Here is a 115,343-nt window from a genome sequence, read left to right as displayed (position 1 = left end):
TCCATAAATAATGTAGTTATAAGTTACCTAACTATACTTAAGAGGTCGCTCTAAGGGAATCATAGTAACGTAAAGAATAGAAAACACAGTTTTCAGGCGCCAATCATAAACTCTTCTTTGCAACACGCAATATGCTTTGTGCTCTGAATAGAAAAAATATTTTTATTAAGACAGCATAAAAATGCTTGCTAATTAGAAATTCATAGATTGTCTTATTTAGTAGTATTATTTTTAATGGCAGAAAAAACCAGTTAAAAAACTGGTTTTTCATATAAATCAATCAATTATTTGAGATTGGTGTTTCATGAAGATAGTGCCACTGCCAACACTCATCATGAGAATTGCGTCTCAATAATGCCACAGATTCGCGTATAAGAATTTTCTTATTTTCACTGTGTGTTTCTTGATATCTGACAAGCGCCAAACAATCGGACTGGTAAATTATTTTATAATTGTCTGTTTTTATTTTCAGGCCACTTCTTTTTCCTGCATTTTGTCTGAACATTGCGATAACATCATCATAACTCACTACTTTTCCACTGATCCCTACCATTGAAAACTCTTGAGATAAAAGATTTTCTATTTTTGTAATAGCATCGACTGATAGGGGATATTGCGTAAAAACCATTTCAATCTCGTCATGCAAAGATTTAATGCTTTCTATAATTGAGTCAATATTAATATTCATCTTGTATTTCCTGCGTAATAACTTTTTTCTTTAATGTAAATAATAAAATAAGAGGTAATATGCCTATTAATGCGCATATTAAAAAAGTCATGCTATAAGCTGTTTGTGGTAAATAAAAAAGAGAAAGAATATTAAATAACATAGCAACCATAGTTGCCCCGACACTAAAAACAACCTGTCTATTAATATTCCAAATAACACTTGCTTGAACTAATTTTTGTGCACCAAAATCATACAACGCCGTGGTTTGTGCGGTGTTAGCGCCAATCCCGCCCCCCATACCAATAATTAGATAAGCAATAATAAGTAATAGTATATCGCTACTACTATTTATAAATATTAATAAAGAAATACCAATGCTATGTAATAGCAATGCAATAATAAATAAGCGTTTCATTCCTAATTTATTATAAAGCGCACCACTTATTGTCATTGAAATAAAAGCACCCAGTGCATACAACAACATAAAAACACCCGTACCTTGACCTGTAAATTTTAAATATTGTTGTAAATAAAAAATAGCGAGAATATTTACTCCAGTAAAAACACCGGGAATACAGTAATAAATAAAAATAGAGAGTGATAGATTTCTATTTTTTAATAATGCTAAATTAATAACCGGTGATGAATGGTGTCGATAATGGTAATAATAAAGTACAGCAAAAATTATTGAGAATACGGCAATCACTAAAGCAAATAATGTTGAGTGGTATTCACCATAAGCAGATAACGCGAACAATCCAGATACAATGATCAGACTAATAAGAATGATACCTTTAATATCAGGCATAGCATTTTCTTTAGGTAAAGGCTCTTTTACCCAGATAAAAGCTAGAAATGCGGTTAACAATGAGAATGGAATATTGCTATAAAAAACCCAACGCCACGAAACAACATCAACAATAAATCCGCCTAATGTTGGCGATATTGCAGGTGCAATTAAAGCTATTGCCATAATTAGCGTAGAGATTTTACTTCTCTCATATCCTTGAAAATATTGAAAGGTTAATGCTTGCCCTATTGGGATTAACAATCCACCACTCACGCCTTGAATAAAACGCCAAAAAATAAGTTCACTAAAAGAGTGGGAGTATCCCACTAATGCAACGGATAGACTAAACATCAACATTGACGTTACCATCAATGCTTTAATTCCAAAACGTTGGGATAACCAGTGGCTCAATGGAATAATTAACGTTAATCCCAAAATATAACTATTTGAAACCCATGTAACAGAAACGATAGAGATCTGCATATCATCGGCAATTGCAGGTAATGCAATGGCTGACATAAAAATATTAATACAATCTATAAAGAAGCCCAGCAGAAATATAGATGCAATTCGATAGCGGTAAGTCATAAAAATCCTCCGCGCATAGAGTACGGAAGATTGACGAATTTCGTCTATCTGACAAAATAGAATTTATTGTTTAATCAGAGTAAACAATCATGCAAAACCAAATTGATCGAATTCGCTCTTTTATTGCGGTTGTTGACACCGGATCATTTACTCAAGCAGCAAAATATTTACGCCTAAGTAAATCGATGGTAAGTATTCATATCAAAGCATTAGAAACAGAATTGGATTCGTCATTACTCAATCGTAATACGCGACGATTCTCACTCACTGAAACAGGTGAAATGCTTTATCAAGATTTCCGCCTCGTGTTAAGTCAGTTAGAACAAACATTGGATAAGGCACGATTAGGACATCAAGAATTACAGGGATCGTTGCGGCTAAGTTCGACTGCGGAATTTGGTGAACACTATATTTTGCCGTTACTTAATCAATTTATGCAATTACATCCAAAGCTAAAAGTGCAGTATGCGTTTAATTCTTCCATTGAGGACTTAATAAATCATAAACTTGATCTCGTGATCCGCCTTGGCACATTAAAAGACAGCAATTACCGATCTACAAAACTGGCTGATTATGAGATAAATTTGGTTATCTCTCCTGATTTATTGCAGAAGTTCTCAATAAAAACTATCGACGACTTGAGCGCTATTCCTTATTTAGCAAATAGTAATTTACGTCAAAGTAAGCTTTCATCATCTTCCGAATTTAATACCCTACTCTCTCAGTTAGCTCAAGATGCTTATTTTGAGACCAATACCATTGTGGCATTAAAAAAAATGGTACTCGCACACTCTGGGATGACTATTTTGCCACATTGGTACATTCAACAAGAGTTATTAGAAAAAAAATTAGTTGTACTATTTCCTGATGTTTCCCTGTTAACACAATCCGTTAATATTATTTTCCCTTATAGCGAATATATTCCAAGAAAAACACGTCTCTTTATTGATTACTTAAAAGAAAATATCCAGCTATAACGCTAGATGCGAGAGGGAATTTAGAAGAAATAGTTAGGAGATAAAATACCTTATTTCTTTCTCATACACTGAGCAGAAATAAGGTATTTTCTTAGAAGAAAAAGTAACTTAGCCCAACAACTAAAATAATAATTGCAGGGATTGGATGTAATAAACATTTTGCGACAACATGTCTAGGGCGAAATGCTAAACCAAAAGTTGCACCAGCACACACAGACCAAATAAGAAGGATCCCTTGCCAAATTGCTAGTGAACTGGTGTTCGCTGCAAATCGGCTAGGATCCCACATGACACAAAATGCCATTACCAACGCCATGATTAAAACAAGAGCCCTAATAGGGCCCTTGTCTAGTAGTTGGTAGCTTTTATCCAACATTATTCTTCACTTTCTGAAGTTTTTTTCGCTTCAGCGTGCTCGAAAGCCAGTCCTGCGATCACCGCAATACTACAAGCGAAGAGCGTTCCGAGAAGCCATGCAAAATACCACATTCTCTATGCTCCTTAGTACAGAGTATGATTATTGCCTTCGATAAATTTCTTATCGAGGCGACCATGCATTTTCCAGTAACACCAGATGGTGTAAAGGAGAACGATAGGTACGAAGATAATCGCAACAACTGTCATTACCTGAAGAGTAAACAGGCTAGAAGTTGCATCCCACATTGTTAAGCTCACATCTGGGAAAGTGCTTGAAGGCATCACAAATGGGAACATAGTCACACCACAAGTCAGGATAACACAAGCAATTGTCAGTGAAGTGAACAGGAATGCCCAACCACCTTTATTTGCTTTAGTTGCAACAATCGCCAGTAAAGGACATAACAGACCTAATGCAGGCAGAGCCCATAATACTGGATAGTTGTTGTAGTTATTCATCCAAGCACCAGCTTCGTGAGAAACTGTTTTCAGCAGTGGAGATGAAGGACCTGCGGTATCAATAGCACTTGTAATAACGAAACCATCAATACCATAAATTAACCACACGCCTGCTAATGCAAAAGCAACGAAAGTGATTAAAGAGGTAATGTAAGTTGCTTTACGAGTACGCTCATGTAACTCACCAGTAGTACGCATTTGAAGATAGCTTGCACCATGTGCAACGATCATCATTAAACTAATAACACCTGCGAGTAAGCCGTATGGGTTTAATAGACTTAACAGATTAATCAGCGCATTAGTCGTACCGTTATAAGATACACGTTGCATACTATCGACTTCTAATGGAACACCTTGTAACAGGTTACCAAAAGCAACACCGATAACTAATGGTGGAACGAAGCTACCAATAAAGATACCCCAATCCCACATGCCACGCCATTTTGGTGATTCTAATTTAGAACGGTAGTCAAAACCTACTGGGCGGAAGAATAATGCCGCCAGTACGAAGATCATACCGAAATAGAAACCTGAGAATGCCGCGGCATAAACCATTGGCCATGCAGCGAATAATGCACCACCTGCTGTGATTAACCATACTTGGTTACCATCCCAGTGAGGTGCAACAGAGTTAATTAAAATACGGCGTTCAGTGTCATCTTTCGCGATAACGCGTAGTAACACACCAACACCCATATCAAAACCATCGGTGACCGCAAATCCGATCAGTAAGATACCAACCAGTAGCCACCAAACAAACCGCAATACTTCATAATCAAACATAGTGGACTCCTGTGTTACTTACTTTGAGAAGAAGCTGTCTTCTGTTCAAAGTGATAGCGACCCGTCTTCAGGCTACTCGGCCCAAGGCGACCAAATTTGAACATCAGGAACATTTCAGCAACTAGGAACAGTGTGTACAGACCACAGATAAGACCCATAGATACTAGGATATCAGCCTGTGTCAGTGAAGAAGTTGCTACAGCCGTAGGCAGGATTTCACCAATCGCCCATGGTTGACGTCCATATTCTGCAACAAACCAACCTGCTTCAACTGCAATCCACGGTAATGGAATACTAAACAGAGCAGCACGTAGTAACCATTTATAGTTACCAATACGGTTAGACAGAACTGTCCAGAAGGAAATCGCAACAACCAGTAACATCAGGAAGCCTGCGGCAACCATGATACGGAATGACCAGAATAGTGGTGCGACATTAGGAATAGTGTCTTTTGCAGCAGATTTGATTTGTTCTTCTGTTGCATCGACAACATTTTCAGTATAACGCTTCAGTAGTAAGCCGTAGCCTAAATCTTGTTTAGCGTCATTAAATGCAGCACGAATAGCAGGATCAGTATTACCTGCGCGTAATTCGCTTAATAATTCGTAAGCTTTCATACCGTTACGAATACGAACTTCATGCTGACCCATCAGATCATTAAGACCTAATACAGGCGTATCGAAAGAACGTGTTGCAATAATACCCATGACATAAGGGATTTGTAATGCAAACGAGTTTTCCATTTTTTCTTGGTTAGGGAATGCAATCAGATTAAATGCAGCTGGAGCTGCTTCTGTATGCCATTCACCTTCAATTGCAGCCAGTTTGGTTTTCTGTACGTCACCCATTTCGTAACCAGATTCATCACCCAGTACGATAACAGATAATACAGCAGCGATACCAAAAGTAGCAGCAACTGCGAAAGAACGTTTTGCAAAACCGATATCACGACCTTTGAGCAGGTAGTAAGAGCTGATACCCAGAACAAAGAATGCACCAGTACAGTAACCAGCAGCAACGGTGTGAACAAATTTAACTTGAGCGACAGGGTTTAAAACCAGATCAGCAAAACTCAACATTTCCATTCGCATGGTTTCAAAGTTAAAGTCTGCAGCGACAGGGTTTTGCATCCAACCATTCGCAACAAGGATCCACAGAGCAGAGAAGTTAGAACCGAAAGCAACTAACCAAGTTACCATCAAGTGCTGCTTCTTACCTAAGCGATCCCAGCCAAAGAAGAACAATCCAACGAAAGTTGATTCTAAGAAGAACGCCATCAGACCTTCGATTGCTAAAGGCGCACCGAAGATATCACCGACGTAATGAGAGAAATATGACCAGTTAGTACCAAATTGGAACTCCATGGTCAACCCAGTTGCGACACCCAGAGCAAAGTTAATACCAAATAACTTACCCCAGAACTTTGTCATATCTTTGTAAACTTGTTTACCCGACAGAACATATATCGTTTCCATGATTGCCAGCATAAACGCCATACCCAGCGTTAATGGGACAAACAGGAAGTGATACATTGCTGTTAAGGCAAACTGTAACCGTGACAGTTCGACAATATCAAACATCTTGACTCCTTGCTCCTAGCAGGAAGACACCGACTTGCGGCAACCCGACTTTATTAAATTATAAAGCCTCATAACTACCAGCAATAAATGCCTCTAAAAACAACAACGAATATTAAAGACCAAAAACACAATACCTTACAAATAGTACGCTTATATTTACATATAATAAATATATTTTGCGTGACCCAGATTTGAATTCTGAGCTTAGGTCAACAATACGACTTTTAGGTTTGTAACAGCATATTTGATCGTGTGCCAATTTAAGCATATTCAGAAATTTTTGCCACAATTAATAACTTGACCCACATCAAAAAACACTTTAATGTTAACTAGTTGCGAATAAATTACCCAATAGTTATCATTGTGTTAATGCAATGTTGTTTTTATTTTTAAGTGTAATTTACCTCCTTATATTTTCCATAATAAAATTAACTTTTTATTTTCATAAAAGACTTAAAAATAAACACTTTTAATTGTGTTTTATTAATTTTAATATCAATTCCATTTTTTTGCAGGTAAATAATAAATATTTTAAAAAAATAATCTATTAATTAATAAGTTGAAATTTACAAAAATGTAAATATAAAAAAAATCACTCTATTATTTTATCTAATAAATATATATAAAAAGTCCAATCTTGATTATCAATTTTTAATATTATTTATTTTTTAGTTTCTCTTTTATTCTAGATAAATGAAATGCAATAAATCTGTACTTAACAAATAGAACGTAAAACTGCTATTAATGTGAAAAAATAAAATATTATTATAATCAATAAGATAATAAACAAAAGCAAGTCATTCATTTAAAGATAGCAAGAAAAAATAAAAAAATCTTTCATTGTGTTTTCGTATTCAAACAAAGTGATTTTCAAGGTACTAACCAACTTCTTATTATCGATTCTTATAGTAATAAGGAGATCATAATTCCCCTTTAATCGTCATTTTGATGTTCTAACATAATAAAAAGATATTTTTTGCCATTAAAGACCCTATCTCCCCTATTCCTCATACATTCATTAACATGTTTAAAAGTCTATTTTCTTAGTAAAAATCAGTGTTACAGCGTGATCCTAGTACAGGTTTAAAGCTAATTATTACGATATTTATAGAAGTACCTATATTGCGAACAGCATAAAATAAGTGTTCATTTTTTCTGTTAATGCTCTTTTTTACTAAAAACATGCATTTAAAATATTATTTTTAACAATTTAGGGTATCTATTCATAGCTTATATCATTACTTTTAGGCGTCACAAGAACGTTAATAAATAGAGAAATAATATTTCGCATACAGATCAATTTTCAAAAAAAACAATATAAAACAGTTTATTATAATAAATTCAGGTAGGATATTGATGTGTTAATTACAATATTAACTATTGATATAGCTTTTTAAATGAAACTAAAAATAAAAAATGCCAGCTCCTTTTTTAGAAACTGACATTCGAGATAGTATCAATCTGAAATTATTAACAGAATTGTTACTTATTTGATCAGTGATTTAATCGCTTCACCGATATCGGCTAAGCTACGAACTGTTTTAACACCTGCAGCTTCAAGGGCAGCGAATTTCTCATCTGCAGTACCTTTACCACCAGCAATAATTGCACCCGCATGTCCCATACGTTTGCCTTTAGGCGCTGTTACACCAGCAATATAACCGACTACAGGCTTAGTGACATGATCTTTGATATAAGCAGCCGCTTCTTCTTCCGCTGTACCACCGATTTCACCAATCATCACAATCGCTTCTGTTTGTGGATCTTCTTGGAATAGCTTCAGAATATCAATAAAGTTAGAACCCGGAATTGGGTCTCCACCAATACCAACACAGGTTGATTGACCTAAACCAACATCCGTTGTTTGCTTAACAGCTTCATAAGTTAATGTACCTGAACGAGATACAATACCTACTTTACCTGGTAAGTGAATATGACCTGGCATAATGCCAATCTTACATTCACCCGGAGTGATAACACCCGGACAGTTAGGGCCAATCATACGTACGCCAGCTTCATCTAACTTAACTTTAACAGTCAGCATATCCAGTGTAGGAATACCTTCTGTAATAGTAATAATTAGTTTAATGCCTGCATCAATCGCTTCTAAGATTGAATCTTTACAAAATGGTGCAGGTACATAGATAACTGTCGCCGTTGCACCTGTTGCTTCAACGGCTTCACGTACTGTATTGAATACAGGTAAACCTAAGTGCGTAGTACCGCCTTTACCCGGCGTAACACCACCGACCATTTGCGTACCATAAGCAATAGCTTGCTCAGAGTGGAATGTTCCTTGGCTACCAGTGAAGCCTTGGCAAATTACTTTGGTATTCTTATCAATTAAAATAGACATTATTTTGCCTCCGCTGCTGCAACAACTTGTTTCGCGGCATCCGTTAAGCTTTTAGCAGCGATAATATTTAATCCACTATCTGCTAATTTTTTTGTGCCTAACTCTGCATTGTTTCCTTCAAGACGAACAACCACAGGAACATTAACGCCAACTTCTTCAACTGCGCCAATAATACCGTCTGCGATTAAGTCACAACGAACAATACCGCCGAAAATGTTGACTAATACAGCGCTGACATTTTCATCTGATAAAATAATCTTAAATGCTTCAGTTACGCGCTCTTTTGTTGCACCACCACCTACATCGAGGAAGTTTGCAGGCTCGCCACCGTGAAGTTTAACGATATCCATTGTACCCATCGCTAAACCCGCACCATTAACCATACAGCCAATGTTGCCATCTAATGCAACGTAGTTCAGTTCCCATTGTGCCGCTTGTGCTTCACGAGGATCTTCTTGTGAAGGATCGTGCATTTCACGCATTTCTGGCTGACGATATAACGCGTTGCTATCTACGCCTAATTTGCCATCAAGACAAATCAGATCGTCTTCTTTAGTAATAACCAGTGGGTTAATTTCGATTAAAGCGAGATCACGCTCTAAGAAAATAGAGGCTAATCCCATAAAGATTTTAGCAAATTGGCTAACTTGCTTGCCTTTTAAACCCAGTTTAAATGCTAATTCTCTTCCCTGATAAGGCATTGGGCCAGTCAGTGGATCAATAATTGCGCGATGAATAAGTTCTGGCGTTTCTTCAGCAACTTTCTCAATTTCAACGCCACCTTCTGTTGATGCCATAAAGACAACACGACGGGTACCACGGTCAACAACCGCACCAAGATAAAGCTCTTTAGCGATATCGGTTGCTGCTTCAACCAAAATCTGTGTAACAGGCTGACCGTTAGCGTCTGTTTGATAAGTGACTAAACGTTTGCCTAACCATTGTTCAGCAAATGCGCGGATCTCTTCTTTAGATTTAACGACTTTTACGCCGCCCGCTTTACCACGTCCACCCGCGTGAACCTGACATTTCACGACCCAAGGGCCTTGACCGATTTTTGATGCAGCTTCTTCTGCCTCGCGCGGCGTGGAGCAGGCGAAACCAGCAGGTGCTGGTAATCCATACCGTGTGAAAAGCTGTTTTGCCTGATACTCGTGTAAATTCATGATGTTCTATCCATAATCTTGTTGAAAGTCGGGCTTTCTTATTTTTTTGACTATAAGCCAGAGAAATCTGGCTTCACGAACACACTGTACTTCTTTGATGCTTGTGTCTGTTGCTAAGTAGGCAGGAGGAGCATCTCCTGCCTAAAAGCGATATTTATTACCTATACATCCAGTAATAAACGAGCTGGATCTTCTAGCATCTCTTTAACGGTTACTAAGAAACCGACAGACTCACGACCATCAATTAAACGGTGGTCATAAGACAGAGCCAGATACATCATTGGTAGAATAACAACCTGACCGTCTACTGCCATTGGGCGATCTTTAATTGCATGCATCCCTAAAATGGCACTTTGTGGTGGGTTGATAATCGGAGTTGACATTAATGAACCGAAAACACCGCCATTTGTGATAGTGAAGTTACCGCCTGTTAAATCTTCAACAGTTAACTTACCGTCACGACCTTTTACAGCTAATGCTTTGATGTTTTTCTCAATATCCGCCATGCTCATAGCATCTGCATCACGTAATACTGGCGTTACCAGACCACGAGGTGTTGATACTGCAATACTAATATCGAAGTAGTTATGATAAACCACATCAGTGCCATCAATAGAAGCATTCACTTCTGGATAGCGTTTCAGCGCTTCAACAACTGCTTTAATATAGAAAGACATAAAGCCTAAACGTACACCGTGGCGTTTTTCGAATGCTTCACCATACTGAGCACGTAAATCTTTGATTGGCTGCATGTTGATTTCATTAAACGTTGTCAACATTGCAGTGGTGTTTTTCGCTTCTAGTAAACGCTCTGCTACACGTTTACGTAAACGTGTCATTGGTACACGTTTTTCGCTACGGTGAGATAACAGTGCCTGAGGAGCTTCTGCTACTGGTTGTGTAGTTGATTTATTCGCAACATGACCTTCGATATCTTGACGAGTTAAACGTCCGCCTACACCACTGCCTTTCACATCCGCAGGGTTAATATCGTGTTCAGCCACTAAACGACGCGCAGTTGGACTTAATGCATCGTTATTGCCTTTTTCAGCAATATCAGCACTTTGACGCTGTGCTGGAGTGCTATCTTGAGCAGGTTTCACATCAGCAGGAATGCCTGTGCTATCACCTAAACGAATGCGACCTAGTAATTGGCGTGAACCAACAGTAGCGCCTTCTTCTTCAAGAATACTTTCTAAAACACCTGCTTCACTTGCAGGTACTTCTAAAACAACTTTATCTGTTTCGATTTCAACCAGCACTTCATCGCGTTGAATGCTATCACCAGGTTTTTTATGCCAAGTTGCGACCGATGCGTCAGCAACTGATTCAGGGAGATCCGGTACTAGAATATCTACACTACTCATTTTCTATCCTTATTTATTCAACTTTCAGTGCGTCTTCAACCAGAGCTTTTTGTTGCTCCTGATGAACAGAGGTATAACCAACTGCTGGAGAGGCTGATGCAGGACGTCCTGCATAACGTAATGTTGCGCCTGCTGGAATAGCATCACGGAAGTTATGCTGACTACAGTACCAAGCACCTTGATTCAGGGGCTCTTCTTGACACCAAATAAACTCTTTTACATGAGCATAAGGTGCGAGAATTTGCGCAATATCTTCGTGTGGGAATGGATACAGTTGTTCAATACGAATAATGGCAACGTTGTTTTGCTCATTAGCACGACGCTGTTCTAATAAATCGTAGTAAACCTTACCGGAACACATAACAACACGTTTCACATCAGCAGGTTTTAAATCATCTATTTCACCAATGACAGGTAAGAATTTACCATTTGCTAATTCATCCAATTCAGAAACCGCTAATGGATGACGTAACAGTGATTTTGGTGACATTACGATAAGTGGGCGACGCATACCACGTAACGCTTGACGGCGTAACATATGGTAAACCTGAGCCGGAGTTGATGGCACACAAACCTGCATATTTTGTTCTGCACACAGTTGCAGATAACGTTCTAAACGTGCAGAGGAGTGCTCTGGGCCTTGGCCTTCATAACCGTGCGGTAACAGCATGACTAAACCACACATACGACCCCATTTTTGCTCACCAGAGCTAATAAATTGGTCGATAACGACTTGGGCAACGTTTGCGAAGTCACCAAATTGTGCTTCCCAAATTGTTAAACCGCGAGGTTCTGTTGTGGCATAACCATATTCAAACGCAAGTACAGCTTCTTCTGTTAATACAGAGTCCCAGACATTAAATTGTCCTTGAGCATTATGAACATTGGCTAATGGTACATAAACAGAACCATTTGTTTGGTTATGAATGACCGCATGACGATGGAAGAATGTACCACGTCCCGCATCTTCGCCAGAAAGACGAATGGTGATACCTTGGTCAACTAAAGTGGCATACGCTAATGTTTCTGCTGCACCCCAATCGAGTAGTTTTTCACCTTCTGCCATAACAGCGCGGTCGGCATAAATTTTCTCAACACGAGATTGCATCACAATTTCTGATGGAACAGTGCTTACTTTGCGTGCAAGATCTTGTAAGCGTGCTTTTTCTACTTTGTGAGGATACTCTTCATTCCATTCATGGTTTAGATACGGTTCCCATGTGTAAGAATGCAGACCCATTGGGCGGTATTCTTCAACAACACAGTCACCACGATCCAACGCATCACGATAAAGATTAACCAATTCAGTCACATCATTGGCATCAAGAAGTGATTGGGCAACCAGTTTATCCGCATAAATTTTACGTGGTGTTGGATGCTTTTTGATTTTTTGATACATCAGAGGCTGAGTCGCATTTGGCTCATCCGCTTCGTTGTGACCATGGCGACGGTAACAAACGAGATCAATCATAACATCGCGTTTAAAGGTATTGCGGAAATCCAATGCTAAGCGAGTCACAAAAGCTACTGCTTCAGGATCATCTGCATTAACGTGGAAAATTGGCGCCTGAACCATTTTCACAATATCAGTACAATATTGTGTTGAACGGGCATCTTTTGGATTTGAAGTCGTAAAACCAACTTGGTTATTGATAACAATACGAACCGTACCGCCTACTTCATAACCGCGTGCTTGAGACATGTTCAGGGTTTCTTGAACAACACCTTGACCAGTCACGGCCGCATCACCATGAATAGTAATAGGAAGAACCATATTGCTACGAGCTTCATCTAAGCGATCACGACGAGCACGAACAGAACCAATTACAACTGGGCTAACAATCTCTAGGTGAGATGGGTTAAAAGCTAATGCTAGGTGGACTTGAGCCCCTTCAGTCGCAAAGTCAGATGAGAAACCTTGGTGATATTTAACGTCACCCGTTCCCAAATGTTCTTTATGAATACCCGCAAATTCATCAAACAAATCAGCTGGTTTTTTACCTAGGATATTTACCAGAACGTTTAAACGTCCGCGGTGCGCCATACCAAGAACCACTTCACGAGTGTCTTGTTTACCTGCATGGCGAATTAAATCTTTTAACATCGGAACTAATGCATCACCACCTTCTAAAGAGAAGCGTTTTGCACCCGGGAATTTCGCGCCTAAATAGCGCTCTAAACCTTCAGCTGCCGTTAGCTCTGTCAGGAAGCGTAACTTTTCTTCTTTAGTGAATTGGTCTGCAACATTTACTGATTCTAAACGTTGTTGTAGCCAGCGTTTTTCTTCAGTATTAGTGATATGCATATATTCAGCACCAATTGAACCGCAGTAAATGCGCTTCAGTGCTTCATATAAATCACCTAATTTCATCGTTTCTTTGCCGATAGCAAAAGAACCGACGTTGAAGGTTTCTTCAAAGTCTTCTTTAGTTAGATTATGGAAAGCAGGATCTAAATCTGGAACAGATTCTTGTTTCCATAAACCAAGCGGGTCGAGATTAGCGTTTTGATGACCACGAAAACGGAAGGCATTGATGAGCTGCAAAACTTTAACTTGTTTTGAGTCCATTGCCGGATCGCTTACCGAGGTATGATATCGAGTGGATTCTTTTGCGAGGCGTCTGAAGTAGTCGCGGGTTTGAGAATGCGACTGTTCTATGCCTTGACTTGCGGGCAGTTGTTGAAAAATCTCTCTCCAACTTTCGTCAACAGAGTTTGGGTCAGTTAGGTAATCTTCATAGATATCTTCTATGTAAGACTGATTCTCTCCTGCTAGAAAAGTTGATTCTAGCCAGTCCTTCATTGCGCCGTTCTGCATTATGATCCCTTAAGCTATACAGCTTTAGTTCGCCGTGGATAACTAATACCGTGATTAAACGGTGTCGATTGCAAGGTTCTCTTATGACCCGCTATCTCGCAGGTTCTTTAAATATGGAGCTTTAGCTCTCAAGGAACCTTTAAGCACTGTCTTACAGTGTTTAAAGGTGCCTTACTATTTTTACCGCAAACGTCTAACTTAGTTTTTCCATTAACCGCCCTAACTATTTTAGGGCGGTTATTATTTTATGCACTACGTTTTAACAACATTGACTTAATATGACCAATCGCTTTTGTTGGATTGAGTCCTTTAGGACATACGCTGACACAGTTCATGATGCCATGACAACGGAACACACTGAACGCATCGTTAAGATCATCAAGACGAGATTCAGTTTCTGTATCGCGACTATCAATCAAGAAACGATAAGCCGCTAGCAATCCAGCAGGCCCGATAAACTTATCTGGATTCCACCAGAATGACGGGCAAGAGGTTGAACAACAAGCACAAAGGATACAATCGTAAAGTCCATCAAGCTTTTCACGCTGTTCTGGTGACTGTAAGTTCTCACGAGCAGGAGGATTTTTGCCATTATTAATTAAATACGGACGAATTTTCTCATACTGTGTATAGAACTGGGTCATATCCACTATTAAATCACGAATTACTGGTAAACCGGGTAACGGTCTGATCACAATTTTCTTACTTCCTTTCTGTAAAGATGAAATAGGTGTGATACAAGCCAAACCATTTTTACCATTCATGTTCACACCATCAGAGCCGCAAACACCTTCACGACAAGAACGACGGAACGATAAGGTAGGATCTTTTTCCTTTAGCTGAATTAATGCATCCAACAGCATCATGTCACGCCCTTCAGGAACTTCGAGGGTGTAATCTTGCATATGCGGCGCATTATCAACGTCGGGATTGTAACGATAAATCGAAAATTCAAGTTTCATATTTAAGTCTCCGCAACTTCAATAACACCGCTAATTAATATGTACGCACTTTAGGTGGGAAGGCTTCACGCAGTTTTGGCTGCATATTGACTTCACGTCGTGTCATTGTTTCGGTTTGCGGTTGATATAATGTATGGCATAACCAGTTCGCATCATCACGCTCTGGGAAATCGAAACGGCTATGAGCTCCACGACTTTCTGTACGGAAGTTTGCAGACACCGCAGTGGCGTAAGCAGTTTCCATCAGGTTGTCTAATTCTAAGCACTCAATACGCTGTGTATTAAACTCACTTGAATTATCATCCAGTCGTGCATTTTGTAAGCGCTCACGAATAACTTTCAGTTCTTCTAAGCCTTTAGCCATTGCATCACCTTCACGGAATACCGAGAAGTTATGTTGCATACAAGATTGCAGTGCTTTACGGATCTCAACTGGGTCTTCACCAGAGCGGTTGTTTTCCCAACGATTTAAGCGCGTTAATGCCGCTTCAACATCAGAATCGCTCGCATCACGCATAGTACCTTGTTCCATTAGTGACTCTTTTAAGTGAACCCCTGCTGAACGACCAAATACCACGAGGTCTAACAGTGAGTTACCCCCTAAGCGGTTTGCACCATGAACAGATACACAAGCAATTTCACCGACTGCGAACAATCCAGGAATAACAACGTCCTCGCCCTTTTCGTTCACACGAATAGCTTGACCCGTTACTTTTGTTGGAATACCCCCCATCATATAGTGACAAGTAGGTATAACAGGGATTGGCTCTTTAACTGGGTCAACGTGTGCGAAAGTACGAGAAAGATCAAGAATACCCGGTAAACGAGACTCAAGAACTTCTTTACCCAAATGGTCGAGTTTCAATTTCGCATGAGGCCCCCAAGGGCCATCACAACCACGACCTTCACGAATTTCAATCATGATTGAACGTGCAACCACATCACGACCAGCAAGGTCTTTGGCGTTTGGTGCATAACGTTCCATAAAGCGTTCACCGTCTTTATTCAACAGATATCCGCCTTCACCACGACAACCTTCAGTCACTAACACACCAGCACCCGCAATACCGGTTGGGTGGAATTGCCACATTTCCATATCTTGCAGAGGAACACCTGCGCGAACTGCCATGCCAACACCATCACCTGTGTTGATATGCGCATTTGTAGTTGACTGGTAAATACGACCCGCACCGCCAGTAGCTAAAATCGTGGCGTTTGCTTTGAAATAAACGACTTCGCCCGTTTCGATGCAAATTGCAGTACAACCGACAATATCGCCATCTTGGTTTTTCACTAGATCTAGTGAATACCACTCTGAAAAGATGGTTGTGTGATTTTTTAAATTTTGCTGATAAAGGGTATGCAACAATGCGTGCCCAGTACGGTCAGCGGCAGCGGCTGTACGAGCAGCTTGTTCACCACCAAAGTTTTTTGACTGACCACCAAATGGACGTTGATAAATACGGCCATCATCTAGGCGAGAAAATGGGAGTCCCATATGTTCCAACTCTAAAATTGCTTCAGGGCCGGTTTTACACATATATTCGATAGCGTCTTGGTCACCAATATAGTCGGAACCTTTTACCGTATCGTACATGTGCCATTCCCAGTTATCCTCATGGGTATTACCGAGTGCAACAGTGATACCACCTTGAGCGGAAACAGTATGAGAACGAGTAGGAAAAACTTTAGAAATCAGTGCACAAGACAGACCCATTTGAGAAATCTGTAAAGCGGCACGCATACCTGCGCCACCCGCACCAATAACAACAGCATCAAACTCTCTTACTGGCAGATTCATTACACACCCCACACCACAATTGTTCCATAAATAAGATAAACCAACAGCGCAACAACAATAATCAGTTGTAAAGTCAGGCGTAATGCCAGCGGTTTAATATAGTCCGTTAACACTTGCCACATTCCTATCCACGCGTGAATAAGAATAGAAAGCAGAGTCAAGATGGTGAACACTTTGGTTAAGGATGAGCTAAAGAATCCGCGCCATACCTCATAGGTTATTTCTGTTGTAGCAATAAATCCCACAAGATAAAGAACATATAAAACGATAATAATGGCTGAGGCACGAAGGAATAACCAATCCTGTATGCCAGTACGGCCTAAAGTAGAAGAATTACTTACCATACTAATACCCCCGCCAATATTGATAAAATCACTGTAATAACCATTGATGCTGCCGCTGAATTACGGCCTACAATCAAGGTTTCATCAATAAAGCCGAAGTCCATTAACATATGACGAATACCACCACAAATGTGATATGCCAATGCCGTTAGGATGCCCCACAAAATAAATTTCGCGAAGAAGCCAGTCATAATTTCAGCTGCTTGCTGAAATCCTTCAGGAGAGGAGAGAGAGGTGCCAAGTAACCACAGCAAGATGCCAACTGCGACTAACATGATAACCCCAGAGACACGATGCAAGATCGATGCGATAGCAGGGAGTGGAAACTGTATCGTCTGTAAATCCAGATTGACAGGTCTTTGTTTTTTCACAATTTATGCCCACACAGCTTTTATAATTTTTCCTTCCTCCGGACCTGGATGGAAATCAAACAGCGAATGGGGTACAAAGGCACATTTTAAGTAAAATGTTAAATCCGTCTATTTTACAGAAAGTGTGGATTCGTTACGCTGGTTCTCCATACAACAACGGTTCCGGAGACCTGCGCGCAGTATAAGTGCTTCACAAACTTATTACAATTACCACACAACTTGTGTGCCCGACATTTGCCTCGAACAGTGAGAAGGATCACTATTTAATACATCCGATGCAAAACTGATTATCATTTTTGACACACACACAACATTTTTCTTACATTTACTGCATTATTTTAATGTTTATGTTTTTTTTGTGCGCAAACACGCTTCCAGAAACCTCAAACTTATGTAAAAGTGATAGCAGTACTAATTCTAAGTGCATTGCATAAAAAAGCACCTAAAAAAACATAACATCAAAAGCTCCTTAACATAAGTGACACACTATAGACCTAGACATTACGGGCATTAAATAAAACTCGGCTGGGTACCTTACATCAACTATAGTTTCACTATCGAAGTGCATCTTTATGAAGATACCCTCGACTTTGTTAGGAGACATATAAGCGCTAAGGAGATTATAAATGGCTGATAACAAAGCTAAGCTAACGATTGCTGAAACATCTGTAGACTTGGACGTTCTATCCCCTACACTCGGTTCCAAAGTTATTGATATTCGTACTCTCGGCTCCAAAGGTTATTACACCTATGATCCCGGCTTTACCTCAACCGCCTCTTGTGAATCAAAAATCACCTTTATTGATGGTGAGAACGGTATCTTACTTCACCGTGGTTTCCCTATCGGGCAATTAGCGACGGAATCAACATACTTGGAAGTCTGTTATATCCTTCTGTATGGTGAAGCACCAACACAGGAGCAATATGATACATTTAAAACCACAGTAACGCGTCACACCATGATCCATGAGCAAATTACCCGACTGTTCAATGGTTTCCGTCGTGACTCACACCCAATGGCTGTATTATGTGGTGTTACAGGTGCTTTAGCTGCGTTCTATCACGATGCATTAGATGTCAGTAATCCAGTTCACCGCGATATCACGGCTTATCGCCTACTATCAAAAATGCCAACAGTGGCAGCAATGTGTTACAAATACTCGATTGGTCAACCTTTCGTTTATCCAAGAAATGACCTCTCCTACGCAGGTAACTTCTTGCATATGATGTTTGCAACACCATGCGAAGAGTATGTCGTTAACCCAGTACTTGAACGCGCAATGGATAGAATTTTCATCCTTCATGCCGATCATGAGCAAAATGCGTCAACCTCAACTGTACGTACTGCGGGCTCTTCCGGTGCAAACCCATTTGCCTGTATCGCAGCGGGTATCGCGTCACTTTGGGGACCAGCTCACGGGGGTGCTAACGAAGCTTGTCTACGTATGCTGGAAGAGATCAAAACGGTTGAACACATTCCTGAATTTATTAAACGTGCAAAAGATAAAAATGATTCCTTCCGTTTAATGGGCTTTGGTCACCGTGTTTACAAAAACTACGACCCTCGTGCAACGGTAATGCGTGAAACCTGTCATGAAGTGTTAAAAGAATTAAACCTCAATGACAGTTTGCTTGAAGTGGCAATGGAATTAGAACGTATTGCTCTAAACGACCCGTACTTTATTGAGAAAAAACTGTACCCTAACGTTGACTTCTACTCTGGTATTATTCTGAAAGCGTTAGGTATTCCATCCAATATGTTTACTGTTATCTTTGCGATTGCACGTACAATTGGCTGGATTGCTCACTGGAATGAAATGCACGAAGATGGTCTGAAAATTGCGCGTCCTCGTCAGCTTTATACTGGCTATGATGAGCGTGATTTCAAAAGTGAAATTAAAAAGAAATAATTGAATTTTATTAATTATTTATCTTACTAAGCCCCGTTTAAATCGGGGCTTTATGTTTTAAAGTTATCAATAAAATTCAATCAGCTTTTCAAATATTCTTGTGGTGTTTGCCCTGTCATTTTTTTGAAAAAGGTAATAAAGGCACTGTCACTGGCAAATCCTAATATCTGGCTAATATCAATATAGCGATGATGAGTAGCTAATAATTCAATGGCTTTCATTAACCGCCATTGTTGGCGCCATTGTTGATAGCTCAGCCCCGTCTCTTTGTAAAACAACCGTGTGATCGTTTTTTCACTCGCCCCTACATACTTTGCCATTTCTTGTAATGCTGGCGGTAAATCATCAAAGGATAAACGACTTAGGCGTCTATCTTTAGGCATAAATAAATGATTGGGTTGCCGCGGTGCTTGAGTGATTTCATCAAAAAAAACGGCCAATAAATTTGCGTAGCGCCCTTCTTCCCATTGAGTATCAAAATCAGCAATAGAAATTCGTTCTAATATTTCTCGTAAAAGAGGTGAAATCGTTAAGATCTCGCTCTCGCTTGGAAAAATATTATGGAATTCATCACTAATATAAACAGAACGATATCCAACAGAGGCATACATTTCGACTCGATGTTCAAGTCTTGGAGGGATCCACGCAATCCTCATGGGAGGTAATACAGAAACACGAGAAGCTAAAGTAATCCGCATACACCCTGACTGCGTAAATAATAACTGCCCTCTATCATGAGAATGAAACCCTGAGTCGTGTTTTCCCATTTCTGCCGCAATACCAACGACTGATGCAAGATGCTCTTCTGGCACAAAGTGGTCGTATTGATTAAGCCAAGCCATCACTTGTCCTATTTGAAAAATAATATGTCTTTATATTTATAACAAGACATTCATTATCTCTGTATTCTGCTCATCAAGATTTAAGGATGTAGGATAAAAAGATGAACAAAAAACTCTCTTTATGGTTAGCAATTGCGTTAATGATGTTTCCACAAATTGCAGAAACCATTTATAGCCCAGCACTTACTGATATTGCAAACGGCTTTCATGTCAGTGCAAACAAAGCTGGGCAAACACTTTCGCTCTATTTCTTTGCGTTTGCATTGGGCGTCATTATATGGGGTCGATTATGTGATGTCATTGGTCGTCGTCCGACAATGTTAGCTGGATTGCTTATTTATGCTGTTGCTTGTCTTGGCGTTTTTATGACACAAGATTTTTCAGTATTACTTGGATTGCGAATGCTTTCCGCTTTTGGTGCTGCGGTAGGCTCAGTAGGCACACAAACCATTATGCGTGACGTATATAGTGGCGATGAGCTGGCTAAAGTTTTCTCAGTGATGGGAGCAGTCATCGCCCTAAGCCCAGCAATAGGTATGTTAAGTGGTTCATTGTTAGTCAGCTATGCTGGTTACCAAGGTGTGTTTAGTGGTCTTGCCCTCCTTGCTGTTATTTTACTGTTATGGAGTACTTTTGCTTTACCTGAAAGTCGCCCTGAAACAATAAAAACAGCACCATTAGGAGAAACTGCAATAAAAATGCTCAAGGATAAGCAGATTGCTAAAACAGTATTATTAATTGCCTTTTTTAATATTAGCCTTTTTGCCTATTATCAGTTAGCACCTTTTATGTTTGATAAACAAGGTTATAGTGCAAATACCTTTGGTTATAGCGGCATTGTATTAGCAATAGGTGTCGGTGTTGGCTCTTATATTAATAAAGCTCTATTAAACCATCATTGGCAATGTGGAAAACTAGTTTTACTTGCGAGTTTTATTGCATTAGTTAGTGCCGTGAGTGTTTATTTATTACGTAACCACATTAGCTTTATTATTCCAATGATGACGAGTGTTGTTGCTTATGGCATTGCTATTCCAAATATCTTAGCCACAGCATTAGCACAATATAAAGATCGTTTAGGTACTGCGGGTGCATTATTAGGCTTGTTCTACTATTTGTTAATTGGTGGTGGGCTTGCACTTGCAGGATGGGGACAAAGCTTAGCAATCACTTTACTGATTTGTAGTCTAGGATCATTGCTACTCTCTTTTTCTCGTCAAACGACAAAATAATAAATATAAAAGAGCTCCTTATATTTAATGTGAGCTCTTTTTATTTTGCCCTTTTTTCTGCTAATTTTTAATCTATTTACCTAGGTGTTAATACTTGTTTCATTCAACAGACAATTCTTAATCTTTTTAAAATCCACAAAAAATGCCTTTATTATCATTTCTTCATTTTCAGCACTTTTTCCTGATATAGCGTTTTATATATTGCAGAATTGAATATTAATAAAGCGAGGTTAGCTTTTTTAGCTTTTACATCTATAAATTTAACAAATGGTACATATTGATTTTATTTTACCTAGTGATAATCAAATTGTTCGTTTCGCTATTTCATGGTAAAAAAAACTGTTTATCCATACATAGCTTAAGGAACTGGCGTGATAAAAAAAATCTTAGATATTTTCCCTATTTTTGGGAAAAAAGACGTCGATATTACTGAGAAATATCTTCAAGAATCACTGGTATTACTTGCAATATTTGATGAGAGTTTGCCTAAACGTGCATTAGATTATGTACTTACAGGCAAAAATCCTGAAATTCTTTTTGAATTAAATAAACTGGATGCTGCAAAAGCAGCTGTTTATTTTCATCGTGCAGGAACATTAGAATGGTGGTATGCCAGTAATATTGATACAGGAAAGTATAGTAAAGTTATCACCCAAGGCCTTAATGCCCGTCATAAGCTCTACTCAAAGGTTGGCGAAAGCTTTTCTTTAGAACAAGTAGCCCGTTATGCAAAAGTCATTGCAGCTGCATGTCAGGATATCAATATCAAAGTGACAACAACTGAAGTGCCAACTTGGGTTATTTACCTATTAGTTGATGCGTTTTACACCACTTATGATAATGCACGTAATCTTAATTTAGAACATCGTAAACATTGGAGTATGGAATTTATCGCTAATATGGTCGAAGCAGAGGCCAATATTCCAGGCGAAAATGCATTATTCGCAGTATTCGATAGAAAAGATATCTCTGAATATTATGCTTCTAATCTTAAGCGTATTTATGAACTTCATGATTTAAAAGATTATCTACTTTCACATCAAGAATTTATTAGAACGGAATTGATTGACAAACTGTCAGCAAATGGTTTAGTTGAGCTAATTAACCATCTAAATAAAAATACGATATTACGCGATACTTTTGCAGATATTATTGTTTTACTTGCCACCAGCAGTTTAAAAACGGTGAAAAAAGCCGCAGAACCTATTTTGAATACCTTACCGGCTGAAATTGTAAAAGAAAATTTAACCCATGTTTTAATGAATGGTACACCAAAACAACGTACACAAGCGGCTGATTTATTTGCTCGCCAAGGTGAAAACCGTGATGTACTTGAAGAAGCGTTAAAACATGAAACCTCAAAAGCGGTCATCAAGAGCATTGAAAGTGCTCTACAACGTTTTAGCGTTGCTGATAACGCAAACACCGTTGATGCCATCGAAGCACCTGATTTTACACCATTAGAAGATACACCATTACCCGATAGTACCCGCGATATTATGGTCAATAACTTCAATGAGATGTTAGCTAAAGCGAAAGAAAATGCTGAACGCGAAATTGAAGAAAATAAAACTTCGAAACACTCTTATAATTGGGCACAGCGTCATTATAAAGATTTATCTAAGATTGATGAAAAACAATGTCGTGCATTAGTTGATAAGCTCAACAGTGGGCAAGGTACTATTCAGTCGAATGAAATCCAAATTATTAAACACAAAAATCGTATTCCTAATTTGCCAGAATACACATTCTTCCATGCTGTGCGTGTGATAACCAACAACCGCCAACATGCTGATCACTTTTCCTCTCACTACTTTAATGGTGATATTCCAGAGCGTTTATTTAGTGATATTGAATTACGACAAGTTGAAAATGTATTAGAAAGATGTAGCTTCAAACGCGCAGCCCGTGTCACAGCGGCACTATGCTTAGAATCTTATCAAGATGGCTTACGCCGTTTTCGTAAACCAGAACAAATTTGGCCTTTCTTCTCTCAACATACTGATTATATCGCAGAAGCGCTAAACTTAATGCCAAACCAAAGCGAACATCGCTATCGCCAATTTGAGATTTCACAAGGTATTGAAGTATTAGGACGTTTCCCAACAATTCCTGCACAATTTGTTCCTCGCATCATGGAATTGGCATTAGGTGAAAATAAAACACACCGAGTTTCTGCACAAAAATTATTAGAAACACTGCCTAATATTCATTTAAGTGCACAAGAAGGATTAACCTCTAGTAAACAAGAGATCCGTGTTACAGCCATTGAATGGTTAGCTCGCTTAAATAATCCGGACTCCTTACCTGCGCTTAATGCCTTATTGAAAAAAGAGAAACGTGAAGTAGTACGAGCTTCTTTACTCACTGCATTAGAGCAATTAGGTGAAGATATTTCGAGCTACTTATCGCCAAAAACGTTATTAGCAGAAGCTGAAAAAGGCCTTAAAGCCAAAGCACCTGCAAGCCTTGCTTGGTTTAATTTTGAGGCAATTCCTGCATTAACATGGGAAAACAAGAAAGCAGTTGATCCGGCGATTATTCGTTGGTGGATTATTCTGGCAGTGAAATTAAAAATGCCAGGAGGAAACGCGTTATTACAACGTTATATTGGTCTGCTCTCTACTGATAGCCAACATAAACTTTCAAGCTTTATTCTGCATACCTTTGTTGCTCAGGATATTAAGGGTCCGTCACTTGAAGAAGCGATGGTCGAAGCACAACGTGAAGCGCCAGGGCGTTTAAGCAATTATCAAAACTGGGCTAAACGTTATCCTGAATATTACGCTAAATATGAAAACTACACGTTAGAACAAGTGATTGAAGAGATTAAAAACGAGGTGTTACGTCGTTATTTAGGCTCTGCAATCAGCGATAAAGGTATGTTAGCGCTTATCTGCGGTATTGAAGGTCATGTTGCAGTATCTGTATTACGTAACTATATGCGTGATCACTATCAGCGCCGAGCTCAAATTGAAGCCATGATTGACGCTGTAGCATCAAGCAATGATCCAATTATTATTCAGCTTCTTCTTTCATTATCACGCCGTTATCGCACGGCATCTGTTCAGGAAAAAGCCCGGAATTTAGTCACGCAAATCGCGGAGCGTAATGGCTGGAGTGCAGATGAATTAGCAGACAGAACCATTCCGACTGCTGGCTTTGATGATACGGGGACATTAGTGCTGGAATATGGTGAGCGTATCTTTACGGCGAAGATGGATGCAAAACAAAAGCTGGTATTGTTTAATCCGGAAGGTAAAGAAGTTAAAGCCTTACCTGCAGCGCGCAAAAATGATGATGCAGAGCTGATTAAAGAAGCTAAAAAACTTTTCACTTCAAGTAAAAAAGAACTCAAACAAGTTATTGAATTACAAAGTGTGCGTTTATATGAAGCCATGTGTGCTCAACGTCAGTGGTTAAGCGCCGATTGGCAAGAATATATCTTAGCTCACCCAATCATGCATAAACTGATTGAACAACTGGTTTGGCAAGAAGTGAAAGATGGCAAGGTTATCAATACATTCCGCCCTTCTGATGACGGTGCATTGCTTGATCTTGAAGATGATGAAGTGACTTTACAAAACGATTCGTTGATCCAACTTGCTCACGCAGCATTGGTCAATGAAGATGAGCGTAAGGCATGGATCGCTCACTTTAAAGATTACAAAATAAAATTCTTATTCTCTCAAATGGAACATAAGATCCCAGAATTAGATCTGAAACAAACTGAAGTGGAAGATAGAAAAGGTTGGATCACAGACACCTTCACTTTACGCGGTATTTTAACCAAAATGGGTTATCAACGAGGCCCAGCAGAAGATGGGGGCTCCTTCTCTCACTATTACAAATTCTTCTCTAGTTTAAACTATTACGTCAATATCGGTTTCAGTGGTAGTTATGTTCCAGAAGAAAATATTCCAGCTGTCTTATTTGATTTAAGTTTTGAGAAAAATCAGCAAGATTACTGGGGTCGCAATAATGTTGAGCTAAAAAATGTACCACCGATTCTATTAGCAGAAAGCTATGCGGATTATCTAAAAGTCGCTGAAGCTTGCGCAGGATTTGATCCTGAATGGGAAAAGAAAACACCTTGGTAAAAGATAGGGATAATTAGGAAAGAATATGGCTAAAAAAGCACCCGCAGATCAACAAGCAATTAGGGAAAGTGCTGAAGTTCGATTTGCTCAAGAGTTAGAGCGTTTAACAAAAGCTGATGCTAATAATCCTAAACCACAAGGATGGCTTCGCTCTCCCCGTGCTGTACGCCAATTTATTTTAGGTGATGATGCATTAAGCATCACACCTAAGTTTTTCGGCGATGATGCGTTGGTTGATCGTGCAATTGTCACATTATTGGGTAAACAAGGTTTAATGCTGGTTGGTGAACCGGGTACAGCAAAATCGATGCTCTCAGAGCTTTTTGCTGCTGCTATCAGTGGTGATTCAGGATTAACTATCCAAGGAACTGCCGGCACAACAGAAGATCACATTAAATATTCTTGGAACTATGCATTGCTATTAGCAGAAGGCCCAACAGAACGCGCTTTAGTGGGATCACCGCTTTATCAAGGTATGTTACAAGGCAAAATTGTTCGCTTTGAAGAGATAACTCGTTGTCCTCCTGAAATCCAGGATGTGTTAGTTTCCTTGATGTCAGAGAAACAATTGATGATCCCTGAAATGGGGGATGGTGCACGTATTAGTGCAAAACCGGGATTTAACCTCATCGGTACAGCAAACTTACGTGATCGCGGTGTTCATGAAATGTCGGCCGCATTAAAGCGTCGTTTTAACTTTGAAACGGTGAAACCTATACGTGATCCTGCATTTGAAATCAGCCTGATCCAATCACAGCTTGAGAATGAATTAGGCTCTTTAGCCAATGAAATCACTGTACCAGTAGATGTTGTGGAATTACTGGTCACAACATTCCAAGAGTTGCGCTCAGGTAACACGAAAGATGGCGGTAATATCAAAACACCAGATGCAGTTATGTCAACCGCAGAAGCTGTGAATATTGCTTACGCTTGTGCCTTAGAAGCGCATTATTTAGGTGATGGTGTGATGAATGCAGGCGCAATTGCCCGCCAGTTAATCGGTGTTGTATTAAAAGATAATGCTGATGATATCAAACGTATTCGTTATTACATGGACAACGTAGCTAGAGAGAGAGCAAGAAACAGTAAAGAGTGGAAAGCTTTCTTTGAAGCATCAAAAGAGTTCTGGCAATAAAACGCTAAGACTCATGGCTACACATTAAAATACGTTATTTATCTATTAAAGGCAGGGTTAATTCACTCTGCCTTTTCACCCAGAAAAGGGATCGACACGGTGACGCTACCTTCAATACCTTTGCCAGAAAGAATTGACCAAGCACGACTGAAATGGACGTCGTTACAGCAACAATATCTCTATTTTGCCCCTGTACGCCACCATAGCCCTGCTTGTGCTTATGCGGTTTTATCATTAATTGATTCTGTAAAACCTGACTATATTTTAATTGAAGGCCCAGATACCTTTAATTCACTTATTCCTAGCCTAACCGATAAAGATACCCTGCCTCCCGTTGCGATTATGGGTCAAGCTGAGTATTTGCATAATGATGGAAACCAAGAAGAGCGAGAAAAATCACTGCACTCTGCCTATTTTCCATTTTGTGAATATTCGCCTGAATGGCAAGCTTTGCGAGGTGGTTTGCGCATCAATGCTAAAACACGTTTTATTGATTTACCTTGGGCTGCACAAGTTAATAACGAAGAGTATAGCGACTCGCAAAGTCGAAGCTTACAAAAAGAACGTTATTTAGCACATAGCCAGTTTATCGCGCAATTAGCTAAAAAATGCCACTGTCGTGATCATGATGATGTTTGGGAGCATCTTTTTGAATTACGTAGTATTGAAGCCTTAGCTGATTGGCAAACACTTTTTAATGACACCTTTATTTGGTGTGCACTTGCACGTCTTGACTATGAGCCTGAAGTGCTTGAATCTGAAGGCTCTTCACAACGTGAAGCGCATATGCTCGCCCATATTCAAACCATCAAACAGCAAGAACCCAATGCCAAAATTGTAATCGTCACTGGGGGATTCCATACCCTTGCACTAATTGAAGGCCTAGCTAACTCACAATCTCAATCTTTCGCCATTTCTAGCACAAAACAAAAGCAATTCACTAAAATGCAAAAAATGGGTGAAAATGAGCAAGCTTGGCTTATTCGCTACAGTTTTGACAGACTAGATGCACTTAATGGTTATGCTTCTGGTATGCCTTCTCCTGCATTTTATCAACAAGCTTGGCAAAGTTTGATGCAACAACATCATGATAAGTTAGAAAATAATAATGTCGCCAAACAGCCAACCCAAGTTTATCGCAATAAAATGGGGATTGCTTTTCTGAGCTCAGTGGCTCAGGCAATTAGAGAAAAACAATTTGATAATCCACCGAGTTATTTAGCTGTAAAACTCGCAGCCGAACAGAGTTTACGTCTCGCTTTATTAAGAGATCACGCTGGTACAGGTCGCTATGACTTGCTCGATGGTTTACAAAGTGCCTTTATTAAAGGCAGCTTAGATGATAGCCAAAGTGAATTATGGGCTGAAATCAAAACCTGTTTCTCAGGTTATCTCTTAGGTAAAATCCCATTAGGTACGGCAACGCCTCCTTTAGTTAATGAAACCTATGAACGAGCTAGAGCTTTTCGTTTCAAACTTGATGATACTTTAGCAAAAACAACTAAATGCGATGTTTATCGTAACCCGCAGCATCGCTTAAGAAGTCGTTTTTTACATTTATTGGCTTTCTTGGAGATCCATTTTGCACACCGTGTAAATGGTCCTGATTTTCTTTCTGGCCATCAATTAGATCTGTTATTTGAAGAGTGGCAATACGCTTGGACACCTAATGTAGAAGGTGAACTGATTTCATTATCAGAGAAAGGCTCTCAACTTGAAGCTATCGCTCTAAATAAGCTGTTATCAATGGAGAAACAGCTTGAAGAACAAGGGCAAAGTCGTTCGAGCCAGAGTGCAGTTACGTTATTAATCCAAGCAGCACTAATTGGACTCCACCAGCGCATTCCATCACTCTTTAAACTGTTAGATAGCTATATTCAGCAAGATTTTCGTCTTGAGTCACTGACTCAGTGTGGACATAAACTGATCCATTTATGGCGAGGTCGCCAATATCTTGATATTACGGATGAACTTTCACTTGAAAATCGCCTACATCAAGTTATTCCACAAGCTTTCTTTTGTTTAGAACAACTGGCTCAAGGTGATGAGCAACAACAAGAAAACAATTTACAAGCTCTGCTCTCTTTACGTGAATTGATTGAATTTATGCCATCGCTCAATAATCAGCATGATTATAAAAGTGATTTCTATCAGCAACTCAATCGCCTTGATGGTCAATTAGATACAGTGCCTTTATTAAAAGGTGCAGTAGATGCCTTACGTTATTTAGGTTCATATATTGATGAAAATACGTTAGTTACCACGCTAAATACGACCTTTAGCACCGGCAGCTCTCCTGAACATGCCATTGATTATTTCGTTGGTATGATGCGAACAGCGCCAGAACTAGTTATTCGCCTTCCGTTATTGGTCGATCACTTAAATACTTTGCTACAGCAATGGGATGAAGAACGATTTATTCAGATCTTGCCTGATCTGCGTTTTGCCTTTAGTCAACTTAATCCCAAACAAAATGCAGAGCTTGCACAATATATTGCCAACGATATTGGTTTAGATACGCAAGCGCTATCTTTATGGCAGTCAGAATTTAGTGCTAAACAGATGCTTGAAGCCACTAAACTCAACCAAAAATTACAACAGCGAATAATGGAACAAGGCATGATTTCTTGGTTTGATGCTAAGAAAATAGAGAAAGGAGATACAAATCATGAGTCAGCATAATGACGATGTGCCTGAAGATAAAATAAAGCAAGCAAAACGCTGGCGCCTGATTTTAGGTCAATATGCTGATGATGCTCTTGGGCAAGCGACTTTTAATGCTGATGATTTAAAAGTTGAGCGCACACTCGACTTTCTCTATCGTCGTGAATATCAGCGCCGAGGTCTTCGCCAAGAACGGGGGCGTCATGGATCACTCGATGCATCGCAACTTACTGCGGTAAACTGGCTAAATCAAGCGCGTAAGCTATTCCCTAATAGCACCTTTGAACGTATGCAATCACAAGCTATTGAACGTTATCAAATCAGTAGTTTTCTTAAAGATCCCAATACGTTAAAAGCAATGGAGCCAACAAAAGCGTTAGCGAAAACATTATTAAGTTTACGTGGACGCATGAGTGAAGAAACGCGAGATGCGGTTAAAACGATTATTCGCAAAGTAGTCGATGATATTTTGCGTCAAATTCGCAATAACTTTCGCCAATCATTAACAGGTCGCCGTAATCGTTTTAGACGTTCTTTAGTACCTAATAGTCGCAACTTTGATTGGCGTGCAACCATCGCTGCAAACTTAAAACATTACGATACTCAAAATCGCCGTTTAGTGATTGAAACTCCTTACTTCAACTCACGAATGCAACAACATTTTCCGTGGGATGTCATACTTTGTGTTGACCAAAGTGCGTCAATGTCTAGCTCAATTATGTATGCGGCTGTTTGTGCCAGCATTTTAGCCTCTTTACCCGCTGTTAATGTCTCTTTAGTGGTTTTTGACACCCAAGTTGTTGATTTATCGCATTTAGCAGACGATCCCGTTGAAGTTTTAATGACCGTACAATTGGGCGGCGGTACTGATATTGCAGGTGCAATGCAATACTGTGAAAGTTTAGTCAAAAACCATAAACGCACGGTTATTTCACTTATTAGTGACTTTGAAGAAGGTGGCTCATTAAATCGCTTATTAGATTGCACGCAACGCCTTAATAGCCAACAAGTTAAATTATTGGGTCTTGCAGCACTTGATGATGAGGCTCAACCTGTTTATGACTCTGCAATTGCACAAAAGCTTGCAGATAGAGGCATGCAAGTTGCAGCGTTAACACCTGAACATTTCGCACAATGGTTGGCAGAGGTAATGCAATGAGTTGGCAAACTGTTTACTTTCATTACGATGAAGATGCGCTCACTGTATTTGCTAATGCAGGATTATTAAGACGCGCCAAAAAAGATGTTGATAACGAAAAAGTTTCTCTCACTGACGCCAATACAGGGCAGTTTAGTAGCGATGGGCAAAATGTTATTTTACACGAAGCAGGGATCCAACAAGCCAGTTGCGATTGCTCTGCATCAGGTTGTTGCAAACATATTTTAGCTGCTGTTTTATGGCTACAAATAAATAATAGTGCTGATAATTCAAACGACGATAATAGTAATGAAACATCACCAGAAACTGTTGCGGAGCCCATTGAAATAACACCTCTGTTACCTACGCTATTTACGCTTGAGCCGGAAGCTCTAATCAAAAAAGCAGGAAAACCAGCCTGTCGTGTGGCGATTAAATTAGTTGAGCAGTGGGAAACAATAACATTGAATTTAGAAGACACAGGGACACAATTAAAAATTCAACTCCCTGATGTTGATGAGCCTGTTATTTTCTTACAAGGTAGTGGCTACGACGGCATGTTATCACCTTTTTCTGACTCACAGAAAAAAGCATTCCACCTTGCTATTGTGGCTAAAATATTTGAACAACATGCTCAACTATGGAGTTGGCCTGAAGATTTAATCATTTCGCAATCTTCAACGCGCCCTCTCAATAAAGAAGAAACGGCGTTAATCACGACGGTTGAACAATTTATTTATGATTTATTACGCCAAGGGCTATCACATATCAGCTTAAGCAGCGCCACTCAATTGCACTTATTGAATATGTCCGCTCGAGCAGAAGGCTTACCTCGTTTAGCGTCTTATTTACGATCATTAAGCTCTCAAGTCAAACTGTTGGCAGAAAGACATTTCACTATGGATGAAAGTAATGTCTTGCGCTTGCTGGCTCATATTTCAGCCTATCTATTTCAATTATCCAATGCGACGCCAGAACAGTTAAAAACGTTACGAGGGCAACTTCGTCGTCAATATGACGATAAAAAAACCAGCCTCTCTCTTATCCCTGTTGGTGCAAATTGGTGGACAGCACAAAGTGGTGCGTTAGGAGCAACCTTTACCTTTTGGGATAAAGAAGAGAAACAACTCTTACAAGCGACTCAAGCACGCCCAAATCAACTTGATACTCTGTTTAATCGTTATAGTGTTTGGAATAGTTTGTCGTTATGGAAACAAACATCCGATAAATTAATGCGCCGCCCTTTTTTATTACAAGAGCCGCGTATTTCTGATGAAGGAAAACTGGCAACTATTGGCGAAAGCTTTGCACAAAACCAAACGGATTTTCTTGATATTACCGATTATCACAATCTACAAACTGAATTAGGGATCAACAATTGGCAAGAGCTACCAGACTATTTTGCTAATCAACCTGAAGGATTTCTTTCCCCTCTCGTCTTACATATCAAAAGCTATAAGCCATTAATTTGGTATGAAATAGAGCAATGCGTTATTTGGGATGTTTCAGACAATCATGATAATTCAGCCTTCTTACGTCTTTATTGGGAAGGAACAATGCAAAATAATCTAGAAGAATTACGTTATCTCACTAAACGAGAACTAGAGATAGTAGCTGTCACTGTTCAGCCTGTTCGACGTGATTTAAATATGGATTTATTGCCAACGACTCTTTGGCTCAAAACGGAAAAAGGCATTGAAATGTTTTATCTCGATTTTGACCAATTTCCACGAAAGAAAAAACAATCAGGATTTATTAGTCGTATTCAAGAATATATGGCTAAGCGTAAGCAACAAACGGCAATGCATCACAGTGAACCAACATTAGCACAAAAGTTCTGTCGCCCTATTTTGTCTGTATTAGAAGCCCAAGCATGTACTGGACGGGAATTACTTTCTGAAATGCAAAAAGAGCAGTTAGAAATAAGCAAGCATACTGCTGACGATTTAGGAATGACATTAATTGCCAACCAATTAGCTCGTTATCTGACATTAACCACACGTGACTCTCAGGCTTTATTACAGTTAATTTGGCTATGCGATAATCTGCAACAATTACAAAGTCCATTACCTATTCAGCTTAATGAGTAATAAATATCCCCCTGCATAGCAGAGGGATTTATATATACAAAAAAAGCTATCTCTCTTTAATTAGAGAGATAGCTTATAAAATAAGAATGAATCGGCTTATGCTGGATTATCAATATCAACAAATGTCACATCGAAGTGATGTGTTTGAGCAAGCCATTCACCTAATGCTTTAATACCATAACGCTCTGTCGCATGGTGTCCAGCTGCAAAAAAATGAACACCCATTTCTCTTGCGATATGAATAGTCTGTTCCGATACTTCACCTGTTACAAAAGCATCCACACCCTGTTCAGCTGCATCTTGAATAAAGCCCTGTCCGCCCCCCGTACACCAAGCAATATTACGAATAGTTTCAGGAGCATTATCACCACAATGCAATACATTGCGTTGTAACGCTTTTTCTAAACGTTCTTTTAATTCAGTAGGCGTTAAAGGTAAATCAAACACACCTTTAGGTACTAACGGTAATATTTCACCTTCAACTTTAACGCCCATTTTTAACGCTAATTGAGCATTGTTGCCTAAAATTGGGTGAGCATCTAACGGCAGGTGATAACCAAAAAGATTAATGTCATTACAAAGTAATGTCTTTAAGCGGTTGCGCTTCATTGAACGAATAACAACGGGCTCATTTTTCCAAAAGTAACCGTGGTGTACTAAAATTGCATCAGCGTTTAATCGCACAGCTTCATCAAGTAATGCTTGGCTTGCAGTCACACCCGTTACTATTTTTTGAATATGAGGGCGTCCTTCGACTTGAAGTCCATTAGGCGCATAATCTTGAAAGTTCTCAATACTTAACTTCTCATTAATCACTAATTCCAGATCAGTATTCTTCATTTCATTTATTTCCCTGTTATCACGAATGCCACTATTTATATAACAATAAGATAAATAGCAATAGATTAATGGCATTCGTTTAAATGACTCATTATTGTTTATTGTAACGTAAAAATTGAAGATTATTTGAGGATAAGAAAAAACAAGAAGGTCGCATCAGAAAAGTGCTTAAAAAGGGATAAAAATAACGCCTACTTTTGCAGGCGTTATCTTAATATTCTGTTATTTGTGACTATTTAGCGCCACTTCCGATTTTGCCAGCCAAACTGGTTTATCACTTGTTTTAGACCATACACGGTGTATATAGCTATAAAATTGTGCGCGTTTAGGATGGAAAATCATAACAGGAAATGCCACAACACCTAGCGCAACAGCACCAGTACGACGGGCTAAAACATGTTTTTTTGTATATTCGTTATAAGCTGGCATAGTGCTCTCCTGTATAGAGATTAATTTGATAACTGAAATTTTACCTCATTTGATGAAATTTTACTACTGATCAGACCACTCAATTCGTGCGAAAAATCACCTTTATTTTGCTTGATATGTAATTAAATTTCAGAATAGAAACAAAAGCGAAACATAAATAACACAATCTTTAACAAAATTAGATCAGTATTTTTACCTAATGAAAGTTGTAGTAAATAATTTCGAAGATAAATTATCAAAAAAGAAAAAAATCAAATAAGTGAAGAGAGGTAGGATATTCAAGAATGCGGGTTTTAGTATTAATAACATACATCTACTGCGAAATAATATACAACCGAATAATACATTTAGCAGTGAGTAATGAAAGACTTATTCAGGGAAATCAAGAAAATCAACGTCCATTGAATGATGGATAAGGCGAGCGATAAATAAGGTATCATTTTTTGGTAGATAATAAATTGAGTGTTTTTTAAACTCAAATCGTCTCATACCATCACACACCCAATTGCACTCTCGCCCAATCCAAAGTGCTCGAGCAAGTAGCTCAAATGCCTGTTTTAACTCATTATGATATTTTTTTGCCTGAGTTACACCAAATTGCTGAATGGTATAACGTGCAATTTGATAAATATCTTCTTCTGCTAATTTAGAGAGTTTATACATTTAAGTCCTTTTCAGCTTTTGCAAAAATATCATCCATGTTGTTTTCACTTTCTGGTGAATTCACACCATCTAGTACCATTTTTCGAACTATTTGGATCCGTTCTTCTCTGATTTCCATCATACGTAAAGCATCTCTGATTACCTCGGAGGTATTTCCATAACGCCCTGAATTAATCATTTCACCAACAAAACCATTAAAATGTTCACCCAAAGTTACGCTAGTTACTCGTGCCATAAATCCTTCCTATATTGTATTACTTAGTAATACAACGGTAGCAATAAATTTATTAATTTGCCAGCTAATACCATAAAAAAACACCCCAATATTGAAAACCAATTTTGGGGTGTCATCGGCAAATAGAGAATTTTATAGCTTAAAATACTCTGAACTTATTTCTTAACTGCTTTACCTTTACCACGTAGGGTTTCGGTTAATCCTTTCAGGAAGTATCTTACAAGCTGATCGCCACAGTTACGGTAGTTTTTATGTCCTGGTTTACGAAATACAGCGCTTAATTCAGGCTTAGAAACACGGAAATCCGCAAGCTCATAAATCTTTAGAATATCCACATCTTTTAATTCAAAAGCGACACGCAGTTTTTTTAGAATAATGTTATTTGTAATACGCTTTTCAACTTCAGGTGCTGGGAAGTTTTCATCTTTTCCACGACGATAAAAAATTAGACCATTTAAAAAATGTCCCATTGCATTGTCGTCACATTCGACAAACTCAGGTTCATCATCTTTTTTCAGCCAGCTATTTACTAACTCTTTTGTAACTGTGAAATCAGCCAATTTCATGATTTCAACAACATGTGCATCACTTAGGTCCAGCATGTAACGTACACTTCGTAAAACAAAATTATTTTGCATTGTATTGATTATCCACTCTATTTTTAATTCTAAATCAACCTCAATGATGGATATCAATGCTGTGATCTAAAAATATTCAATAATTAAAAAAATACACTCTACCTTTGGGGAGAGTGTATTCTATATAAATAGTTTATAGCACTAACTTATTTGTTAGCAAAAACATTATTTACTATTTCAATCGCTTCTTTTTCAATTAACTCACGATGCTCAGGGCCTCGGAAGCTTTCACAGTAAATCTTATATGCTTCTTCAGTACCAGAAGGACGAGCAGCAAACCAACCGTAATCAGTCATCACTTTTAAGCCACCAATAGATGCGCCATTACCTGATGCATGTGTTAAACGTGCAGTAATCGGATCGCCTGCTAATGTGCTTGCAGTCACCATTTCAGGTGATAAGCGTGACAACAGCGCTTTTTGTTCATGAGTTGCTGATGCTTGAATACGGTTATAGCTAGGTGAACCAAAGCGTTGTGCTAATTCATTATAATGCTCTTGCGGATCTTTACCTGTTACCGCTTTCATTTCAGCAGCTAACAGACATAAAATGATGCCGTCTTTATCGGTTGACCATGGTTTGCCATTAAAGCGTAAGAAAGATGCACCTGCACTTTCCTCACCACCAAAGCCAAACTCACCACTAAATAAACCTTGAACAAACCATTTAAAGCCAACTGGTACTTCTACTAGTTCACGACCTAAATCAGCCACAACACGGTCAATCATTGCACTTGAAACCAGTGTTTTACCCACTTTTACATCTTTAGCCCATTGTGGACGATGACGGAAAAGATAGTTAATTGCAGCAGCTAAGTAGTGATTAGGATTCATTAAACCAGAAGGAGTCACAATACCATGACGATCGTAATCAGGATCGTTAGCAAAAGCTAAATCGAATTTATCACGCAATTGTAATAGACCTTCCATTGCCCAAGGTGATGAACAGTCCATACGAATAACGCCATCATGATCCAAGGTCATAAAACGGAAGGTCTGATCAACTTGATCATTAACTAATTCAAGATCAAGGCCATAATACTCACCGATGCATTTCCAGTATTCGATACCAGAGCCACCTAATGGATCAACACCCAATTTTAAACCAGCTTTCTTAATTGCTTCCATATCAACAACGTCACCTAACGCTTTGACATAAGGCATAATTAAGTCTTGAGCTTGAATATAACCACTTGCTAATGCTTCATCATAAGAAAGATGTTTGATGCCCGCTAAATTATTCTCAAGTAGTTCATTGGCACGTTTCTCAATAACTGAAGTTAAATCTGTATCAGCAGGTCCACCATTTGATGGATTATATTTAATACCACCATCTTCAGGTGGATTATGAGATGGAGTGATCACGATACCATCAGCAATATCTTGATGTGCTTCGTTGTATGTCAAAATAGAAAAAGAGACCGCAGGTGTTGGTGTATAACCATTATTTTCTTGAATAATCACTTTAACTTTATTGGCAGCAAGCACTTCTAAAACAGAAATAAATGCAGGCTCTGACAGTCCATGGGTATCTTTACCCACGTAACATGGCCCTGTTACTCCATTTTTAGCACGTACTTCAGCAATAGCTTGTGCAATCGCCAAAATATGTGCTTCATTGAAGCTATGGCGATTTGCACTTCCGCGATGACCAGATGTACCAAATTTCACACGATGAGCGTTATTGCTAGCTTGTGGTTTAAGTGAATAATATTGAGACGTTAATTGCGCCACATTAATCAGATCACTTTGACGAGTATGCTGCCCTGCTCTTGGATGAATTGCCACAAATCTTCTCCTATTTGACATCACAATCACGCTTTAAACAAAAGCCTTTGCAATGCATCAATTAACAATAGTGGTTAGATAGTTCCACACACCTTATCAATCTCATTTGCAGGAAATTGCATATCCTGCATGATGCTTTGTACCATCGTTCTTTTACGCTCTGTGTTCGAGTTAGTGATAACCCAAAACGGCGTGCCTGAAATATGGCGCGGTTTTGTATGACGTCCACTATCGAGTAGTGTTTGTTCATCACCAGCAAAATAGATACGTGTTCGTCCATGTACTGTTTCAGCAGATTGAGTAAAAGTAGCGCTATCTAGGCTATATAACGTAGAAAGGATCTGTAAAAAGCGATCAACTGATTTTGTTTTTTCTGCATAACTGTCAGATAACAGCAGTTCTCGCATTTCACGGATCGGATTTTTTGCTGGTGTAATCGATTTAGGTTCAGCTTCCTGTTTAATCACAGGAGTTTGTACTGACTCAGTGACAACGACTGGTTGTGCGGGCTGTTTGGCATCGAGCTTCAGTAGACGCCTTAAAATATCTGAAGCGCTTTCACCGATATGTCTAGTTTCGCTAGCAATATAGCGGTAAAGTTCGTCATCAATTTCTATCTTTTTCATTGCTACCCAGTACTGTTTTCAAAAAAAAGTAATTAGGATTATAAGATATAATCTTTAAAAACAAAATAGGTAAAATTTCAATAACTTAAAGAGGATTTATTCAAGATCCTACCGTTTTAAAGGCTAAGCTCGGTATTTATCCTATTGTTTATCTCGGTATCATCTTCTATTCTTTGAACTTATTCGCACAAAGTCAGCTTTAAATTCCGCTATATCACACCACCCAGCCCCAAAATAATATAAAATTCTAATTATTTATTTTTGAGTAATGTCAAGATTTCAACTTTTTAAACAAATTTGGAATATATATCTAGATAATGGTGTTTTTATGGTTTTTTATAAATTTCCCTTATCAATTATTTCTGAACTTCATCACTCTTTCATATTATTACGATAAGTTGGCTTAGCACCTTGTGCATGTCATCATAGAAGAAAATCGCAATTATTTTGGTCATTAATATGAAACTCAATACATTATTAAATTATCAATTACACCAACCTGAAACGACACCTGCATCCAATTTACCTATCGTCTTGATCCACGGCCTTTTTGGTGATCTGAATAATTTAGGCGTTTTAGGTCGCGCACTTCGCCAAGATAATACCGTGATACAAATCGATGTGCGTAATCATGGGCATTCTCCTCACAGTGAAAGTATGAATTATCAAGATATGGCGCAAGATGTGCTCACATTACTTGATAGTTTAAATGTCTCAAAAGCCATTATTATTGGTCACTCAATGGGAGGCAAAATTGCGATGGCGATGACAGCATTAGCCCCTGAGCGAATCGCCAATATTGTTGTGATTGATATGTCACCTGTTGCTTATAACGTTCGTCGCCATGATAAAATTTTTGCTGCACTTGAAGCCGTAACAAAAGCTCAAGTTACACGCCGTCAAGATGCGGTGGAAATCATGCGTCCTTTTATTGAAGAAGAAGGTGTGATCCAATTTTTACTAAAATCATTCAAAAATGGTGAGTGGTTATTTAATTTACCTGCAATAAAAAATGCCTATTCAGACATTATTGGCTGGCAAGAAGTGCCTGCTTGGCATCATCCTGTATTATTTATTCGAGGCGGTTTATCACCTTATATCTTAGATGAATATCGTGAAAATATAGCTCGCCAATTTCCTCTCGCGGCCGCTTTTGTTGTTGCAAACACTGGGCATTGGGTTCATTCAGAAAAACCAGATACCGTTATTAAGGCAATTCGTCGTTTTTTAGAGAAAGCTTAGTTAAGAAACTTAACGACTTAAAATAATGCCACTGAAAAAATGATAATTTAGTAGAATGTATAATTATTGTACTTAAAAACAGTGTCTGTTGATAAAAAGACCAAATCACAATAGGTTAAAGTCAGGAAGCAGTGGCGAGACATCACTATGTGGGGTATTATTGGGCGTTTCGCAATTAGTCATTGGTATACGCCCTTTCACAGCAAAATTTATGGCAAAAGAACAAACTGATCGCACCACACTGGATTTGTTCGCAAATGAACGCAGACCTGGGCGACCTAAAACAAACCCGCTTTCTCGGGATGAACAGCTTAGAATTAATAAACGCAATCAATTAAGACGTGACAGAGTTAATGGTTTACGTCGAGTTGAGTTAAAATTAAATGAAGATGCTGTAAATGCTCTCAATGAGTTGGCGACAGAAAGAAACGTCAGTCGTAGTGAGCTTATTGAAGAAATATTACTAGAGCAATTGGCGCAAAATCACGCCTTAAAAATGCATCAAAACAAGAATAGCTAGCAGATAAACCACACAAATTCGACAGAATTAGCCTGCTATTTTCGTCAAAATACATTTTTAGTTTTCTATTATGAAAACACAATGCTTATCTTTCACTAGTAATTGTTCAAACACAGACAAATATACTCTAAATATTTTGAAGTGTAGCTAGGTGGCAAGTGAATGAGTCATTAGAAACATACAAGCAGTATGTGACTTGTGAAAATATACGTAGTCAATAACGCTACAATTTGAAATATAACGAATTTAGAATAAAAGAGGTTATCTCACTTTATGGCAATCATAGGAATATTCTTCGGCAGTGATACTGGCAACACTGAAAATATTGCCAAAATGCTTCAAGAAAGACTGGGCGCTGATAATGCTGAAGTTCATGATATTGCAAAATCCAGTCAAGAAGACATCGAAGCGTTCGATATTCTGTTACTAGGTATTCCTACTTGGTATTATGGTGAAGCACAATGTGATTGGGATGATTTTTTCCCAACACTAGAAGATATTGATTTCAATGGTAAGCTTGTTGCACTCTTTGGTTGTGGTGACCAAGAGGATTACGCAGAATATTTCTGTGATGCAATGGGTACTATCCGCGATATTATTGAGCCTCGTGGTGCTGTTATCGTAGGTCATTGGCCAACAGAAGGTTATCATTTCGAAGCCTCTAAAGGGCTCGCAGATGATAATCACTTTATCGGTCTTGCGATTGATGAAGATCGTCAACCAGAATTAACCGAAGAGCGTGTTGATGCTTGGGTTGCTCAAATCAAAGAAGAAATGAGCCTAGACGAAATTCTGGGATAAAAGAAATACTCAATATTGAGAATGATAATTATTCAATGGTGTGCTAAGATAGTGTGATAGGTGGGGTGTTTATTTTTAAATATCATGCCTATAATCAATGAGGTTATTTATTCACCCGAGTATTAACGAATAAAACCTATTTGTGAGCACAAAAATTAAATTCACCATTAGCAACAGGATTAAATCCGCATGACCGACAATAATAAAGCGTTAAAAAATGCTGGGTTAAAAGTTACACTTCCTCGCTTAAAGATCTTGGAAGTGCTCCAGGATCCTGAGTGCCATCATGTCAGTGCTGAAGATCTCTACAAAAAACTCATCGATATCGGTGAAGAGATTGGTCTGGCAACAGTGTATCGCGTCTTAAACCAATTTGATGATGCTGGTATTGTTACCCGACATAATTTTGAAGGTGGTAAATCAGTATTTGAATTAACTCAGCAACACCATCATGACCATTTAATTTGTCTTGATTGTGGCAAAGTTATCGAGTTTACAGACGATGCAATTGAATTACGCCAAAGAAACATCGCTGAACGTCATGGTATCAAGCTTTCCAATCATAGCCTTTATTTATATGGCCACTGCGCTGAAGGCAATTGTAAAGAAGATAGCCACGCACATGATGAGAAATAATTCATTCTGGATAATCTCTCAGTAAAAAAAAGGAACTGTCTACAGTTCCTTTTTTATTGCCTAAAATCCGAGGATAACTCTACTTAGTCACACTGATACTGTGTTTAATATGTTTTAAATGAACCACAATAGTAAATGTAACAATAACTAATAGTGACCAAGAGCCCCATTTGCCTGCATGTACAGCAGACCAAGCACCAATTTGGTTAGGATATTGCCAAACACCAAAAAATGTTCCGAAATTCTCAGCAAGCCAAATAAAGAAACCTATCAGAACAAAAGCAAGTAATAAGGGCATTTTTCGCTCTGTATCATAAGGTGTAAAATAAACCACACTACGAGCATAAAGACCTAAAATAAAGGCGGTTAAGTACCAACGATAATCACCAATAAAATGGTGAGAAAAGAAATTGATATAAATCGCAAGAGCAACTAATGTTGCCAGCCAATAAGGCGGATAATGTTCAATTCGCACTTTTAAAAAACGCCATGCTTGAATTAAATAGCTTCCTACCGCGGAATACATAAATCCGGTAAATAAAGGAACTTCCCACAATTTCGTGTAAGCAAAATCAGGGTATTTCCATGAACCAATCGCTGCTGATGTTTTAAATAATTCCATCACAAAACCAACAATGTGGAAAAAACAGATCGCTTTTAATTCATCCCATGTCTCTAACTTTCCCCACACCATCCATAATTGAAAAGCGATAGCAAGAATAAGAAGCACATCATAACGGGGTATACCAAAGACACCTTTACTTGGTGTAGCAAATAAAATAAAAAAGAAAAAACCGGCAAATAAACAAGAACGCGCCTCTTTGACACCAAAAAAAAGAAATTCAACAATAAATCGTTTTATACCTTTAAAGGGCTTCAATGGTGGTTCTAATAAAAAATCGTCCAATCGCTTTAACATGCTTCTTCCTGAAAATTTGCATTATTAAACAGCATGCAATGCAGAATAATAAATAAGGTGAGGTAAGATAAAATGAATGGCAAGAAATTTGCCATAGAATAAAAAAACCTACAAGGATGAAAAGGACGAAAAAGAAAGGAATGAAAAAATAAAGGTATTTACCCCCCACTACGATACCCACTCTGACTGCCTTTACTTAGGGTAAATACCTTACGCAACTTCTGCGAAATAACTAAAACACAGGAGATAAACATAACCCACTCACATTTATCTCAGACGACATGACATGACGACTTTACTTCATTACTTTTACTACATACTGCGATTTTAAAACGACTCTTTACTGCTTTTACTCTTTTACTTCTACTTTTCTACTTCTTACTGCTGCTGATAATTTCACTTTATTAACAAGGCTTATTTATAAAGCTCTTTTTAATTACTACATCCCTACCTTTCTACTACTTATTTTTACTTATCGTAATCGTATTTAGCTTTTTTAGTTTTATTCAGGATAAAGTGCAATTAATACACTTTATCCTTATGATGATATTAGAAAATAGTGAATGGCATAATCACGTTAAACTTAACGTCTTTTTCATCTTGGAAAATATTACCAAAACCACCTTCATAACTTGGAATATCGGAGTGGTTATCATAACGGGTATAGTGAAGCTTAAAGAGAGTACCTTTAGCGCGACCTTCTTGAACCGTATACATAATATCCGCATTCCATGCACTTTCTCTGATACGCTGACCTTGGTCATAAATCGCTTTACCACTTGGCTTAGCATCCCATGCGTAAACATAAGAAGTACCTACTGCCCAGCCTGACAGATCCCAGTTTTTCAGATCATACATAACGCCAGCATAAAGTGCTTTTTCACCATTGGCGTTAAAGTCAGAACGGCCATCCCACCAGACATCAAGACGACCATTAGAGGTTGCCCAGCCCGGGGTCATGCGTTGTAAGAAATAACCTTGATTACCTTCAGCTTTAACCCATGTTCCTTCTACTTTGAAGTCAAATACATTGTAGGTATAACCAAAAGTTAGTGCTTGTAACCATGCCAGCCCATCATAAACGTCATTAACACCTCCACCGGTAACTTTATCTTTAGCACCGTAGAATTGGTAAGACGTTCTTAATGCATTGTCAGCAATTGGAAAATCATAAGAAACTTTACCAAAATACTGATCGATATAACCATCGGCCTGACCAAATGCAGCTTCTAATACTAGGCTGTTTTTAAAATCATATTTGGCGCCGAAAGAGTGAAGATAGCTGATATTCGTTTCTAGATCAGCTTTACGGAAATTGTACATATTCCGATACCATGGTGCTTTGTATTCATCGGTCCACATATAGGAGAAAGACAATTCACCACTTTTATCGAAATCAAAGACAGCACCCGCTTCAGCTCCACGGTAAGTTCCCGGTAAGAAGCTCCAATGTGGACGCAATAAGCTTTGGCCTTTAGGTTGAATATATCCACCTTGAGCCCAGAAGTTGCCTAATTTGAATTTCGCAGCCGCTTTATAAACGCTCATGCCGCTGCGATCGCCAGTCCATTTTTCATCCCAGCGACTTTTTGCATCACTAAAACCGATTTCGTTAGGTGCCGCTGGGCCACTGTTATTCAATTCAGCCGCACCAAAGGCAGCTAAATCAATACCAATAAAATTACCGAGGTAACCTGATGAGAAATCTAGATTAGCGTTGAAAGTAGAATGGTGTAAGTTAGCTTTGTATTTGCCGTAATCAGGGCTATTTGGTGTTAACTCTTTTCTATCACGGTCACGTTGCCAATAAAAAAGACCGCCTGTTAAGGTTGAGTCATCAATAAACCCTTCAGCATGAGACATTTTTGCAGGTAGTGCAGTTACAAGCAATGCGCCCATAACGGCAAGTGCCACCCTGCCTGGTTTAGCATGTTGCATAACCATAGCATTGTTTCCTCTTTGACTTTGACTAAAAAAGAAATAAGCACAATGCCTATTTCCAAATATAAAACCCCAAATGGGGAAAAAACCTAAATTAGGTTAGAAACAGCATATTTTTCGCGACGCGAATTATCAACCTAAAAAAAAGAATTTTTATCAAAATATGACAAAGGACACATAACTAAATGATCGTTTCATTTTCTTGCTTTTATAAGGATTAATTAAAAATAAATATAATACTTTGATTTTATTGCATTTTACAAACCAATCTTTAAACGATATAAGATTTCGTTTTTATAAAAAGGAATAATAAGTAGTATTTATAAATAATCTTTTTTAACGATGTAAAATATGAGGTGTGAATCACACTTTTCTTATTACAGCTTTATTTAGCGTGATGATCTGAAAAAACAAAAGAATAAAGCGATAGTGAATAAACTATTTCAAACGAAACAAATAGAAATTTATCACCTAAAAAAAGAAAAAATAAGAGATTAATTAAATTATGAATAGTAAATATTTAATATCAATAGATGAAAAATGAAGAGAAATAAGCTGTAAAACTGATAAAAAAATGCTCGATAAGCAATTACCGAGCATTTTATTCATTAAGATACTAATGTGACTTAAAGTACGTCAGATTAACCTTGTTGAGAAATCTTCGCCCAAGTGTCACGTAAGCCCACAGTACGGTTAAACACAAGTTTATCCGCTGTTGAAAGCTTATCAGCACAGAAGTAGCCTTCACGCTCAAATTGATACGCTTTCTCGATAGCTGCATCTTTTAAGCTACGTTCAACAAAACCTTCACGAATAACTAATGATTCAGGGTTAATTGTTGATAAGAAATCATCTTCTGCCGCTGGGTTTGGTACGCTAAACAGGCGGTCATAAAGACGGATTTCAGCAGGAATAGCATGTGGAATACTTACCCAGTGAATAACGCCTTTTACTTTACGTCCATCAGCAGGATCTTTATTTAGAGTCTCTGCATCATAGGTACAATAAATGGTCGTAATTTCGCCTTTTTCGTCTTTTTCAACACGTTCCGCTTTAATAACATAAGCATTACGTAAACGTACTTCTTTACCTAGCACCAGGCGTTTATATTGACGGTTTGCTTCTTCTTTGAAGTCAGCGCGATCAATATAGATCTCACGGCTAAATGGCACTTCACGCGTACCCATTTCTGGTTTATTCGGGTGATTTGGCGCAATAAGAATTTCTTCACCTTCTGGCATATTTTCAATCACTAAACGAACAGGATCGATAACTGCCATTGCGCGTGGTGCATTTTCGTTTAAGTCATCACGAATACAAGATTCCAGGGCTGCCATTTCGACGTTATTTTCTTGTTTCGTCACACCAATACGTAGACAAAATTCACGGATAGATTCTGCGGTATAACCACGGCGACGTAAGCCTGAAATTGTTGGCATACGAGGATCATCCCAACCATTCACAATATTTTCTGTCACAAGCTGATTCAGCTTACGTTTTGACATCACAGTGTATTCAAGATTAAGACGTGAGAATTCATATTGACGAGGATGACAAGGGATAGTGATATTATCCAGAACCCAATCATATAAACGGCGGTTATCTTGGAATTCTAAAGTACATAAAGAATGTGTGATATTTTCCAGTGCATCAGAGATACAGTGGGTAAAATCATACATTGGATAAATGCACCATTTATTTCCAGTTTGGTGGTGTTCAGCAAATTTAATACGATAAAGCACAGGATCACGCATAACAATAAATGGTGATGCCATATCAATTTTCGCACGTAAACACGCTTTACCTTCTTCAAAGCCACCAGCACGCATTTTTTCAAACAGTGCTAAGTTCTCTTCTACGCTACGTGAGCGATAAGGGCTGTTTTTACCTGGCTCTTTTAATGTACCGCGGTATTCACGAATTTCTTCAGCACTTAACTCATCAACGTAAGCTAAGCCTTTATTAATCAGCTCAATCGCATATTGATAAAGTTGATCAAAATAATCTGAGGAGTAATGAATGCTACCTTCCCATTGGAAACCTAACCACTGAACATCTTTTTGAATTGAGTTGATGTACTCAATATCTTCTTTTACTGGATTGGTATCATCAAAACGTAGATTACATTTTCCCTGATAATCTTTAGCAATACCAAAATTCAGGCAAATTGATTTCGCATGGCCGATATGAAGATAGCCATTAGGTTCAGGTGGGAAACGCGTGTGAACGCTATTATGTTTTCCAGTAGCCAGATCTTCGTCAATAATTTGACGAATAAAGTTCGTTGGGCGGGCATCTGCCTCATTCATGGTCATTTTTTCCTCAAAGCAAAACGCATAATTAACCCACTATAATCCAATAAGCAGGTTTCATAAATACCTTAGCTAAATACACCCCTGAGATATTTATCAAAATAGAGATAAAAAAACGGGAAGTTCGAAAGACTCCCCGTTTTATCGTCTTATTTAACCATCTCTTTATAGAGGATTAAATATCTAGATAGAATTTATTTTAACACGTTGTAGATAACCGTTTTATTTCCAACGACAACACCGGCAACTTGTTCAGCAATCTTATCAAAATCATCGATATTGCTAACAATGATAGGGCTTATCATCGATTTGGCATTAGCGTTCAAATATTCAAGATCTAATTCTAAGATAGGTTGACCGACTTTAACGTCTGCACCTTCTTCAACTAAACGCTTAAAGCCTTTGCCACCTAATGCAACGGTATCAATTCCCATATGCACAATGATTTCGACACCATTGTCAGTCTCGATACAAAATGCATGGTTTGTATCAAAAATCTTAACAACAGTACCTGTCGCAGGCGCCATCACGATATTAGAGGTTGGTTTGATTGCTATACCATCCCCAACAACACCACTAGAGAACGCTTCATCTGGTACATCTTTCAATGCCACAGCTTCACCATCAAAAGGCGCAATCATTTCAAGTAACACTTTTGCATTAGCATTAGCTTGTTTTACCGGTGTTTTTTCAGTAGACACAGTTGAAGCAGATGTACCTTCATAAGCGGCAACTGGGCCTTGTGTTAATACATCACGCATAGCGTTAGCGACTAATTCAGCTCGTGTACCCACAATCACTTGAACACTTTGTTTGTTTAAGCGAATAACACCTGATGCGCCTAAACGTTTTGCATAGGCATCATTAACAACTGTGGCATCTTTTACATTTAAGCGTAAACGGGTAATACAAGCATCAATGCCCGTTAAGTTATCTGAGCCACCGATAGCCGCAATATATTGACGAGCTTCTTGTTGAATACCTTCTTTACTATTTGCTGGCGCTGTTTTGATATCTTCATCATAACCATCAGCAGTTTCATCACCAACCACGTCATCCTCACGACCCGGAGTTTTCAAGTTGAATTTGGTGATAGTGAAACGGAAAATACCGTAATAGATAAAGAAGAAAACAATACCTTGAACAATCAGCATATACCAATGAACAGCCAGTGGGTTACGTGAAGATAAGAACATATCCACTAAGCCTGCACTAAAGCCGAACCCTGAAATCCACTCCATACTTGCAGCGATATAAACAGAAATCGCCATTAAGAATGCGTGAATAACATAGAGCACAGGTGCTACGAACATAAAGGAGAATTCAAGCGGTTCAGTAATACCTGTGAAGAAGGCAGCAAATGCACCTGCAATCATGATACCAGCAACTTTTGCTTTGTTCTCTTTACGTGCACAGTGATAGATCGCAAGAGCCGCACCCGGTAAACCAAACATCATTACTGGGAAGAAACCAGCTTGATAACGACCGGTTACACCCACAGTTGCTAAGCCAGAATCGATAGCTTGCTGACCTGCTAGGAAGTTAGGAATATCGTTAATACCTGCAACGTCAAACCAGAATACAGAGTTCAACGCATGATGTAGACCGACCGGAATTAATAAACGGTTAAAGAATGCGTAGATACCCGCACCTAATGCTCCCATATCTTTAATGCTTTCACCGAAGCTGACTAATCCGCCATAAATCACAGGCCAGATATACATCAGAATAAAGGCGACGATGATCATTAAAAATGAGGTTAGAATAGGAACTAAACGACGGCCACTAAAGAATGACAGTGCGCGAGGCAGTTCAACGCTACTAAAGCGATTATAAAGCTCGGCAGAAAGTACACCAACCAAGATCCCAACAAACTGGTTATTTATTTTACCAAAAGCAACTGGAACCTCTTCTAAAGGCAGGCCTTTGATCATTGACACTGCTGCTGGAGAGCAAAGCGTTGTCACGACTAAAAACCCTACAAATCCTGTTAAAGCGGCAGCACCGTCTTTGTCTTTCGACATACCATAAGCAACACCAATAGCAAACAAGACTGACATATTGTCGATGATAGCAGCACCAGATTTGATAAGTAAGGCAGCAAGCGCGTTATCGCCACCCCAGCCTACTGGGTCAATCCAGTAGCCAATCCCCATCAGAATTGCTGCTGCAGGTAATGTAGCAACAGGCACCATCAGTGCCCGTCCTATCTTCTGCAGATAACTTAAAATATTCACAAACTCCCCCTTGGATAGCCCCTATGCGGGATCTTATTCATACTCATTCATATTTTATAATAAAATTGATGAGCTAATTATTTAATTCCATTTTTAGTCTAAAAAAATTATTTCGTATCGCAAATTAATTAGTCATAATTTGTGATTAAAGTCACTAATGTCGTATAATTTTTAGCTGAAATGCTGGCTAAGTCAGAAAGCTTATTTTATGATTAAAAATATCTTTTGGCGGGACATTTCGATCATCAGCTAAAAATGAAAAGAAATTCGTGTTATAGATGAGCCACTGATAATCACACGATGAAATAACACGTTACTGAGTTATCAGATTTGTCTTTTTTCTATGAGGTTACTATGAGGTTAATCCCCCTATCCACGGCAAAACAAGTTGGTAAGTGGTCTGCAAATTATATCGTTGAGAAAATCAACGCGTTTAATCCAACAGCAGAGCGCCCTTTCGTACTTGGTTTACCGACTGGTGGCACGCCATTGGCGACATATAAAGAGTTAATTGAATTACATCGTGCAGGAAAAGTCAGCTTCCAACACGTTGTGACATTCAATATGGATGAATATGTTGGTATTCCATCAGATCATTCACAAAGTTATCGTACATTTATGTATGAAAACTTCTTTAATCATATTGATATTAAAGATGAAAATATCAATTTATTAAATGGTAATGCTGAAGATCCACAAGCAGAATGCGAACGCTATGAAGCTAAAATCAAGTCTTATGGCAAAATCAATCTGTTTATGGGCGGTGTAGGTAACGACGGTCACATTGCGTTTAATGAACCTGCGTCATCACTCTCTTCACGCACTCGAATGAAAACGCTAACTGAAGATACACGCTTAGCAAATTCACGTTTCTTCGACAATAATGTTAATCATGTTCCTAAATATGCACTGACAGTTGGTGTAGGCACATTATTAGACGCTGAAGAATTAATGATTTTGGCAACTGGTTTTAATAAAGCGCAAGCAGTACATGCTGCAACAGAAGGCGCTGTTAACCATTTATGGACGATTTCCTGTGTTCAACTTCACCCTAAAGCAATTTTAGTGTGTGATGATCCTGCAACAATGGAATTACGTGTAAAAACATTGCGTTACTTCCAACAGATTGAAGCGCAAGAGTGTCAGAAATACCAAGACTAAGTTTAGTAAAATAAGTACCTACTGATTAAGTAGCGGAAAAGGCTAAGCTCTCTTACTTATCAGCCAGAATTTGCTGGCTGATATCGGCTTTTTAGAATGACTTCCCTTATCAGGAGACAAAGGTATGTTTGCCTTAACAAATGCTGTTATTTATACAGGTTACGACCGTTTAGAAAACCACGCCATTATTATTAACGGCTCCCGTATTGAGCAGGTTTGCCCACAGGATCAACTGCCAAAAGATATCGCTGTTCGTGATATGAAAGGTGCAATTGTCTCTCCTGGTTTTATTGATTTACAGGTAAATGGTTGTGGTGGTGTGCAATTTAATGACACGCCTGAAAATGTCACCGTTGAAACATTAGAAATTATGCAAAAAGCGAATGAACGCTTAGGTTGCACTAGCTATTTACCAACGTTAATTACCTGTTCTGATGAATTGATGAAAATAGGCATTGAAGCAACGCGTGCTTATATGAAGAAACATGAAAATAAAGTGTTGGGATTACATTTAGAAGGCCCATATATCAATGTGATTAAAAAAGGGACTCATGATCCACAATTTATTCGTCAACCGAGTGCTCAGATGATTAGCTATTTGTGCGATAACGCTGATGTCATCGCCAAAATCACCCTTGCACCAGAAATGGTTGATGAAAAGTATGTTCGTCAATTAATCAAAGCAGGTATCATTGTTTCTGCCGGTCACTCTAATTCAACTTATGAAGAAGCACGTAAAGGATTTCGTAATGGTATCTCATTATCGACTCACCTTTACAACGCAATGCCTTATATTACAGGCAGAGGCCCAGGACTTGTAGGTGCCATTTATGATACACCTGAAGTTTATGCTGGTATCATTGCTGATGGTTTACATGTTTCATGGGCAAATATTCGTAACAGTAAGCGTTTGAAAGGCGAAAAACTACTTTTAGTCACAGACGCAACTGCGCCTGCAGGGCTTGATCCTAGCAAAAATGAGATGGATAGCTTCGTTTTTGCTGGTAAAACCATATATTATCGTAATGGCCTTTGTGTCGATGCAGATGGCACATTAAGCGGATCATCACTAACCATGATTGGTGCAATTAAAAATAGCGTGATCCATGTAGGCATTCCATTAGATGAAACATTGCGGATGGCAACACTGTATCCTGCTCGTGCAATTGGAATGGAAAAAGAATTGGGAACAATTGAAGCTGGAAAAATTGCTAACCTTGCTTCTTTTGATAAGGACTTCAACCTTTGTACAACGTTTGTCAATGGTATCGAAATAACTGAATAACTAATGGATGTATATGCTGATGAGTCATAACAACACTGAAACGCAAATTGGCAATATCGATCTTGTTAAACAACTTAACAGTGCGATTGTGTATCGACTGATTGATCAACACGGGCCAATTTCCCGTATCCAAATAGCCGAACAAAGCCAACTAGCGCCAGCCAGTGTGACTAAAATTACTCGTCAGTTGCTTGAACGAGGCTTAATTAAAGAAGTTGATCAACAAGCATCAACTGGTGGACGTCGCGCAATTTCTATTATTGTTGAACACCGTAATTTTAATACCGTCAGTGTGCGATTAGGGCGTAATGATGCCACTGTTGCTCTTTATGATTTAAGTGGAAAAGTCATCATTGAGCAACACTACCCTTTAGAGCAAAGTACTCAAAATGAAGTTGAGGCTCTGCTTATCAATGCAATTGATGATTTTATTAAACAAAATCAGCGTCGTATTCGTGAGCTTATTTCAATTTCTGTGATCTTACCCGGTCTTGTTGATCCAAATAAAGGCATTGTTCGTTATATGCCTCATATGAAAGTGGATAATTGGGCTCTTGTAAATAGCTTAGAAAAACGTTTTAGCCTGCCTTGCTATGCTGGGCATGATATTCGCAGTCTTGCACTAGCTGAAAACTATTTTGGTGCTACAAGAGATTGTGAAGACTCATTACTAGTCCGGATCCATCGTGGTGCAGGTGCTGGTGTTATTATTAATAATAAAATTCTGCTCAATCAACGTGGTAACTTAGGCGAGATTGGTCATATTCAAATCGATCCTCTAGGTGAGCGTTGCCATTGTGGTAACTTTGGTTGTTTAGAAACGATCGCATCCAATACAGCTATCGAAGCCAAAGTGCGCTATCAATTAGAGCAAGGCTATCCAAGCCAGTATTTATCGCCAACACAGTGCCAAATCCAAGATATTTGTCGAGCCGCGGTTAAAAATGACCCACTAGCAGTCGAAACCATCAAACAAGTGGGTTTACACTTAGGTAAAGCTATTGCAATTGCCATTAACCTATTTAACCCACAAAAAGTAGTTTTAGCGGGTGAATTGACTGAAGCAGCTGAAGTTTTACTTCCCTCAATTCAAAGTTGCATTAATACACAAGTATTAAAAGAATTCAGAGAAGAGCTTCCTGTCGTCACATCAGAGCTTGATCATCGTTCTGCCATAGGGGCTTTTGCCTTGACTAAACGCGCGATGCTTAACGGAGAATTACTTCAACAGCTGTTAGAAAAGTAATTTATCGTTGATAAATTATACTTTTTGCGTTGAATCTGTACTTTTCTGATTTTTATTGTGAAATAAGTCTAAAATTCAATCAGTAATATTCAAAGAAAAAGAAATGTAGCGTGAGTTTTTCACCTCATTTCTTTTTTTATACCCATTGTTCTCCATCTTTCCCCTCTTTGACTTAATATCATTTCTCTTACTGCTTTGTTTTTTCTTTTTATTCACACACTATTGCGCCTTATTCTTTGAGATATTTTTCATCAACAAGGTTGTTTTTTGGATCTTTTTTCGACAAAATGATTAACCATCGAGCAAACGGACACGTTTCTCGAAAATTAATGCAAAAAGCAGTTGACGGATTTGTCTGTAATACGCATAATGCGCCCCGCAACGCCGACGAAGGTTATGCAAAAAAAAGATGGCTATGTAGCTCAGCTGGTTAGAGCACAACACTCATAATGTTGGGGTCACAGGTTCGAATCCCGTCATAGCCACCATCTTTTTGCGGGAGTGGCGAAATTGGTAGACGCACCAGATTTAGGTTCTGGCGCCGCAAGGTGTGCGAGTTCAAGTCTCGCCTCCCGCACCATTTTAACCTCGTCAAGAATTTATCAGTTGGGATATCGCCAAGCGGTAAGGCACCAGGTTTTGATCCTGGCATTCCCAGGTTCGAATCCTGGTATCCCAGCCATATTTCTGATAAATAAGTGTGTTGACAATTGAATTAGCGGATGGGGTATCGCCAAGCGGTAAGGCACCAGGTTTTGATCCTGGCATTCCCAGGTTCGAATCCTGGTACCCCAGCCATCTTTCAACAGAAAGACAGCTAGATTCAATACGGCTATGTAGCTCAGCTGGTTAGAGCACAACACTCATAATGTTGGGGTCACAGGTTCGAATCCCGTCATAGCCACCATTTTTTGGGATATCGCCAAGCGGTAAGGCACCAGGTTTTGATCCTGGCATTCCCAGGTTCGAATCCTGGTATCCCAGCCATATTTTGAAAGAGAGACTCGCTGAGCGAGTCTTTTTTTCTCCAAGTTGTTGCGGGAGTGGCGAAATTGGTAGACGCACCAGATTTAGGTTCTGGCGCCGCAAGGTGTGCGAGTTCAAGTCTCGCCTCCCGCACCATTGATTACTAACGTGTTTATCACGAATCAACAGATAAGACTCGCATAGCGGGTCTTTTTTGTTTTTGTCTCTTACGTTTTTCCTATCCGTTATCTAAATATCATTTCTTCTCCATTTTTTTATTCCCCTTCTCTCAAAGAGCAATAAGCTCCACACCAGCATTTTTATTCTCATCATTCCACATATTATTGCTCTCTCTGTACATACCCCCCCTCTAAATACTATACTCCCCTATAGTATATTTAAGGATTATGTATGCCACACTCACCAGCAGAAAAAAAAGCCGCGTTAACTCGTGTAAGAAAAATTAAAGGGCAACTTCTTGCATTAGAAACTGCCCTTGAAAATGAAAACGAATGCGGTCAGGTATTACAACAAATTGCCGCCATCAGAGGTGCTATCAACGGCCTGATGGCCGGTGTGCTCGAAAGTCATTTACGTGAAGGTCTTATGGATGCCGTCGCTTCTCCTGAAGATCAAAAAAATTCCGTTGATGATGCTATTTCACTTATCCGCACTTACCTGCGTTAATAACAAAAAAGGATACACCATGAAATCTCGTGCTGCGGTCGCATTTGGACCAGGAGAACCTTTAAAAATCGTTGAAGTTGATGTGATGCCACCAAAAGCAGGTGAAGTACTCATAAAAATCAGCCACACGGGCGTTTGCCATACAGACGCTTTTACGCTTTCTGGTGATGATCCTGAAGGTGTATTCCCTGCTATTCTTGGTCATGAAGGCGCAGGTGTGGTTGTCGAAGTCGGTGAAGGTGTCACCAGTGTTAAACCGGGCGATCACGTTATTCCGCTGTACACCGCTGAATGTGGCGAATGCTTATTTTGTAAATCAGGAAAAACAAACTTATGTGTTGCAGTCAGAGCAACGCAAGGTAAAGGTTTAATGCCAGATGGGACAACACGTTTTTCTTACAACGGACAGCCTATTTATCACTATATGGGATGCTCTACTTTTAGCGAATACACTGTGGTGGCCGAAGTTTCTCTGGCAAAAATCAATCCAGAAGCCAATCACGAAGAAGTTTGCTTATTAGGTTGTGGCGTAACAACAGGTATTGGCGCGGTTCACAATACAGCAAAAGTGCAAGAAGGTGACTCTGTAGCTGTGTTTGGTTTAGGCGGTATTGGTCTTGCCGTTCTTCAAGGTGCAAGACAAGCCAAAGCTGGTCGTATTTTTGCTATCGATACAAATCCTGAAAAATTTGCATTAGCGCGCCAATTTGGTGCAACTGACTGCTTAAATCCTAACGACTACGACAAGCCTATTCAACAAGTACTCGTTGAAATGACACAATGGGGTGTTGACCATACTTTTGAATGTATTGGTAACGTTAATGTCATGAGAGCCGCGTTAGAAAGTGCACACCGCGGTTGGGGTCAATCCATTATTATTGGTGTAGCCGGTGCAGGACAAGAGATCTCAACCCGTCCATTCCAATTAGTTACAGGGCGCTCATGGAAAGGTACTGCTTTTGGCGGTGTTAAAGGACGTAGTCAATTACCCGGAATGGTTGAGGATGCAATGAAAGGTAATATCGAACTTAAACCTTTTGTTACTCATAAACTGTCATTAGAAAAAATTAATGAAGCTTTTGATTTAATGCACGAAGGTAAATCAATCCGAACTGTTATTCATTTCGATTAATCATTCTCAAACCTATGTCTCATAGGTTTGTCTTTGTTTTTAAAGGAGTCAAAATGGAAAGGATTGAACGTCACGCCTGTTTTGAGGGTTGGCAAGAAGTTTATCAACATACTTCAAAGACGTTAAATTGTGAGATGAAATTTGCCATCTATCTTCCTCCTATGGAAGAAGCGCAAAAATACCCTGTTTTATATTGGTTATCAGGCTTAACCTGCAACGAGCAAAATTTTATTACTAAATCAGGTGCTCAACAATTTGCGGCACAACACGGCATTGTTTTAGTGGTACCTGATACTAGCCCTCGCGGTGAAAATGTCGCTGATGATAGTGCTTATGATTTAGGACAAGGTGCTGGTTTTTACCTTAATGCGACACAATCGCCGTGGAATGCTCATTACAATATGTATAACTACATTGTTGATGAACTTCCTGCGCTAATAGAAACGCATTTTCCAGTGACTCATCAACGAGCTATTAGTGGACATTCAATGGGTGGACATGGTGCATTAACGATTGCATTGCGAAATTCGGCACGCTACAGCAGTGTGTCAGCGTTTTCTCCAATTGTGGCACCATCAGTTGTTCCTTGGGGTAAAAAAGCGTTTAGCGCTTATTTAGGCGATGATATGACACAGTGGCAACAATATGATGCGGTTGAATTAATTAACCAAGCAGAAAGTGTGTTACCTATGCGTGTTGATGTCGGACTTGATGATCCTTTCTATCAAGAGCAACTGAAGCCTGAATTATTTGCACAAGCTTGCGATACAAAACAGTTCCCTTATCAATTGAATTTACATCAAGGGTACGATCACAGTTACTATTTTGTGGCGAGTTTTATTGGCGAGCATATTGCTTTTCATGCCAAGCATTTAAAAGCGTAACAATTATGCGATGATCTTATTGTTGATATCCAACTCAGATCATCGCATTTCTAATTATTTAATACCTAACGCATAACGCAATGCCGCTTCTTTCGCTTTTCCTGCATGTTGAGCGGCTAAAAGGCCGATATTTCTAACGACTTTTAAACCCGGTAGTTGGTGACTAAAGGCGTGATAAAATACGTCCATACCCGCTTGCATAACTAAATTATCAGGCATACGACGACGCTGGTATTTTTTCAATAACGCCATTGAATCCCAAGGCTCAAAATGTTTTTTAGCCTCAGCCACTAAGTCCAAGAAACAGTCCACATCACGATAACCTAAGTTAACGCCCTGTCCTGCTAATGGATTAATGGTGTGAGCAGCATCTCCCAACAAAACAATTCCTTTATCAACATAACGACTTGCATGCTGACGTGTTAATGGGAATGAACCTGCCGCAATAGGTGTCGCTTTACCTAATCGCGCAGGGAAAGCGTGTTGAATTTCTTTTTCTAACTGCACCATCGACATGTTTTGCAGTTTTCTAATTCTGTCAGGCGAATCATACCAAACCAAACAAGCCCAATTATCAAAAAGCGGTAAATAAGCACGAGGTCCTGAAGGGTAAAAGCGTTGCCATGTGCCCTTTTCAGGGGGTAATTCTGTTTTCACCGTGATCAGCATACAAGATTGGCGATATTGCCAGCCATTGCTACCAATACCCGCAAATTGGCGCACTTGAGAATTTGCACCATCCGCACCTACCACTAAATTTGTAGTGACTTCACTGCCATCAGAAAGCGTCACTTTCCATTTATCATCTAAATAAGTCATTTTACTTAGACTATTTGGACATAATAAGGTGATATTGCTATAACGTTCAGCCTCTTGCCAAAGAGCTAATTGCAAAATTCGGTTTTCAACCATATATCCTAATTCAGGTAAACCTAAGCTTTTAGCATCAAAGATTACATGGGCATTTTCTTCTTCCCATGTTTCTAAGGTAAGATAAGGCGCAGAACGCATAGCTAAAACATGTTGCCATGCACCTAATTGTTTTAATAGACTAACGGACGCGCAACTAATCGCAGAAATACGGATATCAGGATGAGATGACGCATCAAAAGGTGCTGGAGACTGTCGTTCAATCATTGCAACACGCAATCCTTCTTGCGCCAGCCCAATTGCAACAGCAGCGCCAATCATCCCGCCACCAGCGATGATTGCATCAAAATCGTTTTTTACATTACTCATCATTGTTATGCCATAACTCATTACTTTAAATAATAGGTAAGCGCTGTTTCAGTTTATTTCTATTAAACTAAACGCCATAGAGAATTAGCGCCGACTTGCTCTAGTCACTGACCACACAAATGACTACAATAACCGCCTTATTGGCTTATTACACGCAACGTTTTCCAATGATTAGCTATTGTCTCACTGAAAATACCGGATTTACACAATGTCGACGATAAAAAAACTGTACATTAAAACTTGGGGCTGTCAGATGAATGAGTACGATTCATCCAAAATGGCAGACCTACTCGAAAGCACCCACGGTTATCAGTTAACCGATGTCGCCGAAGATGCGGACATTCTACTGCTAAATACCTGTTCTATCCGTGAGAAAGCACAAGAAAAAGTCTTTCATCAGTTAGGACGTTGGAAATATTTTAAAGATAATAAACCCGATATTATCATTGGCGTCGGCGGTTGTGTTGCTTCTCAAGAAGGTGAATACATCCGTCAACGTGCGCAGTGTGTCGATATTATCTTCGGACCACAGACTTTACACCGTTTGCCTGAAATGATTAATCAGGTTAAAGGGACTAAAAGCCCAGTTGTCGATATCAGCTTCCCTGAAATCGAAAAATTTGACCGTTTACCAGAACCTCGCGCTGAAGGCCCTTCTGCTTTCGTTTCCATTATGGAAGGCTGTAACAAATACTGCTCTTTCTGCGTAGTTCCTTACACTCGCGGTGAAGAAGTTAGCCGTCCTTGTGATGATGTGCTATTTGAAATTGCTCAATTAGCGGCACAAGGTGTGCGCGAAGTAAACTTGCTAGGTCAAAACGTTAACGCCTATCGTGGTGCAACTTTTGATGGTCAAATTTGTAGTTTTGCTGAATTAATACGCTTAGTCGCCGCAATTGACGGTATTGACCGCGTTCGCTTTACTACCAGCCACCCTATCGAATTTACTGACGATATTGTTGCCGTTTATGAAGATACACCAGAATTAGTCAGCTATTTACACTTACCAGTACAAAGTGGTTCTGACCGTATTCTAACATTAATGAAGCGTAACCATACTGCGCTTGAATATAAGAGCATCATTCGCAAACTACGCAAAGCACGTCCTGGTATTCTGATAAGTTCAGACTTTATCATTGGTTTCCCGGGTGAAACTCAAGACGACTTTGAAAAAACCATGCAATTAATTGCGGATGTTAATTTCGATATGAGCTTTAGTTTCATCTATTCAGCACGTCCAGGCACACCAGCTGCAGATTTACCTGATGATGTCAGTGAAGATGAGAAGAAACAGCGTTTATATCTGCTACAACAACGCATCAATCAGCAAGCGATGAACTTTAGCCGTGCAATGTTAAATACTGTACAGCGTATTCTGGTCGAAGGACCTTCACGTAAAAATGTGATGGAGCTTTCTGGTCGTACTGAGAATAACCGTGTGGTTAACTTTGAAGGTACACCGGATATGATTGGTAAATTCGTTGATGTTGAGATTGTTGACGTTTATGCCAACTCACTACGTGGTAAAGTCGTTAGAACGGAAGATCAAATGGATTTACGTATTCACGAATCTCCAGAATCCGTTATTGCACGTACACGTAAAGAAGATGAATTAGGGGTAGGTGTTTACCAACCTTAATTGATCAGATTTAACAAAAGGATAATCAGTGACAGTAATAGCACATGCACAGGTAGCGACCCAAGAAATCTTCTTAGAGCCAGCTGACAATGCCCGTTTAATGAGCCTATGTGGCCCATTTGACGATAATATTAAGCAACTTGAGCGCCGTTTAGGTATCGAGATTAATCATCGTGATAACCGTTTTAAACTCACGGGAAAATCATTGTGTGTCAATGCAGCCGCAGGTATTTTACGTCGCCTGTATGTGGAAACTTCGCCAATTAAAGGCGTGATCCCCGATATCGACCCTGAACAAATTCACCTAGCAATCAAAGAAAGCCGTGTGCTTGAGCAAAGTGATGAGCATGTTCCTGAATTTGGGAAGTCGACCAATATTCGAACTAAGCGAGGGGTGATAAAACCTCGCACACCAAATCAGGCACAATATATTGCCAACATCCAGACCCATGATATTACTTTTGGTATTGGGCCTGCGGGTACAGGGAAAACTTATCTGGCTGTTGCTGCTGCTGTTGATGCTCTAGAACGTCAAGAAGTGCGTCGTATTTTATTAACGCGTCCTGCGGTTGAGGCCGGGGAAAAACTGGGCTTTTTACCGGGCGATTTAAGTCAAAAAGTCGATCCCTATTTACGACCACTTTATGATGCGTTATTTGAGATGTTAGGTTTTGAAAAAGTTGAGAAACTAATAGAGCGTAATGTCATTGAAGTCGCGCCCCTCGCCTATATGCGTGGACGCACATTAAATGACGCCTTTATCATTCTTGATGAAAGCCAAAACACCACTATCGAACAGATGAAAATGTTCTTAACGCGTATTGGCTTTAACTCTAAAGCGGTTGTCACTGGGGATATTACCCAAATTGACCTGCCAAGAGGCAATAAATCAGGCTTACGTCATGCCATTGAAGTTTTATCTGATGTCAATGACTTAAGTTTTAACTTTTTCCACAGTGAAGACGTTGTTCGCCATCCTGTGGTTACCAAAATCGTTATCGCCTATGAAGCTTGGGAAACGGAAGATCAAAAACGTCGCCAAGCTATCAAAGCAGAAAAAGAGAAGCTTCAGAGAGAAAATCATGAGTGAAGTTATCCTTGATTTACAAGTAGCTAGTGAAAATACGCAAGGGCTTCCTACTGAAGCCCAATTTATGACATGGTTGGAAGCGGTGTTACCGCAATTTCAACCTGTAAGTGAAGTGACTATTCGCATTGTTGATGAAGCAGAAAGTCACGAACTGAACCTCACTTATCGCGGAAAAGACAGACCGACTAACGTACTTTCTTTTCCTTTTGAGGCTCCGCCTGAAATTGAATTGCCTCTATTAGGTGATTTGATTATTTGCCGTCAAGTAGTAGAAAAAGAGGCGGTTGAACAGAGTAAGACTGTTGAAGAACATTGGGCACACATGGTTATTCATGGATGTCTACATCTTTTGGGCTATGATCATATTGAAGATGATGAAGCCGAAGAAATGGAAGGTTTAGAGACAGAAATCTTACAAAATTTAGGTTATGCAGATCCCTATTTAATTGAAAAAGAGTAACAGTTCTCTTATTTTTATGATAAATACTATATCTAATTAACCATTCAATGAGGAAAAATAGTTAAAACGCCATGAGCGACGACCAATCTTCGAGTAACGATAACCCTGGTCCTAAGAAAGGGTTTCTCACACTGCTTAATCAGTGGTTCCACGGTGAACCTAAAAACCGTGATGATCTGATGGAGCTTATCCGCGATTCTGAACAGAAAGAATTAATTGATCCTGACACCCGCGACATGCTTGAAGGGGTAATGGATATTGCTGAACAACGCGTTCGGGACATAATGATCCCTCGCTCTCAAATCGTCACACTAAAACGCAATCAAACCCTTGATGAATGTTTAGATGTGATTATTGATTCAGCACATTCCCGTTTCCCTGTCATTAGCGAAGACAAAGATCATATTGAAGGCTTATTAATGGCAAAAGATTTATTGCCATTTATGCGTACTGACGCAGAGCCATTTAGTATGGATAAAGTCTTACGCTCTGCTGTTGTTGTGCCTGAAAGTAAACGGGTTGATCGCCTATTAAAAGAGTTCCGCTCCCAACGCTATCATATGGCGATTGTGATCGATGAATTCGGAGGCGTATCTGGGCTCGTCACAATTGAAGATATTCTTGAACTTATCGTAGGCGAAATTGAAGATGAGTATGATGATGAGGATGATATTGATATTCGTCCATTGAGTCGTCACGCTTACTCAGTTCGAGCTTTAACCCAGATAGAAGATTTCAATGAAGCGTTCGGTACACATTTCAGCGATGAAGAAGTTGATACAATTGGCGGTTTAGTTATGCAAGCCTTTGGTCACCTTCCTGCTCGTGGTGAAACTATTACCATTGATAATTACCAATTTAAAGTTGTTATGGCAGATAGCCGTAAGATCATTCAGGTTTATGTGCATATCCCCGATGATGCACCAATCCCTGAACTAGGTAATGATGCATAGGATATCAATGAATAAGATCTCTTTATTAAACCGCCAGTGGGTTCGCGCCCTTCTGGCGGTTTTTTTCGGTGCCATTGGCACATTAGCATTTTCGCCATTTGATTTTTGGCCTGCAGCGTTAATTTCACTACTTGGCTTATTACTGATAATCACTCACCGCACAGCTCGTCAAGGTGCATTCCTTGGTTTTGCTTGGGGATTTGGATTATTTGGTAGCGGTGTAAATTGGGTTTACGTCAGTATCGCTGATTTTGGTGGTATGCCGTTTGCAATAAATATCTTTTTAGTGATTTTATTAGCTCTCTATTTATCACTCTACACGCTATTATTTGCAGGAGCACTGAATAAGTTTTTCCCCAAACCAACACTCTGGCGGTTTGTATTTGCCGCTCCTGCGCTATGGCAAATCACAGAATTTTTAAGAGGTTGGGTATTATCAGGCTTTCCTTGGTTGCAGTTTGGTTATAGCCAGATTGATGGCCCCTTAAAAGGTATTGCACCTATTTTTGGTGTCACCATGATAACGCTACTTTTAACCGTTATTAGTGGATTAATTGCATTTACAATCTATCGTAAATCAATTTACGGCCTTGTGGTTGCACTGCTTTTATTAGTATTACCTATCAGCTTTAAATCCTATCAGTGGTATCAACCTTTGCCTGATGAAACACAAGAAATTGCATTAGTCCAAGGTAATATCGCACAATCTTTAAAATGGGAACCAGGTACATTAGAGAGCACATTAAAGACCTATCTCACCTTAAGCCACCCTTTTATTGGTAATGCAAATCTCATTATTTGGCCCGAATCTGCGATCCCTGATGTTGAAATTCAACAACAAAACTTTTTAGCAGAATTAGATAAGCAATTAAGAGAGCAAGATACCCATTTAATGACGGGAATTATTGATGCTCGGCCGACATTAGAAGGCTATCGTTTTTACAATAGTGTCATCACATTAGGTGAACACTATGCTTATCAATACCCGGCAACAGATCGCTATAACAAACATCACCTTGTTCCTTTTGGTGAATATGTACCATTAGAATCACTATTACGCCCACTTGCGCCTTTCTTTAATTTACCGATGTCATCATTAAGCCAAGGTGAATATGTACAACCTCAGCTTACTGTTAATGATGCTAAAATAACTGCAGCTATTTGCTACGAAATTATCTTAGGTGAGCAAGTTCGCGCTAATTTCAAACCTGATACACGGTTCTTATTAACGATTTCTAATGATGCATGGTTTGGTAATTCAATTGGTCCTTGGCAACATTTTCAAATGGCGAGAATGCGTTCTCTTGAGTTAGGAAGACCATTATTACGCTCGACAAATAACGGCATTACCGCCTTCATCGCTGCCAATGGTGATGTAATCTCTCAACTTCCTCAATTTGAAGAAGGAGCTTTAGCGGAAAAAGTCACACCAACAACAGGTTTAACCCCTTATTACAAATGGGGTAATACACCTTTGTGGATACTAGTTGGATTATTCTTTATCATCGCTTTTATTAAACGCCGTAATTAAGATGAATAAAGCTCAACTTAACTAGATTAATATTAGTTAAGTTGAGCTTCTTCTAATAAAGGGGCTTTATATGGGGCATTATCCTGAACATATTCTCGATATTATTTGGCAAAGAGCCAAAAAAATATCAACAGATAATGAAACAAAGGGCTTTCGTACGGATAAAGAAAATAAATGGCTCCAACGCCAGATGTTCAATCAACAAGAACATGAATTTGGCTGGGTATTATCAAAACAACCAGAGTCAATTAACCAACTTATTGAAGACAAAACCATTGTACCTGTACATTGGAAAACAGCGATTGCCGATCAACAAAAACAAGAAACTGAGTCTAAACGCGTTAATGTCACCTTACTTGAGCCACCAGCATTATCTCAATTAATTCATTCATCAGCAGATATTCAATCTTATTGGCAATATGCTCATAAGATTTCCAGCGATAACGAAGAAAAAGGTTTTCGTAAAGATTATTATGGTTATGTTATTCAGCAAAATGCGTTTGGAGATAAACAGCATCAATATGGTTGGACATTAGCTCAATTAACTCCTGCTAATAAAAATAATCAAACCGTTATTCCTATTAATATTGTGCCAATACATATTAATACAGCAAAATGCATTACCAATGAAAAAGCATTAATTGCCCAAAATACCGAAGATGCAAAAATTGAACGCAGACGTAAAAATATTATTTATGAAATAATCTATTTTATTGTCAGCTTACCCGGTACCATTTTTTCTTTACTAAAATTCTGATAACTGATTTAGATAGAAGCCCACCATAAACGTAGTTTTAATCCCCACGAAGATGACCAACCACTCGTAAAGCCTACCATTTCACCTTTATAAACAATAACAAATGAAGGTGTTGCACTAATTTCCCACTGTTGAGAAATATCCCCTCGACTATCATTTATTACAGGAAAAACTAGCCCTTTAGATTGAATACCACGCGCTAACTTTGCGTTATCACCAGAACGGATCGCAACAGATGTCACGTTATAACCATCTTGTGCTAACGAATTTACTGCAGGTGTTGTTAGTTTACAAACTCCACACCACGTTGCCCAAAAATAGATTAACAAGGGCTTTTCAGCACTCAATTCAGCCAACGAAACAACTTTATTATCAACAGTATAAAGTTCAGGTAAATTCGTTAAGGATGGTGGCGTCGGTTGTCGCCACCAATCCATTGCAAAAGAAGCTATAACGAAAATGACAACCAGAACAATCAGTTCTTTACTCCACTTTCGTAAACGACTACGCATTATTTTTTCACTTTAGCCAGTTGCTCTTTTACAATCACTTCTAGCTGAGCATAATCAACGGCACCTGGAATAACCATATCGCCAACGACAGTTGCAGGTGTACCTTGAATACCTAATTTACGAGAAAGATCCAAGTTGTTTTGTAACGCTTTTAAGCTTTCATCCGTCAATTTCACTTTGCTTGTATTGGTTGTTTTCATTGCATCATCAATACTTGCATTATCTAGCATTGTTTTCTTCTGCATTAAACGTTGGTGTAATGCTAAGAATGCTTTTGGATCTTCTTTCCAAACTGAAAGTACAGCTTGAGAAGCTTTTGCAGAACTTTCACCTTTAAACGGCAATGGCTTAATCACCACGGCAACTTCAGGATAATCTTTTGTGATTTGTTCTAATAATGGATCGAAGCGTTTGCAGTAAGGGCAGTTATAATCAGTAAAAGAAACCAACACTAACTTAGCGTCTTTTGCACCAATACGAGGACTTGCAGCATCATTATATAACGCGTCGTGCTCTGCCTTTAAAGCAGTACGGAACTGAGCTTGTTGCTCATCTGCTTTCTGTGCTTGTAATGCAGTGATAGCTTCTTCCAGAATTTCTGGGTTTTTGATCAACGTATCACGAACCAGCGCGCGAACTTCTTTTTCCTGATCAGCACTTAATGCCGCAGCTTGCACATTTGCACCAAAAAGTAACGAAGAGATAACCAGTGCAGAAAGTGTTTTTTTCATTATTGGGCTCCTTTAGCCTCTGAAAGAACTGTCAATGTTGAATCTTTATTTAAAATAGGAGGTAAAACCACGCCATCTTTATGGCAAGGTCCATAAACTTGGTTAAAGGGTACTGCAACTTGACCACGTTGTTTTAAAAACTGAGTAATTTTATCAGAGGGTTTAGTCCAATCCCCTCTTAATGCGACAACATCTGGCGCTGAAAGTGCGGCCTGAACCTCTTCTCGCAATAATACATTGTATTTATTGGCTTTGCAGGTTACACACCAATCTGCTGTTACATCAATAAACACTCGTTTATTATCAGCCAATGCTTGATGTATCGCTTCTTCAGATAAAGGTTGCCAATCTACCATATCTTTACCTGTCAGTGTCTGACTTTCAGGTTGAGCGACAAATAGATAAGTACTCCCACCTAAAAAAAGCGCAATAACGGTGGAAATAAGAACCACTTTTTTACCGTAGTGCCGTGCAATTGCGAGTAACAAAAACAAAGCAATTGCAATAAAAATCCCTACAACAATAGGCATACCAAAGTGAGGGATTAAGAGCGTAATTAACCAAATACTGGACAATAACATCATAAAGCCTAATACCATTCTTAGGCGATTCATCCATTTACCCGGTTTTGGTAGCGCTTTGGCGATAGATGGGAATATAGCCACTAAGATCCAAGGCAAACTCATTCCAATCCCTAGAGCGGTAAAAATAAGCCATAGTTCATTTAGAGGCGCAATAAGTGCATAAGCGACAGCGGTTCCTAAAAATGGTGCCGAACAAGGCGTTGCAAGTAAAGTTGCAAATGCACCTTCCCAAAAGTGTCGGCTATATCCTTGTCCACCAGCTGTTGCCATTTTAGTATTTATATTGCTACTTAAACGCAGTTCAAATAATCCAAATAGATTTGCAGTAAAAATAGCAGTAACTAATACCATAAAACCAATAAACCAAGGACTTTGGAATTGGATCCCCCAGCCTAAGGCTTCTTGGCTATAACGTAAACCTGTCATAAACAGAGCTAGCGCCCAAAATGATACTAAGATGCCTAGAACAGAAACAGAAAATTGCTTGCGAATAACCCCTTTATCACGATTTTCAAGATGCAGAATTGATCCCATTTTCATCGCAAGTACAGGTAATACACAAGGCATCAAATTCAAAATTAAGCCGCCCAATAGCGCAAAAGCAAGAATACTCCAAAACCCAACACCTGAATTGGCAACGGGAGCAATCTCCGACCCTCCATGTCCTATGGTGTCATTAACTTGGCGAGAAAAACCTTGGTCAGTAATAACAAAAGAAAGCGCCTTACCAGAAATATCACCGGCAGCATCGCCCCAATCATCAGTCACATCAACGGTGACTAATAGGTTTTTATCTTGATGATCTAATTTGGGAATGCCATAAAGCATACCTTCAGGGGGATCGAGATAAATATTAGGCTTAACCCAAGCACCTTGCTCTTTTTGTAAAGAGATAGTGAGTTGGCTATTGTTATAATCAGAAGAAACTGATGATACTAATCCTGTTCCAACAGGAATTTTTGCCATTGCCTGATTATATTGCCATTCAAAATCAGCTGGCACCGGTTCTGTAAAATCCAAGTCTAAAGTGTAATCAGTCAAAATACAGACATTACTGCATGTTGATAAAGTTAAAACTCCCATTAAACGATCAATCTGAACAGAGGATAGCTCAATAGGAAAAACGACTTGTTTGTCATAGCCTTGAGTATAAATACCCGCCACATCAAAAGCTGAAGGTGATGGCCAATGCCAAGTTATTGCGCTTACATCTTGCGACCAATTAATTTCAGGGGCAACGCCACCTTCTCCTGGAGAACGCCAATACGTTTTCCATCCAGACTCAAGCTGTACCTCAAGTAAAAGTTTCACGTCACCTGCTGGGGACTTTTGTGCTGTCGCCCTAACTTGTGCATGAGAATTATCAGGCATGGTTAGCCAGCCTGTATTTGCTGCTTGAGAGGTAGATAAAGTAAATAGCGTTAGTATCAACGCCATAACAAAAGAACGAAACATAACAACTCCCTAAAAATTCCTACAACGCTACACATAGAGCCACGCCCAAATTAGACGCGCAATCTTTTAGCTAAAAGGAAATTTCTAATCCCTCAAAATACAATAATGAAGGTGAAGTCTGATTGGAGGAGGTGGATGATGGTGTTTTTTCTGATTACGCTGACGCGATACATAGATGGCAGACATGCTTAATAATAGCAATACAGCCCATGAATGGAAAAATGGCTCAATTGTTAATGGAGGAACAGATAACAACGATTTGGCGCTTAATTCACAGGTAGACAATGAATAACTGTGCCCTGTAACGCTATTCTCATCAGCAATCGGTGTTGATAGTGGGTATTGTGTTTGAGAGACAGCCGTTGCTAAGCGCTCACTAATGATGTGGGCACCTAATGAACGCTGAACAATACAACACAAGATCAGCAAAACTGTTATCACCACTAGCCAGCGACCTGACCGCCAATTACTCATAGATGTTCCTCATCAATATGACCCGCTATCTTAACGGTAATCCACAGACAAACAACTCCTTAAGACAAACTTTACAAATCCCTACTTAGTTTATTTTTCTTATTACCTAAATTTTTCATCTTTAACCTTTATTTCTATAAGGTTTCTACTACAATAATTTTAAATATTGAAAACAACTTCCAAAAAAATAATCAACTACATTTGATTTCATTCTTTTATTGGGAGATACCTCTCGTATTTCACAAATTACACTTCCCAACAGTATGTTATTTGTTCTATCTATTAACATTATCAAAACAAATTAAAACAAAAAAGCAACAAGAAGCAAAACACAAATATCACTTATCACCACGACAGGAGTTATTATGCGCATGCGTAAACTAGCATTATCATTAATGATTTTAGGGGCTGCAGTAACTGTGCAAGCAGAAGAACTCACTGGAACCTTAAAGAAAATCAATGACAACGATATTATCATCGTTGGACACAGAGAATCCTCTGTTCCTTTCTCTTACTATGATAATCAACAAAAAGTAGTTGGTTATTCTCAAGACTATTCCAACCTCATTGTACAGGCAGTGAAAGACAAAATAGGAAAACCAAACTTACAAGTTCGCCTCATTCCTATTACTTCTCAGAATCGTATTCCATTATTACAAAATGGCACATTTGATTTTGAGTGTGGTTCAACAACTAACAATGAAGCTCGTCAACAACAAGCTAGCTTCTCTAATACTATTTTCATCGTAGGCACACGTTTACTGGCAAAAAAAGACAGTGGAATTAAAGATTTTGCTGATCTATCAGGTAAAAACGTTGTTGTAACATCAGGAACAACGTCTGAAATGTTACTCAACAAATTAAATGATGAGAAAAAAATGAATATGCGCATTATCAGCGCAAAAGATCATGGAGACTCATTCCGTACACTTGAATCAGGTCGTGCAGTTGCCTTTATGATGGATGACGCATTACTGGCTGGTGAACGAGCTAAAGCGAAAAAACCGGGTGAGTGGGAAATTGTAGGAACCCCACAATCAGAAGAAGCCTATGGCTGTATGTTGCGTAAAGATGACGCTCAATTCAAAGCGTTAATTGATGAAACTATCGCTAAAGCACAAAAATCAGGTGAAGCAGAAAAATCATTTAATCGCTGGTTTAATGCACCTATCCCACCTAAAAATCTTAACTTAGAATTCACCATCTCGGATGAAATGAAAGCCTTATTTGCATCACCAAATGATAAAGCATTGAACTAAAAACACATAATTAGTTGATGCAAAATAAATAATTATAAAGTATCTGTTGGACAGACAGATCAGTGAAGTTTGGGGCAGCCGTTCCCTGCCCCTCTTTTTCACCGGAGGTGAAATCATGTCGATTGATTGGGATTGGGGGATATTCTTCCAAGAAGCCCCATTCGGAAACACCACATACTTAGGATGGCTGATTTCTGGCTTCCAAGTCACTATTGCCTTATCTCTATGCGCTTGGGTTATCGCCTTTCTTGTCGGTTCTTTATTTGGAATTTTACGCACCGTACCTAATCGTTGGCTTTCAAGCTTAGGCACTGTTTATGTTGAGTTATTCCGTAACGTACCACTTATTGTTCAATTCTTTACGTGGTATCTCGTCATTCCTGAATTATTGCCTCAATCTATTGGCGACTGGTTTAAAATGGACTTAGCGCCCAATGTGCAATTTTTTGTCTCATCAGCACTCTGCTTAGGTTTATTTACCGCAGCACGTATGTGTGAACAAGTTAGAGCCGCAATAAACTCATTACCTCGAGGTCAAAAAGCTGCAGGCTTAGCATTGGGCTTAACTTTACCCCAAACCTATCGTTATGTTTTATTACCCAATGCATACCGCGTCATTATTCCACCAATGACATCCGAAATGCTCAATCTCGTGAAAAACTCAGCGATTGCTTCTACTATCGGACTTATTGATATGGCGGCACAAGCGAATAAACTTCTCGACTATTCAGCAAAAGCGTATGAGTCATTCACTGCTATCACACTCGCCTATGTATTTATCAATGTCATCATTATGCTAATCATGAGTTGGCTTGAAAAACGTGTACGTTTACCCGGCACAGCAGGAGGTCAATAATGTACGAATTTGACTGGAGTTCTGTTGTTCCGAGCCTACCATTTTTAGTCGATGGAATGGCTATCACACTAAAAATCACTATCACCGCTATTGTGGTCGGTATTTTATGGGGAACGGTGCTTGCGGTTATGCGCCTATCAACCTTTAAACCTATTAGCTGGTTTGCCGCCGCTTATGTTAATACCTTTCGTTCTATCCCATTAGTCATGGTATTGCTGTGGTTTTATTTAATTGTGCCTAACATATTACAAAATGTTCTAGGCCTTTCTCCGAAAAGTGATATCCGTTTAATTTCAGCAATGATAGCGTTCTCTTTATTTGAAGCGGCTTATTACTCTGAAATTATAAGAGCAGGTATCCAAAGTGTTAGCAAAGGACAATTTTCAGCCTCACTCGCGTTAGGTATGACCAAATCACAAACAATGCGTTTAGTGATCTTACCTCAAGCCTTTCGAGCCATGATCCCGCTATTACTGACTCAAGGAATTGTATTATTCCAAGATACATCCTTAGTTTACGTTTTAAGTCTTACTGACTTTTTCAGAACAGCGGCAAATATTGGAGAACGAGATGGAACACAAGTTGAGATGATCCTCTTTGCTGGTTTTGTTTATTTTGTCATTAGTTTCGCCGCTTCGATGTTAGTGAACTTTCTTAAAAAAAGGACTACCTAGATGATTTCCCTAAAAGACGTATCCAAATGGTATGGTCAGTTTCAAGTACTGACTGAATGTTCCACTGAAGTTAAAAAGGGGGAAGTTGTTGTTGTCTGTGGGCCTTCTGGATCAGGTAAATCAACACTGATCAAAACAGTGAATGGCTTAGAGCCTATACAACAAGGCGAGATCCTTGTTAATGAAATAAAAGTAAATGATAAACATACAGACCTTGCTAAATTACGAGCAAAAGTGGGTATGGTATTCCAACATTTTGAACTCTTCCCTCACCTCTCTATTATTGAAAATCTTACACTGGCACAAGTTAAAGTGCTTAATAGAGAGAAAACTGCCGCAAAAGAGAAAGGGTTAAAACTATTAGAACGTGTAGGATTATCAAACCATGCTAATAAATACCCAGCCCAGCTTTCAGGTGGTCAGCAACAACGCGTCGCCATTGCTCGCGCATTATGCATGGATCCGATTGCAATGTTGTTTGATGAACCCACATCAGCACTTGATCCTGAAATGATTAATGAAGTGCTTGATGTAATGGTCGAACTGGCAAATGAAGGTATGACGATGATGGTAGTAACCCATGAAATGGGGTTCGCTAAAAAAGTTGCCGACCGTATTATTTTTATGGATGAAGGTAGAATTGTGGAAGATAGACCTAAAAATGACTTTTTTGATAATCCAAAATCAGATAGAGCAAAAGATTTCCTCGCTAAAATTCTGCACTAATCTCCACATCCCCTCTGCTGGCGTGCTTTTTTAGCACGTCAGCCCCAAATAATAATTTAGATTAACCTCGCAATTAAATATCAAGTAATCTTCTTTTCTCGCAACATCACTATTATTTTTTCACAAAATACGCATTTATTGTCTTTTGGCTTTAACTATTTCCAAGATATCTCGCAATTGTCTTGAAAAAGTTATGCAAACAGTGGCTTTCATTGAGATCAATAGTTGTGGCTATTAGACAAAATCAGCTATGCTATGCAAGTCTTAATTTCATAATAGCGGTTACCCTCCGGTAGCCATTAATTCACCATAGGATTATCGGTGCCATGCAAGAACAATATCGTCCCGAAGATATAGAGCAAACTATCCAGGAACACTGGGAAAAGAACAATACATTTAAAGTGACAGAAGATAATAACAAAGAAAAATATTACTGCCTGTCAATGCTACCTTATCCTTCTGGCCGACTTCACATGGGACACGTCCGCAACTATACCATTGGTGACGTGATTTCCCGTTATCAACGTATGCTAGGTAAAAACGTCTTACAACCTATCGGTTGGGATGCGTTCGGTTTACCTGCAGAAGGTGCCGCAGTAAAAAATAACACCGCTCCAGCGCCATGGACTTACGAAAATATCAATTATATGAAAAACCAGTTAAAAAAACTGGGTTTTGGTTATGATTGGGATCGTGAAGTCACTACTTGTACTCCAGAATATTATCGCTGGGAACAGTGGTTCTTTACTAAGTTATATGAAAAAGGCTTAGTTTATAAAAAGACCTCTGCTGTTAACTGGTGCCCACACGACTTAACCGTTTTAGCCAACGAACAAGTTATTGATGGCTGTTGCTGGCGTTGTGATACCCCTGTTGAACGTAAAGAAATTCCACAGTGGTTTATCAAAATTACCGAGTATGCTGAAGAGCTATTAAACGATTTAGATACGTTAGATGAATGGCCTGAACAAGTTAAAACCATGCAACGTAACTGGATTGGTCGCTCTGAAGGTGTCGAAATTAAATTTGATGTTGCTGATAGCGACGACACAATGACCGTTTATACAACGCGTCCAGACACATTTATGGGTGTCACTTATGTTGCAGTTGCAGCAGGTCACCCATTAGCGCAAAAAGCCGCTCAAAATAACCCTGAAGTTCAACACTTCATTGATGAATGCCGTAACATGAAAATGGCAGAAGCCGATATGGCAACAATGGAGAAAAAAGGAATTGCAACAGGCCTTTATGCTATTCATCCATTAACTAAAGAGAAAGTCGCCATTTGGGTTGCTAACTTTGTATTAATGGAATACGGCACAGGTGCTGTAATGGCGGTTCCAGGTCATGATGAACGTGACTGGGAATTTGCAACTAAATACAATTTACCAATTAAAGCTGTTATTGCAGATGCTGAAGGTAATCAACCTGACTTATCTGAAGGTGCATTAACCGAGAAAAATAGCCTAATTAACTCTGGTGAGTTCTCTGGATTAGACAACCAATCTGGCTTTAACGCAATTGCAGATAAACTGGCACAAATGGGTGTTGGTGAGCGTAAAGTTAACTACCGTTTACGTGACTGGGGTGTTTCTCGTCAACGTTACTGGGGTGCGCCAATTCCAATGGCTACTTTAGAAGATGGCACTGTTGTTCCTGTCCCTGAAGATCAACTGCCTGTGATCCTGCCAGAAGATGTAAAAATGGACGGGATCACCAGTCCAATCAAAGCAGATCCTGAGTGGGCAAAAACCACAATCAATGGTCAGCCAGCACTACGTGAAACTGATACTTTCGACACCTTTATGGAATCTTCTTGGTATTATGCTCGTTATACCTGCCCAGATTACGATAAAGGCATGTTAGATCCAAAAGCAGCTAATTATTGGTTACCTGTTGACTGGTATATTGGTGGTATTGAACACGCCATCATGCACTTAATGTATTTCCGCTTCTTCCATAAACTGATGCGTGATGCAGGTTTAGTGAACTCTGATGAACCAGCAAAACGCTTACTGTGTCAAGGCATGGTATTAGCTGATGCCTTCTACCACACTGGTGAAGATGGTGCTCGTCATTGGGTATCTCCAGCTGAAGCTATCGTTGAACGCGATGAGAAAAACCGCATCATTAAAGCAACTGACAGTGAAGGTCATGAACTGACTTATGCTGGCATGAGCAAAATGTCTAAATCTAAAAATAACGGTATCGACCCACAAACGATGGTTGAACGTTATGGTGCAGATACCGTTCGTTTATTTATGATGTTTGCTGCTCCACCAGAATTAACTCTGGAATGGCAGGAATCTAGCGTTGAAGGTGCAAACCGTTTCTTACGTCGTTTATGGCGTTTAGTTCACGAGCACACTCAAAAAGGAGCGACACAGTCTCTTGATCTTTCTGCACTAACAGAAGAACAAAAAGATTTGCGTCGTGACTTACATAAAACGATTGCGAAAGTATCTGATGACGTAGGTCGTCGTTTAGCCTTTAATACCGCAATTGCCGCCATTATGGAGTTAATGAATAAATTAACTCGTGCAACACAAGAAACAGAACAAGATCGTGCTTTAATGCAAGAAGCATTAGAAGCCATTGTTCGTATGCTTTCTCCAATCATCCCTCATGCTTGTTTTGTTATGTGGCAGGCATTAGGTGGAAAAGAGGACGTTGATGTTGCACCATGGCCTGTTGCTGATGAAGAAGCAATGATTGATGACACCAAGCTGATCATCGTTCAAGTGAATGGTAAAGTACGCGGTCGAGTCACTGTTCCGGCTAATTCAGAAAAAGAATATGTTCAGGAAATGGCGACAAAAGAGTACAGTGTTGCTAAATACTTGGAAGATGTGACTATTCGTAAAGTCATCTATGTTCCAGGAAAATTACTGAACATCGTTATTGGCTGATAAGGAGGCCTAGTGCGATATCTACTTTCGCTATTTTTCGGTTTAGCGGTGTTAATCACCGCTGGCTGTGGTTTTCACCTTCAAGGTAAAACTCAGGTTCCAGCAGAATTAAAAACGCTTTATCTTAGCTCTGGTGACCCTTATGGCCCATTATCTCGTGTAATGCGTCAACAACTTAGACTGAGTGGTGTTCAGCTTGTTGAAAATCCAACGGCAAATATCCCTATTCTAAAAATTGTCGGTTCATCAGAAAGTAAAGAGACCGTTTCTGTGTATCAAGACGGTAAATCAGCAGAACGTCAATTAACATTTGTGCTTGATGCACAAGTGATTATGCCTGATGGTACGATTTACCCAATTTCATCACAGGTTTCACGTCCATTCTTCGATAACCCATTAGAAGCATTAGCGAAAGATGCTGAAAATGACATTATCAAGCAAGAGATGCGTGAACAAGCGACAGCAATATTAGTGCGTAAATTATTAGTTGTTCACAATGCTGAACGGCAAAAGAGTGCACAAGCTGAGCAGGCAAAACAGATAATCTCACCCGCCAAATGATCCGCTTATATCCAGAACAACTGAATGCGCAGCTCCAAGAGGGGCTGCGCCAAAGTTACCTACTCTGGGGTAATGAACCTCTGTTACTCCAAGAGTCTCAAGATGCTATTCAATCCGTTGCTAAATCCCAAGGATTTGTCGAACATTATCAATTTACCCTTGATAATAATACGGACTGGAATGAAATTTACTCGCTTTGTCAATCGCTAAGCCTTTTTTCTCAAAGACAATCTCTTCTACTGCATTTGCCTGAAAATGGCCCCAATGCAGCGATGTCAGAGAAACTTACTCGCCTATCTCAAGAATTACATCAAGACTTATTGTTGATTTTACGTGGCAATAAACTCACAAAAGCACAAGAAAACAGTGAATGGTTTAAAACATTAAGCCAACATGGAACCTATGTTTCTTGTCTGACACCTGAGCTTGATAAATTACCTAATTGGGTTGCGCGGCGAGCAAAACAAAAAGGGTTAGCGCTGGATGAACAAGGTAATCAATTACTTTGCTATTGTTATGAAGGAAATTTATTGGCACTAGCACAAGCCATTGAGCGTCTTTCTCTGTTATATCCTGACGGTAAGCTAACGCTCCCAAGAGTAGAAGCTGCAGTCAATGACGCGTCACATTTTACCCCTTATCACTGGGTTGATGCTTTACTGGCCGGGAAAACACAACGTGCATGGCATATTTTGCAACAACTCAAAAGAGAAGACTCTGAACCTGTTATTTTACTCAGAACTTTACAACGTGAGTTAATGCAGTTGATTACGCTACATCGAGAATCTAAAACGGCTTCGTTAAAAACGATTTTCGATAAACATCGAATTTGGCAAAACCGACGCCCAATATTCACAGCAGCACTACAACGTTTATCTGAACATCAATTGCTGACAGCAATACGATTACTTGCAACAATTGAAATTACTATTAAACAAGATTATGGACAGACAGTTTGGCCTTCTCTTAGTGCTCTGGGTTTATTACTTTGTGGAAAAGCATTGCCGGAAGGATTTGTAAGTCATGTCTAAAATCAATCCCTCAACACCTTTAATTAACCAAGCCATTGCTTTATATGGTGGTACATTTGATCCTATTCATTATGGGCATTTGCGTCCTGTTGAAGCTCTTTCCGGATTAATTGGTTTAAAAGAAGTGATTTGGTTACCTAACAATATTCCTCCTCATCGTCCTCAACCAGAGGCCTCTTCTCAACAACGTCTTGAGATGGTACGTCTGGCTCTTGAGCCATATTCTTCATTTACAGTCGATACTCGTGAACTTGAGAAACCAACACCTTCTTATACTATTGAGACATTAAGAGACTTCAGAAAAGAAATCGGCGATAAACAACCCTTGGCTTTTATTATTGGTCAAGATTCATTACTTTCGATTAACACATGGCACCAATGGGAAGATCTGCTCGAAGTATGCCATTTACTAGTTTGCGCCCGCCCTGGTTATCAAACACATTTCGACTCAGCGCAAATGCAAAAATGGCTGACCAAACATCAAACTCATCAGCAAGAAGATATTCACTGTTTACCTGCGGGTAAAATATTTCTGGCTGATACGCCTCTTTATAATATATCAGCAACAGATATTCGTGCTCGTCACAAAGCAGGTTTAGATTGTCACGATTTACTACCTAACTCTGTTGAAGACTATATTCGCCAGCAACAACTCTATAAATAATTAAGACTAAAGTTGCTCTCTTAAATAATTAAAAGCGAAGGGATAAGGTGAAAAATAGCGTTGATGGTTCAAATACTCATCAGGATAAACTGTTAACCAATATTTGAGTAAATCATAAGGTTTAGATAAAGGCACGATACCTTGACGATATTGTAAAATTGTCTGTGTCATTTCTTGTTTTTGTTGTGAGTTTAGATCCCGCTTAAAATACCCAGCCATATGCATTAACGCATTAGTTTGCCCTTCTCTATTTGCTGCAACACTCAATGCCTTCATTAGCTTTCCCTGATATTTCGATGCAACTTCTTCAAGGGGAATGGAATCAGAAAAATTAGCAATATCATGCCCCAACTCTCGATAAGCCACTTGTGAATAAGTCATAATTAAATATTTATATCGGCTATGAAATTTAACCAAAGCCCCTTTAGTTAATGATTGATTAACCTGTTGTTGGTAATCAAATAGTGTGAAAAATTGGGTAAGAAAATGGTCTAGAACAATAGGTTGTAAAAATTGATCAATATTTAATTGAGGTAAAGTAAAATTTGGGGGTGAGGAAAGGCTGTCTCCTTTTTTTCCGATATAACCATAAAGTGGCAATAGATTATCTCTATTTTGAGCCTCTATCTGCATAATACCTATCTTTTCCGCCTGAACAGTATCGCAAAGCAATGCTAACTTTTCTTGTAATTGGTGATTAGTGTTACTCATAATTTCTGAAGATATCCCGAGATAATTCACTTTTCTTTCCATTCTTTTTCTCTCCAATTAAAAAGTCTGAGCATTACACGGTATAATCTGACGCTAACAAAGTAAAAACACACCTAATTAGGTGTTTCATGAGCATTGACAGACGAGGTTTAGCTGTTATTCTCACCCTCTGTTCCCTTAAGGGAACTGTAAGGTAAAACTGTCGTCTAAACGGAAAAGTTCTTATCTGCCTTCTTTTTGTTATCTATTATGACGCAGTTAATAGGCATATATGAATTTTTCTAAATCAAACGTCGAAAAACAAGAAAATAAGGTTTATGTTCTTGTTATTGCTAACTAGAATTAATCATCCAGTAAAATAGATTTATTGGTATAAATTCCTTTAAAATAGCGTTTATTATTTTTTCGACTAAATCAACCCATTAGATTAAAGGTGATCCTTTTGCAAGGTTCTGAATTACAGCAATTTATTATTGATAAACTTGAAGATTCTAAAGCTCAAGACATTATTGCATTAGATGTCCGCGGAAAATCAAGTGTAACTGATTACATGATTATTTGTACAGGTACCTCAAGCAGACACCTCATGTCAGTTGCAGATAATCTCGTTGATGATTGCCGCGAAGCGGGATTACAACCTTTAGGTGTTGAAGGACAAGGCGTTTCTGACTGGATTGTCGTTGACCTTGGTGAAGCCATGGTACACGTTATGCAAGAAGATAGTCGCCGTATGTACGAACTTGAAAAACTCTGGAGCTGAGTTTGAAATTACAGCTCATTGCCGTTGGTACAAAAATGCCGGACTGGATACAGACCGGCTTTATGGATTATCTTAATCGATTCCCCAAAGATATGCCTTTAGAACTTATCGAGATCCCTGCAGGCAAGCGAGGAAAGAATGCGGATATTAAACGTATTCTCGAAAAAGAAGGTGAACAGATGTTAGCTGCAGTAGGTAAAGGAAATCGTATCGTCACTCTCGATATTCCTGGCGCTCGCTGGGATACGCCAAAACTTGCAGAACAACTTGATCGATGGAAGCTTGATGGTAGAAATGTCAGTTTACTCATTGGTGGCCCGGAAGGATTAGCACCCGCTTGTAAAGCAGCAGCTGAACAAAGCTGGTCTTTATCTCCTTTAACAATGCCACATCCCCTTGTTCGTGTTGTGGTTGCAGAAAGCCTTTATCGAGCATGGAGCATTACCACAAACCATCCTTATCATCGTGAATAATCAATAAATTGGCGGGTCAGTAAGTGAAGTCAAATGGGATGAAAAGAAAAAAACGTACCCCGTTTCGAGATTATACTGCGGAATCAAAGCTATTTATCCGACGTGTAATTGTCGCATTTTCAGTAATTATTATATTGAGTGGTGTTTTGGTTTTTAACCTCAATCACTTACAGATCGCTCGCCATGATGATTATCAGACACGTTCAAATGATAACAGAATTAAATTAGTACCGATCGCTCCCAGCAGAGGCATTATTTACGATCGCAAAGGTATCCCTCTTGCGCTCAATCGTACTATCTACCAATTAGAAATTGTGCCTGAAAAGGTAGTAAACTTACAAGAAACTCTGGAAAGCTTAAGGGATGTTGTTGACTTAACTGACGAAGATATTGCTGCATTTGAGAAAGAGCGCAAGCGCTCACGTCGATTTAGCTCTATCGCCTTAAAAACAACATTAAGCCAAGTACAAGTTGCGCGTTTCGCTATCAACCAATATCGCTATCCCGGTTTAGAAATCAAAGGCTATCAACGTCGTTATTATCCTTATGGTTCAGCATTGACGCATGTAATTGGTTACGTCGCAAAAATTAATGATAAAGATGTTGAACGTCTTGATAAAGAAGGTTTATCACCTAACTATGCTGCAACTCATGATATTGGTAAGTTAGGCATCGAACGTTATTATGAGTCTACTTTGCACGGCACAACAGGCTATGAAGAGGTTGAAGTTAATAGCCGTGGTCGAGTTATTCGCCAATTGCACGAACAACCGCCACAAGCAGGTAAAGATATTTATCTTACCATCGACCTTGAACTGCAAACCTATATTGAAACATTACTCACTACAAGCCGAGCTGCGGTTGTAGTAACCGATCCTCGCAATGGTGAAATTTTAGCTCTGGTATCAAACCCAAGTTACGATCCAAACTTATTTGTTGGTGGGATTTCAAATACTGAGTATCAAGGATTACTAAACAACCCGGATAGACCACTGATCAACCGAACAACTCAGGGGCTTTATCCACCTGCATCAACCGTGAAACCCTTTATGTCTGTTGCAGCATTGAGTGAAGGTGTAATTACAGCCAATACAACAATTCATGATCCCGGCTGGTGGCAACTCCCTGGCTCCGAAAAACGTTATCGAGATTGGAAACGTTGGGGACATGGAAAACTTAATGTCACAAAATCTATCGTAGAATCTGCGGATACCTTCTTCTACCAAGTTGCTTATGATATGGGAATTGATCGTATATCAACTTGGATGGGCCGCTTTGGCTATGGCGAATATACAGGTATTGATCTCTCTGAAGAGCGTAATGGCATCATGCCAACACGTGAGTGGAAACAGCAACGTTATAAAAAGCCTTGGTATCAAGGTGACACGATCCCAGTAGGTATTGGGCAAGGTTATTGGACAGCAACGCCAATTCAAATGGCGAAAGCTTTAATGACATTGATTAATGACGGTCAAGTTAAAACCCCTCACCTACTTTACGGTACCAAACTAGGCAATGAAATGTTGCCTTATGTTGATACTGAAACCCGCCAAATTGGCGATATCAACTCAGGTTATTGGGAACTAGCAAAACACGGTATGTATGGTGTGGCTAACTTCCCGAATGGCACAGGTCGCCGAAGTTTTGCTGATGCACCTTATAAAATAGCAGCAAAATCGGGAACTGCGCAGGTGTTTAGTTACGAAACCTACAATGCTAGCCAATTGGCAGAACATCTTCGTGACCACAAATTGATGATTGCCTTTGCGCCTTATGATAAGCCAACTGTAGCCATCTCTATTATCCTAGAAAATGGTGGTGCAGGCCCTTCTGTCGGTGATATTACAAGACAAATTCTTGACCACATTCTCCTTGGTGATAACAACACTGTATTGCCAGTATCTCCACCAGCACCACGTGGTTCAGAGGAATAATACTCATGACTGAAAATAATAAGAAAAAATCCTTCTGGACACGGATCCATATCGACCCGTTATTCTTACTTTGTATTCTTGCGTTATTAGGATACAGCGCGTTTATTATGTGGAGTGCCAGCGGGCAAGATCCAGAAATGATGCAACGTAAGTTAGGACAGATTGCTATGGGGTTCATGATCATGATAGTCATGGCGCAAATCCCACCAAGAGTCTATGAAAGCTGGGCTCCTCATCTCTATTTCTTTTGTGTTATTTTACTTATTCTTGTTGATGTCTTTGGGCAAATCAGTAAAGGAGCACAACGTTGGCTAGATTTAGGTATTGTTCGTTTTCAGCCTTCAGAAATCGCTAAAATAGCGGTGCCTTTAATGGTCGCTCGATTTATGAATCGCGATGTGTGCCCTCCTACATTACGTAATACGGCTATTGCTCTGGTACTTATTTTTGTACCAACTTTATTAGTCGCCGCACAGCCCGATTTAGGAACATCCATTCTTGTTGCCGCATCGGGTTTATTTGTTCTTTTTCTTGCGGGAATGAGTTGGCGCCTTATCACCGTGGCTATTATTCTTGTTGCCGCTTTTATCCCCATACTCTGGTTTTTCCTCATGCATGATTACCAGCAAGCACGGGTAATGATGCTTCTCGACCCTGAATCAGACCCGCTTGGGGCAGGATATCATATCATCCAATCTAAAATTGCCATTGGTTCTGGTGGATTACATGGAAAAGGATGGTTACAAGGCACTCAATCTCAATTAGAATTCTTACCTGAGCGCCATACAGACTTTATTTTTGCTGTATTGGCGGAAGAACTCGGATTAATTGGTGTTTTGATACTACTGACTCTTTATATACTCTTAATCGCGCGAGGCCTTTACCTTGCAACGAAAGCACAAAATACATTTGGTAGAGTAATGATTGGCGGGTTAATGCTAATTTTCTTTGTCTATGTCTTTGTCAATATAGGGATGGTGAGTGGCATTCTTCCTGTTGTAGGTGTTCCGTTGCCGCTAATGAGTTATGGAGGCTCGGCCCTTATTGTATTAATGGCCGGGTTTGGTATCGTGATGTCGATTCATACACACCGAAAACTACTATCGAAAAGTTTATAATGAGGTCTTTATGCGTCTGCAATGGGTTTTGATTAGTATCAGTGCATTGCTACTGTCAGGGTGTGTTATTGATAAACCGAATACCAATAAACAGCCAGCACCATTACCCAATGTGCCAGCTCAACGTGTTCTCGGTGCAGAGCCACGTTACGAGCCTTATCACCCTACGGCGAATCAAGATTACCGAAAAAATGGGGTGGTTTACCGTATTGTGTCTGATCCTGCAAACTTTAGTGAGCGAGGAGAAGCTGTTGTCTATGATAGTTTAGCGATGAGTCGTTTAACTACCATTGGTGAACGCATTAATCCCTATGAGTTTGCAGTCGCTCATCCTACATTACCGATCCCAAGCTATGCGAAAATTACAAACTTGCTTAATGGGCGCACAATGGTTGTACGTATTAACGACCGTGGCCCTTACGTCAATGGAAAACAGATCCAAGTCACTCCAGCGGTTTCTGATAGTTTACGTTTAATGCCGACAACACCATTGCTTATTGAAGGAATTGTTGTTGACCCAAATGGCCATATGAGCGGTATTGGTACACATGGTGCGCAGATAGAGAAGAAAACAACCGCATTGCCTGAGCGCCCTAACTTTAATGCTCAGCCAGCAACAGTAACATCGGCGCCATTAGCAACATCAACGCCAGTCAACAACACTACACCTGTTGAGCCATCGGCTCCAGTGCAAGTAAAAGCGCCTACTCCACTTCCAACGCCAGCTCCTGCAAAGGCGGAAGCACCAAAACCAGTATTACCTTCAAATTCCATAGCACAAGGCTTTTATGTCCAAGTTGGTGCTCTCAGTAACGAAAATAATGCACAGTTTTGGCTCAATGATTTATCGTCACTATTTAATACCCAAGGTGTGATCAACAAAATAGATGGATTATATAAAGTGCAACTAGGCCCTTATTCATCTAAAGATCAAGCTGAAATGATAAAAAACAAGCTAAAACAAGTTAAAGATATCACTGGGTTTATTATTACCCAATAAAGGATAATTTTACGTAAAATCCTTTTTATATCAGCAAATTCAAGCGTAAAATCGTCTGGGTTTGCTGATATTTTATTTATCAGTCCCTATTTTTCCCTGAATTTTTGGATTAAACAAACAGAATGAAACAGATACTCCCAGCAAAATTACTAAGAACAAGCCTATTAAGTGCCACTTTTGCTTTACTCACAGTAAGCCATCAAGGTATTGCGGAAGATTCCCTAAAAACAATGATACCAGCTGTTCCTAGTATCGAAGCCGAATCTTATATTCTTATTGATTATAATTCTGGGAAAGTATTGGCTGAAATGAACGCTGACGTTCGCCGTGATCCTGCAAGTTTAACCAAAATGATGACCAGTTATGTTATCGGTCAATCCATTCGTGCTGGTAAAATCTCTAATAGCGATATCGTACCCATTGGTGAAGAAGCATGGGCAACAGGTAATCCTGTTTTTCGTGGCTCTTCTTTAATGTTCTTAAAACCTGGCGACCAAGTTACTGTCGCACAATTAACCCGTGGCATTAATTTACAATCAGGTAATGATGCTTGTGTCGCAATGGCCTCTTATATTGCCGGAAGCCAAGATACATTTGTAACCATGATGAACGATTACGTTAAACGCCTCGGTTTACAAAATACACAATTCCAAACCGTTCATGGTCTTGATGCTCCGGGGCAATATAGCTCGGCTCGCGATATGGCACTAATTGGTGCTGCATTAATTCGCGATGTACCTGATGAATATGCCATCTATAAAGAAAAAGAATACACCTACAACAATATCCGCCAAACTAACCGAAATGGTTTATTGTGGGATACCAGTTTAAATGTTGACGGTATTAAAACAGGTCATACAGCATCAGCAGGTTATAACCTCGTCGCTTCTGCAACTGAAGGTGATATGCGTTTAATTTCTGCAGTTATGGGGGGGCATTCATCTAAAGGCCGTGATGCTGAAAGTAAAAAATTACTTACTTGGGGTTTTCGTTTCTTTGAAACTGTAAAACCATTGCAAGTGGGTAAAGAATTCGCAGCTGAACCTATCTGGTATGGTGAAACAGATAAAGTACAATTAGGGGTAGATAAAGATGTTTATTTAACTATTCCTCGTGGTCGTTTAAAAGATTTAAAAGCAAGCTATATTCTTGATAATGTAGAATTACATGCGCCAGTAGCTAAAAATCAAGTTGTGGGAACCATTAATTTCCAACTTGATGGTCAAGTTATCGAACAGCGCCCGCTAGTTGTGATGAATGAAGTAAAAGAAGGTGGTTTCTTTAGCCGTATTATCGACTATATCAAATTATTATTCTCACACTGGTTTGGCTAAGGCTTGAAAAAGATAAATGTGACCACATATAACTTTTATACAGATATTGGCAGAAACACATTTACCATTCCCATATTTACCCTAATTACCAGTATCGCATTCCTTATTATGTAAGGAATGCGCTTTTTATTTGCTAAGATTAGGTGTAGAAATAAATTATTAAAACAACAACGCCTGTTGTCTTAAGGAATTACATTATGATGAAAACAAAATTAAATGAACTATTAGAGTTCCCATGTTCTTTCACTTATAAAGTGATGGGTCATGCAAAACCAGAACTAGTAGATCAAGTCGTTGAAGTCATTCAACGCCATGCGCCTGGTGATTACACTCCTTCAGTAAAGCCAAGTAGTAAAGGTAATTACCACTCTGTTTCTATTACCATCAACGCAACTCATATTGATCAAGTAGAAACATTATATAAAGAATTAGGTGAACTTGAACTGGTGCGTATGGTTCTGTAACCTCTTCTTTTAGCAAATGACTTTTTAAAAGCGCCTTTCATTAAGGCGCTTTTTCTTATTCGGCATTTCCTCATTTTTCACTCTATCTCGGAAAAAAAACATCTCAATCTGGTAGTTCATTTACTGGAGCGTTATACTGCTCTTCACAATTACGCTACAAATGAAGATTTTCACGGTGCAAGACAAGACAATCATTATTCGCCAATTAGGTGTGAAACCCTATTTACCGGTTTCTGATTCTATGCATCAGTTTACGGAAAAACGGGAAAGTCACACACCTGATGAAATATGGCTAGTTCAACATGAACAGGTTTTTACCCAAGGCCAAGCAGGTAAAGCTGAACACTTATTAAATACGGGAGCTATCCCTGTTATTCAATCTGATCGTGGTGGCCAAGTAACTTATCATGGCCCTGGTCAACAAGTGATGTATGTTTTAATTGATTTAAAACGCAATCATGTAGGTGTTCGTCAATTAGTCACCGCTCTTGAAAACACCGTTATAGATACGCTAGCAGAGTTTAATGTAGAAGCTTATGCTCGCGCTGATGCACCTGGCGTTTATGTGAAGGGTGATAAAATTTGCTCTTTAGGATTGCGTATCCGTAAAGGTTGTTCCTTTCATGGACTTGCGCTCAATATCGATATGGATTTATCTCCTTTTGCTCGAATAAATCCTTGTGGTTATTCTGATCTAAAAATGACGCAATTAATTGATTTTGCACCGAATACGACAACGACACAGGTAGCACCGTTATTAGTTAAGCATTTTTGTACACAACTAGGATTTCAACCACAGCAATAAAAATGCTATAATTTTTTTAACATTTGTCATATTTTTTTAAAACCCTGATTACCTCAGTCACATCGTGTTAATCACTCTAGATAACTGGAACTGGCACAATTATGAGTAAACCTATTCAGATGGAACGCGGAGTTAAATATCGCGACGCCGATAAAATGGCACTTATTCCTGTTAAAACAGTCGCTACAGAACGTGAACAACTGCTACGCAAACCTGATTGGATGAAAATAAAGCTACCCGCTGACTCAAGTAAAATTCAGGGTATCAAAGCAGCAATGCGTAAAAATGGCCTTCATTCCGTCTGTGAAGAAGCTTCTTGTCCTAACCTTGCTGAGTGTTTTAACCACGGAACGGCAACCTTTATGATCTTGGGCGCAATTTGTACACGCCGTTGCCCATTCTGCGATGTCGCTCATGGCCGCCCTAATGCTCCGGATCCTCAAGAGCCAGAAAAACTTGCTCAAACCATTAAAGATATGGGGTTACGCTACGTCGTAATTACGTCCGTAGACCGTGATGATTTACGTGATGGCGGAGCTCAACATTTTGCTGATTGTATTGCTGCAATTCGTGCAAAAAACCCAACAATCCGTATTGAAACATTAGTTCCTGATTTCCGTGGTCGTATGGATAAAGCACTTGAGATCCTCACTGACACTCCACCAGATGTCTTTAACCATAACTTAGAGAATGTTCCTCGCGTTTATCGCCAAGTACGTCCAGGTGCTAACTATCAATGGTCGCTGACATTGTTAGAGCGTTTTAAGCAAGCTCACCCAGATATTCCAACAAAATCAGGTTTGATGGTCGGTCTTGGGGAAACCAACGAAGAAATTATTGACGTTATGCGTGATCTGCGTAAACATGGGGTAACGATGCTGACATTAGGGCAATATTTACAGCCAAGCCGTCACCATCTTCCTGTTCAACGCTACGTCAGTCCTGACGAGTTTGAATATATGAAAGAGCAAGCACTTGCGATGGGCTTTACCCATGCAGCTTGTGGGCCGTTTGTTCGCTCGTCTTATCATGCTGATCTTCAAGCTCAGGGGATTGAGGTTAAATAACAATTTATCTCTCATGCTTAATATTGCAATTGCTGTATTTATAGGTGGTGGTTTAGGTAGTGTATTACGCTGGCTGATTAGCTACCGCCTAAATTCTATTTTTCCTCATTTTGCCACAGGTACCTTTATTGCTAACTGCATTGGTGCTTTTATCATTGCCTTTGGTATCGCTTGGTTTAGCAAAGCACCACATATTGATCCTATTTGGAAAATTATGCTAACTACTGGCTTTTGTGGTGGCCTGACAACATTTTCAACCTTTTCTGTCGAAGTTGTCGCACTCTTAACTGAGGGGAAGATAGGATGGGCATTAAGTACGATGGGCGCTAATTTGGCTGGCTCATTTTTAATGACCGCATTTGCATTTTGGTTACTACGCGAGATGTAATGTTTGGAATATAAAAACCTGTTATAAAATGGGCTTTGCTCTAGATACTTAAAAACCCGTTAAATAACGGGCTTTGCTCTAGATACATAAAAACCCGTTAAATAACGGGTTTTTACTTGTCTCAAAGAAGTCGTTAATTAGATAGCGACAACGTTTGCAGCAGATGGCCCTTTCGCGCCGTCAGTAACTTCAAACTCTACTTTTTGACCTTCAGCAAGGGTTTTAAAGCCTTCTGATGTAATAGCGGAAAAGTGTACAAATACATCTTTGCTGCCATCTTCTGGAGTGATAAAACCAAAACCTTTAGTTTCGTTAAACCACTTAACGTTACCTTTTAATTTAGACATCAAGTTTACCTTTAAAATAGAAAATAAACGCAAGCGTTTTGCGTTAGCTATAGTAAAACAAAAATGATGATTCCCTGTCCACAGTCTAGATCACGAAACTCACATTTTTTTTCTGCCAAATGATTAATATTCAGACAAATCCCATGCCTTAACGCATAGTTCACTTAAGAAACAATACTTAATACTTACAATCTGAACTATTCATCGACTTCTACTTTTTCATATTGAAGTAGCCAACGCTTAATATCTAATCCACCAGTATAGCCGACTAGCTTACCGTTATGACCAATAACTCGATGACAAGGAATAATTAAAGAAATTGGGTTGCGTGAGTTTGCCATTCCTACCGCTCGGCAATAATTGACCGAACCTAATGTAAGCGCCAATTTTTTATAACTCCAAATTTCACCATAAGGGATGGTTTGTAATGTCTTCCAAACACGGTTTTGAAATTCCGTTCCTTCTGGCGCTAATGGCACCGAAAATGTCGTGCGTTTACCTGCAAAATACTCTTTTAATTGTTTTATACATTGGTTAATAACAGGACTTGAATTTACAGCAACCTCTTTGTCATTCACAAAATAGAGACTCGTGATCCCTTTTTCATTTGCAGTAATAGAGATATAGGGTTTTGGAAAGCCTTTAGGTGCATCGAGATAGTCTTGGTACATAATGTTTTCTCTGCTGATTTGTCTTTAGCAACCAGATTAAATCATGCTTGATTGATAAAGCAATCATCTAATTACTCGTATATCTAATAAAAATTGATCAATCTAGCGATCTAAAAATAAAATTAGTGCACTAACTGTTTAATTTTAATGATAATCATTATCAAAAATGAAAACCACCATATATTGTATGGTTGAAAACAAATAACTCTATATATAGTATTTAAGTACTTCTCATTATGGATGTGAAAACAGACGCATCCATATTTTTATAAGGGTTATTTTTATGTCTGTTATCCTCTATACCAAACCGAATTGTGTTCAATGCAGTGCCACAGAACGTGCTTTAAAACAGAAAAACATTCCGTTTGTTGCAGTTGATCTTACCAAAGATACACAAGCTCTCGCCCGTATCGTTTCTATGGGATATCGCCAAGTACCTGTTGTAGTTCACGGTGAACAACATTGGTCGGGTTTCTGCCCTGATAAAATCAGACAGATCACGCTCTAAAGGAGCTCCTCATGCAAACTGCACCTTTGATCTATTTTTCAAGTCGTTCTGAAAACTGCCATCGCTTTGTACAAAAACTCAATTTAAATGCGACCAGAATTATTGAAGCTGAAACATTGCTTGCAACGCAACCCTTTGTGTTGCTTTGCCCAACTTATGGTGGCGGTGGTACTAAAGGTGCAGTTCCTAAGGCGGTTATTCAATTTTTAAATATTCCTGGAAACCGTCAATTAATACGTGGAGTCATTGCTTCTGGAAATACTAATTTCGGTGCAGCTTACGGATTAGCTGGCGATATTATTGCACAAAAATGCCAAGTCCCTTTTTTGTATCGATTTGAATTATTAGGCACACCAGAAGATGTATATCGCGTAAAAATAGGTTTAAGTACATTTTGGTCAAGTCTTACTGACCAATGCATTACGAGATAATTAACATGACACAATCAACAGAACAACTGGATTACCATGCATTGAATGCCATGCTAAATCTCTATGATGAGCAAGGTAATATTCAGTTTGATAAAGATAAATTAGCGACACACCATTTTTTTCGTCAACATGTAAATCAAAACACTGTATTTTTTCATGATCTAAAAGAAAAACTCGAGTTCTTAGTACAACAACACTATTACGAAGCACAAGTGTTAGAACAGTATGAGTTTACCTTTATTAAACAGCTATTTAAACATGCTTATAGTAAAAAATTTCGCTTTCAATCATTCCTTGGTGCTTTTAAGTACTATACCAGTTACACCTTAAAAACGTTTGATGGAGAGCGCTATCTAGAGCGCTATGAAGATCGAGTTTGTATGGTGGCTCTCACGCTAGCACAAGGCAATACTGACCTTGCTATTCATCTTGTAGATGAAATTATTAGTGGTCGTTTTCAACCCGCTACGCCGACTTTTTTAAATTGTGGAAAACAACAACGTGGTGAATTGGTTTCCTGCTTTCTATTGCGTATAGAAGATAATATGGAGTCTATCGGTCGCTCGGTAAATTCCGCGTTACAGCTTTCTAAACGAGGCGGTGGCGTTGCATTTTTGCTCACCAATTTACGTGAAGCAGGCGCGCCGATTAAACGTATAGAAAATCAATCTTCTGGTGTGGTTCCTGTCATGAAAATGCTTGAAGATGCTTTTTCTTATGCAAACCAATTAGGTGCAAGACAAGGTGCCGGTGCTGTTTATCTTCATGCTCACCATCCTGATATTTATCATTTTCTTGATACTAAAAGAGAGAATGCAGATGAAAAAGTTCGAATAAAAACCCTCTCTTTAGGCGTTGTTATCCCTGATATCACGTTTGAATTAGCAAAACGCAATGAAGATATGTATCTCTTCTCACCTTATGATGTAGAACGAGTTTATGGCGTACCTATGTCCGAAATAAGTGTTAGCGAAAAATACAGTGAAATGGTGAATAACGCGCAAATTCGTAAGAAGAAAATTAAAGCGAGGGAGTTTTTTCAAACACTTGCCGAAATTCAATTTGAGTCTGGCTACCCTTATATCATGTTTGAAGATGCTGTAAATCGAGCTAATCCTATCGCGGGTAGAATTAATATGAGCAATCTTTGCTCTGAAATTTTACAAGTCAACAGTGCCAGTGAGTATCACCCAGACTTAAGCTATCGCCATATCGGTCATGATATCAGTTGTAATTTAGGCTCTATGAATATTGCTATGGCAATGGATTCACCTAACTTTGCACATACCGTCAGCACGGCAATTAGAGCATTAAGCAATGTTTCTGAAATGACAAAAATTGAGTCCGTTCCTTCTATTGAAAAAGGCAATCTCGCGTCTCATGCCATTGGTTTAGGACAAATGAATTTACATGGCTACTTAGCGCGTGAAGGGATTTATTACGGCTCTGAGGAAGCGTTAGATTTCACTAATATCTATTTTTATACCGTCACTTACTATGCGTTGTTAGCTTCAAACCAATTAGCGATTGAGAAAAAACAGCACTTTAAAGGCTTTGAAAATTCGAAATATGCAACGGGTGAATATTTTAATAAATATGTATCACAACAATGGTTGCCTAAAACACAAAAAATCCACCAGCTATTTAGCCAATCTAATGTTCATATTCCAACACAAGAAGATTGGCAGACTCTCAAGCAATCTATTATGACGCATGGGATCTATAACCAAAACTTACAAGCGATACCACCAACGGGATCTATTTCCTATATTAACCACTCTACATCGAGTATTCATCCTATTGCCGCACCAATAGAAATTAGAAAAGAAGGTAAAATTGGGCGAGTTTATTACCCAGCCCCCTTTATGACCAATGAAAACCGTCAGTATTATCAAGATGCATATGAAATTGGGGCTGAAAAAATTATTGATACTTATGCTGAGGCTTCTCAACATATCGACCAAGGTTTATCGCTCACATTATTCTTTTCTGATGAAGCAACAACCCGAGATATTAACAAAGCGCAAATATATGCATGGCGTAAAGGTATTAAAACCTTGTATTACATTCGTATCCGACAATCTGCATTAGCAGGTACTGAAATCAAAGGCTGTGTTTCGTGCGCACTTTAATAATAACAATAAGGAGAACATAGCATGTCATTACCTTTATTAAGCCATGTTAATGCAATTAATTGGAATCGCATTGAAGATGAAAAAGATTTAGAAGTTTGGAATCGTTTAACCATGAATTTTTGGTTACCTGAAAAAATTCCACTCTCTAATGATATTCCTTCATGGAACACCCTAACTCAAGCTGAAAAACAACTTACAATCCGTGTTTTTACAGGGCTAACTTTACTTGATACGATCCAGAATACCATAGGTGCACCGACTTTGATGCCTGATGCACTCACGCCTCATGAAGAAGCCGTATTATCTAATATCTGTTTTATGGAAGCGGTGCATGCTCGTTCTTACAGTTCGATATTTTCCACACTCTGCTTAACATCCGATGTCGATGAAGCATACCGTTGGAGTGAGGAAAATCCTTACTTACAAAAGAAAGCAGAAATTATTTTGCGTTATTATCAAGATGAAGATCCTTTAAAGAAAAAAATTGCCAGCGTCTTTTTAGAATCTTTTTTGTTTTATTCAGGATTCTATTTACCAATGTATTGGTCAAGCCGAGGAAAATTAACTAATACAGCCGATTTAATTCGCCTTATTATTAGAGATGAAGCCGTTCATGGTTATTATATTGGCTATAAATTTCAAAATCAGTTATTAAATAAATCTGAATTAGAGAAACAAGATATTAAAGATTTTGCTTTCTCATTATTATTAGATTTATATGACAATGAAGTGAAATATACTGAAGATCTTTACGACACTGTAGGCTGGACAGAAGATGTCAAAAAATTTCTTCATTATAATGCAAATAAAGCATTAATGAATTTAGGGTATGAAGCTTTATTTCCTGATGAAATAACCAATGTAAGTCCTGCTATTCTTTCTTCATTATCACCAGATGCAAATGAAAACCACGATTTCTTCTCTGGCTCAGGATCATCCTATGTTATTGGTAAAACCATTAACACTGAAGATGATGATTGGGATTTTTAAGATTTATTGGATTAATTGAAGGTAAAAGAAACAATACAATACATTCAATTTAATTATGTATCACACATAAAACATAATACACTGAAAAATATAGACTATTTTTTGGTGTATTTTAATTTGTTCACTAAACAATCTAATTGATGGATTTTTGCCGTTCAATATTGTCAAAAAATCAATTTTTTTCGAATTATCCCAGCCTATTTCTAGTATATAAACCTTATCACAAGGTATTAAATATTAATTTATCTAATATGTATTGATTTTTTTTCATTTAATTTTCATCTCTATTTCTCTTCTATTTTGATATTAAGTTTTCGTTTTTATTGAGATCCTAATTAAATTTGCAATACCTCTAAAAATAAAGTTATTTCAGTCAGTTAGAGGTAAATACATCTTTTAATAAATTTTATTTATTTCACTTTATTTAATTATTAATTATATTAAAAACAACGAAAATACAGCCAAATTATTTAATTAATTATAATGAACATAGGGTTGTCAGACTCAATCATTGTGGTAGGGTAATTCCCTTACTAAAAATCTTATTTAGGAAAAATAACAACACTTATTAATTAATATTTAATTTATTCCTTTCAATATTTAAATAGGAAACTATATATTGCATGGCAATTAAACTCGAAGTAAAAAATCTCTACAAAGTATTTGGCGAACACCCTAAACGCGCGTTTGAATTATTAAAATCTGGTATGAATAAAGATCAGATTTTTGATAAAACAGGGCTTACGGTGGGCGTTCAAAATGCAAATCTGGCAATTGAAGAAGGCGAAATATTTGTCATCATGGGATTATCTGGTTCAGGTAAATCCACACTAGTCCGCCTTCTCAATCGTCTGATCTCTCCAACAAAGGGAGAGGTGCTTATTGATGGTGAAAATATTGCCACCATGTCGGATAAGGAGTTACGACAAGTACGCCGTAAAAAAATCAGTATGGTGTTTCAGTCATTTGCATTAATGCCCCATATGAACGTACTTGATAACACTGCATTTGGAATGGATCTCGCGGGATTAAGCAAAGATGAGCGTTATAAAAAAGCGATGGATGCTTTAGAGCAAGTCAACTTGGGCAGTTACGCAAACTCTTGGCCTGATGAGCTTTCTGGTGGGATGCGTCAACGTATCGGCCTTGCGCGTGCACTTGCTAACGATCCAGATATTTTATTGATGGATGAAGCCTTTTCAGCACTCGATCCATTAATTCGTACAGAAATGCAAGATGAGTTATTAAGCTTACAAGGAGATAAACAACGCACGATTGTGTTTATCTCCCATGACCTGGATGAAGCTATGCGTATTGGCGACCGAATTGCCATTATGCAAGGTGGTGTTGTTGTTCAAACGGGCACACCAGATGAAATACTCAATAATCCAGCAAATGATTATGTGCGTACGTTTTTCCGTGGTGTTGATATTAGCCACGTATTTAGTGCAAAAGATATAGCTAAACGTCGTCCTGAAACCTTACTGCATGTTGCGCCCGGTTTTGGTCCTCGCTCCGCCTTGAAAGTACTCGAAGATGAAGATAGAAATTTTGGCTATCTCATTGAGCGAGGAAGAAAATTTGTTGGCGTTGTTTCCGTCACATCTCTTGAAGAGGCACTGAAAAATAAACAACCTATTGAGTCAGCTATTTTATCTGAGCCTTGTGCTATTAATGGTGATACACCGTTAAACGAGCTGATTTCAACTGTTGCACAATCTCCCTGTGCAATTCCTGTTATTGATGAAAAAAACCGTTATATCGGCTTAATTTCTAAAGGAATGTTACTACAAGCACTGGATAAGGAGACGCCAAATGAGTAATACAACAGATAAAGATGTGGCTTTGGATACAAATATCCAAGAAACCGCGACAAGCGATACTACGCCAGAGACAACCAATAACGTAAATGATGATCCTTGGGCAACAACTGATACCACTACAACAGAAAGTGATCCTTGGAGTAGTACTGACAGTTCATCAACAGATGCCGATCCATGGGGTGCTGGCAGTGGTACTGAAAATATTGATACCTCATCCGCTGGCAGTGATTGGTTAGATGCAACACCAACGGATGTAGCACCTGATTCATTCAATCTAATGGATCCGTTTCATAATACGCTGATCCCCTTAGATTCATGGGTTACTGATGCGATTGACTGGATTGTGTTGCATTTTCGCCCTGTTTTCCAAGGTATCCGTGTACCGGTCGATTTGGTCTTAAGTGGTTTTGAAAATTTCTTAACCTCAATGCCAGCACCTATCGCCATTATTCTGTTTTCTCTGATTGCATGGCAGCTTTCAGGCAAAGTTATGGGTATCGCTTCTTTTATCTCATTAATATTAATTGGTGCAATTGGTGCTTGGTCTGAAGCTATGGTTACCCTTGCACTGGTACTCACCTCGTTACTGTTTTGTCTTATTATTGGGCTTCCATTAGGAATATGGCTGGCTAACAGTGATAGAGCATCCAAAATTGTTCGGCCTTTACTCGATGCGATGCAGACAACGCCTGCATTTGTCTACTTAGTTCCTATCGTCATGTTATTTGGTATAGGTAACGTACCTGGCGTTGTGGTCACTATTATTTTTGCCTTACCTCCAATTGTGAGATTGACCATTTTAGGGATCAAACAAGTTCCTGAAGATTTAATAGAAGCAGCACAATCATTTGGTGCAAATCCTCGTCAAATGCTGTTTAAAGTGCAATTACCACTCGCCATGCCAACAATTATGGCAGGTGTAAACCAAACACTAATGTTAGCACTTTCAATGGTTGTTATTGCATCAATGATTGCCGTTGGTGGGTTAGGTCAAATGGTATTACGCGGTATAGGTCGTCTTGATATGGGATTAGCTGCCGTAGGGGGTGCCGGTATTGTTATCCTCGCCATTATCCTTGACCGATTAACACAATCTTTAGGTCAAAACAGCCGTCATAAAGGCAATAGATGCTGGTATATGACAGGGCCTATCGGCTTAATTTGTCGACTCTTTGGCAAAAAAGCATCGTAATAAATATTTTTACTATTAATTAAAAATCAATAAAGAACACCACGTTCAATCAATATAAGAAATAGAGGCGACAGTTCGCTGTCGCTATTTATCTCTTACCATAACAACAGAAGGAAAAACTATGCGTAATCCAGTTATCTGGGCAACAGTATTGTCCGCCACACTGATAAGCACCCAGTTATCCGCTGCTGATTTACCTGGAAAAGGAATTTCGGTTCAACCCGTGCAAAGTACGATTTCTGAAGAAACCTTTCAAACTTTAATCGTTAATAAAGCACTAGAACAATTAGGTTACACCGTTCAGCCAATTAAAGAAGTTGACTATAACGTTGCTTATTCCTCTATTGCTAATGGTGATGCCACCTTTATGGCTGTTAGTTGGGTTCCCCTTCATAATTCACAATATGCAGCAGCAGGAGGTGATAATACCTTTTATCGTAAAGGGGATTATGTCGTTAATGCCGCTCAAGGTTACTTGATTGATAAGAAAACGGCAGAGAAATATAACATTACGAATATTGAGCAACTTAAAGATCCTAAAATTGCTAAATTGTTTGATGCCAATGGTGATGGTAAAGCCGATTTAACCGGTTGTAATCCGGGATGGGGTTGTGAAGAAGCGATCAATAATCACTTAAAAGCCTATGGATTAGAAAAATCTGTTACACATAACCAAGGTAACTACGCAGCCATGATGGCAGATACCATTACTCGTTATAAAGAAGGCAAGCCCATTTTTTATTACACATGGACGCCTTACTGGATAAGTGATGTATTAAAACCGGGTAAAGATGTTGTTTGGTTACAAGTGCCTTTCTCTTCATTACCGGGTGATGATAAAACCGATACCACATTAGCAAATGGTAAAAACTATGGCTTTCCGCCAAGTACCATGCATATTGCAGCAAATAAAAAATGGGCTGAAGAAAATCCCGCTGCGGCAAAACTCTTTGAAGTTATGAAAGTGTCTGTTGCCGATATTAATGCGCAAAACTTACGTATGCATAATGGTCAAAAATCACAGGCAGATATTGAACGTCATGCTAATGCGTGGATCAAAGCACATCAAAAAACCTTTGATGGTTGGATTGAACAAGCTCAAGCAGCTGCAAAATAATCAATAAACAATCTTCATTTAAGATTGTCACAAAACAGGTCGCATTATTGTGACCTGTTTTTATTCATAAAAAACTAAATTTACATGCAGTTAGATAAAATAAGTTTATATAAAAATTAAAAATAATCTTAATACTACTTTATTATTAAGATTATTCTTTTTATTCAAAGCCATGTTCTCCCTTTCTTTCATTCTCTCATTTCTTCAATTATGATTATCCTTTTCTCCAGTAGCCATTTTGGCATTCTCATTTTTATATTTATTATTTTAGATAAGGAATAAACTGTGTCTTACACTAACAAACCAGTACCTGAAGAAATTAAACGTTGGAACTGGGGTGCTTTCATGTTTAATATTATTTGGGGTTTTGGTAATAAATCCTATCTTCCATTATTAGCGCTTGTTCCTTTACTTAATCTTGTTTGGATTTTTGTCTGTGGTATTAAAGGGAATGAATGGGCTTGGAAAAGTGGTGATTACGATTCTGTTGAAACCTTTATGAAAGTACAAGAAACATGGAACAGAGCGGGCTTTGTTTACTTTATTATTAGTATTGTTATGGCTATTCTTTTCTTTATTTTCTTCTTCACAACCATGATGGCAATGATTGCAACTTCTACATCACATGGTTATTAATTTAATATATCGAATATTGAATTCTTAATGTCAATAAACCCCATAATATTTATGGGGTTTATCTGTTTTTATTTTCAGTAATATTAGAAACGTTTTACCACAGTAAATCGATAATCACGTCCTACCCCTGAAACTGATTCACCTAAATAAGGGTAATAATCTCGGTTAAATAAATTCGCGACCGTAAAACGAACTTCCGTATTATCTATAAAAGAAGGTTCCCAATTCGCAAATAGACCATGTATTGCATAACCTTTACTTTTTGGTAGTGACCAATAGCCAGCATCAGGATCGGCATCCATTGGAGAACGACGCTGAGCACCAATAAAATCCCCCGTCCATCCCATATTAACGTTAATACTTGGTACTTTTACGCCAAGGGTGGCATGTAAAGCATCAGGTTGTATCTCAGCAATCCATGTTTTTTGACCAAACCACGGGTCGCGCGGTGATTGGTCACGTTTTCCTTTCATTGTTGAATATGCTAAACGGCCAAATACATTAGGGCTATTATAAAAAACTTCGATTTCCAACCCTTGGATGTGGTAGCCCGGTAAATTACGGTAATTACCAATCGAAGGTGGGCAATTTCCATTATGTCCATCCACCTTTTGACTTTCACAATAGACACCGCGACGTCGGAAAATTTCGTCTTTACCACGAGTATCAAATAGTGTCGTTCTTAACTGCAGTTGATCTTCTTGCTGAATAACACTTTCAAAATCCGCAATTGCACCAATTCGTGCAGCTCTTACTGTTTCTTTGTCTAGATGACGACTCGTTCCTGTTAAGCTAGAAACTCTTCCTTGAACTTCATACTGCTCATCAATCAATGGAGCTCGCCATGTATAGGTTAAATCACCAAAGAATCTGAAATTCTGATTCATTTTCCATAATAAACCTAAATGAGGTGTTGCCCCGCTATAAGTCACATCAGAGTAATCATGCCCATAATAGGGATCAGGATCTTGATAGGTAATCGCTCGGCTTCCTTTGCCTTGATTTTTAACGATATCGTAGCGAACGCCAGGAGTTATCGTCAGATTTCTATAGCTCATCGAATCTTGAATATAGAAACTGGTTGTCGTTTGCGTACCTTCTGGCATATAAGGTGGCGCATAATATCCATAGTTATAATTTGGATTTTTAGCTTTATCGCGAGTAAACATTAAAACATCACGATCATTACGATGCCAACGTGTTCCTACTAATACCTTATGCTCTAAAGCACCTTGCATAACTGTGCTTTCATTTTTAATTTCAATTTGATGATTTCGATAATCTACCCAACTTTGATTGCCCATACTGCCACTAAAATAGGAGCTCGCGGTCTCTGGGCGACTATCATTTTGTTTGGTTTTTGAGTAACCGTAGGTAAGTGTTAAATTAATTAAATCGGAATCAATCGGCTGAATATTCCATTTCACACTAAAGGTGTCATCTTTTTGATCACGATAAACTAATTTACGTTTCATCGCCGCATCAAAACTATATTTATCTACTTCAGCTTGGCTAGGTTTAGCTAGTTCATCACGTTTAGCCGCCCAAGGCGTCCATCCATCACTTTCTGATCGTGATGCTGATAACGTTAATGTTTGTGCTTCCGTTAAATAAATATTGGTCTTAATTAAAAAAGAATCCTGATCTGACTGTGAATAGCCAAATTTAGTCCCGTCAGGACGTCGCAGATCGTCACTTTCACGACGGTTAAAATAGAATAATCCATCTGCTTGCCCATCCAGTAATTTACCGTATACCGCACCACTATAACGATTTTGTCTATCATTAGTATGGTGGCCATATTTTAAAAACATCCCAATATTCTGATCGGGTAGTAATAAGTCATCGGGATCTTTGGTTTCAATTCTCACCGACCCCCCAAAACCGCCATTTCCTTGAGTAATATTATGAGGCCCTTTATCAACATCTATACGACGGATTAATTCAGGATCAATAAAAATTGAACCTTGGCGATATTTCTCAAAGGTTTTAGGCGTACCATCAAGGGTAATTTTAATATCTTCAGGATTACCCATCCCCCAGATATTTAATGTTTGACCGCCCGGCCTTGGTGAACCCGATGATGAAATTCCGGGTAATTTATCCACCAGCTCTGCAATATTATTAGGCTGAATTCTATCGATATCTTTTAATGTTAGAACGGTACTTCCCGCATCAACACTTGAGTTGAGTTCACCTGATACATAGATAGGTTCAATAATAATCTTTTCACGCGATTTTGGTTGTGCAGGACTTTCCAACTTTGTGGATGTCGTTATTTCTGGTTTTACACTTTCAGTTGCATAGCTATTTAACGAAGTGAGTGAAGTCAATAATAATGCTATCGCTGATGACGAAAATGAAAATATCCCAATTCCCTGACGATAAGCATCATTTTTTGCTAAGAAATGGATCATAATAGTAGTATCTTTTTGTATGGTTATTAGTTTGATAGATGATTATAGATGTAACTAACAGCGCTAATTATGATAATGATAATAATTATCATTATCTAGTTTTTTTGCACTTATCACTCAATACAGATAACTACACTATCGATACACTCTTATTAGATTTAAATTTCATCTAAAATAATATTTATAATAAATTGAACTAATTTCATTAGTTATTATAAGGTATTTAATATCTCTTTTTTCATTTTCCTCACTTAATTCCCTAATTATAATTACGTACATATCACTAAAGAAAAATTAATCATTTTTAAAATAAAGAGAATAAAACAGATACGGAACAGTCTGATAATTACAATTTTGCGGATCTTATTTTCTCTTTATTTTGAGAGCTAAATAATTATTAACTCAAGTGAATTTTAAGCCTTAGTTTTATGTTTAAATCGTAAATAAATTAAAGTATTGAAATAAAGATATTCAATGAGATAAAAATCAGCTAATAATAAAATTATAATTATGAGGTAATATACGCACTTTTGAACACAAGGATGCGTCATGACAATTTATGACCTAAAGCCCAAATTTCAAGCTCTACTACGCCCTTATGTAGAACAGCTATTCACAAAAGGGATCACAGCAAATCAGGTCACACTTTTTGCCTTACTGTTATCCATTGCTATTGGTGGATTACTTTTGCTTTATCCTTATCCCCATTTATTTTTATTGCTCCCTTTCGTCCTCTTTTTTCGTATGGCGCTTAATGCCATAGATGGCATGCTTGCACGAGAACATAATCAAAAAAGTGCACTTGGGGCGATATTAAATGAAGCCAGCGATGTTATTTCAGACATTGCACTCTATCTACCTTTTGCTTTTATTTTTCCACAAGCCTATTGGTGGATCATGCTGGCACTCTTTTTAATGATAATGACTGAGTTTTTAGGCGTGCTTGCCCAAACTATTCATGCTTCTCGTCATTATGATGGCCCGATGGGAAAAAGTGATAGAGCCTTTATTTTCGGTGCTATCGCTTTTTTTATCGGATTATTCCCCTCCCTGACATTATCAGAAAACACGCATTATCTTTTTATTATTATTAATTTATTACTTTTGTTGACTTGTTATCACCGAATTCATCGCGCACTAAAAGAAGCAATGATGACAGATAAAGATAAGGACACATCGTTATGAATCAACAACCGCAATATCAAACTCAAAGGAATATGATTGAGTCTGAATTTACCACCAGCGATAAAACACCTCTGTATTATCGCTATTGGCCTGCTCAAATTACCACTGAATCAAAAGCAATCATTTTATTTCACCGAGGTCATGAACACTCAGGTCGTGTTTCTCATCTAGTGGATGAGTTAGATCTTCCTGATTTTTCAATGTTTGCTTGGGATGCTCGAGGTCATGGTAAAAATCAAGGCGCTCGCGGTTATAGCCCATCAATGGGAACTTCAATAAAAGATATAGACGAATTCGTTCATTACATTTCATCCAACTATAATATTCCAATGGAGAATATTCTGGTTGTTGGCCAAAGTGTAGGCGCCGTTTTAGTTACTGGTTGGGTACACGATTATGCCCCTAAGATCCGCGGTATGGTGTTAGCTTCCCCTGCATTTAAAGTGAAATTATATGTTCCTTTTGCACGCACAGGTCTTGCCTTGATGCAAAAAGTTCGCGGGCTTTTTTATGTTAATTCATACGTGAAAGCTAAATACTTAACCCATGATCAAAATCGCATCGACTCTTTTAACCAAGACTCGCTGATCACTCGCCCTATTGCCGTCAATATTTTATTAGAGCTTTATAAAACGGCTGATCGTGTTGTTGAAGATGCAAGTGCAATTACTTTACCAACACAGTTGTTTATTTCAGGCAATGACCATGTGGTCCACGCCAAGCCTCAACATCTTTTCTATGAACGTTTAAACACATCTATCAAAGAAAAGCATGTCTTACCTGGCTTTTACCACGATACTTTAGGTGAGAAAGACAGAATTATTCCTATCAATAAAATGCGTAGCTTTATTGAAACCTTATTTGCACAACCACTTTATCAACATGATTACCAACATGAAGATACTTGGAGTCATAGTGCAGATGTTTATCGTGCATTACAGACGCCACTCCCTAAATATTGCCCAAAAAGACTTTATTACAAAGTACTTAGCCGTTCTATGAGTACTTTAGGTAAAGCATCAGAAGGTGTTGCTCTGGGTTACGATAAAGGTTTTGATTCCGGATCGACGCTGGATTATGTCTACCGTAATCAACCTCAAGGGAAAGGCTTATTTGGTCGGGTTGTTGATAGACAATATTTAAATAGTATTGGTTGGCAAGGAATTCGCCAACGTAAAATCAATATTGAAAATACAATCCGCTACGCAATTCGCCAATTAATACAAAATAATATGCCGGTGCACATTATGGATATCGCAGCAGGACAAGGGCGCTATCTTTTTGATGCAGTTAATGATTATGGTAAGGTCGATTCGATTTTAATGCGTGATTATAGCGCCATTAACGTTGAACAAGGCAATATTGCGATTAAAGAACGCCACTTAGAAGACAAAGTGCGTTTTGAAGAAGGTAACGCCTTTGATGCAGAAAGCTTGAGTGCGGTTTCTCCGTCACCAACTTTAAGTATTGTCAGTGGTCTCTATGAATTATTCCCTGAAAATCATCTGCTAAAAGAGTCTTTAAAAGGATTATCGCAGGCGATCCCTAGTGGCGGCTTATTAATTTATACCTGCCAACCTTGGCACCCTCAGCTTGAAATGATTGCGCGTGTATTACCTAGTCACCAAAACGGACAACCTTGGATCATGCGTTGCCGTAGTCAAGGTGAAATGGATGCTTTAGTTAATGAAGCTGGTTTTGAAAAGTTAGATCAACAAATTGATCATTGGGGTATTTTCAGTGTATCGATAGCAAAACGTCGCTAACAGAATGCACCATCAATAACCGAGCTATCGCTATATGGCAACATATAGCGATAATTTTAATTCATGGTAAAAATAGAAACATAAGCAAAGAAAGGAATTTTAATATGGGTGGAACCCAACACACTCAAATAACATCATCTAGAAAAAGTATCTGGCTTGCTGGTATTGTATGGCTGTTGTTTCTTGCTCCATTTTTCTATTTAACTTATATGCAAGTTAACACTTATACTTCCACTTTATCTGATGTTCCTTCTTTTGTTTATTCATGGGAAAAAGCGATCCCCTTTTTACCTTGGACAATCATTCCTTATTGGAGTGTGAATATTGCCTATGGTATTTCACTGATTATTTGTACAACATTAAGAGAACAATTTATACATGGGTTACGTTTAATTGTTGCCTCTCTTATTGCTTGTGCTGGTTTTTTATTATTCCCTTTAAAATTTAGTTTTATTCGCCCAACAACGGAAGGGATTTCTGGTTGGTTATTTACCCAATTAGAAGGTTTCGATTTACCTTATAACCAAGCTCCTTCTTTGCACATAATCTTGTTGTGGATACTTTGGTTACGTTTTCGCGCACATACTCCAAAATCATGGCAATGGTTTTTAAATTTATGGTCATTGCTTATTGCTGTTTCTGTACTGACAACCTGGCAACATCACTTTATCGATATTATTACGGGCTTTGGTGTCGGCGTGTTTATCTGTTATTTATTACCAATAAACTCTCGTTGGAAATGGCATTTTACAGGCAGTAAACGCAGTTTACGTATTGGTAAAAACTATGCGTTATCAGCAATGGTGTTTTATCTGTTATCTTTTGGCTTACAAGGTTTCTTTTGGATTTTTCTCTGGCCTGCAATCGCATTAACGTTTGTGACTTTAGGTTATTTAGGGGCAGGCGCTTCTATTTTTCAAAAAAACTCCCAAGGTGAAATTCCCCTTTCTGCACAGATAATCCTATTGCCTTATCGCTTTTTTGCTTGGTGTACTTATCGCTATTATTTAACTCGTTGCCAAACACCTAGTTTAGTGACTGAAGGTATTTTATTAGGTGGACGCCCCCTTTATAAATTAGAAGCGAACGCCGTCTTTGATTTAACCTGTGAGTGGCCAAGAAACAAGTTTAGCCAAAACCAGCTTTATTTAGCGCAACCTCAAATCGATTTATTACCATTATCTCCTGATGATATCAGCAAAGCCATGTTGTCTCTGGAACAGCTTAGCCAAGTAGGAACAGTTTATATTCATTGCAAATTAGGCTATTCGCGCAGTGCAACTATTGTCGTTGCATGGTTAGTTAACAGTGGCACAGTAGATACTTTGGAAGAAGCGATAAAACAGGTTTATCAAATACGCCCTCAAGTGATTTTAAATCCAGAAACACAAGAGGCATTACAAATTTGGTATTCGCGTTTCCAACAAAATAAATAACGAGATAACGATGCTGACAACAAAAACCAGCGGTAAAGTGATTGTGTCTTTAACACAAAGTTGGCGCTATTTACTGCTTTTATCACTATTACCTTATATAAGCACATGGCCTGTATTTAGCCTTCATTTTCATAATAAACTGACTTTCTTTGTTGCTTCTCTTTTATTTTTATTTACGCAATATCACCTTTTTCGTTTATGGCTTGATAGTCATTTTTTTCAAGTACTTTATCGCTATCAAGATGATGTTAGTTTTGATGAAAGCCTCTCTACGTTATTTCCTAAACGACCCAAAAAACAGACAATGGAAGATCGCTGGCTAGGTACTAAACGTCTATTTTCTTTTGCCTTGCTTGGCGTTTCAGTTCAATGGATATGGTGTTTGGTTATGCTCTTTTTTACGCTTTTTAGTTATTAATAAGCTAAAATTAATGTTTATTTATTATATAAAACAATATGCTATAAGAATAAAGTCTAAGGTTTTGTATCAAATTAATTGAACATCTCTATCACAGTAATTCTTTTCTCAAAAAAATAACTCATGTTACTATCATTTACCTTATAAATGATTTGTTATGAGTATTATGGAAAACACCGCACCACAAACATCGCTAAGCAAAGGTCTTATTTTACTTATGGCGGTTGCTACAGGTATGGTTGTTGCCAGTAACTACTACGCACAACCGCTACTGGATTCAATCGCAAACTATTTCCACATATCTGCAACTTTGGCTGGATTTATTGTTACCACCGCGCAATTAAGTTATGCCATAGGGTTAATGTTATTAGTGCCTCTTGGCGATATTTTTGAACGTCGCTCACTGATTATTACCATGACATTAATTTCAGCAAGTGGCCTATTAATTACTGCTATGGCATCTAATATTTGGGTGATGTTAATAGGAACTGCGCTCTCAGGTATGTTCTCAGTGGTAGCTCAAATTCTTGTTCCTTTTGCTGCAACCCTTGCAGCACCTCATCAACGAGGAAAAGCTGTCGGCACGATTATGAGTGGTCTCTTACTCGGGATCTTACTGGCGAGAACTGCATCTGGGTTAATGGCGTCATTTACTAATTGGCAAGGTATTTTCTGGGTAGCAAGTATTTTTCTGGCGATTTTAGCTATCACTTTATGGCGTTGCTTGCCGACTTATAAAAGTGAAACAAACTTAAATTATTTTCAGTTGCTAGGCTCTATTTTCAAATTATTTGCAACAACGCCTGTATTAAGAACTCGTTCATTAGTTGGCGCACTTATTTTTGCTCACTTTGGTTTATTGTGGACCTCAATGGCCTTTTTATTGGCATCTGAACCTTTTAATTACTCAGATGCCGTGATTGGTTTATTTGGTCTTGTGGGTGCTGCAGGTGCATTAATGGCAGGAAAAGCAGGCGTATTAGTGGATAAAGGAAAAGGCAAGAAAACCACCACTGTAGGGCTGGTTCTCCTATTTCTTTCTTGGGGCTTTATCATTATTGCACCTTATTATCACTGGATTGGGCTCATCAGCTTTATTATTGGCGTTGTCCTGCTAGACTTAGCTGTTCAAGGTGTTCATGTCACAAATCAGAGCACCATATACCGTATTTTACCTGATGCTAGAAACCGCCTAACTGCCGCTTATATGACAAGCTATTTTATTGGTGGTGCATTAGGATCTTTACTATCAGGCTATGCTTATCATCAATATGGATGGACAGGTGTATCCATCGCCGGATTAATCATCGGCGTTATCGGTCTTATTGTTTGGTTTTTAGGTTATAAAAATGATCCAATAATCCACGTCGAATAATTTTCAGACCCAAGGATGGGTTATATTATTTCTTCAATCCCACTCTAATCAGAATAAAATGTGAATGTTTTAACCGCGTGATTACTATTAATGTATATCATCATCCCATTCTTTATTAAGAAAATTATATCAATCCTACCAATAAAGCACTATATAAATAATTTCACATCAATATTATCCACATAGCAACCATTGGTAGTGATAATAAATTTATTACGTGTTTTATCGTAAAAAATGATCCCTTTTTTCGCAAATAGACTACTATTCATTGTCAGATAAGTGATAAATTGATTTTATTAACTTATTGTAAAGAGATAAGTACCTATTCTTTTTTTTGTGTTATCATTCAGAAAATTTATGAATCAGGTAACATAATCAAAAAAACATAGTGACTATAAATAATAAAAATTGCTAAATTGTGTGTTTAATATACCATTTAACATGTTGATAACAGCGTTATCCTAATTTTCGAAACTAACAAGGTGTCTAAAAATGGAAAGCTCATTTACGCCAACAGAAGAATTACTAAACACTCGCGCTACACAACAGAAATCGCTTAACAAAGATATTCCTTATCAAGAAATTTTGTTAACTCGCCTTTCTATGCATGTTCAAAGCAAACTTCTTGAAAGTCGTAATAATATGTTGAAGTCTCAGGGTATTAACGAGACATTATTTATGGCACTAATGATTTTAGATACGACAGAAAATCGTAGTATTCAACCATCAGAATTAAGTGCAGCTTTAGGCTCTTCAAGAACAAATGCAACACGCATTGCTGATGAGCTTGAAAAGCAAGGTTGGATTGAACGTCGTGAAAGCCATAATGACCGCCGTTGTTTACATCTCCATTTGACTGATGCTGGTGAAGAGTTTTTAAATAGCTTATTGCCACCGCAACATCAGTGCTTAAAACAAATCTGGTCTGTATTAGATCAATCTGAACAAAGACAGCTTGAAACGCTAATGCGTAAGTTATTATTACAATTAGATACTTTGGCTGAAAAAGATTGTGAATAAGCAGCATAATAAATAGTTTTATTGATCTAATCCTATTTAAGCCATAAATCGGCAAACATACTTACCCATTAGCATTTATAATTTACCTTCACGCTAATAATTATTCTAAGATTGACTTTATAATTATGTTTCCAGTTTTAATACTGGAAACATATCTAATGATGTTTTTCTGGTTTTATGGAGATCTTCTAAATGAGTGTTAATGAGGAAACTACCCCCCCTCAGGCTCCCATTCGCAATAAAAAACGAACTCGCCGAAATGTTCTACTATTGCTAACCATCCTATTTATTGTTGCTGGTGCGGCTTACACCGCTTATTGGTTTATGGTGTTAAGGCATCATGAAACGACAGATAATGCTTATGTGACTGGCAATCAAATCATGGTGATGCCACAGATTTCTGGTTCTGTTACCACTGTTTATGTGGATAACACCGATTTTGTAAAAGCCGGTGAACCCTTAGTTTTATTAGATTCAAGTGATGAAAAACTGGCATTAGAAAAAGCAAAAACAGCATTAGCTAATAGTGTTCGCCAAATGCATCAGCAAATCATCAATGGTCGTCAATTAAAAGCAAATATCGTTTTACGTGAAACAGAGCTCACTAAATTACAAAACGATCTTCGTCGCCGTGAAGTTTTAGGTGAACGCAACGTCATTGGTAAAGAAGAACTTCAACATGCTAGAGAAGCTGTTTCTACCGCAAGAGCGGCTTTAGAAGTTGCAAGAGAGCAATATAATGCTAATCAAGCAATTATCTTAAATACACCAATTGCAAAACAACCTTCTGTTTTACAAGCATCAACTGATGTTCGTAATGCATGGCTGGCTTTAGAACGTACTAAAATTTTAAGCCCAACAGATGGCTATGTTTCACGTCGTAGCGTTCAAGTTGGTGCACAAGTCTCACCGGGTAAACCTTTAATGGCCGTTGTTCCTGTAACGGGTATGTGGATTGATGCCAACTTTAAAGAAACTCAACTCGCGAATATGCGAATTGGTCAACCTGCAAAGATAACAACTGACTTTTACGGTAAAAAAGTCATTTATCACGGCACTGTATTAGGTTTAGATATGGGAACAGGTAGTGCTTTCTCATTATTACCTGCGCAAAATGCCAGTGGTAACTGGATAAAAGTCGTTCAACGCTTACCTGTTCGCATTTCACTCGATGAAAAAGAATTAGCGGAAAAGCCTCTGCGTATTGGCCTTTCTTCTGAAGTGACAGTCGATACGATTAACCTTGATGGAAAAGTATTATCACACAGTGAACGCCAAGCACCTGCTTATCATACTGATGCTTTAAACATTGATATGTCAGAGATTAATAAACTGATCAATGAAATCATTGAACAAAATGCAGGACAATAAAGGCGAGGTGTAAAGGTGATCAAAGAGCCATTACAAGGAGGAAAACTTGCTTTAATGACCATCGCCCTTGCGTTGGCCACCTTTATGCAAGTTCTCGATTCTACAATCGCTAACGTAGCCATTCCAACTATTGCAGGAAACTTAGGTGCCTCTAACTCTCAGGGGACTTGGGTTATTACCTCTTTTGGGGTGGCAAACGCTATTTCTATCCCTATCACAGGTTGGTTAGCAAAACGTATTGGTGAAGTTCGACTTTTTATGTGGTCAACGGCACTTTTTGCGTTAACATCTTGGCTTTGTGGTATTTCACAAAGTCTTGAAATGCTTATTTTCTTTCGTGTGCTTCAAGGTTTAGTTGCTGGGCCACTAATTCCTTTATCGCAAAGTTTGTTATTGAATAACTATCCACCAGCCAAACGAAACATGGCGCTTGCACTATGGTCAGTGACCATTGTTGTGGCACCTATTTTAGGACCAATTTTAGGTGGCTACATCAGTGATAACTACCATTGGGGATGGATATTTTTTATTAACGTTCCATTTGGTGTGTTGATTATTATGTGTATATCAAACACCTTAGCTGGACGAGAAACAAAAACTGAAATTAAACCAATAGATACCATTGGCCTTGTTTTACTTATCGTAGGTATTGGTGCGTTACAAATCATGCTCGATCAGGGTAAAGAGCTCGATTGGTTTAATTCGACAGAAATTATAGTCCTCACTATTGTGGCTGTTGTTGCACTTAGCTTCTTAATTGTTTGGGAGTTAACAGACGATCATCCAGTGATAGATCTTTCTCTCTTTAAGAGTCGAAACTTTACCATTGGCTGTGTCACGCTCAGCCTCGCCTATATGATCTATTTTGGCACCATTGTTTTACTACCACTGCTTTTACAAGAGGTCTTTGGTTATACAGCAACATGGGCGGGATTAGCATCAGCATCGGTAGGTTTATTACCTTTAATTATCACACCGATTATAGGTAAATTTGGTGGTAAAGTAGATTTACGCTATATCATCAGCTTTAGCTTTATTATGTTTTCTGTGTGTTTTTATTGGCGAGCTTATACCTTCGAGCCAGGAATGGATTTTGCCACTGTGGCATGGCCTCAATTCTGGCAAGGTTTAGCGGTTGCGTGTTTCTTTATGCCATTAACGACAATGACATTATCTGGACTACCTCCAGAAAAAATGGCATCAGCATCAAGTCTTTCGAACTTCTTAAGAACATTGGCTGGGGCTATTGGCGCATCGTTAACTACAACGATTTGGACACAAAGAGAATCACTTCACCATGAAACCTTTGTAGAAAAAATTAATCCACTCGATCCTGATTCGCAAATGGCATACCAACAAATGAATGATCTTGGTCTTTCAAATGAACAAGCATCTGCATATTTAGCCAAGACGATTACAGAACAGGGATTAATTATTTCAGCCAATGAGATTTTTTGGTTAGCTGCTGGTATTTTCCTTATTATGATGATCGTGGTTTGGTTTGCTAAACCCCCATTCTCACCGGGAAAATAACGCAATTCACGTAGATCTTATGCATAAAAAACCGCTTAAATCACAATGACTAAGCGGTTTTTTATCATTCTTTATTTAAAACTATAAAGCAATTAGCCTTGGTGCTGACGCCACCATTCTGCTAATAACACACCAGAAGCCACAGAGACATTTAAGCTTTCAACGTGACCAGTACCACCGATGTAAATGCTCATATCACCTTGATTTAAAGTGCTTTCACTTAAGCCATCTTTCTCTTGACCTAAGATCAGAACCATTTTCGCTGGTAATTGTGCTTTTGATAATGGCACACTGCCTTTATGGCTTGATGTTGCCACCAGCGTATAACCCGCTTTTTTAAATTTATCTAACGTTTGAGCAAAGTTATCAGCATCAATACCTTGGATATATTCTGCACCACCTTCTGCGGTACGAACAGCAGCACCAGATTCTAATACAGCAGAATCAGGAGAGATAACCCCTTTCACACCAAAGTGCGCACAGCTACGCATAATTGCACCTACGTTATGTGGATTACCCACATCTTCAAGTGCTAATACGCAATCATGTTCAGGTGCATCTTTCAGATAGGTTTCTGCATCATGACCAACACGTTTTTTAATTAAGAAGCACACGCCACCGTGGTGATCAGTACGAGCGGCTTTTACCATCTCTTCTTCTTCAACAACGTGATAGGCTTTACGGTTTGCAGCCATCCATTTTAGCGCATCACGAAAACGTGGTGTCACATCTTGTAAAAACCAAGCACGAACAATCGCATCAGGACGATTTTTAAACATTGCTTGGCAAGCATTTTCACCATAAATACGCGTCTCTTCTAAACGCTGACGACGCAACTGTTCAGGATCGATCTGGCTCTTACCAGTAATGCCATCGTGCTCTTTGATTGCTTCTTCACCAGCAGGGCGAGAAACCGTTTTCCATGGAGAAAAACTTCCGCCTTCACTATCACGAGAAGGTTTTGATTCATTACGTGATGTACCACGCCCTGAAGGCTTACCTGCACCGCGGTCATCACGACGAGAAAATTTGTTATCACCGCGTTTATTGTCACGACTTCTATCGTCACGTTTATCACCACGGTTTTTATCACCACGACCATTTTCAGGACGGCGGGATGGTTTTTTAGGTTTATTATCGGCATTGTCCTCACTACGGACATACATTACTTTTACTTTGCCGTTTTTACCTTCATAAGAATCGTTCATTTGTCTCTCCAACTGCAATAGGGGCGCAGATTACATGATAGTTTAGCAACTGTCACCGAGAGAATCACGCACAGGAATCGATAAACTAATCAGGATCAATTGATAATTAACTTCATCTCATAGATAACTAATATATCAGTATGATTTTTATGATAAAAATACACTGAATAGTTTGTTTGTTTTGAACATGATAATATTCGATTCTTTTTTATAAGTATTGGTCAATCTGTTATGCATGACAATGCAGTCTCTCGACTTCGTCAATATCGACTTTCGATTTCAACCCGCCCTTTTAAAGCGCGAGGTTTTCGTACAAAACGTTGTACTTTTTGCTTATTACCTGAAAAACAGTGTCTTTGTGACACGATCATCAATCAACCAGCAAAAAGCCAATTTTGTTTATTGATGTATGATACTGAAGTGATGAAGCCAAGTAATACGGGGAAATTAATTGCCGATGTATTACCAGACACACAGGCATTTTTATGGTCCCGAACTGAGCCAGAACAGGCCTTGCTTGATCTAATCAATACACCTGACAGACAAGCTTATGTTGTATTCCCTGAAAGCTATGCATCAAGTGAACGTGTTGTATACAACCAACTCCCAGCCAATAGCAAACCGCCTTTATTTATCCTCCTTGATGGCACTTGGAGTGAAGCCCGCAAAATGTTTCGCAAAAGCCCTTATCTCGATTCATTGCCTCTTTTTTCTTTAAATGAGGCAATTAAATGTGAGTACGTACTTCGCCAAGCAGCAAAAGAAGATCAACATTGTACAGCAGAAGTTGCTGCTTCTATTTTAGAGAATGTCGGCGATATTCAAGCCTCACAACAGCTTTTTTCTCATTTTAGTTACTTTCGTCAACAATATTTACTTGGAAAACCAGACCGGAGTCAGGCAAAAGAAGATCAAATCAGCTACATTGAATAGCAGTTGATAATGAAACTCTGGAGTGGATATGAGCCAACGAGGTCTTGAAGCACTATTACGTCCTAAATCTATTGCAGTGATTGGCGCCTCTGAAAAATTAGGTCGAGCAGGAACCACCATGATGAAAAATTTGCTCAGTGGTGGATTTAATGGCCCAGTGTTTCCAATTAATCCTGCTCGCGGCTCTGTCTCTGGTGTCTTCACTTATCCTTCTATTGATAAATTACCTCAAGTACCTGATCTCGCGATTATTTGTACACATCATCGTCGCAACCTTGAATTACTGAAACAATTAGGTGAGTCTGGTTGCAAAGCTGTAATTGTACTTTCTGCACAACCTGAACAATTTCAGCCAATAAAATTACTTTGCCAGCAATATCACATCCGTTTACTTGGCCCAAATAGTTTGGGGCTTTTAGCTCCATGGCAAGGTTTAAATGCCAGCTTTTCGCCTCTTCCAGTTAAAAAAGGAAAACTCGCTTTTATTTCGCAATCAGCTGCTGTCGCCAACACAATTTTAGATTGGGCTTATTATCGCAATATTGGCTTTTCTTATTTTATTGCATTAGGTGACAACCAAGATATCCAAGTTGATGATTTACTGGATTTTCTGGCAAGAGACAGTAAAACTAGTGCAATTTTATTGCATCTCGAACATATAAAAGATGCACGGCGTTTTATGTCAGCATCGCGTAGTGCTTCGCGCAACAAGCCTATTCTGGTGATAAAAAGTGGTCGAACCCAAAAAGCTCAACTGCTATTAGGTGATACACCAAGTTATGACGTGGCTTATGATGCGGCTTTTCAACGTGCTGGATTATTGCGAGTACAAGATACTCATGAGATGTTTTCTGCCGTTGAAACACTTAGCTATATGACGCCTTTAAAAGGCGAAAGATTGATGATTATGAGTAATGGCTCTGCACCTGCTGCAATGGCCGTTGATGAGCTATTTTTACATTCAGGAAAGCTTGCACAACTTACAGATGATACAAAACAAAAGCTACAAAGTGTTATTCAAGAAGAAAATGCTATTCGTAACCCACTAAACTTAGGTGATGATACAACCGTTGATCGTTATATTTTGGCATTGAATTGTTTGTTAGATAGCCATGATCATGATGCATTACTCCTTATTCACACACCTAGTGCCATAGCCCCTAGCATTGAAACAGCACAACGAGTCATAGAAGCCATCAATAAACACCCTAGACGTAAATGGCTTACCGTTTTCACTAACTGGGGCGGAGAATATTCATCTCAACAATCACGTAAATTATTTAGTGAAGCTGGAATTCCAACCTATCGAACACCTGAAGGTGCCGTCACCGCATTTATGCATATGGTGGAATATCGTCGAAATCAAAAACAGCTAAAAGAAACACCAGCACTGCCTCTAGATATCAAAATGAATACACAGCAAGCACATCGTTGCATTGAAGAGGCATTAAAAAATAAGCAATATCGATTAGATACACACCAAGTTCAACCAATTATGGAAGCTTATGGTTTTAATACACTTCCTACTTGGATTGCTCATAACGCACAAGAAGCTGTCAATATCGCTGAAAAAATTGGTTATCCTGTTGCTCTGAAATTACGTTCTCCTGATATCCCGCATAAGTCCGAAGTACAAGGTGTTATGCTTTATCTTCGAGACAGTACAGAAGTATCATCAGCAGCACATGCCATTATAGGGCGTGTTACAGAACTTTACCCCCAAGCACAAATTCAGGGTTTATTGGTGCAAAGTATGGCAAATCGCGCTGGCTCTCAGGAACTGCGCGTCGCAATAGAGCAAGATCCTATTTTTGGCCCATTAATTGTCTTAGGTGAAGGGGGGGTTGAGTGGCAAATAGAAACTAAAGCTGCTGTTGCTTTACCACCTCTTAATATGGCACTTGCCCGTTATCTGGTTATTAATGCAATAAAAAGCGGAAAGATACAACCTAGAAGCGCTTTACAGCCTCTAAATATATTAAGTCTAAGTCATTTTTTGGTACAGGTTTCTCACTTACTTTTAGATTGTCCACAAATTATCAGATTAGATATTCACCCTCTACTGGCTTCAGGTAATGATTTTACATTGCTCGATGTTGCGATGGAGTTATCACCACTACAAGGCGATCCTCATCAAAGACTCTCTATTCGCCCTTATCCCAATGAATTAGAAGAAACATTCTTCCTAAGAGATAACAATCCTTGCTTTATCCGCCCTATTTTGCCGGAAGATGAACCGTTACTGAAAACGTTTATAAACCAAGTGACAAAAGAAGATCTTTATTATCGCTATTTTAGTGAGATCAGTGAGTTTACACATGACGATCTCGCAAATATGACTCAAATTGACTACGATCGAGAAATGGCTTTTGTTGCGATCCGAAATCCAAAAGATCATCCTGAAATCATTGGGGTTGCTCGTGCAATGGCAGATCCAGATAATCAGCATGCAGAATTTGCTATTCTTGTGCGTTCTGATTTAAAAGGAAATACTTTAGGTCATCAACTTATGACTAAACTTATCAACTATACTAGAGAACATGGTATTAAACGTTTAACCGCGATAACAATGCCTGAAAATCGCAACATGATAAGTTTAGCGAAAAAATTGGGATTTTCTGTTGAAGTACAATTTGATGAAGGAATAGTCAATCTTGATTTACAGCTTGGATCTTCAAACGATAGCCCAATGCTATAATCATTAGAGAAAGTATCTTTATGTGATTGTTCGCGCATCCTTTGATAAATTAGCTATATATGATGATTTTATGCGTACATCCCATATAACTAATGTTATGATCAGAAGATCGGTTAAAGAAAATCTACATGGACGATGGCTCCATCTGCCATCATAAACAAGAGAATTAAGCACTGTGATGTTGTCTAAACTAAAACTTGCTAAGCATCAACAACACCTTGCACAACTGCCTAAATTAGCTCAGTCAGTTGCTGATGTTGAAACGCTTTATCAGACGTCCGCGTTTCGCAGCACCTTATTGAAATACATTGCTCAAGCAAAGAAAGAGATCTTTATTACAGCTCTTTACCTAGAGCACGATGAGGCTGGTGAAGAGATCCTTGATGCGCTTTACACCGCAAAACAACAACGTCCTGAATTATCCATTACCGTTATTGTTGACTGGCACCGTGCTCAACGTGGGCGTATTGGTGTCTCTGCTGATGCTACAAATGCAGATTGGTACTATCATACTGCACAGCAACACCCTGATATTGAGATCCCTATTTACGGCATTCCCGTAAACACTCGTGAAGCATTAGGTGTATTACATCTTAAAGGTTTTATCTTTGATGATACAATTATCTATAGTGGCGCAAGTATTAATAATGTTTACTTGCATAAACTAGATAAATATCGTTATGACAGATACCACATTATCCAAAATAGCGAATTAGCTTCCACAATGAAACAATTTATTGTGTCTGATCTTTTGCAATCAGAAGCGATTCAACGACTGGATATCAAAGATAGAGTTCGTTGTGCCGAAATTAAAAATTGTATTCGTCAATTTCGTTTCAATTTACGTACTCGTGATGGCTATGATATTAAAGCCAATGCTTCTAACAACGAGCTGGCAGTAACACCTTTAATGGGTTTAGGTAAGAAAAATATCTTAAATAAGACAATTTCTCACCTTATGGCTTCTACTGAAGAAAAACTTGTTATTTGTACACCTTATTTTAATTTACCTGCGATCCTTGTACGCCAAATCAGCCATTTATTAAGAAATGGCAAGCAAGTCGAAATTATTATTGGTGATAAAACAGCAAATGACTTCTATATTCCGCCAGAAGAACCATTTAAAATTATTGGCGCATTGCCTTATCTCTATGAAATGAACTTGCGTAAATTTACCCAACGTTTCCAGCGGTTTATTGATAGCGACCAATTAACAGTAAGACTTTGGAAAGATAGCGATAATACATATCACTTAAAAGGTATGTGGGTAGATGATAACTGGCAATTAATTACTGGTAATAATCTTAATCCGCGTGCATGGGGATTAGATTTAGAGAATGCCATATTAATTCATGATCCTAAACATGAATTACATGAGCAACGACACAAAGAGTTAGAATGTATTCGCCAACATACTATTGTCGTGAAACATTACCAAGATCTAGAAAGTATTAAGCTTTATCCTCTAAAAGTGAAGAAATTAATTAAACGCTTACGACGTATTCGTGTTGATAGATTAATCAGCCGCATACTTTAATTGATGCTTCATTTGATAAGCCTTGCTAAATTACAGCAAGGCTTTTTTGTTTAATAAAATTCTTTTCTCAAATCATCCCTTATCTTTAATAATCTTCTATATTAAAAACATTGTTATCAGTGAAAAGGCTTTTATTTTTTATGAAACTAAAGCTCAAATGCTGTTCTCTGATTATTTTATTATCAATAATGACTTTAAATGGTTGCCAATCATTTCATTTTGCCAATGATAATTGGAAAGGCAAAGATAAAGCTCAGCATTTCTTATTTTCAATGGCAGCATCCGCGGGTGCGAATGCGTATACAGATCATCAAAATTATGGTCATAGAGAGGGATTATTAATAGGGCTCTCATTTTCGATTAGTTTAGGTGTAGCGAAAGAGCTTTATGATAGTCGTCCAGGAGGTACTGGCTGGAGTTGGCATGATTTTGCTTACGATGTTACAGGAGCAGTTGCAGGTTCATTACTTTATCAGCAACTAAAATAATTTTTTTATTCAGAGTAGCTAAACCTCCAAACGCAAAAAAGCCAACCCATTGGGTTGGCTTTCTCGTCTTATTTAATGCCTGGCAGTTCCCTACTCTCACATGGGGAGGCCCCACACTACCATCGGCGCTACAACGTTTCACTTCTGAGTTCGGCATGGATTCAGGTGGGTCCGCTGCGCTATGGCCGCCAAGCAAATTCTG

General features: G+C 38.7%; 98 protein-coding genes, 7 tRNA genes and 1 rRNA gene. 69 read left to right on the top strand and 37 right to left on the bottom strand.

Annotated features, from left to right (window positions below; translation table 11 throughout):
• Positions 1 to 280 precede the first annotated feature (280 nt).
• Positions 281 to 688: a DUF4440 domain-containing protein gene (locus NBG71_RS00530; protein ID WP_099659818.1), complete on the bottom strand. Its 408-nt coding sequence runs from the start codon at positions 686 to 688 to the stop codon at positions 281 to 283.
• Positions 678 to 2,048, bottom strand: coding sequence for an MFS transporter (locus NBG71_RS00525; protein WP_171455273.1), 1,371 nt, complete (start codon positions 2,046 to 2,048; stop codon positions 678 to 680). The genes NBG71_RS00530 and NBG71_RS00525 overlap by 11 nt, the downstream gene beginning before the upstream one ends.
• Before the next feature lie 89 nt (positions 2,049 to 2,137).
• Here NBG71_RS00525 and NBG71_RS00520 point away from each other — a divergent pair, with 89 nt between their 5' ends.
• The gene (locus NBG71_RS00520) at positions 2,138 to 3,025 is read left to right on the top strand and encodes a LysR family transcriptional regulator (protein ID WP_156733110.1); all 888 of its coding nucleotides are present in this window, start codon (positions 2,138 to 2,140) and stop codon (positions 3,023 to 3,025) included.
• A gap of 91 nt (positions 3,026 to 3,116) precedes the next feature.
• Here the strand turns inward: NBG71_RS00520 and ybgE are convergent, their stop codons facing one another.
• The 12 genes from ybgE to sdhC form a co-directional block, all read right to left on the bottom strand.
• On the bottom strand, positions 3,117 to 3,401 hold the full coding sequence (gene ybgE, locus NBG71_RS00515; protein WP_156733109.1) for a cyd operon protein YbgE: 285 nt from the start codon (positions 3,399 to 3,401) through the stop codon (positions 3,117 to 3,119).
• On the bottom strand, positions 3,401 to 3,514 hold the full coding sequence (gene cydX, locus NBG71_RS00510; protein ID WP_066751769.1) for a cytochrome bd-I oxidase subunit CydX: 114 nt from the start codon (positions 3,512 to 3,514) through the stop codon (positions 3,401 to 3,403). Before cydX ends, ybgE begins: the two co-directional genes overlap by 1 nt.
• Before the next feature lie 12 nt (positions 3,515 to 3,526).
• Positions 3,527 to 4,684, bottom strand: coding sequence for a cytochrome d ubiquinol oxidase subunit II (gene cydB, locus NBG71_RS00505; protein WP_075672721.1), 1,158 nt, complete (start codon positions 4,682 to 4,684; stop codon positions 3,527 to 3,529).
• Positions 4,685 to 4,698: 14 nt separating this feature from the next.
• A complete protein-coding gene (gene cydA, locus NBG71_RS00500) occupies positions 4,699 to 6,264 on the bottom strand; it encodes a cytochrome ubiquinol oxidase subunit I (protein WP_075672720.1) in 1,566 nt (521 codons plus the stop codon).
• 1,486 nt (positions 6,265 to 7,750) lie between these two features.
• A complete protein-coding gene (sucD, locus tag NBG71_RS00495) occupies positions 7,751 to 8,620 on the bottom strand; it encodes a succinate--CoA ligase subunit alpha (RefSeq protein ID WP_006537657.1) in 870 nt (289 codons plus the stop codon).
• Positions 8,620 to 9,786, bottom strand: a complete 1,167-nt coding sequence (gene sucC, locus NBG71_RS00490; protein ID WP_075671649.1) for an ADP-forming succinate--CoA ligase subunit beta — start codon at positions 9,784 to 9,786, stop codon at positions 8,620 to 8,622. Before sucC ends, sucD begins: the two co-directional genes overlap by 1 nt.
• Before the next feature lie 161 nt (positions 9,787 to 9,947).
• Positions 9,948 to 11,153 carry a 2-oxoglutarate dehydrogenase complex dihydrolipoyllysine-residue succinyltransferase gene (gene odhB, locus NBG71_RS00485; RefSeq protein WP_075671647.1) on the bottom strand — a complete coding sequence of 402 codons (1,206 nt, stop codon included), beginning with the start codon at positions 11,151 to 11,153 and terminating at the stop codon, positions 9,948 to 9,950.
• Between the two features lie 13 nt (positions 11,154 to 11,166).
• Positions 11,167 to 13,971, bottom strand: coding sequence for a 2-oxoglutarate dehydrogenase E1 component (gene sucA, locus NBG71_RS00480; protein ID WP_075671645.1), 2,805 nt, complete (start codon positions 13,969 to 13,971; stop codon positions 11,167 to 11,169).
• Between the two features lie 245 nt (positions 13,972 to 14,216).
• Entirely contained in the window at positions 14,217 to 14,933 is a 717-nt protein-coding gene (locus NBG71_RS00475) for a succinate dehydrogenase iron-sulfur subunit (protein ID WP_006537662.1), read from the bottom strand.
• A 34-nt stretch (positions 14,934 to 14,967) separates the two neighbouring features.
• On the bottom strand, positions 14,968 to 16,734 hold the full coding sequence (sdhA, locus tag NBG71_RS00470; protein WP_023581183.1) for a succinate dehydrogenase flavoprotein subunit: 1,767 nt from the start codon (positions 16,732 to 16,734) through the stop codon (positions 14,968 to 14,970).
• Positions 16,734 to 17,078, bottom strand: coding sequence for a succinate dehydrogenase membrane anchor subunit (sdhD, locus tag NBG71_RS00465; protein WP_006537664.1), 345 nt, complete (start codon positions 17,076 to 17,078; stop codon positions 16,734 to 16,736). The genes sdhA and sdhD overlap by 1 nt, the downstream gene beginning before the upstream one ends.
• On the bottom strand, positions 17,072 to 17,452 hold the full coding sequence (gene sdhC / locus NBG71_RS00460) for a succinate dehydrogenase cytochrome b556 subunit (RefSeq protein WP_129586864.1): 381 nt from the start codon (positions 17,450 to 17,452) through the stop codon (positions 17,072 to 17,074). Before sdhC ends, sdhD begins: the two co-directional genes overlap by 7 nt.
• A 623-nt stretch (positions 17,453 to 18,075) precedes the next feature.
• On the opposite strand from sdhC, the gene NBG71_RS00455 reads away from it, so the two are divergent.
• The gene (locus NBG71_RS00455) at positions 18,076 to 19,359 is read left to right on the top strand and encodes a citrate synthase (protein ID WP_075671643.1); all 1,284 of its coding nucleotides are present in this window, start codon (positions 18,076 to 18,078) and stop codon (positions 19,357 to 19,359) included.
• 80 nt (positions 19,360 to 19,439) lie between these two features.
• Here the strand turns inward: NBG71_RS00455 and NBG71_RS00450 are convergent, their stop codons facing one another.
• Positions 19,440 to 20,201 (bottom strand): AraC family transcriptional regulator, encoded by a 762-nt coding sequence (locus NBG71_RS00450; RefSeq protein ID WP_075671641.1) that lies wholly within the window; start codon positions 20,199 to 20,201, stop codon positions 19,440 to 19,442.
• 101 nt (positions 20,202 to 20,302) lie between these two features.
• On the opposite strand from NBG71_RS00450, the gene NBG71_RS00445 reads away from it, so the two are divergent.
• The 6 genes from NBG71_RS00445 to NBG71_RS00420 all read left to right on the top strand — a co-directional run bounded on the left by NBG71_RS00445 (position 20,303) and on the right by NBG71_RS00420 (position 32,560).
• Positions 20,303 to 21,433 (top strand): multidrug effflux MFS transporter, encoded by a 1,131-nt coding sequence (locus tag NBG71_RS00445; RefSeq protein WP_075671639.1) that lies wholly within the window; start codon positions 20,303 to 20,305, stop codon positions 21,431 to 21,433.
• Between the two features lie 371 nt (positions 21,434 to 21,804).
• Positions 21,805 to 25,533, top strand: coding sequence for a DUF4132 domain-containing protein (locus NBG71_RS00440; protein ID WP_250916448.1), 3,729 nt, complete (start codon positions 21,805 to 21,807; stop codon positions 25,531 to 25,533).
• A 25-nt stretch (positions 25,534 to 25,558) separates the two neighbouring features.
• Complete coding sequence (locus NBG71_RS00435) at positions 25,559 to 26,668, top strand: ATP-binding protein (protein WP_075671635.1); 1,110 nt, start codon at positions 25,559 to 25,561, stop codon at positions 26,666 to 26,668.
• A gap of 99 nt (positions 26,669 to 26,767) precedes the next feature.
• On the top strand, positions 26,768 to 29,350 hold the full coding sequence (locus tag NBG71_RS00430; protein ID WP_250916447.1) for a DUF5682 family protein: 2,583 nt from the start codon (positions 26,768 to 26,770) through the stop codon (positions 29,348 to 29,350).
• On the top strand, positions 29,337 to 30,491 hold the full coding sequence (locus NBG71_RS00425; RefSeq protein ID WP_250916446.1) for a VWA domain-containing protein: 1,155 nt from the start codon (positions 29,337 to 29,339) through the stop codon (positions 30,489 to 30,491). The genes NBG71_RS00430 and NBG71_RS00425 overlap by 14 nt, the downstream gene beginning before the upstream one ends.
• Positions 30,488 to 32,560 carry an SWIM zinc finger family protein gene (locus NBG71_RS00420; RefSeq protein WP_250916445.1) on the top strand — a complete coding sequence of 691 codons (2,073 nt, stop codon included), beginning with the start codon at positions 30,488 to 30,490 and terminating at the stop codon, positions 32,558 to 32,560. Before NBG71_RS00425 ends, NBG71_RS00420 begins: the two co-directional genes overlap by 4 nt.
• Before the next feature lie 96 nt (positions 32,561 to 32,656).
• On the opposite strand, the gene NBG71_RS00415 is transcribed toward NBG71_RS00420, so the two are convergent.
• From NBG71_RS00415 to seqA, 7 genes are all read right to left on the bottom strand, one after another.
• Positions 32,657 to 33,400, bottom strand: a complete 744-nt coding sequence (locus tag NBG71_RS00415) for a type 2 GTP cyclohydrolase I (protein ID WP_075671627.1) — start codon at positions 33,398 to 33,400, stop codon at positions 32,657 to 32,659.
• 222 nt (positions 33,401 to 33,622) lie between these two features.
• Positions 33,623 to 33,829, bottom strand: a complete 207-nt coding sequence (locus NBG71_RS00410) for a YbfA family protein (RefSeq protein WP_036912074.1) — start codon at positions 33,827 to 33,829, stop codon at positions 33,623 to 33,625.
• 369 nt (positions 33,830 to 34,198) lie between these two features.
• On the bottom strand, positions 34,199 to 34,492 hold the full coding sequence (locus NBG71_RS00405; RefSeq protein WP_075671625.1) for a type II toxin-antitoxin system RelE/ParE family toxin: 294 nt from the start codon (positions 34,490 to 34,492) through the stop codon (positions 34,199 to 34,201).
• A complete protein-coding gene (locus NBG71_RS00400; protein ID WP_075671623.1) occupies positions 34,485 to 34,727 on the bottom strand; it encodes a type II toxin-antitoxin system ParD family antitoxin in 243 nt (80 codons plus the stop codon). The genes NBG71_RS00405 and NBG71_RS00400 overlap by 8 nt, the downstream gene beginning before the upstream one ends.
• Before the next feature lie 155 nt (positions 34,728 to 34,882).
• Positions 34,883 to 35,365, bottom strand: a complete 483-nt coding sequence (locus NBG71_RS00395) for a YehS family protein (RefSeq protein WP_075671621.1) — start codon at positions 35,363 to 35,365, stop codon at positions 34,883 to 34,885.
• 146 nt (positions 35,366 to 35,511) lie between these two features.
• Complete coding sequence (gene pgm / locus NBG71_RS00390; protein ID WP_075671619.1) at positions 35,512 to 37,152, bottom strand: phosphoglucomutase (alpha-D-glucose-1,6-bisphosphate-dependent); 1,641 nt, start codon at positions 37,150 to 37,152, stop codon at positions 35,512 to 35,514.
• Positions 37,153 to 37,226: 74 nt separating this feature from the next.
• On the bottom strand, positions 37,227 to 37,778 hold the full coding sequence (gene seqA / locus NBG71_RS00385) for a replication initiation negative regulator SeqA (RefSeq protein WP_075671617.1): 552 nt from the start codon (positions 37,776 to 37,778) through the stop codon (positions 37,227 to 37,229).
• Positions 37,779 to 38,237: 459 nt separating this feature from the next.
• Here seqA and ybfF point away from each other — a divergent pair, with 459 nt between their 5' ends.
• The 4 genes from ybfF (at position 38,238) to fur (ending at position 40,977) form a co-directional block, all read left to right on the top strand.
• Complete coding sequence (gene ybfF, locus NBG71_RS00380) at positions 38,238 to 39,020, top strand: esterase (RefSeq protein WP_250916444.1); 783 nt, start codon at positions 38,238 to 38,240, stop codon at positions 39,018 to 39,020.
• Between the two features lie 211 nt (positions 39,021 to 39,231).
• Complete coding sequence (gene ybfE, locus NBG71_RS00375) at positions 39,232 to 39,540, top strand: LexA regulated protein (protein WP_075671657.1); 309 nt, start codon at positions 39,232 to 39,234, stop codon at positions 39,538 to 39,540.
• A 273-nt stretch (positions 39,541 to 39,813) separates the two neighbouring features.
• Entirely contained in the window at positions 39,814 to 40,341 is a 528-nt protein-coding gene (gene fldA, locus NBG71_RS00370; RefSeq protein ID WP_004244384.1) for a flavodoxin FldA, read from the top strand.
• Between the two features lie 189 nt (positions 40,342 to 40,530).
• A complete protein-coding gene (fur, locus tag NBG71_RS00365; RefSeq protein WP_023581171.1) occupies positions 40,531 to 40,977 on the top strand; it encodes a ferric iron uptake transcriptional regulator in 447 nt (148 codons plus the stop codon).
• A gap of 79 nt (positions 40,978 to 41,056) precedes the next feature.
• Here fur and NBG71_RS00360 read toward each other — a convergent pair whose 3' ends face one another.
• The 4 genes from NBG71_RS00360 to nagE form a co-directional block, all read right to left on the bottom strand.
• On the bottom strand, positions 41,057 to 41,896 hold the full coding sequence (locus NBG71_RS00360; RefSeq protein ID WP_075671615.1) for a DUF817 domain-containing protein: 840 nt from the start codon (positions 41,894 to 41,896) through the stop codon (positions 41,057 to 41,059).
• Between the two features lie 549 nt (positions 41,897 to 42,445).
• Positions 42,446 to 43,840 carry a chitoporin ChiP gene (gene chiP, locus NBG71_RS00355; RefSeq protein WP_098943876.1) on the bottom strand — a complete coding sequence of 465 codons (1,395 nt, stop codon included), beginning with the start codon at positions 43,838 to 43,840 and terminating at the stop codon, positions 42,446 to 42,448.
• 638 nt (positions 43,841 to 44,478) lie between these two features.
• Positions 44,479 to 46,146: a glutamine--tRNA ligase gene (gene glnS / locus NBG71_RS00350; protein WP_099659827.1), complete on the bottom strand. Its 1,668-nt coding sequence runs from the start codon at positions 46,144 to 46,146 to the stop codon at positions 44,479 to 44,481.
• A gap of 197 nt (positions 46,147 to 46,343) precedes the next feature.
• On the bottom strand, positions 46,344 to 48,386 hold the full coding sequence (nagE, locus tag NBG71_RS00345; protein ID WP_075671609.1) for an N-acetylglucosamine-specific PTS transporter subunit IIBC: 2,043 nt from the start codon (positions 48,384 to 48,386) through the stop codon (positions 46,344 to 46,346).
• Between the two features lie 354 nt (positions 48,387 to 48,740).
• Between nagE and nagB the strand changes: the two genes are divergently transcribed.
• The 13 genes from nagB to fghA all read left to right on the top strand — a co-directional run bounded on the left by nagB (position 48,741) and on the right by fghA (position 55,747).
• Positions 48,741 to 49,547 (top strand): glucosamine-6-phosphate deaminase, encoded by an 807-nt coding sequence (nagB, locus tag NBG71_RS00340; RefSeq protein ID WP_075671607.1) that lies wholly within the window; start codon positions 48,741 to 48,743, stop codon positions 49,545 to 49,547.
• Positions 49,548 to 49,671: 124 nt separating this feature from the next.
• Positions 49,672 to 50,832: an N-acetylglucosamine-6-phosphate deacetylase gene (gene nagA, locus NBG71_RS00335; RefSeq protein WP_075671605.1), complete on the top strand. Its 1,161-nt coding sequence runs from the start codon at positions 49,672 to 49,674 to the stop codon at positions 50,830 to 50,832.
• A gap of 13 nt (positions 50,833 to 50,845) precedes the next feature.
• Positions 50,846 to 52,078: a DNA-binding transcriptional regulator NagC gene (gene nagC / locus NBG71_RS00330; RefSeq protein WP_088493435.1), complete on the top strand. Its 1,233-nt coding sequence runs from the start codon at positions 50,846 to 50,848 to the stop codon at positions 52,076 to 52,078.
• A gap of 411 nt (positions 52,079 to 52,489) precedes the next feature.
• Positions 52,490 to 52,566, top strand: a tRNA-Met gene (locus NBG71_RS00325).
• A gap of 7 nt (positions 52,567 to 52,573) precedes the next feature.
• Positions 52,574 to 52,658 (top strand) — tRNA-Leu (locus NBG71_RS00320).
• A 27-nt stretch (positions 52,659 to 52,685) separates the two neighbouring features.
• Positions 52,686 to 52,760 (top strand) — tRNA-Gln (locus NBG71_RS00315).
• 41 nt (positions 52,761 to 52,801) lie between these two features.
• Positions 52,802 to 52,876: transfer RNA gene (locus NBG71_RS00310), tRNA-Gln, on the top strand.
• Between the two features lie 32 nt (positions 52,877 to 52,908).
• A tRNA-Met gene (locus NBG71_RS00305) sits at positions 52,909 to 52,985 on the top strand.
• Between the two features lie 5 nt (positions 52,986 to 52,990).
• Positions 52,991 to 53,065: transfer RNA gene (locus tag NBG71_RS00300), tRNA-Gln, on the top strand.
• A 50-nt stretch (positions 53,066 to 53,115) separates the two neighbouring features.
• Positions 53,116 to 53,200: transfer RNA gene (locus NBG71_RS00295), tRNA-Leu, on the top strand.
• A gap of 255 nt (positions 53,201 to 53,455) precedes the next feature.
• Entirely contained in the window at positions 53,456 to 53,731 is a 276-nt protein-coding gene (locus NBG71_RS00290; protein WP_036938507.1) for a metal-sensing transcriptional repressor, read from the top strand.
• A 19-nt stretch (positions 53,732 to 53,750) separates the two neighbouring features.
• Positions 53,751 to 54,863 carry an S-(hydroxymethyl)glutathione dehydrogenase/class III alcohol dehydrogenase gene (locus NBG71_RS00285; RefSeq protein ID WP_075671603.1) on the top strand — a complete coding sequence of 371 codons (1,113 nt, stop codon included), beginning with the start codon at positions 53,751 to 53,753 and terminating at the stop codon, positions 54,861 to 54,863.
• Positions 54,864 to 54,916: 53 nt separating this feature from the next.
• A complete protein-coding gene (gene fghA / locus NBG71_RS00280) occupies positions 54,917 to 55,747 on the top strand; it encodes an S-formylglutathione hydrolase (RefSeq protein ID WP_075671601.1) in 831 nt (276 codons plus the stop codon).
• A gap of 54 nt (positions 55,748 to 55,801) precedes the next feature.
• On the opposite strand, the gene ubiF is transcribed toward fghA, so the two are convergent.
• Positions 55,802 to 56,989, bottom strand: a complete 1,188-nt coding sequence (ubiF, locus tag NBG71_RS00275) for a 3-demethoxyubiquinol 3-hydroxylase (RefSeq protein WP_202983525.1) — start codon at positions 56,987 to 56,989, stop codon at positions 55,802 to 55,804.
• 205 nt (positions 56,990 to 57,194) lie between these two features.
• Here ubiF and miaB point away from each other — a divergent pair, with 205 nt between their 5' ends.
• From miaB to NBG71_RS00245, 6 genes are all read left to right on the top strand, one after another.
• Complete coding sequence (miaB, locus tag NBG71_RS00270; RefSeq protein ID WP_075671599.1) at positions 57,195 to 58,625, top strand: tRNA (N6-isopentenyl adenosine(37)-C2)-methylthiotransferase MiaB; 1,431 nt, start codon at positions 57,195 to 57,197, stop codon at positions 58,623 to 58,625.
• 28 nt (positions 58,626 to 58,653) lie between these two features.
• On the top strand, positions 58,654 to 59,715 hold the full coding sequence (locus NBG71_RS00265) for a PhoH family protein (protein ID WP_250916443.1): 1,062 nt from the start codon (positions 58,654 to 58,656) through the stop codon (positions 59,713 to 59,715).
• On the top strand, positions 59,708 to 60,175 hold the full coding sequence (gene ybeY / locus NBG71_RS00260; RefSeq protein ID WP_075671597.1) for an rRNA maturation RNase YbeY: 468 nt from the start codon (positions 59,708 to 59,710) through the stop codon (positions 60,173 to 60,175). The genes NBG71_RS00265 and ybeY overlap by 8 nt, the downstream gene beginning before the upstream one ends.
• Positions 60,176 to 60,246: 71 nt before the next feature.
• Positions 60,247 to 61,128, top strand: a complete 882-nt coding sequence (corC, locus tag NBG71_RS00255; protein ID WP_023581153.1) for a CNNM family magnesium/cobalt transport protein CorC — start codon at positions 60,247 to 60,249, stop codon at positions 61,126 to 61,128.
• A gap of 7 nt (positions 61,129 to 61,135) precedes the next feature.
• A complete protein-coding gene (gene lnt, locus NBG71_RS00250) occupies positions 61,136 to 62,659 on the top strand; it encodes an apolipoprotein N-acyltransferase (protein ID WP_156733099.1) in 1,524 nt (507 codons plus the stop codon).
• Positions 62,660 to 62,729: 70 nt separating this feature from the next.
• A complete protein-coding gene (locus NBG71_RS00245; RefSeq protein WP_075671593.1) occupies positions 62,730 to 63,416 on the top strand; it encodes a hypothetical protein in 687 nt (228 codons plus the stop codon).
• Positions 63,417 to 63,424: 8 nt separating this feature from the next.
• Here the strand turns inward: NBG71_RS00245 and NBG71_RS00240 are convergent, their stop codons facing one another.
• The 4 genes from NBG71_RS00240 to NBG71_RS00225 all read right to left on the bottom strand — a co-directional run bounded on the left by NBG71_RS00240 (position 63,425) and on the right by NBG71_RS00225 (position 67,172).
• On the bottom strand, positions 63,425 to 63,928 hold the full coding sequence (locus NBG71_RS00240) for a protein disulfide oxidoreductase (RefSeq protein WP_075671591.1): 504 nt from the start codon (positions 63,926 to 63,928) through the stop codon (positions 63,425 to 63,427).
• Entirely contained in the window at positions 63,928 to 64,659 is a 732-nt protein-coding gene (locus NBG71_RS00235; protein ID WP_075671589.1) for a DsbA family protein, read from the bottom strand. Before NBG71_RS00235 ends, NBG71_RS00240 begins: the two co-directional genes overlap by 1 nt.
• A complete protein-coding gene (locus NBG71_RS00230; RefSeq protein ID WP_075671587.1) occupies positions 64,659 to 66,698 on the bottom strand; it encodes a protein-disulfide reductase DsbD family protein in 2,040 nt (679 codons plus the stop codon). Before NBG71_RS00230 ends, NBG71_RS00235 begins: the two co-directional genes overlap by 1 nt.
• Positions 66,699 to 66,782: 84 nt before the next feature.
• A complete protein-coding gene (locus NBG71_RS00225; protein ID WP_098943888.1) occupies positions 66,783 to 67,172 on the bottom strand; it encodes a metal resistance protein in 390 nt (129 codons plus the stop codon).
• A gap of 365 nt (positions 67,173 to 67,537) precedes the next feature.
• On the opposite strand from NBG71_RS00225, the gene NBG71_RS00220 reads away from it, so the two are divergent.
• The 8 genes from NBG71_RS00220 (at position 67,538) to nadD (ending at position 75,852) form a co-directional block, all read left to right on the top strand.
• The gene (locus NBG71_RS00220) at positions 67,538 to 68,431 is read left to right on the top strand and encodes an amino acid ABC transporter substrate-binding protein (RefSeq protein WP_075671582.1); all 894 of its coding nucleotides are present in this window, start codon (positions 67,538 to 67,540) and stop codon (positions 68,429 to 68,431) included.
• A 115-nt stretch (positions 68,432 to 68,546) separates the two neighbouring features.
• Positions 68,547 to 69,287 (top strand): amino acid ABC transporter permease, encoded by a 741-nt coding sequence (locus NBG71_RS00215; protein WP_099660172.1) that lies wholly within the window; start codon positions 68,547 to 68,549, stop codon positions 69,285 to 69,287.
• Positions 69,287 to 69,961 (top strand): glutamate/aspartate ABC transporter permease GltK, encoded by a 675-nt coding sequence (gene gltK, locus NBG71_RS00210; protein WP_006537724.1) that lies wholly within the window; start codon positions 69,287 to 69,289, stop codon positions 69,959 to 69,961. Before NBG71_RS00215 ends, gltK begins: the two co-directional genes overlap by 1 nt.
• Positions 69,962 to 70,687 carry an amino acid ABC transporter ATP-binding protein gene (locus NBG71_RS00205; protein WP_075671580.1) on the top strand — a complete coding sequence of 242 codons (726 nt, stop codon included), beginning with the start codon at positions 69,962 to 69,964 and terminating at the stop codon, positions 70,685 to 70,687.
• 326 nt (positions 70,688 to 71,013) lie between these two features.
• A complete protein-coding gene (gene leuS, locus NBG71_RS00200; RefSeq protein ID WP_075671578.1) occupies positions 71,014 to 73,596 on the top strand; it encodes a leucine--tRNA ligase in 2,583 nt (860 codons plus the stop codon).
• A 12-nt stretch (positions 73,597 to 73,608) separates the two neighbouring features.
• Positions 73,609 to 74,157 carry an LPS assembly lipoprotein LptE gene (gene lptE / locus NBG71_RS00195; RefSeq protein ID WP_075671576.1) on the top strand — a complete coding sequence of 183 codons (549 nt, stop codon included), beginning with the start codon at positions 73,609 to 73,611 and terminating at the stop codon, positions 74,155 to 74,157.
• Complete coding sequence (gene holA, locus NBG71_RS00190) at positions 74,154 to 75,188, top strand: DNA polymerase III subunit delta (RefSeq protein ID WP_099660170.1); 1,035 nt, start codon at positions 74,154 to 74,156, stop codon at positions 75,186 to 75,188. The genes lptE and holA overlap by 4 nt, the downstream gene beginning before the upstream one ends.
• Complete coding sequence (gene nadD / locus NBG71_RS00185; RefSeq protein WP_109420311.1) at positions 75,181 to 75,852, top strand: nicotinate-nucleotide adenylyltransferase; 672 nt, start codon at positions 75,181 to 75,183, stop codon at positions 75,850 to 75,852. The genes holA and nadD overlap by 8 nt, the downstream gene beginning before the upstream one ends.
• Before the next feature lie 6 nt (positions 75,853 to 75,858).
• On the opposite strand, the gene NBG71_RS00180 is transcribed toward nadD, so the two are convergent.
• Complete coding sequence (locus tag NBG71_RS00180; RefSeq protein WP_250916442.1) at positions 75,859 to 76,605, bottom strand: YbgA family protein; 747 nt, start codon at positions 76,603 to 76,605, stop codon at positions 75,859 to 75,861.
• Between the two features lie 391 nt (positions 76,606 to 76,996).
• Between NBG71_RS00180 and rsfS the strand changes: the two genes are divergently transcribed.
• The 10 genes from rsfS (at position 76,997) to crcB (ending at position 85,906) form a co-directional block, all read left to right on the top strand.
• Complete coding sequence (gene rsfS, locus NBG71_RS00175) at positions 76,997 to 77,323, top strand: ribosome silencing factor (protein ID WP_006537732.1); 327 nt, start codon at positions 76,997 to 76,999, stop codon at positions 77,321 to 77,323.
• A 2-nt stretch (positions 77,324 to 77,325) separates the two neighbouring features.
• Positions 77,326 to 77,796 (top strand): 23S rRNA (pseudouridine(1915)-N(3))-methyltransferase RlmH, encoded by a 471-nt coding sequence (gene rlmH / locus NBG71_RS00170; RefSeq protein WP_004246050.1) that lies wholly within the window; start codon positions 77,326 to 77,328, stop codon positions 77,794 to 77,796.
• A gap of 38 nt (positions 77,797 to 77,834) precedes the next feature.
• On the top strand, positions 77,835 to 79,730 hold the full coding sequence (mrdA, locus tag NBG71_RS00165) for a peptidoglycan DD-transpeptidase MrdA (protein ID WP_075671568.1): 1,896 nt from the start codon (positions 77,835 to 77,837) through the stop codon (positions 79,728 to 79,730).
• A gap of 5 nt (positions 79,731 to 79,735) precedes the next feature.
• On the top strand, positions 79,736 to 80,848 hold the full coding sequence (gene mrdB / locus NBG71_RS00160; protein ID WP_075671566.1) for a peptidoglycan glycosyltransferase MrdB: 1,113 nt from the start codon (positions 79,736 to 79,738) through the stop codon (positions 80,846 to 80,848).
• Between the two features lie 10 nt (positions 80,849 to 80,858).
• The gene (gene rlpA / locus NBG71_RS00155) at positions 80,859 to 81,848 is read left to right on the top strand and encodes an endolytic peptidoglycan transglycosylase RlpA (protein ID WP_075671564.1); all 990 of its coding nucleotides are present in this window, start codon (positions 80,859 to 80,861) and stop codon (positions 81,846 to 81,848) included.
• 122 nt (positions 81,849 to 81,970) lie between these two features.
• A complete protein-coding gene (gene dacA, locus NBG71_RS00150; protein WP_075671562.1) occupies positions 81,971 to 83,182 on the top strand; it encodes a D-alanyl-D-alanine carboxypeptidase DacA in 1,212 nt (403 codons plus the stop codon).
• Positions 83,183 to 83,382: 200 nt separating this feature from the next.
• The gene (ybeD, locus tag NBG71_RS00145; RefSeq protein WP_036912266.1) at positions 83,383 to 83,646 is read left to right on the top strand and encodes a DUF493 family protein YbeD; all 264 of its coding nucleotides are present in this window, start codon (positions 83,383 to 83,385) and stop codon (positions 83,644 to 83,646) included.
• A 160-nt stretch (positions 83,647 to 83,806) separates the two neighbouring features.
• Positions 83,807 to 84,451 carry a lipoyl(octanoyl) transferase LipB gene (lipB, locus tag NBG71_RS00140; RefSeq protein WP_075671560.1) on the top strand — a complete coding sequence of 215 codons (645 nt, stop codon included), beginning with the start codon at positions 83,807 to 83,809 and terminating at the stop codon, positions 84,449 to 84,451.
• A 101-nt stretch (positions 84,452 to 84,552) separates the two neighbouring features.
• Positions 84,553 to 85,518 (top strand): lipoyl synthase, encoded by a 966-nt coding sequence (gene lipA, locus NBG71_RS00135; RefSeq protein ID WP_075671558.1) that lies wholly within the window; start codon positions 84,553 to 84,555, stop codon positions 85,516 to 85,518.
• 13 nt (positions 85,519 to 85,531) lie between these two features.
• Complete coding sequence (crcB, locus tag NBG71_RS00130) at positions 85,532 to 85,906, top strand: fluoride efflux transporter CrcB (protein ID WP_023581134.1); 375 nt, start codon at positions 85,532 to 85,534, stop codon at positions 85,904 to 85,906.
• 137 nt (positions 85,907 to 86,043) lie between these two features.
• Here the strand turns inward: crcB and cspE are convergent, their stop codons facing one another.
• Positions 86,044 to 86,253 carry a transcription antiterminator/RNA stability regulator CspE gene (cspE, locus tag NBG71_RS00125; protein ID WP_023581133.1) on the bottom strand — a complete coding sequence of 70 codons (210 nt, stop codon included), beginning with the start codon at positions 86,251 to 86,253 and terminating at the stop codon, positions 86,044 to 86,046.
• Between the two features lie 197 nt (positions 86,254 to 86,450).
• Positions 86,451 to 86,924, bottom strand: a complete 474-nt coding sequence (locus NBG71_RS00120; RefSeq protein ID WP_075671556.1) for a methylated-DNA--[protein]-cysteine S-methyltransferase — start codon at positions 86,922 to 86,924, stop codon at positions 86,451 to 86,453.
• A 283-nt stretch (positions 86,925 to 87,207) separates the two neighbouring features.
• Between NBG71_RS00120 and NBG71_RS00115 the strand changes: the two genes are divergently transcribed.
• The 8 genes from NBG71_RS00115 to NBG71_RS00080 all read left to right on the top strand — a co-directional run bounded on the left by NBG71_RS00115 (position 87,208) and on the right by NBG71_RS00080 (position 95,756).
• On the top strand, positions 87,208 to 87,432 hold the full coding sequence (locus NBG71_RS00115) for a glutaredoxin family protein (protein ID WP_075671554.1): 225 nt from the start codon (positions 87,208 to 87,210) through the stop codon (positions 87,430 to 87,432).
• Between the two features lie 11 nt (positions 87,433 to 87,443).
• Positions 87,444 to 87,863 carry a class Ib ribonucleoside-diphosphate reductase assembly flavoprotein NrdI gene (gene nrdI / locus NBG71_RS00110; RefSeq protein WP_075671552.1) on the top strand — a complete coding sequence of 140 codons (420 nt, stop codon included), beginning with the start codon at positions 87,444 to 87,446 and terminating at the stop codon, positions 87,861 to 87,863.
• Between the two features lie 5 nt (positions 87,864 to 87,868).
• Positions 87,869 to 89,995: a class 1b ribonucleoside-diphosphate reductase subunit alpha gene (gene nrdE, locus NBG71_RS00105; RefSeq protein ID WP_099660164.1), complete on the top strand. Its 2,127-nt coding sequence runs from the start codon at positions 87,869 to 87,871 to the stop codon at positions 89,993 to 89,995.
• A 24-nt stretch (positions 89,996 to 90,019) separates the two neighbouring features.
• Complete coding sequence (nrdF, locus tag NBG71_RS00100) at positions 90,020 to 90,988, top strand: class 1b ribonucleoside-diphosphate reductase subunit beta (protein WP_075671548.1); 969 nt, start codon at positions 90,020 to 90,022, stop codon at positions 90,986 to 90,988.
• Between the two features lie 623 nt (positions 90,989 to 91,611).
• Positions 91,612 to 92,811, top strand: a complete 1,200-nt coding sequence (proV, locus tag NBG71_RS00095; RefSeq protein WP_075671546.1) for a glycine betaine/L-proline ABC transporter ATP-binding protein ProV — start codon at positions 91,612 to 91,614, stop codon at positions 92,809 to 92,811.
• Positions 92,804 to 94,003 (top strand): glycine betaine/L-proline ABC transporter permease ProW, encoded by a 1,200-nt coding sequence (gene proW, locus NBG71_RS00090; protein ID WP_075671544.1) that lies wholly within the window; start codon positions 92,804 to 92,806, stop codon positions 94,001 to 94,003. Before proV ends, proW begins: the two co-directional genes overlap by 8 nt.
• Before the next feature lie 121 nt (positions 94,004 to 94,124).
• Entirely contained in the window at positions 94,125 to 95,120 is a 996-nt protein-coding gene (gene proX / locus NBG71_RS00085) for a glycine betaine/L-proline ABC transporter substrate-binding protein ProX (RefSeq protein WP_075671542.1), read from the top strand.
• 285 nt (positions 95,121 to 95,405) lie between these two features.
• On the top strand, positions 95,406 to 95,756 hold the full coding sequence (locus NBG71_RS00080) for a ribonuclease G (RefSeq protein WP_159241855.1): 351 nt from the start codon (positions 95,406 to 95,408) through the stop codon (positions 95,754 to 95,756).
• A gap of 83 nt (positions 95,757 to 95,839) precedes the next feature.
• On the opposite strand, the gene NBG71_RS00075 is transcribed toward NBG71_RS00080, so the two are convergent.
• Complete coding sequence (locus NBG71_RS00075) at positions 95,840 to 98,173, bottom strand: TonB-dependent hemoglobin/transferrin/lactoferrin family receptor (RefSeq protein WP_250916441.1); 2,334 nt, start codon at positions 98,171 to 98,173, stop codon at positions 95,840 to 95,842.
• Positions 98,174 to 98,722: 549 nt separating this feature from the next.
• On the opposite strand from NBG71_RS00075, the gene NBG71_RS00070 reads away from it, so the two are divergent.
• The 8 genes from NBG71_RS00070 (at position 98,723) to emrB (ending at position 108,277) form a co-directional block, all read left to right on the top strand.
• Entirely contained in the window at positions 98,723 to 99,358 is a 636-nt protein-coding gene (locus NBG71_RS00070) for a CDP-alcohol phosphatidyltransferase family protein (RefSeq protein ID WP_250916440.1), read from the top strand.
• On the top strand, positions 99,355 to 101,124 hold the full coding sequence (locus NBG71_RS00065; protein WP_191901837.1) for a bifunctional alpha/beta hydrolase/class I SAM-dependent methyltransferase: 1,770 nt from the start codon (positions 99,355 to 99,357) through the stop codon (positions 101,122 to 101,124). Before NBG71_RS00070 ends, NBG71_RS00065 begins: the two co-directional genes overlap by 4 nt.
• A 104-nt stretch (positions 101,125 to 101,228) precedes the next feature.
• Positions 101,229 to 102,560: a phosphatase PAP2/dual specificity phosphatase family protein gene (locus tag NBG71_RS00060; protein ID WP_109420347.1), complete on the top strand. Its 1,332-nt coding sequence runs from the start codon at positions 101,229 to 101,231 to the stop codon at positions 102,558 to 102,560.
• A gap of 10 nt (positions 102,561 to 102,570) precedes the next feature.
• Positions 102,571 to 102,978, top strand: coding sequence for a hypothetical protein (locus tag NBG71_RS00055; RefSeq protein ID WP_075671532.1), 408 nt, complete (start codon positions 102,571 to 102,573; stop codon positions 102,976 to 102,978).
• A 166-nt stretch (positions 102,979 to 103,144) separates the two neighbouring features.
• Entirely contained in the window at positions 103,145 to 104,353 is a 1,209-nt protein-coding gene (locus tag NBG71_RS00050) for an MFS transporter (protein WP_075671651.1), read from the top strand.
• Between the two features lie 492 nt (positions 104,354 to 104,845).
• On the top strand, positions 104,846 to 105,373 hold the full coding sequence (mprA, locus tag NBG71_RS00045) for a transcriptional repressor MprA (RefSeq protein WP_075671530.1): 528 nt from the start codon (positions 104,846 to 104,848) through the stop codon (positions 105,371 to 105,373).
• A 192-nt stretch (positions 105,374 to 105,565) separates the two neighbouring features.
• Positions 105,566 to 106,744, top strand: coding sequence for a multidrug efflux MFS transporter periplasmic adaptor subunit EmrA (gene emrA, locus NBG71_RS00040; RefSeq protein ID WP_099660160.1), 1,179 nt, complete (start codon positions 105,566 to 105,568; stop codon positions 106,742 to 106,744).
• A gap of 15 nt (positions 106,745 to 106,759) precedes the next feature.
• Entirely contained in the window at positions 106,760 to 108,277 is a 1,518-nt protein-coding gene (gene emrB / locus NBG71_RS00035) for a multidrug efflux MFS transporter permease subunit EmrB (RefSeq protein ID WP_075671526.1), read from the top strand.
• Between the two features lie 92 nt (positions 108,278 to 108,369).
• Here the strand turns inward: emrB and NBG71_RS00030 are convergent, their stop codons facing one another.
• Complete coding sequence (locus tag NBG71_RS00030) at positions 108,370 to 109,485, bottom strand: tRNA/rRNA methyltransferase (protein ID WP_075671524.1); 1,116 nt, start codon at positions 109,483 to 109,485, stop codon at positions 108,370 to 108,372.
• Positions 109,486 to 109,716: 231 nt separating this feature from the next.
• On the opposite strand from NBG71_RS00030, the gene NBG71_RS00025 reads away from it, so the two are divergent.
• The 4 genes from NBG71_RS00025 (at position 109,717) to NBG71_RS00010 (ending at position 115,141) form a co-directional block, all read left to right on the top strand.
• Positions 109,717 to 110,418 (top strand): tRNA-uridine aminocarboxypropyltransferase, encoded by a 702-nt coding sequence (locus NBG71_RS00025; protein WP_075671522.1) that lies wholly within the window; start codon positions 109,717 to 109,719, stop codon positions 110,416 to 110,418.
• A gap of 28 nt (positions 110,419 to 110,446) precedes the next feature.
• Positions 110,447 to 113,116: a bifunctional acetate--CoA ligase family protein/GNAT family N-acetyltransferase gene (locus tag NBG71_RS00020; RefSeq protein ID WP_075671520.1), complete on the top strand. Its 2,670-nt coding sequence runs from the start codon at positions 110,447 to 110,449 to the stop codon at positions 113,114 to 113,116.
• 178 nt (positions 113,117 to 113,294) lie between these two features.
• Positions 113,295 to 114,653, top strand: coding sequence for a CDP-diacylglycerol--serine O-phosphatidyltransferase (gene pssA / locus NBG71_RS00015; protein ID WP_075671518.1), 1,359 nt, complete (start codon positions 113,295 to 113,297; stop codon positions 114,651 to 114,653).
• 140 nt (positions 114,654 to 114,793) lie between these two features.
• A complete protein-coding gene (locus NBG71_RS00010) occupies positions 114,794 to 115,141 on the top strand; it encodes a YfiM family lipoprotein (RefSeq protein WP_250916439.1) in 348 nt (115 codons plus the stop codon).
• Positions 115,142 to 115,218: 77 nt separating this feature from the next.
• Here the strand turns inward: NBG71_RS00010 and rrf are convergent.
• Positions 115,219 to 115,334: ribosomal RNA gene (gene rrf / locus NBG71_RS00005) — 5S ribosomal RNA — on the bottom strand.
• Positions 115,335 to 115,343: the final 9 nt, after the last annotated feature.

Origin of the sequence: Proteus sp. FZP2095 (assembly GCF_023701425.1) — a bacterium.
GTDB classification, from domain to species: domain Bacteria; phylum Pseudomonadota; class Gammaproteobacteria; order Enterobacterales; family Enterobacteriaceae; genus Proteus; species Proteus cibarius.
Note: the sequence above shows the minus strand (reverse complement) of the source record. Positions and strands in the feature narration are given on the sequence as shown.

Bases quoted from the DNA above. Each gene is read 5' to 3' on its own strand.
- nrdE (WP_099660164.1), top strand. From the start codon at position 87,869: ATGACACAATCAACAGAACAACTGGATTACCATGCATTGAATGCCATG.
- ybeD (WP_036912266.1), top strand. From the start codon at position 83,383: ATGAAAACAAAATTAAATGAACTATTAGAGTTCCCATGTTCTTTCACT.
- nrdF (WP_075671548.1), top strand. From the start codon at position 90,020: ATGTCATTACCTTTATTAAGCCATGTTAATGCAATTAATTGGAATCGC.
- cydA (WP_075672720.1), bottom strand. From the start codon at position 6,264: ATGTTTGATATTGTCGAACTGTCACGGTTACAGTTTGCCTTAACAGCA.
- NBG71_RS00205 (WP_075671580.1), top strand. From the start codon at position 69,962: ATGATTTCCCTAAAAGACGTATCCAAATGGTATGGTCAGTTTCAAGTA.
- mrdB (WP_075671566.1), top strand. From the start codon at position 79,736: ATGACTGAAAATAATAAGAAAAAATCCTTCTGGACACGGATCCATATC.
- NBG71_RS00435 (WP_075671635.1), top strand. From the start codon at position 25,559: ATGGCTAAAAAAGCACCCGCAGATCAACAAGCAATTAGGGAAAGTGCT.
- fghA (WP_075671601.1), top strand. From the start codon at position 54,917: ATGGAAAGGATTGAACGTCACGCCTGTTTTGAGGGTTGGCAAGAAGTT.
- NBG71_RS00055 (WP_075671532.1), top strand. From the start codon at position 102,571: ATGCTGACAACAAAAACCAGCGGTAAAGTGATTGTGTCTTTAACACAA.
- NBG71_RS00425 (WP_250916446.1), top strand. From the start codon at position 29,337: ATGAGTCAGCATAATGACGATGTGCCTGAAGATAAAATAAAGCAAGCA.
- sdhD (WP_006537664.1), bottom strand. From the start codon at position 17,078: ATGGTAAGTAATTCTTCTACTTTAGGCCGTACTGGCATACAGGATTGG.
- cspE (WP_023581133.1), bottom strand. From the start codon at position 86,253: ATGTCTAAATTAAAAGGTAACGTTAAGTGGTTTAACGAAACTAAAGGT.
- proX (WP_075671542.1), top strand. From the start codon at position 94,125: ATGCGTAATCCAGTTATCTGGGCAACAGTATTGTCCGCCACACTGATA.
- NBG71_RS00075 (WP_250916441.1), bottom strand. From the start codon at position 98,173: ATGATCCATTTCTTAGCAAAAAATGATGCTTATCGTCAGGGAATTGGG.
- NBG71_RS00225 (WP_098943888.1), bottom strand. From the start codon at position 67,172: ATGAGTAATTGGCGGTCAGGTCGCTGGCTAGTGGTGATAACAGTTTTG.
- glnS (WP_099659827.1), bottom strand. From the start codon at position 46,146: ATGAATGAGGCAGATGCCCGCCCAACGAACTTTATTCGTCAAATTATT.
- NBG71_RS00010 (WP_250916439.1), top strand. From the start codon at position 114,794: ATGAAACTAAAGCTCAAATGCTGTTCTCTGATTATTTTATTATCAATA.
- fldA (WP_004244384.1), top strand. From the start codon at position 39,814: ATGGCAATCATAGGAATATTCTTCGGCAGTGATACTGGCAACACTGAA.
- NBG71_RS00415 (WP_075671627.1), bottom strand. From the start codon at position 33,400: ATGAAGAATACTGATCTGGAATTAGTGATTAATGAGAAGTTAAGTATT.
- ybeY (WP_075671597.1), top strand. From the start codon at position 59,708: ATGAGTGAAGTTATCCTTGATTTACAAGTAGCTAGTGAAAATACGCAA.
- lipB (WP_075671560.1), top strand. From the start codon at position 83,807: ATGAAGATTTTCACGGTGCAAGACAAGACAATCATTATTCGCCAATTA.
- NBG71_RS00030 (WP_075671524.1), bottom strand. From the start codon at position 109,485: ATGAACGATTCTTATGAAGGTAAAAACGGCAAAGTAAAAGTAATGTAT.
- NBG71_RS00405 (WP_075671625.1), bottom strand. From the start codon at position 34,492: ATGTATAAACTCTCTAAATTAGCAGAAGAAGATATTTATCAAATTGCA.
- NBG71_RS00070 (WP_250916440.1), top strand. From the start codon at position 98,723: ATGACAATTTATGACCTAAAGCCCAAATTTCAAGCTCTACTACGCCCT.
- nadD (WP_109420311.1), top strand. From the start codon at position 75,181: ATGTCTAAAATCAATCCCTCAACACCTTTAATTAACCAAGCCATTGCT.
- ubiF (WP_202983525.1), bottom strand. From the start codon at position 56,989: ATGATGAGTAATGTAAAAAACGATTTTGATGCAATCATCGCTGGTGGC.
- NBG71_RS00285 (WP_075671603.1), top strand. From the start codon at position 53,751: ATGAAATCTCGTGCTGCGGTCGCATTTGGACCAGGAGAACCTTTAAAA.
- fur (WP_023581171.1), top strand. From the start codon at position 40,531: ATGACCGACAATAATAAAGCGTTAAAAAATGCTGGGTTAAAAGTTACA.
- NBG71_RS00245 (WP_075671593.1), top strand. From the start codon at position 62,730: ATGGGGCATTATCCTGAACATATTCTCGATATTATTTGGCAAAGAGCC.
- seqA (WP_075671617.1), bottom strand. From the start codon at position 37,778: ATGAAAAAGATAGAAATTGATGACGAACTTTACCGCTATATTGCTAGC.
- ybgE (WP_156733109.1), bottom strand. From the start codon at position 3,401: ATGTTGGATAAAAGCTACCAACTACTAGACAAGGGCCCTATTAGGGCT.
- NBG71_RS00455 (WP_075671643.1), top strand. From the start codon at position 18,076: ATGGCTGATAACAAAGCTAAGCTAACGATTGCTGAAACATCTGTAGAC.
- NBG71_RS00525 (WP_171455273.1), bottom strand. From the start codon at position 2,048: ATGACTTACCGCTATCGAATTGCATCTATATTTCTGCTGGGCTTCTTT.
- NBG71_RS00020 (WP_075671520.1), top strand. From the start codon at position 110,447: ATGAGCCAACGAGGTCTTGAAGCACTATTACGTCCTAAATCTATTGCA.
- NBG71_RS00230 (WP_075671587.1), bottom strand. From the start codon at position 66,698: ATGTTTCGTTCTTTTGTTATGGCGTTGATACTAACGCTATTTACTTTA.
- sucA (WP_075671645.1), bottom strand. From the start codon at position 13,971: ATGCAGAACGGCGCAATGAAGGACTGGCTAGAATCAACTTTTCTAGCA.
- NBG71_RS00395 (WP_075671621.1), bottom strand. From the start codon at position 35,365: ATGCAAAATAATTTTGTTTTACGAAGTGTACGTTACATGCTGGACCTA.
- corC (WP_023581153.1), top strand. From the start codon at position 60,247: ATGAGCGACGACCAATCTTCGAGTAACGATAACCCTGGTCCTAAGAAA.
- sucC (WP_075671649.1), bottom strand. From the start codon at position 9,786: ATGAATTTACACGAGTATCAGGCAAAACAGCTTTTCACACGGTATGGA.
- NBG71_RS00065 (WP_191901837.1), top strand. From the start codon at position 99,355: ATGAATCAACAACCGCAATATCAAACTCAAAGGAATATGATTGAGTCT.
- ybfF (WP_250916444.1), top strand. From the start codon at position 38,238: ATGAAACTCAATACATTATTAAATTATCAATTACACCAACCTGAAACG.
- NBG71_RS00050 (WP_075671651.1), top strand. From the start codon at position 103,145: ATGGAAAACACCGCACCACAAACATCGCTAAGCAAAGGTCTTATTTTA.
- nagC (WP_088493435.1), top strand. From the start codon at position 50,846: ATGCTGATGAGTCATAACAACACTGAAACGCAAATTGGCAATATCGAT.
- NBG71_RS00410 (WP_036912074.1), bottom strand. From the start codon at position 33,829: ATGCCAGCTTATAACGAATATACAAAAAAACATGTTTTAGCCCGTCGT.
- gltK (WP_006537724.1), top strand. From the start codon at position 69,287: ATGTACGAATTTGACTGGAGTTCTGTTGTTCCGAGCCTACCATTTTTA.
- lnt (WP_156733099.1), top strand. From the start codon at position 61,136: ATGAATAAGATCTCTTTATTAAACCGCCAGTGGGTTCGCGCCCTTCTG.
- sucD (WP_006537657.1), bottom strand. From the start codon at position 8,620: ATGTCTATTTTAATTGATAAGAATACCAAAGTAATTTGCCAAGGCTTC.
- NBG71_RS00215 (WP_099660172.1), top strand. From the start codon at position 68,547: ATGTCGATTGATTGGGATTGGGGGATATTCTTCCAAGAAGCCCCATTC.
- NBG71_RS00290 (WP_036938507.1), top strand. From the start codon at position 53,456: ATGCCACACTCACCAGCAGAAAAAAAAGCCGCGTTAACTCGTGTAAGA.
- NBG71_RS00235 (WP_075671589.1), bottom strand. From the start codon at position 64,659: ATGAAAAAAACACTTTCTGCACTGGTTATCTCTTCGTTACTTTTTGGT.
- emrA (WP_099660160.1), top strand. From the start codon at position 105,566: ATGAGTGTTAATGAGGAAACTACCCCCCCTCAGGCTCCCATTCGCAAT.
- cydX (WP_066751769.1), bottom strand. From the start codon at position 3,514: ATGTGGTATTTTGCATGGCTTCTCGGAACGCTCTTCGCTTGTAGTATT.
- nagB (WP_075671607.1), top strand. From the start codon at position 48,741: ATGAGGTTAATCCCCCTATCCACGGCAAAACAAGTTGGTAAGTGGTCT.
- NBG71_RS00420 (WP_250916445.1), top strand. From the start codon at position 30,488: ATGAGTTGGCAAACTGTTTACTTTCATTACGATGAAGATGCGCTCACT.
- sdhA (WP_023581183.1), bottom strand. From the start codon at position 16,734: ATGAATCTGCCAGTAAGAGAGTTTGATGCTGTTGTTATTGGTGCGGGT.
- NBG71_RS00400 (WP_075671623.1), bottom strand. From the start codon at position 34,727: ATGGCACGAGTAACTAGCGTAACTTTGGGTGAACATTTTAATGGTTTT.
- leuS (WP_075671578.1), top strand. From the start codon at position 71,014: ATGCAAGAACAATATCGTCCCGAAGATATAGAGCAAACTATCCAGGAA.
- NBG71_RS00475 (WP_006537662.1), bottom strand. From the start codon at position 14,933: ATGAAACTTGAATTTTCGATTTATCGTTACAATCCCGACGTTGATAAT.
- NBG71_RS00115 (WP_075671554.1), top strand. From the start codon at position 87,208: ATGTCTGTTATCCTCTATACCAAACCGAATTGTGTTCAATGCAGTGCC.
- mprA (WP_075671530.1), top strand. From the start codon at position 104,846: ATGGAAAGCTCATTTACGCCAACAGAAGAATTACTAAACACTCGCGCT.
- chiP (WP_098943876.1), bottom strand. From the start codon at position 43,840: ATGGTTATGCAACATGCTAAACCAGGCAGGGTGGCACTTGCCGTTATG.
- NBG71_RS00520 (WP_156733110.1), top strand. From the start codon at position 2,138: ATGCAAAACCAAATTGATCGAATTCGCTCTTTTATTGCGGTTGTTGAC.
- NBG71_RS00450 (WP_075671641.1), bottom strand. From the start codon at position 20,201: ATGGCTTGGCTTAATCAATACGACCACTTTGTGCCAGAAGAGCATCTT.
- NBG71_RS00445 (WP_075671639.1), top strand. From the start codon at position 20,303: ATGAACAAAAAACTCTCTTTATGGTTAGCAATTGCGTTAATGATGTTT.
- ybfE (WP_075671657.1), top strand. From the start codon at position 39,232: ATGGCAAAAGAACAAACTGATCGCACCACACTGGATTTGTTCGCAAAT.
- holA (WP_099660170.1), top strand. From the start codon at position 74,154: ATGATCCGCTTATATCCAGAACAACTGAATGCGCAGCTCCAAGAGGGG.
- mrdA (WP_075671568.1), top strand. From the start codon at position 77,835: ATGAAAAGAAAAAAACGTACCCCGTTTCGAGATTATACTGCGGAATCA.
- miaB (WP_075671599.1), top strand. From the start codon at position 57,195: ATGTCGACGATAAAAAAACTGTACATTAAAACTTGGGGCTGTCAGATG.
- NBG71_RS00360 (WP_075671615.1), bottom strand. From the start codon at position 41,896: ATGTTAAAGCGATTGGACGATTTTTTATTAGAACCACCATTGAAGCCC.
- nagA (WP_075671605.1), top strand. From the start codon at position 49,672: ATGTTTGCCTTAACAAATGCTGTTATTTATACAGGTTACGACCGTTTA.
- cydB (WP_075672721.1), bottom strand. From the start codon at position 4,684: ATGTTTGATTATGAAGTATTGCGGTTTGTTTGGTGGCTACTGGTTGGT.
- proV (WP_075671546.1), top strand. From the start codon at position 91,612: ATGGCAATTAAACTCGAAGTAAAAAATCTCTACAAAGTATTTGGCGAA.
- NBG71_RS00060 (WP_109420347.1), top strand. From the start codon at position 101,229: ATGGGTGGAACCCAACACACTCAAATAACATCATCTAGAAAAAGTATC.
- pssA (WP_075671518.1), top strand. From the start codon at position 113,295: ATGTTGTCTAAACTAAAACTTGCTAAGCATCAACAACACCTTGCACAA.
- NBG71_RS00120 (WP_075671556.1), bottom strand. From the start codon at position 86,924: ATGTACCAAGACTATCTCGATGCACCTAAAGGCTTTCCAAAACCCTAT.
- NBG71_RS00530 (WP_099659818.1), bottom strand. From the start codon at position 688: ATGAATATTAATATTGACTCAATTATAGAAAGCATTAAATCTTTGCAT.
- NBG71_RS00025 (WP_075671522.1), top strand. From the start codon at position 109,717: ATGCATGACAATGCAGTCTCTCGACTTCGTCAATATCGACTTTCGATT.
- lipA (WP_075671558.1), top strand. From the start codon at position 84,553: ATGAGTAAACCTATTCAGATGGAACGCGGAGTTAAATATCGCGACGCC.
- NBG71_RS00180 (WP_250916442.1), bottom strand. From the start codon at position 76,605: ATGGAAAGAAAAGTGAATTATCTCGGGATATCTTCAGAAATTATGAGT.
- proW (WP_075671544.1), top strand. From the start codon at position 92,804: ATGAGTAATACAACAGATAAAGATGTGGCTTTGGATACAAATATCCAA.
- NBG71_RS00240 (WP_075671591.1), bottom strand. From the start codon at position 63,928: ATGCGTAGTCGTTTACGAAAGTGGAGTAAAGAACTGATTGTTCTGGTT.
- NBG71_RS00220 (WP_075671582.1), top strand. From the start codon at position 67,538: ATGCGCATGCGTAAACTAGCATTATCATTAATGATTTTAGGGGCTGCA.
- nrdI (WP_075671552.1), top strand. From the start codon at position 87,444: ATGCAAACTGCACCTTTGATCTATTTTTCAAGTCGTTCTGAAAACTGC.
- rlpA (WP_075671564.1), top strand. From the start codon at position 80,859: ATGCGTCTGCAATGGGTTTTGATTAGTATCAGTGCATTGCTACTGTCA.
- odhB (WP_075671647.1), bottom strand. From the start codon at position 11,153: ATGAGTAGTGTAGATATTCTAGTACCGGATCTCCCTGAATCAGTTGCT.
- dacA (WP_075671562.1), top strand. From the start codon at position 81,971: ATGAAACAGATACTCCCAGCAAAATTACTAAGAACAAGCCTATTAAGT.
- crcB (WP_023581134.1), top strand. From the start codon at position 85,532: ATGCTTAATATTGCAATTGCTGTATTTATAGGTGGTGGTTTAGGTAGT.